The organism is Pseudobutyrivibrio sp. AR14 (genome assembly GCF_900101325.1).
GTDB lineage: Bacteria > Bacillota > Clostridia > Lachnospirales > Lachnospiraceae > Pseudobutyrivibrio.
Genome location: NZ_FMUY01000008.1, coordinates 1 through 115,343 on the forward strand (window position 1 = coordinate 1; position 115,343 = coordinate 115,343).

At 39.4% G+C, this 115,343-nt stretch carries 116 protein-coding genes, 2 tRNA genes, 1 rRNA gene, 1 pseudogene and 1 riboswitch (1 of these 121 running past the window's edge); of the genes and pseudogenes, 10 read left to right on the forward strand and 110 right to left on the reverse strand.

All coding sequences use genetic code 11. From position 1 onward, the window contains the following. The 13 genes from BLP50_RS08535 to BLP50_RS08595 form a co-directional block, all read right to left on the reverse strand. Positions 1 to 85 (reverse strand): 16S ribosomal RNA (locus BLP50_RS08535); the annotation flags it as partial. 506 nt (positions 86 to 591) lie between these two features. Beyond that, positions 592 to 1,614, reverse strand: coding sequence for a threonine aldolase family protein (locus BLP50_RS08540; RefSeq protein ID WP_090153726.1), 1,023 nt, complete (start codon positions 1,612 to 1,614; stop codon positions 592 to 594). 123 nt (positions 1,615 to 1,737) lie between these two features. Then, positions 1,738 to 1,823: transfer RNA gene (locus BLP50_RS08545), tRNA-Ser, on the reverse strand. A 139-nt stretch (positions 1,824 to 1,962) separates the two neighbouring features. After that, positions 1,963 to 2,649 carry a 2-C-methyl-D-erythritol 4-phosphate cytidylyltransferase gene (ispD, locus tag BLP50_RS08550; protein WP_090153728.1) on the reverse strand — a complete coding sequence of 229 codons (687 nt, stop codon included), beginning with the start codon at positions 2,647 to 2,649 and terminating at the stop codon, positions 1,963 to 1,965. 48 nt (positions 2,650 to 2,697) lie between these two features. Beyond that, a complete protein-coding gene (gene tsaD / locus BLP50_RS08555; RefSeq protein ID WP_090153730.1) occupies positions 2,698 to 3,723 on the reverse strand; it encodes a tRNA (adenosine(37)-N6)-threonylcarbamoyltransferase complex transferase subunit TsaD in 1,026 nt (341 codons plus the stop codon). Then, the gene (locus BLP50_RS08560; protein ID WP_090153732.1) at positions 3,713 to 4,297 is read right to left on the reverse strand and encodes a DUF6715 family protein; all 585 of its coding nucleotides are present in this window, start codon (positions 4,295 to 4,297) and stop codon (positions 3,713 to 3,715) included. The genes tsaD and BLP50_RS08560 overlap by 11 nt, the downstream gene beginning before the upstream one ends. 1 nt (position 4,298) lies before the next feature. Further along, on the reverse strand, positions 4,299 to 5,210 hold the full coding sequence (locus BLP50_RS08565) for a ribonuclease Z (protein WP_090153734.1): 912 nt from the start codon (positions 5,208 to 5,210) through the stop codon (positions 4,299 to 4,301). A gap of 43 nt (positions 5,211 to 5,253) precedes the next feature. Beyond that, positions 5,254 to 5,697, reverse strand: coding sequence for a ribosomal protein S18-alanine N-acetyltransferase (gene rimI / locus BLP50_RS08570; RefSeq protein WP_090153737.1), 444 nt, complete (start codon positions 5,695 to 5,697; stop codon positions 5,254 to 5,256). After that, positions 5,694 to 6,407, reverse strand: a complete 714-nt coding sequence (gene tsaB, locus BLP50_RS08575) for a tRNA (adenosine(37)-N6)-threonylcarbamoyltransferase complex dimerization subunit type 1 TsaB (protein ID WP_090153739.1) — start codon at positions 6,405 to 6,407, stop codon at positions 5,694 to 5,696. The genes rimI and tsaB overlap by 4 nt, the downstream gene beginning before the upstream one ends. 2 nt (positions 6,408 to 6,409) lie before the next feature. Next, positions 6,410 to 6,847 carry a tRNA (adenosine(37)-N6)-threonylcarbamoyltransferase complex ATPase subunit type 1 TsaE gene (tsaE, locus tag BLP50_RS08580; RefSeq protein WP_090153742.1) on the reverse strand — a complete coding sequence of 146 codons (438 nt, stop codon included), beginning with the start codon at positions 6,845 to 6,847 and terminating at the stop codon, positions 6,410 to 6,412. Then, the gene (locus tag BLP50_RS08585) at positions 6,844 to 7,347 is read right to left on the reverse strand and encodes a YcxB family protein (protein WP_176753731.1); all 504 of its coding nucleotides are present in this window, start codon (positions 7,345 to 7,347) and stop codon (positions 6,844 to 6,846) included. The genes tsaE and BLP50_RS08585 overlap by 4 nt, the downstream gene beginning before the upstream one ends. Positions 7,348 to 7,647: 300 nt before the next feature. Beyond that, positions 7,648 to 9,798, reverse strand: coding sequence for a Tex family protein (locus BLP50_RS08590; protein ID WP_090153746.1), 2,151 nt, complete (start codon positions 9,796 to 9,798; stop codon positions 7,648 to 7,650). Between the two features lie 64 nt (positions 9,799 to 9,862). Beyond that, entirely contained in the window at positions 9,863 to 10,918 is a 1,056-nt protein-coding gene (locus BLP50_RS08595) for an acyltransferase family protein (protein ID WP_090153748.1), read from the reverse strand. A gap of 157 nt (positions 10,919 to 11,075) precedes the next feature. Between BLP50_RS08595 and BLP50_RS08600 the strand changes: the two genes are divergently transcribed. After that, positions 11,076 to 11,657: a DUF4309 domain-containing protein gene (locus tag BLP50_RS08600; protein ID WP_090153750.1), complete on the forward strand. Its 582-nt coding sequence runs from the start codon at positions 11,076 to 11,078 to the stop codon at positions 11,655 to 11,657. Between the two features lie 61 nt (positions 11,658 to 11,718). On the opposite strand, the gene BLP50_RS08605 is transcribed toward BLP50_RS08600, so the two are convergent. The 21 genes from BLP50_RS08605 to BLP50_RS08705 form a co-directional block, all read right to left on the reverse strand. Next, the gene (locus BLP50_RS08605) at positions 11,719 to 12,084 is read right to left on the reverse strand and encodes a DUF1667 domain-containing protein (RefSeq protein WP_090153752.1); all 366 of its coding nucleotides are present in this window, start codon (positions 12,082 to 12,084) and stop codon (positions 11,719 to 11,721) included. Positions 12,085 to 12,099: 15 nt separating this feature from the next. After that, positions 12,100 to 13,362, reverse strand: a complete 1,263-nt coding sequence (locus BLP50_RS08610; RefSeq protein WP_090153755.1) for an NAD(P)/FAD-dependent oxidoreductase — start codon at positions 13,360 to 13,362, stop codon at positions 12,100 to 12,102. Then, positions 13,362 to 14,819 carry an NAD(P)/FAD-dependent oxidoreductase gene (locus BLP50_RS08615; protein WP_090153964.1) on the reverse strand — a complete coding sequence of 486 codons (1,458 nt, stop codon included), beginning with the start codon at positions 14,817 to 14,819 and terminating at the stop codon, positions 13,362 to 13,364. Before BLP50_RS08615 ends, BLP50_RS08610 begins: the two co-directional genes overlap by 1 nt. 196 nt (positions 14,820 to 15,015) lie before the next feature. Then, a complete protein-coding gene (locus BLP50_RS08620) occupies positions 15,016 to 15,738 on the reverse strand; it encodes an MIP/aquaporin family protein (protein WP_090153757.1) in 723 nt (240 codons plus the stop codon). Between the two features lie 148 nt (positions 15,739 to 15,886). Beyond that, positions 15,887 to 17,386 (reverse strand): glycerol kinase GlpK, encoded by a 1,500-nt coding sequence (glpK, locus tag BLP50_RS08625; protein ID WP_090153759.1) that lies wholly within the window; start codon positions 17,384 to 17,386, stop codon positions 15,887 to 15,889. Between the two features lie 63 nt (positions 17,387 to 17,449). Continuing rightward, positions 17,450 to 18,028 carry a glycerol-3-phosphate responsive antiterminator gene (locus BLP50_RS08630; protein ID WP_090153761.1) on the reverse strand — a complete coding sequence of 193 codons (579 nt, stop codon included), beginning with the start codon at positions 18,026 to 18,028 and terminating at the stop codon, positions 17,450 to 17,452. 368 nt (positions 18,029 to 18,396) lie between these two features. Further along, positions 18,397 to 18,999: a bifunctional phosphoserine phosphatase/homoserine phosphotransferase ThrH gene (gene thrH / locus BLP50_RS08635; protein ID WP_090153763.1), complete on the reverse strand. Its 603-nt coding sequence runs from the start codon at positions 18,997 to 18,999 to the stop codon at positions 18,397 to 18,399. A 180-nt stretch (positions 19,000 to 19,179) separates the two neighbouring features. Next, complete coding sequence (locus tag BLP50_RS08640) at positions 19,180 to 20,376, reverse strand: homoserine dehydrogenase (RefSeq protein ID WP_090153765.1); 1,197 nt, start codon at positions 20,374 to 20,376, stop codon at positions 19,180 to 19,182. A gap of 4 nt (positions 20,377 to 20,380) precedes the next feature. Further along, a complete protein-coding gene (locus BLP50_RS08645) occupies positions 20,381 to 20,824 on the reverse strand; it encodes an ACT domain-containing protein (RefSeq protein ID WP_090153767.1) in 444 nt (147 codons plus the stop codon). A 127-nt stretch (positions 20,825 to 20,951) separates the two neighbouring features. After that, positions 20,952 to 22,089, reverse strand: a protein-coding gene (prfB, locus tag BLP50_RS08650) for a peptide chain release factor 2 (protein ID WP_143001134.1) whose coding sequence is annotated in 2 segments (ribosomal slippage) — positions 20,952 to 22,013 and positions 22,015 to 22,089 — 1,137 coding nt in all. Because the reading frame shifts where the segments join, the coding sequence is not laid out codon by codon here. 265 nt (positions 22,090 to 22,354) lie between these two features. Further along, positions 22,355 to 23,635 carry a S41 family peptidase gene (locus tag BLP50_RS08655; protein WP_090153771.1) on the reverse strand — a complete coding sequence of 427 codons (1,281 nt, stop codon included), beginning with the start codon at positions 23,633 to 23,635 and terminating at the stop codon, positions 22,355 to 22,357. 95 nt (positions 23,636 to 23,730) lie between these two features. Further along, positions 23,731 to 24,639, reverse strand: coding sequence for a permease-like cell division protein FtsX (gene ftsX / locus BLP50_RS08660; RefSeq protein ID WP_090153774.1), 909 nt, complete (start codon positions 24,637 to 24,639; stop codon positions 23,731 to 23,733). Next, positions 24,629 to 25,309, reverse strand: coding sequence for a cell division ATP-binding protein FtsE (gene ftsE, locus BLP50_RS08665; RefSeq protein ID WP_090153776.1), 681 nt, complete (start codon positions 25,307 to 25,309; stop codon positions 24,629 to 24,631). Before ftsE ends, ftsX begins: the two co-directional genes overlap by 11 nt. A gap of 37 nt (positions 25,310 to 25,346) precedes the next feature. Further along, positions 25,347 to 26,435 carry a PucR family transcriptional regulator gene (locus BLP50_RS08670; protein WP_090153778.1) on the reverse strand — a complete coding sequence of 363 codons (1,089 nt, stop codon included), beginning with the start codon at positions 26,433 to 26,435 and terminating at the stop codon, positions 25,347 to 25,349. 652 nt (positions 26,436 to 27,087) lie between these two features. Beyond that, positions 27,088 to 28,317 carry a C40 family peptidase gene (locus tag BLP50_RS08675; RefSeq protein ID WP_090153780.1) on the reverse strand — a complete coding sequence of 410 codons (1,230 nt, stop codon included), beginning with the start codon at positions 28,315 to 28,317 and terminating at the stop codon, positions 27,088 to 27,090. Positions 28,318 to 28,470: 153 nt separating this feature from the next. Continuing rightward, positions 28,471 to 29,385 carry a thioredoxin-disulfide reductase gene (gene trxB, locus BLP50_RS08680; RefSeq protein ID WP_090153782.1) on the reverse strand — a complete coding sequence of 305 codons (915 nt, stop codon included), beginning with the start codon at positions 29,383 to 29,385 and terminating at the stop codon, positions 28,471 to 28,473. Between the two features lie 21 nt (positions 29,386 to 29,406). After that, complete coding sequence (locus BLP50_RS08685; RefSeq protein WP_090153784.1) at positions 29,407 to 29,781, reverse strand: RidA family protein; 375 nt, start codon at positions 29,779 to 29,781, stop codon at positions 29,407 to 29,409. A gap of 70 nt (positions 29,782 to 29,851) precedes the next feature. Further along, positions 29,852 to 30,676: a CvfB family protein gene (locus BLP50_RS08690; protein ID WP_090153785.1), complete on the reverse strand. Its 825-nt coding sequence runs from the start codon at positions 30,674 to 30,676 to the stop codon at positions 29,852 to 29,854. Beyond that, on the reverse strand, positions 30,676 to 31,377 hold the full coding sequence (locus BLP50_RS08695; protein WP_090153787.1) for an acyl-[acyl-carrier-protein] thioesterase: 702 nt from the start codon (positions 31,375 to 31,377) through the stop codon (positions 30,676 to 30,678). Before BLP50_RS08695 ends, BLP50_RS08690 begins: the two co-directional genes overlap by 1 nt. Before the next feature lie 51 nt (positions 31,378 to 31,428). Next, positions 31,429 to 31,500 (reverse strand) — tRNA-Gln (locus BLP50_RS08700). A gap of 98 nt (positions 31,501 to 31,598) precedes the next feature. Then, complete coding sequence (locus BLP50_RS08705; protein ID WP_090153789.1) at positions 31,599 to 32,252, reverse strand: YigZ family protein; 654 nt, start codon at positions 32,250 to 32,252, stop codon at positions 31,599 to 31,601. An 83-nt stretch (positions 32,253 to 32,335) separates the two neighbouring features. Between BLP50_RS08705 and BLP50_RS08710 the strand changes: the two genes are divergently transcribed. Further along, entirely contained in the window at positions 32,336 to 34,987 is a 2,652-nt protein-coding gene (locus BLP50_RS08710; protein WP_090153791.1) for a transglycosylase domain-containing protein, read from the forward strand. Positions 34,988 to 35,252: 265 nt separating this feature from the next. Here the strand turns inward: BLP50_RS08710 and BLP50_RS08715 are convergent, their stop codons facing one another. The 47 genes and pseudogenes from BLP50_RS08715 to rpsJ form a co-directional block, all read right to left on the reverse strand. Further along, complete coding sequence (locus BLP50_RS08715; RefSeq protein WP_090153793.1) at positions 35,253 to 37,373, reverse strand: glutamine synthetase III family protein; 2,121 nt, start codon at positions 37,371 to 37,373, stop codon at positions 35,253 to 35,255. A 103-nt stretch (positions 37,374 to 37,476) separates the two neighbouring features. Then, positions 37,477 to 38,340 carry a class II fructose-1,6-bisphosphate aldolase gene (gene fba, locus BLP50_RS08720; protein WP_090153795.1) on the reverse strand — a complete coding sequence of 288 codons (864 nt, stop codon included), beginning with the start codon at positions 38,338 to 38,340 and terminating at the stop codon, positions 37,477 to 37,479. 74 nt (positions 38,341 to 38,414) lie between these two features. Next, positions 38,415 to 39,308, reverse strand: coding sequence for a diacylglycerol/lipid kinase family protein (locus BLP50_RS08725; RefSeq protein ID WP_090153797.1), 894 nt, complete (start codon positions 39,306 to 39,308; stop codon positions 38,415 to 38,417). A 20-nt stretch (positions 39,309 to 39,328) separates the two neighbouring features. Further along, positions 39,329 to 39,577 carry an HPr family phosphocarrier protein gene (locus tag BLP50_RS08730; RefSeq protein ID WP_090153799.1) on the reverse strand — a complete coding sequence of 83 codons (249 nt, stop codon included), beginning with the start codon at positions 39,575 to 39,577 and terminating at the stop codon, positions 39,329 to 39,331. Positions 39,578 to 39,614: 37 nt separating this feature from the next. Beyond that, a complete protein-coding gene (whiA, locus tag BLP50_RS08735) occupies positions 39,615 to 40,460 on the reverse strand; it encodes a DNA-binding protein WhiA (protein ID WP_090153801.1) in 846 nt (281 codons plus the stop codon). After that, positions 40,461 to 41,333 carry an RNase adapter RapZ gene (rapZ, locus tag BLP50_RS08740; RefSeq protein WP_090153803.1) on the reverse strand — a complete coding sequence of 291 codons (873 nt, stop codon included), beginning with the start codon at positions 41,331 to 41,333 and terminating at the stop codon, positions 40,461 to 40,463. It lies immediately after the preceding gene. Next, entirely contained in the window at positions 41,330 to 42,256 is a 927-nt protein-coding gene (murB, locus tag BLP50_RS08745) for a UDP-N-acetylmuramate dehydrogenase (RefSeq protein WP_090153805.1), read from the reverse strand. Before murB ends, rapZ begins: the two co-directional genes overlap by 4 nt. Continuing rightward, on the reverse strand, positions 42,249 to 43,646 hold the full coding sequence (locus tag BLP50_RS08750) for an aminopeptidase (RefSeq protein WP_090153807.1): 1,398 nt from the start codon (positions 43,644 to 43,646) through the stop codon (positions 42,249 to 42,251). Before BLP50_RS08750 ends, murB begins: the two co-directional genes overlap by 8 nt. A gap of 32 nt (positions 43,647 to 43,678) precedes the next feature. Next, positions 43,679 to 44,614 (reverse strand): HPr(Ser) kinase/phosphatase, encoded by a 936-nt coding sequence (hprK, locus tag BLP50_RS08755; RefSeq protein WP_090153809.1) that lies wholly within the window; start codon positions 44,612 to 44,614, stop codon positions 43,679 to 43,681. Between the two features lie 35 nt (positions 44,615 to 44,649). Next, entirely contained in the window at positions 44,650 to 46,524 is a 1,875-nt protein-coding gene (uvrC, locus tag BLP50_RS08760; RefSeq protein WP_090153811.1) for an excinuclease ABC subunit UvrC, read from the reverse strand. 3 nt (positions 46,525 to 46,527) lie between these two features. After that, a pseudogene (gene ftsH, locus BLP50_RS14630) lies at positions 46,528 to 48,567 on the reverse strand (ATP-dependent zinc metalloprotease FtsH). 236 nt (positions 48,568 to 48,803) lie between these two features. Beyond that, positions 48,804 to 49,601, reverse strand: coding sequence for an ABC transporter ATP-binding protein (locus BLP50_RS08770; protein ID WP_090153813.1), 798 nt, complete (start codon positions 49,599 to 49,601; stop codon positions 48,804 to 48,806). Further along, positions 49,594 to 50,523, reverse strand: coding sequence for an ABC transporter permease (locus BLP50_RS08775; protein WP_090153815.1), 930 nt, complete (start codon positions 50,521 to 50,523; stop codon positions 49,594 to 49,596). The genes BLP50_RS08770 and BLP50_RS08775 overlap by 8 nt, the downstream gene beginning before the upstream one ends. Before the next feature lie 74 nt (positions 50,524 to 50,597). Then, the gene (locus tag BLP50_RS08780) at positions 50,598 to 51,623 is read right to left on the reverse strand and encodes an ABC transporter substrate-binding protein (protein ID WP_090153818.1); all 1,026 of its coding nucleotides are present in this window, start codon (positions 51,621 to 51,623) and stop codon (positions 50,598 to 50,600) included. Positions 51,624 to 51,765: 142 nt separating this feature from the next. Next, positions 51,766 to 53,130 (reverse strand): MATE family efflux transporter, encoded by a 1,365-nt coding sequence (locus tag BLP50_RS08785; RefSeq protein ID WP_176753732.1) that lies wholly within the window; start codon positions 53,128 to 53,130, stop codon positions 51,766 to 51,768. A gap of 143 nt (positions 53,131 to 53,273) precedes the next feature. After that, positions 53,274 to 53,798 (reverse strand): bL17 family ribosomal protein, encoded by a 525-nt coding sequence (locus BLP50_RS08790; protein WP_090153822.1) that lies wholly within the window; start codon positions 53,796 to 53,798, stop codon positions 53,274 to 53,276. Between the two features lie 135 nt (positions 53,799 to 53,933). Further along, positions 53,934 to 54,893 (reverse strand): DNA-directed RNA polymerase subunit alpha, encoded by a 960-nt coding sequence (locus tag BLP50_RS08795; protein WP_090153824.1) that lies wholly within the window; start codon positions 54,891 to 54,893, stop codon positions 53,934 to 53,936. A gap of 158 nt (positions 54,894 to 55,051) precedes the next feature. Continuing rightward, positions 55,052 to 55,645, reverse strand: coding sequence for a 30S ribosomal protein S4 (rpsD, locus tag BLP50_RS08800; protein ID WP_090153826.1), 594 nt, complete (start codon positions 55,643 to 55,645; stop codon positions 55,052 to 55,054). Between the two features lie 16 nt (positions 55,646 to 55,661). Continuing rightward, positions 55,662 to 56,054, reverse strand: a complete 393-nt coding sequence (gene rpsK / locus BLP50_RS08805; RefSeq protein ID WP_015548335.1) for a 30S ribosomal protein S11 — start codon at positions 56,052 to 56,054, stop codon at positions 55,662 to 55,664. Between the two features lie 35 nt (positions 56,055 to 56,089). Further along, positions 56,090 to 56,458: a 30S ribosomal protein S13 gene (gene rpsM / locus BLP50_RS08810; RefSeq protein ID WP_028234412.1), complete on the reverse strand. Its 369-nt coding sequence runs from the start codon at positions 56,456 to 56,458 to the stop codon at positions 56,090 to 56,092. Positions 56,459 to 56,665: 207 nt separating this feature from the next. Next, the gene (rpmJ, locus tag BLP50_RS08815) at positions 56,666 to 56,779 is read right to left on the reverse strand and encodes a 50S ribosomal protein L36 (RefSeq protein WP_004604068.1); all 114 of its coding nucleotides are present in this window, start codon (positions 56,777 to 56,779) and stop codon (positions 56,666 to 56,668) included. A 116-nt stretch (positions 56,780 to 56,895) separates the two neighbouring features. After that, the gene (gene infA, locus BLP50_RS08820) at positions 56,896 to 57,114 is read right to left on the reverse strand and encodes a translation initiation factor IF-1 (protein WP_015548337.1); all 219 of its coding nucleotides are present in this window, start codon (positions 57,112 to 57,114) and stop codon (positions 56,896 to 56,898) included. Continuing rightward, entirely contained in the window at positions 57,107 to 57,373 is a 267-nt protein-coding gene (locus BLP50_RS08825) for a KOW domain-containing RNA-binding protein (protein ID WP_090153828.1), read from the reverse strand. Before BLP50_RS08825 ends, infA begins: the two co-directional genes overlap by 8 nt. Further along, positions 57,364 to 58,164, reverse strand: a complete 801-nt coding sequence (gene map, locus BLP50_RS08830; RefSeq protein ID WP_090153830.1) for a type I methionyl aminopeptidase — start codon at positions 58,162 to 58,164, stop codon at positions 57,364 to 57,366. The genes BLP50_RS08825 and map overlap by 10 nt, the downstream gene beginning before the upstream one ends. A gap of 1 nt (position 58,165) precedes the next feature. Beyond that, positions 58,166 to 58,810 (reverse strand): adenylate kinase, encoded by a 645-nt coding sequence (locus tag BLP50_RS08835; RefSeq protein ID WP_090153832.1) that lies wholly within the window; start codon positions 58,808 to 58,810, stop codon positions 58,166 to 58,168. A gap of 106 nt (positions 58,811 to 58,916) precedes the next feature. Then, positions 58,917 to 60,230 (reverse strand): preprotein translocase subunit SecY, encoded by a 1,314-nt coding sequence (secY, locus tag BLP50_RS08840; protein ID WP_090153834.1) that lies wholly within the window; start codon positions 60,228 to 60,230, stop codon positions 58,917 to 58,919. Next, entirely contained in the window at positions 60,230 to 60,673 is a 444-nt protein-coding gene (rplO, locus tag BLP50_RS08845) for a 50S ribosomal protein L15 (protein WP_015548342.1), read from the reverse strand. Before rplO ends, secY begins: the two co-directional genes overlap by 1 nt. 17 nt (positions 60,674 to 60,690) lie before the next feature. Next, positions 60,691 to 60,876: a 50S ribosomal protein L30 gene (gene rpmD / locus BLP50_RS08850; RefSeq protein ID WP_015548343.1), complete on the reverse strand. Its 186-nt coding sequence runs from the start codon at positions 60,874 to 60,876 to the stop codon at positions 60,691 to 60,693. Between the two features lie 13 nt (positions 60,877 to 60,889). Next, positions 60,890 to 61,399: a 30S ribosomal protein S5 gene (gene rpsE, locus BLP50_RS08855; RefSeq protein WP_090153835.1), complete on the reverse strand. Its 510-nt coding sequence runs from the start codon at positions 61,397 to 61,399 to the stop codon at positions 60,890 to 60,892. A gap of 11 nt (positions 61,400 to 61,410) precedes the next feature. Further along, positions 61,411 to 61,779, reverse strand: a complete 369-nt coding sequence (gene rplR, locus BLP50_RS08860) for a 50S ribosomal protein L18 (RefSeq protein ID WP_028234418.1) — start codon at positions 61,777 to 61,779, stop codon at positions 61,411 to 61,413. A gap of 18 nt (positions 61,780 to 61,797) precedes the next feature. Further along, positions 61,798 to 62,337, reverse strand: a complete 540-nt coding sequence (gene rplF, locus BLP50_RS08865; RefSeq protein WP_033153082.1) for a 50S ribosomal protein L6 — start codon at positions 62,335 to 62,337, stop codon at positions 61,798 to 61,800. 89 nt (positions 62,338 to 62,426) lie between these two features. Then, on the reverse strand, positions 62,427 to 62,828 hold the full coding sequence (rpsH, locus tag BLP50_RS08870) for a 30S ribosomal protein S8 (RefSeq protein ID WP_090153837.1): 402 nt from the start codon (positions 62,826 to 62,828) through the stop codon (positions 62,427 to 62,429). Positions 62,829 to 62,868: 40 nt separating this feature from the next. Beyond that, entirely contained in the window at positions 62,869 to 63,054 is a 186-nt protein-coding gene (locus tag BLP50_RS08875; RefSeq protein WP_028242194.1) for a type Z 30S ribosomal protein S14, read from the reverse strand. A gap of 10 nt (positions 63,055 to 63,064) precedes the next feature. Continuing rightward, positions 63,065 to 63,610, reverse strand: coding sequence for a 50S ribosomal protein L5 (gene rplE / locus BLP50_RS08880; RefSeq protein WP_090153839.1), 546 nt, complete (start codon positions 63,608 to 63,610; stop codon positions 63,065 to 63,067). Between the two features lie 22 nt (positions 63,611 to 63,632). Continuing rightward, positions 63,633 to 63,944, reverse strand: a complete 312-nt coding sequence (gene rplX, locus BLP50_RS08885; protein WP_015548349.1) for a 50S ribosomal protein L24 — start codon at positions 63,942 to 63,944, stop codon at positions 63,633 to 63,635. A gap of 12 nt (positions 63,945 to 63,956) precedes the next feature. Then, positions 63,957 to 64,325: a 50S ribosomal protein L14 gene (gene rplN / locus BLP50_RS08890; protein ID WP_015548350.1), complete on the reverse strand. Its 369-nt coding sequence runs from the start codon at positions 64,323 to 64,325 to the stop codon at positions 63,957 to 63,959. A gap of 18 nt (positions 64,326 to 64,343) precedes the next feature. Next, positions 64,344 to 64,598 (reverse strand): 30S ribosomal protein S17, encoded by a 255-nt coding sequence (rpsQ, locus tag BLP50_RS08895; protein ID WP_028234423.1) that lies wholly within the window; start codon positions 64,596 to 64,598, stop codon positions 64,344 to 64,346. Between the two features lie 39 nt (positions 64,599 to 64,637). Beyond that, positions 64,638 to 64,844, reverse strand: a complete 207-nt coding sequence (rpmC, locus tag BLP50_RS08900) for a 50S ribosomal protein L29 (RefSeq protein WP_015548351.1) — start codon at positions 64,842 to 64,844, stop codon at positions 64,638 to 64,640. Continuing rightward, on the reverse strand, positions 64,844 to 65,272 hold the full coding sequence (rplP, locus tag BLP50_RS08905; protein ID WP_072914961.1) for a 50S ribosomal protein L16: 429 nt from the start codon (positions 65,270 to 65,272) through the stop codon (positions 64,844 to 64,846). The genes rpmC and rplP overlap by 1 nt, the downstream gene beginning before the upstream one ends. Position 65,273: 1 nt before the next feature. After that, positions 65,274 to 65,933 (reverse strand): 30S ribosomal protein S3, encoded by a 660-nt coding sequence (rpsC, locus tag BLP50_RS08910; RefSeq protein WP_090153841.1) that lies wholly within the window; start codon positions 65,931 to 65,933, stop codon positions 65,274 to 65,276. Positions 65,934 to 65,944: 11 nt separating this feature from the next. After that, the gene (gene rplV / locus BLP50_RS08915; RefSeq protein ID WP_015548354.1) at positions 65,945 to 66,334 is read right to left on the reverse strand and encodes a 50S ribosomal protein L22; all 390 of its coding nucleotides are present in this window, start codon (positions 66,332 to 66,334) and stop codon (positions 65,945 to 65,947) included. A gap of 22 nt (positions 66,335 to 66,356) precedes the next feature. Beyond that, the gene (gene rpsS, locus BLP50_RS08920; protein WP_028234427.1) at positions 66,357 to 66,638 is read right to left on the reverse strand and encodes a 30S ribosomal protein S19; all 282 of its coding nucleotides are present in this window, start codon (positions 66,636 to 66,638) and stop codon (positions 66,357 to 66,359) included. 11 nt (positions 66,639 to 66,649) lie between these two features. Further along, positions 66,650 to 67,492 (reverse strand): 50S ribosomal protein L2, encoded by an 843-nt coding sequence (gene rplB / locus BLP50_RS08925; RefSeq protein ID WP_090153843.1) that lies wholly within the window; start codon positions 67,490 to 67,492, stop codon positions 66,650 to 66,652. 62 nt (positions 67,493 to 67,554) lie between these two features. Next, the gene (gene rplW / locus BLP50_RS08930) at positions 67,555 to 67,854 is read right to left on the reverse strand and encodes a 50S ribosomal protein L23 (protein ID WP_028248325.1); all 300 of its coding nucleotides are present in this window, start codon (positions 67,852 to 67,854) and stop codon (positions 67,555 to 67,557) included. Beyond that, positions 67,854 to 68,474, reverse strand: coding sequence for a 50S ribosomal protein L4 (rplD, locus tag BLP50_RS08935; RefSeq protein ID WP_090153845.1), 621 nt, complete (start codon positions 68,472 to 68,474; stop codon positions 67,854 to 67,856). The genes rplW and rplD overlap by 1 nt, the downstream gene beginning before the upstream one ends. Positions 68,475 to 68,503: 29 nt before the next feature. Then, complete coding sequence (gene rplC, locus BLP50_RS08940; RefSeq protein WP_015548359.1) at positions 68,504 to 69,187, reverse strand: 50S ribosomal protein L3; 684 nt, start codon at positions 69,185 to 69,187, stop codon at positions 68,504 to 68,506. 176 nt (positions 69,188 to 69,363) lie between these two features. Next, positions 69,364 to 69,675: a 30S ribosomal protein S10 gene (gene rpsJ, locus BLP50_RS08945; RefSeq protein WP_015548360.1), complete on the reverse strand. Its 312-nt coding sequence runs from the start codon at positions 69,673 to 69,675 to the stop codon at positions 69,364 to 69,366. A 489-nt stretch (positions 69,676 to 70,164) separates the two neighbouring features. Here rpsJ and BLP50_RS08950 point away from each other — a divergent pair, with 489 nt between their 5' ends. Then, a complete protein-coding gene (locus tag BLP50_RS08950; RefSeq protein WP_090153847.1) occupies positions 70,165 to 71,052 on the forward strand; it encodes a class I SAM-dependent methyltransferase in 888 nt (295 codons plus the stop codon). 36 nt (positions 71,053 to 71,088) lie between these two features. Then, on the forward strand, positions 71,089 to 72,456 hold the full coding sequence (locus BLP50_RS08955; protein ID WP_090153849.1) for an MATE family efflux transporter: 1,368 nt from the start codon (positions 71,089 to 71,091) through the stop codon (positions 72,454 to 72,456). A gap of 44 nt (positions 72,457 to 72,500) precedes the next feature. Here BLP50_RS08955 and BLP50_RS08960 read toward each other — a convergent pair whose 3' ends face one another. The 5 genes from BLP50_RS08960 to BLP50_RS08980 form a co-directional block, all read right to left on the reverse strand. Continuing rightward, the gene (locus BLP50_RS08960; protein ID WP_090153852.1) at positions 72,501 to 73,790 is read right to left on the reverse strand and encodes a diguanylate cyclase domain-containing protein; all 1,290 of its coding nucleotides are present in this window, start codon (positions 73,788 to 73,790) and stop codon (positions 72,501 to 72,503) included. 142 nt (positions 73,791 to 73,932) lie between these two features. Further along, on the reverse strand, positions 73,933 to 74,964 hold the full coding sequence (locus BLP50_RS08965) for an ABC transporter permease subunit (protein WP_090153854.1): 1,032 nt from the start codon (positions 74,962 to 74,964) through the stop codon (positions 73,933 to 73,935). Further along, positions 74,964 to 76,013 carry an ABC transporter permease gene (locus BLP50_RS08970; protein ID WP_330386080.1) on the reverse strand — a complete coding sequence of 350 codons (1,050 nt, stop codon included), beginning with the start codon at positions 76,011 to 76,013 and terminating at the stop codon, positions 74,964 to 74,966. The genes BLP50_RS08965 and BLP50_RS08970 overlap by 1 nt, the downstream gene beginning before the upstream one ends. Then, positions 76,013 to 77,527 carry a sugar ABC transporter ATP-binding protein gene (locus BLP50_RS08975; protein WP_090153856.1) on the reverse strand — a complete coding sequence of 505 codons (1,515 nt, stop codon included), beginning with the start codon at positions 77,525 to 77,527 and terminating at the stop codon, positions 76,013 to 76,015. Before BLP50_RS08975 ends, BLP50_RS08970 begins: the two co-directional genes overlap by 1 nt. Positions 77,528 to 77,810: 283 nt before the next feature. Further along, on the reverse strand, positions 77,811 to 78,911 hold the full coding sequence (locus tag BLP50_RS08980; RefSeq protein ID WP_090153858.1) for an ABC transporter substrate-binding protein: 1,101 nt from the start codon (positions 78,909 to 78,911) through the stop codon (positions 77,811 to 77,813). A gap of 346 nt (positions 78,912 to 79,257) precedes the next feature. Here BLP50_RS08980 and BLP50_RS08985 point away from each other — a divergent pair, with 346 nt between their 5' ends. Next, the gene (locus tag BLP50_RS08985) at positions 79,258 to 80,181 is read left to right on the forward strand and encodes a GntR family transcriptional regulator (protein ID WP_176753733.1); all 924 of its coding nucleotides are present in this window, start codon (positions 79,258 to 79,260) and stop codon (positions 80,179 to 80,181) included. Positions 80,182 to 80,214: 33 nt separating this feature from the next. On the opposite strand, the gene BLP50_RS08990 is transcribed toward BLP50_RS08985, so the two are convergent. The 6 genes from BLP50_RS08990 to BLP50_RS09015 all read right to left on the reverse strand — a co-directional run bounded on the left by BLP50_RS08990 (position 80,215) and on the right by BLP50_RS09015 (position 89,154). After that, complete coding sequence (locus BLP50_RS08990; RefSeq protein ID WP_090153861.1) at positions 80,215 to 81,231, reverse strand: ABC transporter substrate-binding protein; 1,017 nt, start codon at positions 81,229 to 81,231, stop codon at positions 80,215 to 80,217. After that, positions 81,224 to 82,588 carry a sensor histidine kinase gene (locus tag BLP50_RS08995; RefSeq protein ID WP_242869250.1) on the reverse strand — a complete coding sequence of 455 codons (1,365 nt, stop codon included), beginning with the start codon at positions 82,586 to 82,588 and terminating at the stop codon, positions 81,224 to 81,226. The genes BLP50_RS08990 and BLP50_RS08995 overlap by 8 nt, the downstream gene beginning before the upstream one ends. 80 nt (positions 82,589 to 82,668) lie before the next feature. Next, positions 82,669 to 84,270 (reverse strand): response regulator transcription factor, encoded by a 1,602-nt coding sequence (locus BLP50_RS09000; RefSeq protein ID WP_090153866.1) that lies wholly within the window; start codon positions 84,268 to 84,270, stop codon positions 82,669 to 82,671. 27 nt (positions 84,271 to 84,297) lie between these two features. Then, positions 84,298 to 84,897 (reverse strand): cytidylate kinase-like family protein, encoded by a 600-nt coding sequence (locus BLP50_RS09005; RefSeq protein ID WP_090153869.1) that lies wholly within the window; start codon positions 84,895 to 84,897, stop codon positions 84,298 to 84,300. Between the two features lie 133 nt (positions 84,898 to 85,030). Then, positions 85,031 to 86,380, reverse strand: a complete 1,350-nt coding sequence (locus BLP50_RS09010; protein ID WP_090153871.1) for an ArsB/NhaD family transporter — start codon at positions 86,378 to 86,380, stop codon at positions 85,031 to 85,033. 89 nt (positions 86,381 to 86,469) lie between these two features. Beyond that, positions 86,470 to 89,154, reverse strand: coding sequence for a glycoside hydrolase family 3 protein (locus BLP50_RS09015; RefSeq protein WP_176753734.1), 2,685 nt, complete (start codon positions 89,152 to 89,154; stop codon positions 86,470 to 86,472). A gap of 184 nt (positions 89,155 to 89,338) precedes the next feature. Here BLP50_RS09015 and metF point away from each other — a divergent pair, with 184 nt between their 5' ends. After that, entirely contained in the window at positions 89,339 to 90,190 is an 852-nt protein-coding gene (metF, locus tag BLP50_RS09020) for a methylenetetrahydrofolate reductase [NAD(P)H] (protein WP_090153875.1), read from the forward strand. 48 nt (positions 90,191 to 90,238) lie between these two features. Here the strand turns inward: metF and BLP50_RS09025 are convergent, their stop codons facing one another. Next, on the reverse strand, positions 90,239 to 91,897 hold the full coding sequence (locus tag BLP50_RS09025) for a methyl-accepting chemotaxis protein (protein WP_090153877.1): 1,659 nt from the start codon (positions 91,895 to 91,897) through the stop codon (positions 90,239 to 90,241). Between the two features lie 244 nt (positions 91,898 to 92,141). Here BLP50_RS09025 and BLP50_RS09030 point away from each other — a divergent pair, with 244 nt between their 5' ends. After that, a complete protein-coding gene (locus tag BLP50_RS09030) occupies positions 92,142 to 93,023 on the forward strand; it encodes a serine O-acetyltransferase (protein ID WP_090153879.1) in 882 nt (293 codons plus the stop codon). A gap of 123 nt (positions 93,024 to 93,146) precedes the next feature. Here the strand turns inward: BLP50_RS09030 and BLP50_RS09035 are convergent, their stop codons facing one another. From BLP50_RS09035 to dapA, 7 genes are all read right to left on the reverse strand, one after another. After that, the gene (locus BLP50_RS09035; protein ID WP_090153881.1) at positions 93,147 to 94,670 is read right to left on the reverse strand and encodes a flotillin family protein; all 1,524 of its coding nucleotides are present in this window, start codon (positions 94,668 to 94,670) and stop codon (positions 93,147 to 93,149) included. 112 nt (positions 94,671 to 94,782) lie between these two features. Then, positions 94,783 to 95,421: a uracil phosphoribosyltransferase gene (gene upp, locus BLP50_RS09040; protein ID WP_090153883.1), complete on the reverse strand. Its 639-nt coding sequence runs from the start codon at positions 95,419 to 95,421 to the stop codon at positions 94,783 to 94,785. A gap of 96 nt (positions 95,422 to 95,517) precedes the next feature. Further along, on the reverse strand, positions 95,518 to 96,873 hold the full coding sequence (locus BLP50_RS09045; protein WP_090153885.1) for a uracil-xanthine permease family protein: 1,356 nt from the start codon (positions 96,871 to 96,873) through the stop codon (positions 95,518 to 95,520). A 154-nt stretch (positions 96,874 to 97,027) separates the two neighbouring features. Then, positions 97,028 to 97,804, reverse strand: a complete 777-nt coding sequence (locus BLP50_RS09050) for a TraX family protein (protein ID WP_090153887.1) — start codon at positions 97,802 to 97,804, stop codon at positions 97,028 to 97,030. After that, positions 97,789 to 98,265 (reverse strand): KdsC family phosphatase, encoded by a 477-nt coding sequence (locus tag BLP50_RS09055; protein WP_090153889.1) that lies wholly within the window; start codon positions 98,263 to 98,265, stop codon positions 97,789 to 97,791. Before BLP50_RS09055 ends, BLP50_RS09050 begins: the two co-directional genes overlap by 16 nt. Positions 98,266 to 98,456: 191 nt before the next feature. Beyond that, positions 98,457 to 99,995 carry a Na+/H+ antiporter NhaC family protein gene (locus BLP50_RS09060; protein WP_090153891.1) on the reverse strand — a complete coding sequence of 513 codons (1,539 nt, stop codon included), beginning with the start codon at positions 99,993 to 99,995 and terminating at the stop codon, positions 98,457 to 98,459. Then, positions 99,982 to 100,866, reverse strand: a complete 885-nt coding sequence (gene dapA, locus BLP50_RS09065; protein WP_090153893.1) for a 4-hydroxy-tetrahydrodipicolinate synthase — start codon at positions 100,864 to 100,866, stop codon at positions 99,982 to 99,984. The genes BLP50_RS09060 and dapA overlap by 14 nt, the downstream gene beginning before the upstream one ends. A 62-nt stretch (positions 100,867 to 100,928) precedes the next feature. Beyond that, a riboswitch (Lysine riboswitch) is annotated at positions 100,929 to 101,112 on the reverse strand. Positions 101,113 to 101,216: 104 nt separating this feature from the next. On the opposite strand from dapA, the gene BLP50_RS09070 reads away from it, so the two are divergent. Continuing rightward, a complete protein-coding gene (locus BLP50_RS09070; protein WP_090153895.1) occupies positions 101,217 to 102,008 on the forward strand; it encodes an N-acetylmuramoyl-L-alanine amidase in 792 nt (263 codons plus the stop codon). 21 nt (positions 102,009 to 102,029) lie between these two features. Then, positions 102,030 to 102,992 (forward strand): ion transporter, encoded by a 963-nt coding sequence (locus tag BLP50_RS09075; protein ID WP_090153897.1) that lies wholly within the window; start codon positions 102,030 to 102,032, stop codon positions 102,990 to 102,992. On the opposite strand, the gene BLP50_RS09080 is transcribed toward BLP50_RS09075, so the two are convergent. Beyond that, on the reverse strand, positions 102,969 to 104,501 hold the full coding sequence (locus BLP50_RS09080; RefSeq protein WP_090153898.1) for a GGDEF domain-containing protein: 1,533 nt from the start codon (positions 104,499 to 104,501) through the stop codon (positions 102,969 to 102,971). The two genes, BLP50_RS09075 and BLP50_RS09080, sit on opposite strands and share 24 nt — an antisense overlap. Before the next feature lie 123 nt (positions 104,502 to 104,624). Between BLP50_RS09080 and BLP50_RS09085 the strand changes: the two genes are divergently transcribed. After that, positions 104,625 to 106,286 (forward strand): bifunctional metallophosphatase/5'-nucleotidase, encoded by a 1,662-nt coding sequence (locus tag BLP50_RS09085; RefSeq protein ID WP_090153900.1) that lies wholly within the window; start codon positions 104,625 to 104,627, stop codon positions 106,284 to 106,286. 92 nt (positions 106,287 to 106,378) lie between these two features. Here BLP50_RS09085 and BLP50_RS09090 read toward each other — a convergent pair whose 3' ends face one another. From BLP50_RS09090 to BLP50_RS09130, 9 genes are all read right to left on the reverse strand, one after another. Then, positions 106,379 to 108,163, reverse strand: a complete 1,785-nt coding sequence (locus BLP50_RS09090; RefSeq protein WP_176753735.1) for an EAL domain-containing protein — start codon at positions 108,161 to 108,163, stop codon at positions 106,379 to 106,381. 234 nt (positions 108,164 to 108,397) lie between these two features. Beyond that, a complete protein-coding gene (locus BLP50_RS09095; RefSeq protein WP_090153904.1) occupies positions 108,398 to 109,231 on the reverse strand; it encodes a CPBP family intramembrane glutamic endopeptidase in 834 nt (277 codons plus the stop codon). A 16-nt stretch (positions 109,232 to 109,247) separates the two neighbouring features. Then, on the reverse strand, positions 109,248 to 110,036 hold the full coding sequence (locus BLP50_RS09100; RefSeq protein WP_090153907.1) for a CPBP family intramembrane glutamic endopeptidase: 789 nt from the start codon (positions 110,034 to 110,036) through the stop codon (positions 109,248 to 109,250). Beyond that, positions 110,033 to 110,830 carry a CPBP family intramembrane glutamic endopeptidase gene (locus tag BLP50_RS09105; RefSeq protein WP_090153910.1) on the reverse strand — a complete coding sequence of 266 codons (798 nt, stop codon included), beginning with the start codon at positions 110,828 to 110,830 and terminating at the stop codon, positions 110,033 to 110,035. Before BLP50_RS09105 ends, BLP50_RS09100 begins: the two co-directional genes overlap by 4 nt. 416 nt (positions 110,831 to 111,246) lie before the next feature. Beyond that, positions 111,247 to 112,290 carry an ORF6N domain-containing protein gene (locus BLP50_RS09110; RefSeq protein WP_090153912.1) on the reverse strand — a complete coding sequence of 348 codons (1,044 nt, stop codon included), beginning with the start codon at positions 112,288 to 112,290 and terminating at the stop codon, positions 111,247 to 111,249. A 106-nt stretch (positions 112,291 to 112,396) separates the two neighbouring features. Beyond that, positions 112,397 to 112,747: a helix-turn-helix domain-containing protein gene (locus tag BLP50_RS09115; RefSeq protein WP_090153914.1), complete on the reverse strand. Its 351-nt coding sequence runs from the start codon at positions 112,745 to 112,747 to the stop codon at positions 112,397 to 112,399. Positions 112,748 to 113,165: 418 nt separating this feature from the next. Then, complete coding sequence (locus BLP50_RS09120) at positions 113,166 to 114,113, reverse strand: hypothetical protein (RefSeq protein WP_090153916.1); 948 nt, start codon at positions 114,111 to 114,113, stop codon at positions 113,166 to 113,168. A gap of 79 nt (positions 114,114 to 114,192) precedes the next feature. Continuing rightward, positions 114,193 to 114,921 carry a DnaA ATPase domain-containing protein gene (locus BLP50_RS09125; RefSeq protein WP_090153918.1) on the reverse strand — a complete coding sequence of 243 codons (729 nt, stop codon included), beginning with the start codon at positions 114,919 to 114,921 and terminating at the stop codon, positions 114,193 to 114,195. 48 nt (positions 114,922 to 114,969) lie between these two features. After that, a protein-coding gene (locus tag BLP50_RS09130) for an AAA family ATPase (RefSeq protein ID WP_090153920.1) crosses the window boundary here: on the reverse strand, positions 114,970 to 115,343 show its 3' portion. 880 nt of this gene lie beyond the right edge of the window; only the last 374 of its 1,254 coding nucleotides appear in the window; its start codon lies off the right edge, out of view; the stop codon is at positions 114,970 to 114,972.

The window sequence follows — 115,343 nt, forward strand, 5'->3', positions numbered from 1 at the left end:
ATCGTAGAAAATTGCTTCGTTCGACTTGCATGTGTTAAGCACGCCGCCAGCGTTCATCCTGAGCCAGGATCAAACTCTCATGTTAGAATCATGACTTTTTGTTCACGAAGTGAAGCAAAAAGTTATGTAAGTAGCGAACTTGTTCGCTACAATAAGTTCAATCGCTAGTCAAAATAAATCTGACTTTACTAATAAAGGTTTTTGTTTCGTCTTAGAAACTAAATGAATTTCAAGGATACATGTTTTAAAAACTTGTATTAATTCAAGGTTTGTTTCACTGTTCAGTTATCAATCTTCGCTTTGTTGTTGCCCTCAGCAGCAACTCGTTTATACTATCATGTCGCCAGCCGTTTGTCAACAACTTTTTTATTTATTTTTTCTTGACTTTCTTAGGAAAATCAAGGGCTGAAGCTCTCTCGAGTCAGCTTGTATATAGTATCAAGTGGATGGCTTTTTGTCAAGCACTTTTTACTAAATTTTTTCAGCTGATTTTGTGAGATATCACACGCTTTTTCAAGGTGTTCTTGCTCACGCGACAGCTTGTTTATAATAGCAAGGAGACAATCAAATGTCAACAGCTTTTTTCAAATTTTATAAGATTTTTTTTAGAGCTTCAACAGAGGCATTTTCAGTGGCCCAACTGGTGGCAATTCTGATGACTGTATGAGCCTCATCATACTTCTCCCAGAAGCCATAAGCTACCTCTTTTTTAAGGTCCTCTAGCTTACTATTTTCCATTACAACAAATGTCTGGTTAGTAGGATTCTCCATATAGAGGTGGTACCCCTTCTTTTTCAAATCCTCTCTTATAGTATTAGCATGTGCAATTGCATTCTTTCCCATCTGCATATAAAGGTCATCTGTAAATAAAGCATCAAATTGAACGCCAAGTAGTCTTCCCTTTGCAAGGAGTGCTCCATGCTGCTTTATCTGGGTAATCATATGCTTAGGTGTATTACCCTTGGTAAAAACAATAGCCTCTCCAAATAGAGCTCCGACTTTTGTTCCTCCTATATAAAATACATCTGCATAGGATGCAATATCTTCCATAGAAAGATCATCCTGGGCAGCGAGACCATAAGCAAGTCTAGCCCCATCTATAAATAGAGGTATATTGTATTCCTTACATATAGAAGAAACAGCTTCTAATTCATCTCGTGAATAGAGGGTTCCATACTCTGTTGGATATGATATATAAACCATCCCTGGATTCACCATATGCTCTGCACTATCGTCAGCATAATGGTCCACAAGCATTTGTTTTAATTCTGTCGCATCAATCTTGCCTTCATGACCAGGAATAGTAATTACCTTGTGACCGCTATATTCAATGGCGCCAGCCTCATGAACTGCCACATGACCAGTTGCAGCTGCTACAACACCATCATAATTGGAAAGCATAGAATCAATTACAACCTGATTAGTCTGTGTACCTCCTACCAAAAAGTAGATATCAGCATCTGGGCAATTTATATAATCGCGAATCTTAGCCTTAGCCTGTTGGCAGAACTCGTCTTCTCCATATCCCGGTGTAGACACCATATTAGTTTTAGAAAGAGCTTCCAAAACCTTTGGATGACATCCTTCAGCATAGTCGCAAGAAAAATAAAGCATATCCTTTTCCTCCAAATCACGTATTGAATTTAGACTAGCCCAAAATTCATTAAAACACAACTATATTTTATGCAAGTATATATACAACAAAAAAGGCAATCACTATTGTGATTGCCTATCAAGCGGAGAGGGTGGGATTCGAACCCACGCGCCCTTGCGGACAAACGGTTTTCAAGACCGCCTCGTTATGACCACTTCGATACCTCTCCATATTCTGTTATGCATCTCTCGGACACGAATAGTATAATATCATCCAACACATCAGATGTCAACAAAAAAGATGTAAGTTTTTTCTAAAATCCTTGAATTCAGAAAATTGCGACAACGCTAGGATTTAAGGCTATTTTTCTACCTCCTTTTCAGGATAGCTTCTCCGAATGCAGCATCCTCAGGTGTGGTCACTTTTATATTCATATAGGAACCCTCTATCATATGAACCTCATGGTCTGTAGCCATCTCAACAATCATAGCATCATCTGTGATAGAGCTATCTGCTGTAGGGATAATCTTGTCATAGGCGCCACGGATAAGATTGTACTCAAAACACTGTGGAGTCTGTACAATCCACACATTACTTCTATCAGGTGTATCAAGAACCTTGCGATGAGAGTCAGTAACTTTAACAGTATCCTTGGATGGCATACCTACTACACAGGACTCATACAAGGCTACAGAAGACATGCAGCGGTGAATAATATCTACTGTAACAAAAGCTCTTGCGCAATCATGTATTAAAACATAGCCATCGTCTACAGCCTTAAGACCGGCGTAAACAGAATTATATCTCTCCTCACCGCCCTCAACGATAGCAACACACTTATCGATATGATATTTCTCAATGATTTCCTTGCGACACTTCTCAACATCTCCAGGTGCTACAACAAGAACAATCTGAGTCACCTTGCTCTCTTGAAATGTTCGTAAACAATGAACCATCAATGGTGCATCGCCTATCTTCATGTACTGTTTTGGTATTTCCTGTTCCATTCTCTTGCCACTGCCTGCTGCAAGAACTATCGCTGTAAACTTGTTCATTATTGTTCCCTTTTAGTATTCTAAGTAAGCCATAAAACAATAGTTACATTAACGTTCTCCTAATTTTAAATTAGGTATCGCATTTAAATCCCAGCCATCTCTTCGGCCAGCCAAATATTCATAATATGCTGCCGCGCCAATCATAGCTGCGTTGTCTGTACATAGTATTGGAGATGGGTGGTAAAATTTCACACCCTTTTCTTGGCACATCTTTTCCATTGCATTTCTAAGGGTTTGGTTGGATGCAACTCCACCTGCTATTGCAAATTTATCCATGCCAAACTCATCTATAGCACGAGCCGCATGGTCACAAAGAGTATCTATAACAGTCTGTTGGAAAGAGGCTGCTATATCTGCTTCGTTAACAGTCTCGCCCTTCATCTGCGCTCCATTAATATAATTCAATACTTGAGATTTTAAACCACTAAAGGAAAAATCATATAGCTCATCCGTAACCTTAGGTCGTGTAAAATGAATAGCAAAAGGATTACCATCATGAGCTGCCTTTTCTACCTTCGGTCCACCTGGATAACCAAGACCTATAGCACGAGCCACCTTGTCAAAGGCCTCTCCTGCAGCATCATCTCTAGTACGACCAAGTATTTCGTATTTGCCATAATCAGATACACGCACAAGATGTGTATGACCACCAGAAACCACCAGGCATAAAAACGGTGGTTCTAAATCTTTGTTTTCTATGTAGTTAGCACTTATGTGGCCCTCGATATGATGAACGCCAATAAGAGGCTTTCCTGTGGCAAACGCAATAGCCTTGGCCTCTGCCACTCCCACAAGCAACGCTCCAACAAGGCCAGGGCCATATGTTACTGCTATAGCATCCATATCCTCAAGGCCCATATCCGCCTCTTCAAGAGCCTGTTCTATAACTTGATTAATTCTCTCTATATGCTTTCTAGAAGCAATCTCTGGAACAACTCCCCCATACAATGTATGAAGAGGAATCTGTGTAGAAATGATATTACTTCTAACATCCCTTCCATTTACAACAACAGCTGCTGCAGTCTCATCGCAGGAGCTCTCTATAGAAAGTATTTTAATTTCTTTAGTATCCATTTATTTCATCCTTTGTAGCCAATCTCCAGGTAAGGATTTTCCAATTACCGTCTTTGTCCTTCCTCAAGCAAAAGTCCTCGTATGTACGGTCGTATGAGCTGCCCTCTCTGATAAAATAATATACAGATATGAACGCACAGTCATAACCATTAACCTTTTTGTACTGGACCTCTTTGGAATCACTGATAGTCGCTGAGACTATAGTCCTAGATCTGTTATGATAATCCTCTATCTCCATAGAAAGAGAGGCTAAATATGTATCTCTAGGATTGTATGCTAAAAGCTCGTCGTCCATTAGCATGCGAGCCTGATCTGCCATCTTCTCAAGCTCCTCCTGAGTATAATCCTCACTATAATAGGCCGTAATAATTCGATTGTACCATTTGACAACTGCACGGGCTGTAGCAGGATAATCTGATTTAAAATTCTTATTGATAATAGCCTGAACCTCAGATACCTCAGTAGCTTCTTCAGCTTTGGACTGAGAGTTTCTTTTAGACAAATAGGCATAGTATCCCACAACCAGGGATACCATACAGATTACCGCTATTCCAATTCGCAGTACCTTTCTCATATTACTCCTCCGCAAAATCTAGCTCTAAGAACTTGCCGTCTTCTCCAAGCTCAGCCTGTGGAAATATATCACAGACAGCTTTCATATATCGCTTGTGCCCCGTCATAGATGGTGAAAAATGAGTAAGCCAAAGCTTGGATACATTTGCATCCTTAGCAACCTTTGCTGCCTCATAGAAAGTCATGTGTTTATTCTTTTTTGCCTTAGCCAGCTTTTCCTCTTCTGCGTACATACCTTCACAAATAAGAAGGTCCGAATCCTTAGCCCCATCAACAAGAGATGCGGTAGGTCTCGTGTCAGTACAATATGTGACCTTAATACCCTTTCTAGCAGCTCCCATCACCATATCAGGTGTATAGGTCTTGCCTTCGAACTCTACATTCTGGCCCTTCTGAAGTGGGTTCCATAGCTGGATTGGAATACCCATTTCCTTAGCTGCATCAACATTGAAACGGCCCTTTCTAGGAATCTCAATGCTATAGCCATAACAAAGAACATTATGATTAACCTTGAAAGCATGGATATGATAACCCATTATTTCAATGGTATCTTCCGGCTCTGTAATCTCATGTAATCTAATTTCAAATGGAAGCTCCGGAGCAATCACCCTAAGGGAATTAACAACTCTCTCAAGCCCCTTTGGTCCAATTATTGTGACCGGCTCTGTCCTATCTGAATTGCCCATTGATAATAGAAATCCTGGCAAACCGCTAACATGGTCAGCATGATAATGAGTAAGACAGATTATGGAAATAGGGTTAGGTGAAAAACCAGCTTCCCTTAAAGCCACCTGGGTGCCCTCGCCACAATCTATCAGGAGGCCCTCACCATTGAACCTCATCAAACAGGATGTAAGCCACCTGTTTGGCAAAGGCAGCATTCCGGCTGTCCCCAACAAACAAACATCTAACATTTTATATCCTCAAATTCTATTACTCTAGCTAAATAAAAAAGTATTAATTCATCTCAAGGCGCATGCATATTGCATCCTCAACTGGATCAGAGTAGAAGTATTTGCGCCTACCTATCTCTTCGAAACCAACTTTCTCATAGAGAGCCTTGGCCCTTTCGTTAGAGACTCTAACCTCTAAAAAGACTGTATCCACACCTCTTGATGTAAGTTCTCTAAGACTAGCATCAAGAAGAGCTTTTCCAATGCCCTTACCTCTATGTGACTCCGCTACAACTATATCAGGTAGCTCAGACTCTGGAACAGTCAAATAAAAAACTGCAAAACCTACACATGAATCTGACTCTGTAGCAACCATGATAAATGCATGATCTGAATCCATAGCCTCTTTATAAGAATCTCTTGACCAAGGACAACTCATAGAGGAACTCTCTATTTCTACTATAGTATCCAGGTCTCGGTCATTTGCAAAGCGAAATTCTATACTCATTGCAAACTACCTTTCTTTTCAAGACGCTCTCTCTCAGCTTGGGAAAGTCTAAGATACTCAGGTCTGTGATCAGCAGCTGGCTCGCATTCGCCATTTGCATAGTAAACAGCTCCAAGAGCTGCCACTGATGATGCATGCTGACGATTTACATGAGCTGGAGCAAATCTATATGGAACCTTTATAATGGATGAAATCATCTCTGCGAATACAGGAGTGCCATCACCTAAGAATGTGACTGGCCTGCCAAGAGAATTAATCTCTTCTGCAATATCATGAAAATCTACTGCACATTGTTCTTTTAACACATGCAAGCTACCATCCTGGTCAAATTCATATAAGCCTGTGTATACCTGTCCGCGTCTCGCATCAAGAATCGGACATATCACATCTGAACTGCCCCACATGTTATATGCCAATGCATCTACTGTAGGTACAGAAATAATAGGACAGCCAAGAGAAAGGCCAAGTCCCTTTGCTGTGGCTGATGCAATCCTAAGGCCTGTAAATGAACCAGGGCCTGCTGCAACAGCAATAGCATCTATCGAATTAAGATCAAGCTCAACCATCTTTGACAACTCATCAAGCATTGGAAGCAATGTCTGCGAGTGTGTCTTTTTATATCCAGTTGTATATTCGCCAATCAAATTATCGTCTTCTACAATGGCAACTGAAGCCACTAGCCCAGAGCCGTCTATTCCCAATATTTTCATAGTTATTTCTGTATCTTCTCTACCGTAATCTTGCGGTAATCAAATCCTTTTTCTAAATTCTTCTCTATTGTAACCTGAGTATAATTATCAGGCAAAATATCCTCTATAAGATTAGCCCACTCGATAAGAGACACTCCATCTCCATAGATGTAGTCCTCATATCCTATCTCGTCCATCTCCTCTACATCGCCTATACGATATACATCAAAATGGTAAAAAGGAAGCCTACCTGTATCATATACCTGAACTATTGTGAAAGTAGGACTACATATAGCCTCATCAATCTCAAGGCCCGTAGCAAATCCCTGTGTAAAGACTGTCTTGCCCACTCCCAAATCTCCGATGAGAGTAAATACCTGTCCTGGGGTAGCCTCTGCTGCGAGGCGCTTTCCTAGAGCTTCTGTTTCTTCTGGTGAATTAGTTTCAATAATCTCTATCATTTTAATTGTAATTTATAATCCTCTACATGATTTGTAATATACTCTTTGATTGAAGAATATTCATTTTCAATATCTGACATTGGAATAATATATGCATTGACTCTATTTGAATAGATCAAAAGATATTCCTTCCAAGAAGATACCTTGTAAATGTACTCCCATGGCAACTCTGCAGGCTGCTCTGTAGTAGGTGAGCTGATTAAAATGCCTGTCTCTGTAAGCTCATAAGTAAGTGGGTGCTGAAATACATCCTGGAGCATTTGATTTTTAACCCTAAGCTTAAGGCTCATAGGGATGTAAAGCAAAAATACAATTGCCACAGTTGGATACATCACTCTATATACAAGGGACAGCTGTTGAAAGCGTAAAATCCAAACTGTAATCAAAAGGACAAACAGTAAAATAGAAAGAATCCCCTGATTGGAAGTATATGTGTGATGTAAGTTGTATCTATATAAATCATTCTCTGATATCTTAGTGCTAAACTTAATATTTGTCATAATCAAAATCTCCCTATATATAGTGTATTTTACCATAATATACTTCTATATACAAAAAAAGAACGAGCCGAAACCCCTTACGACTCATTCTTAAACCATTTCTCCTAAAAAGCAAACTGTCTGTTACTTTTCTTACTGAAATTCAGTATAGGTATCTATGACAAGAATGTCAACAGTTTGAACTATTCAGGGTATTATTTTGTATAAATGCCACAAAATCTCTAAACATAATGTGATGATAATACGAAAACCTTTAAGTAAAATTTGAGGCTCCTATTCCATATTCTTTCCATGGTTTTGTTATTTCTTTGAAAGCTTCATGGTGAGGGCTATTCTTCCCTTCTTTTCGTCTACAGAAAGAACCTCCACATCTACAATATCTCCAACAGAAACCACCTCTAACGGATGCTTAATATAACGATCAGTCATCTGTGAAATATGAACCAATCCATCCTGGTGAACTCCAATATCTACAAAAGCACCAAAATCGATAACGTTTCGAACTGTCCCCTTAAGCTGCATACCAGGCTTTAAGTCCTTCATCTCAAGAACATCACTCTTAAGGATTGGCTTTGGCATATCTTCTCGTGGATCGCGTCCTGGCTTTTCAAGTTCCTTTACAATATCCTCTAAAGTCATCTCTCCGACTCCAAGTTCTGTTGATAACTCTTTGATATTTTTTATACTCTTGTGGATTTCCTTAAGTGTTCCTGATGCAATGTCTTTTACATCAAATCCAAGCTTCTCAAGAAGAGCCTTAGCTGCATCATAACTCTCTGGATGAACAGCTGTAGCATCGAGAGGATTCTTTCCGCCTGTAATTCGCATGAAGCCTGCGCACTGCTCAAATGCTTTTGGTCCAAGCTTAGGAACTTTCTTAAGCTCTGCGCGAGAATTGAATTTTCCATTCTCCTCACGGTATGCAACGATGTTTTTTGCAAGGGTTTTGTTGATACCTGAAACATACTCAAGCAATGATGCCGAAGCTGTATTTAAATCTACACCAACAGCATTAACACATGTCTCTACTACTCCTGCAAGGGTCTCATCGAGCTTTTTCTGATTCATGTCATGCTGATACTGACCAACACCTACGGATTTTGGATCAATTTTAACAAGCTCTGCAAGTGGGTCCTGAAGACGGCGAGCCATAGAAGTAGCGCTACGCTGTCCTACATCAAAATTAGGGAACTCTTCTGTAGCAAGCTTACTTGCTGAATAAACAGAAGCCCCAGCCTCATTAACAATAATGTATTCAACCTTTTCAGGAATCTCTTTTAACATATCAACGATAATCTGCTCAGACTCACGGCTGGCTGTTCCATTGCCCAGAGAAATAAGAGATACGTTGTATTTTTTAATAAGAGACTTAATTACCTTTTTAGTCTCCTCTACCTTGTTCTGAGGAGCGGTTGGATAAACCACTGTTGTATCCAGTACCTTTCCTGTGGCATCCACAACTGCGATTTTACATCCTGTTCTAAAGGCAGGGTCCCAGCCTAATACATTGCGCCCTGCAATCGGTGGCTGCATAAGAAGCTGAGTAAGATTCTTACCAAATACCTTGATAGCTCCATCCTCTGCCATCTCTGTAAGGTTGTTTCGGATTTCATTTTCAATAGAAGGTGCAATAAGTCTTGTGTATGCATCCTCGATTGTTGTCTGCAGAGTCTGATTCGTATTTACGTTATCTCTGCTGATAATTTTCTTTTCCAGATAATTTAAAATGTCATCAACTGGAGCCTCAATACTCACCTTTAGAATCTTTTCCTTTTCGCCACGGTTGAGGGCAAGAATTCTATGTCCTGGAAGCTTAGCAATTGCCTCGTCATAGTCGTAGTAATTCTCATAGACGGACTCCGCCTCTGCATCTTTTGCCTTTGAAATGATGCGACCATTTTTAAATGTTTTCTCTCGAATCCAGGTACGATAATCAGCATCGTCAGAAATGCTCTCTGCAATAATATCGCAAGCACCAGCAATAGCTTCATCCGGTGTGTTAACTTCCTTTTCAGGATTGATAAATGACTTTGCCTCCTCTTCAAGAGACTTGTCTGTCATCTGAAGGATAATAATATTTGCAAGTGGCTCTAAGCCCTTTTCCTTGGCTATAGTAGCTCTAGTTCTGCGCTTTGGTCTGTATGGACGATATAAATCATCAACAGCAACCTGAGTGGTTGCCTCAAGAATAGCTTTTTTAAGCTCATCTGTCAGAAGGCCCTGCTCCTCAATAGATGCAAGACATGTAGCTTTTTTCTCTTCAAGATTTCGTAAATACGTAAGTCTCTCAGAAAGAGCACGTAACTGCTCGTCATTAAGTCCGCCTGTAGCCTCTTTTCTATAGCGGGAAATGAATGGAACTGTATTCCCCTCATCTAATAATTTCACTGCAGCCTCAACCTGTGCAGGTCTAACCTGAAGCTCTGTTGCAATCTGTTTAGTAATATCCATGTTGTAACTCTCTTTCTTTTTATATAAAAAGCTCCTTTTATAAGCCCAAGCTAAATGTAGGATGCTATTTATTTACAAATGCTGATTTTACTTTAGCATTTAGATTTCTTACTATTATCGCTCCTATCCATGTAAGAACGATAGCTAATAAGAATAATGTAAAGGTCTCTCTACGACTGTATAAAGAAATATCATAATGCTTAAATAACAAAATGATTATCATATGGTGAACTAAAATTATATTCCAACTAATGCCCGAAATATAAGTAATCACCTTATATATTCTCTTTTCAGGATTAATATCCACATCCCTTATTGCTAAAAACATAGCAACAGACCATATGACACATACAATTTCAAATGGCTGGTTTAAAACTACAGGGAAAATTGCAGTGTAGCCAGCGAGCAGTAAATAAACGAATATTGCCACTGAAATTACAGTGCAAATTATTCTTATATTTTTTGAAATCTGCTTTTGTCCAACGAGCTCATAAAGGAGCATTCCCACATAAAAATACAGCAACACAAATAGTGGATTGTGCTCCACTTGCATATCAAAAGGATTGAAAACAAAAAGCATAAATCCACTCCAAAGAGCAAGCACTACAAGCAAAACATATTTGCACTTTTTAACAGCCTTCGCAAAAAGTGGGAAGAATATATAGCAAAATACTATGCATGACATGAACCACTCTCCAATAAGGTAAAAGCCCAGTCCTCCACTCATCTCCTGTACCATTGCATCTACACCAATAATCGTAAATACGAAAGTGTAAAGTGGAGAAGTGCTTCCAGCTGCAACATTATTTACTGCAAAGTATGCGAGAAACATTATCGTATATGCGATATAAAATGGAATAAATAATCCCTTAAATCTTCTGATGTAATATTCTTTTGTAGTCAGCTCATCCTCATGATTATACATAAGCGCATAACCTGAAATAATAAACAAAAACAAGCTAGCTGGACGAGCCCAAATATTAGCAAAATAATTAACAGAAGGCATGATTGGATCTGTGCCATGAGCCAAGTTAATATACTCTATACAAAAATGATATAAAAATATAAAGATAACACCTATATCTCTGAGGATATCAAGGCCTATAATTCTCTTTTTCATATGATTTTCTCCTGTGGATTTTTACTAATTCAGTATATATAAAATAAAACTCGTTAGCAACTTGCGCCGTCTTGCACATTATTTTTTCTGTTGACAAGATTTACAGCTAGTGATATAACCGTATTAGTACAAATAATACAGCTAGGAGATTTATATTATGAACAAAAAATTTTTAGTACTTCTTATGACAATGGGCTTATCAATTGTAGCCTGTGGAAAAAACGATGACTTTTATAATGAAGATAACGGATGTGGTGTTGGCCTTGAGGAATGCGCATCAGAGTGCGATACTGCCGAGGATTCACTTATCACTGCAGACGACGAAGTATTAGAAGTAACGGTTGAAAACGAAAATGAAGACATTAGCTTTTCTATTTTAGATGATGGCAAGACAGTTCTCGAGAAACTTGGTGAGCCTGCTAGCACAACTGATGACGGTGATTACCACACTAGCAAATACTATAATGCAGGAGAATTGACATATAGCACTGAAGGAGATACTACAGAGATTGTTGAGTTCAAAAGCTTTAGTGATGCATGGAAAACAAGCAAGGGAATCACAATCGGCTCTACTGCAGAAGAAATTATTTCAGCTTATGGTGAGTCAGGTTGCGAATATGATTCAGAAGACGGAGATCATATGATAAGTTATACTTACACAAACGGCTACAGCATTTACTTTACTTTAAACGACAACAATGAAGTAATCTGCTTCCAGATGTGCATCGGACGTGGCTAATAAAAAAGGGGTAGGATGATTCCTACCCCTTAAAATGGACCACTAACCCCGTCCCCTAGGGTCAAATTTTTTCTACGTTGCGTGTGGCTACTACGTCAACGCCTGTGCCGCAGACATTTTTAACCACCACGTCGCCTATGCGGATTGGTGCGGTCATAACTGCTGCATCAATTTCTTTCATGACTGCATCAATTTTGTCCTTAGGTATGTTAGATTTAGTCTTCACTGAAACGCGAGGCCTGTCTCCTCCTAGGATTACAGCTGTAGATGTGACTGTACGCTCTGGATGAGTAACTTCATTTCTTGCGTATTTATCACCGATGCCACAGGTGTTACCTGTCACTGAAACAACCTCTCCATTTTCTAATTCTACTGTAATGGCACAACCCATTGGGCAGCCGATACATGTTAATTCTCTCTTTTCCATTTTATCTTCTGCCTCCTATTCATTTTCTATCTTTACAGTTATTTTCTTAAGACCTGATTTTTCTTTTAACTTGTCCTTCAGTAAAATAACCTGCTCCATTTCACCTGGAGCCATGATACGTTTCTTGTTGTGCATTACACGCTCGTCGTCAAAGTAAACACTTACGAATGAATCCTTGTACACTGCTCCTACACGGAAACGAACTGTAAGTTTATCATCCATTCTATCTACATTGATTGTCGATGGAACAGTGTATCTAGCACCTTCTGTAGCAACAATCTCAATATCTGATTTCACATCAGAAAGTTCACCCTTAACAAACTTGGCTGCATTCTGACCAGCTCTGTCTGCCTCCTCTGAGACATAGTCCACAAGGTCATGAACATGAAGAACATTACCGCAAGCAAACACGCCTGGAATATTTGTCTCAAGTGATTCATTGACGATTGGTCCACTTGTAATAGGGCTCATCTCAACTCCTGCATTTCTTGAAAGCTCATTTTCTGGAATGAGTCCGCAGGAAAGAAGAAGGGTATCACATGTGTATCTCTCCTCTGTACCTGGGATTGGCTTGCCCTTGCCATCAACCTCGGCGATAGTAACTGCTGTTACTTTTTCCTTACCTTCAATATCAACAACTGTATGCGAAAGCTTAAGAGGAATTCCAAAGTCATCTAGGCACTGTACAATATTTCTCTTTAAACCACCTGAATATGGCATAAGCTCTGCAACAACTTTTACCTTAGCACCCTCTAGTGTCATACGGCGTGCCATAATAAGGCCAATATCACCAGATCCTAAAATTACTACTTCTCGACCTGGCATGTAACCTTCAATATTTACAAGACGTTGAGCAGTACCTGCCGAGAAAATACCTGCCGGTCTAAAACCTGGAATATTTAAAGCTCCTCTTGGGCGCTCTCTACATCCCATAGCAAGGATAACAGCCCCTGCCTTTATCTGGTACATACCATCTTCACGGCTCATAGCTGTTACAACTCTGTCTTCAGAGATATCCATTACCATTGTGTTAAGCTTGTACTCTATTTTTGCATCTAATACTTTTTCAATAAATCTATAAGCATATTCTGGACCAGTAAGCTCTTCTTTAAATGTGTGGAGTCCAAAACCATTGTGGATGCACTGATTTAAAATTCCACCTAGCTCCTTATCTCTTTCCAATATAAGGATTTTATCTACTCCGGCATTTCGTGCTGCAACAGCTGCTGCAAGTCCTGCTGGGCCGCCGCCAACAATAACAATATCATAGTTCATCATTACTGCTCGCCTCCCTTCTGATTTTTGGTGCGCTCAATAACGATATTTGAACGACCACCACTCTTTGTTATTTCTTCATAATCAAGGCCGAGCTCTCTGTGAAGAATTTCCATTGTCTTTGGAGAACAGAAACCTGCCTGACATCTTCCCATTCCAGCTCTCGTTCTTCTCTTTACTCCGTCCAATGAACGAGCTCCAAGTGGTCTGTGAATTGCATCAAGAATTTCCCCCTCTGAAATAGACTCACAGCGGCAAATAATGTTACCATACGCCGGATTTTTCTTAATTAATTCATTTCTTTCTTCAATTGATAGATTTTCAGGATTCATTACATCCTTACGCTTACTAATCCAATTAGCCTTAGGAGTAAGTCCCATCATATCCTTCAACATATTTCCAACCATTTCGCCTATGGCTGGGCTTGAGGTAAGACCAGGAGACTCAATAGCTGCACAATCAATAAAATTCTTTGCTCCCTTTACCTCACCGATGATAAATTCATGACGAGCCTCGTGAGCACGAAGACCTGCAAAGGATGTGATTACCTTTCTCATTGGAAGGTTTTTCACATGGTCATTAGCCTTTGCAATAAGGTCATTGATTCCTTCTGCGGTCGTGTTTGTTCCTTCTTTGTCATCAATATCTATTGCTGTTGGTCCAACAATAAGATTTCCATGAACTGTAGGTGAAACAAGCACGCCTTTACCAAGATTTGTTGGCTGTGGGAAAATCGTATGACTAACATGATTTCCTACCTCTTTATCAAGTAAGCAGTAATCTCCTCTTCTTGGGATAATCTCAATTTTGTCATCATCCTCACTTACCATATTGTGAATCACGCCTGAATAAACGCCTGCCGCATTTACTACGTATCTAGAAACATACTCACCATTGTTAGTGCGAATGTGCCACAATCCATCCTCGCTCTTTTTAATATCTTCTACCTTGGTATTAAATCTAAAATCAACCCCATTTACATTTGCATTTTCTGCCATTGCAATACATAGCTTAAATGGGCAGATAATACCGCCAGTTGGTGCATAAAGTGCTCCTTCTACGTTGTCAGAAAGATTTGGCTCCATTTCAAGCGCCTCTTCACGGCTCAAGATTTTCATACCCTTTACACCGTTTTTAATACCTCTGTCATAGAGATCCTGAAGCCCTGGAAGTGCTTCCTTGTGGATGCAAACAACCATGGAACCATTTCTTTTGAACGGAATGTCCAAATCACGGCAAAGGTCGTCCATCATCTCGTTTCCTCTGACATTTAATTTTGCCATTAATGATCCAGCTGCTGCATCAAAGCCCGCATGTACAATTGCCGAATTAGCTTTTGAGGTACCCTCACATACATCCTCACATTTTTCTAGTACACAGACATTTGCCTCATAGCGTGAGAGTTCTCTTGCAATTGCGCTACCGGAAACGCCTGCGCCTATGATTATGACATCATACAACATAGTTTTTTCTCCTACCTTTTACATATTCTTTTGAAAAAAGGAGTCGGCAATTAGACGCATCTCATCATGCGTTCAATACCGACTCCAATCCTCAGTGTATCAATAATAAAGTTTAAAAAATGGTTACAGGTTTCAGTATTGAATACTGAATTAATAATAACTCACACAGATTACATTTCTGTGAACAGTTCTTTTAACCAAACATCTGAGCTGCAGCAAGTGCGTTGTATAGAAGGGATGCAACAACACCACCACAGATAGGTGCTACAGCTGGAATCCATCCATAGCTCCAATTTCCGTTCTTCTTACCAAAGTTTGGTGCAAGGCAAAGATAAGCAATACGAGGAGCTGTATCTCTTGCTGCATTCATTGCGTATCCTGTAAGACCACCAAATGAAGCACCACAAGCAACGATTACGCCATATACAAGTACCCAAACTGTACGGTCAGATCCTGCTGGAATAAGAGCAAGTGTAAATACAAGAATAAATGTAGCTACGAACTCTGACATAAAGTTAAGGAACTGATTTGGGATAGAAGGTGCTGTACAGAAGCAACCTCTAACAACATCATCCTCAGCAGTAGCCTTGATATGATCGTGATAAAGAAGCATCAATATAGCTGCACCAACAAAACCGCCAAGCATCTGAGCAACTATCTGTCCAGGTACTGTGCTCCAATCACCGCTTCTGATTGCAATACCAATTGTAACTGCAGGGTTGAATGCTGAAGGGCATCCTGTGAAATTGCTCATTGCAAATGCAGGAACCATAACGGCCATTCCCCAACCGATAAGGATGTGAACTGCTCCGCCGCCCTTAAAACCAGACTTATTTAAAGAAACGTTACAGCAAACACCATCACCAAGTAATACAAGTATAATAGTACCAATAAACTCGCCTACATAAACTGACATATTCTTTACCCCCTTTTATTCTCTCGCCAGTCACGGCTACAAGCCTAATGATTTCTCCGCTCATCTAACACGATTCGCTTAAGAAATATTAGAGCTTGCTGCCTACTGGCTACTTATTAAATTATATAGTTACCTATACGATATACGGCTATTCTTTAGCCCAACCACGTGTTGCTGCTACAGCCTTTGACCAGCCCTTAATAGCTGCTGTTCTGTCTGCATCAGTCATAGCTGGCTTGAACTCACGGTCTACAGACCAGTTCTTGATAACATCTTCCTTGCTCTTCCAGTAGCCAACTGCAAGACCTGCAAGATATGCAGCACCCATAGCTGTTGTCTCAACACAGCTTGGACGAAGAACGTCTGTATTAATAATATCTGACTGGAACTGCATCAAGAAGTTGTTGTTTGATGCACCACCGTCAACTTTAAGTGCTGTAAGATGCTTGCCTGAGTCAAGCTCCATAGCATGTAATACATCGTATGTCTGATAAGCAAGTGACTCAAGTGTTGCTCTAATAAGGTGATACTTATTAACACCACGTGTAAGTCCTGTGATAGCTCCACGTGCATATGGATCCCAGTATGGAGCGCCAAGACCTGTAAATGCAGGTACAACGTAGCATCCGTTTGTATCCTTAACACGTGTTGCAAAGTATTCTGAATCTGGTGAAGAATCAACAATCTTCAACTCATCACGAAGCCACTGAATAGCTGCACCAGCTACATATACTGAACCTTCAAGTGCGTATGTAACCTTACCATCAAGTCCCCAAGCAATAGTTGTAAGAAGGTCATTCTTAGAGAATATTGGCTTCTCACCTGTATTCATAAGCATGAAGCAACCTGTACCGTATGTATTTTTAGCTTCACCCTCTTTGTAACATGTCTGTCCAAAAAGAGCTGCCTGCTGGTCACCAGCAGCACCTGCGATGCGGATAGGGCCGCCAAAGAATTCTGGATCTGTCTCTCCATAGATGCAGCTAGAAGGCTTAGCCTCTGGAAGCATGCTCTTTGGAATCTCAAGAATCTGGCAAAGCTCATCATCCCATTCAAGAGTATTAATATTAAATAATAATGTACGGCTCGCATTAGAGTAATCAGTAACATGTACTTTACCCTTTGTAAGTTTGTAGATTAACCAAGAATCTACTGTACCAAAAGCAAGCTCACCTTTTTCTGCTCTCTCACGAGCACCCTCTACATTATCAAGAATCCAACGGATTTTTGTTCCTGAGAAGTATGGGTCAAACTTAAGACCTGTCTTCTGCTGGAATTTCTCAACAATTCCAGGTATCTTACCCTTCATCTGTTCTGCAAAGTCAGCTGTACGACGGCACTGCCAAACAATAGCATGCGTGATAGGCTGTCCTGTAGCCTTGTCCCAAACAATAACTGTCTCACGCTGATTTGTGATACCGATTGCTGCGATATCATCTGATGTAGCACCCACTTTTCTCATAGCTTCGCGAGCAACAGAAAGCTGTGTCTGCCAGATTTCATTAGCATCATGCTCTACCCAACCTGGCTGTGGAAAATACTGTGTAAATTCCTTTTGTGCAACAGAGCACATCTCACCCTTTTCATTGAAAAGGATACATCTGTTACTTGTTGTTCCGGCATCAAGAGCCATTACGTATTTTGCCATTATTACTCCTCCTTCTTTTTGCGCCATTTGGCATTGGCTAGTTTCGGAGAAGGCTTTTAACACTTATAGCTGCCAGACCTCTTCATTAGTAGTAGATACTGCCAGCACCCCATTATTAAGTGCATTCATAACATCATCTCTGTCACTAATAAGGCCCCCCGCTAAGACAGGAACTCTACTAGCTCTGTTCACCCTCTGGATAATCTTAGGTAAGACTATGCCAGGAAGAATCTCGATGACGTCCGGTGTAGATATTCCATGACGGTCTTGCTTCTCAATATTCACAAGAGCCATGCTATCAATTACAAAATATCTAAGCACCGTATATAAGCCTAACTCCTTCGCCCGTCCAATGAGATTTCCTTTGGTGGTGATAATACCGTCTGCCTCAGTATTATTTTTAATAAAGTCGACTGAGATTTCTTTGGTGTTATTGAGGCCTGTAATCAAATCCAGGTGCACCATAGCTACCTTATCGACTGATTTTATTTTTTGTACGATATCCGGAATCGTACAAACATCTCCGTATAATATGAAGATTATCTCGCAATCCGTCTCTAAGGCATGAGCCAAACCTTCGTCGTCTTTTATGGCTGCGATAACTGGATTAACCTCCAGCTTTTCGATGAATTCTCTATGCATTTTATACTCCTCCCTAGCACCTTTGCCTATGTTTAGGCACAAAAAAAGAACATGCCTAAAGGAGCAAGAGCTCATCTCTTGTCACAGCCACATTCTCATCTCTCACGGGCATTTATTAACTTATCTGATTAAATCATAACGCAGTTATAGGTAAATATCAACATAAATTTTTCACATAATTTAGCTTATGTATGCACAATTGACTAATATTGTCATTGTCTTATTATTAACAATCTGTCAACTTTGCACTAATTAAGACGGTTCCCGGACTTTATTTATTGGACAGTCTGTCCTTTTAACCGCAATTTTTATTAAATTTGGACATAAAAAAAGCAAGTTTTGATAATAAAACTTGCTTTGATTATTAATTACTGCTGTACTGCCACAATAGCGTTATATAAGTCGTCGTACTCTTCAAAAGCAGGATACTGTGGATAGTCATTTTTAATAGCCTCAGTAGTTCTGAAAAGGAAGCCTGCCTTTGATGCCTGAATCATAGCTAAATCATTAAAGCTATCACCGCTGGCGATTGTCTCAAAACCGCAAGACTGAAGAGCCTTAACTGTAGTGAGCTTGCTCTTATCACATCTCATCTTATATCCTGTAATCTCGCCATTGTCTCCAACAATAAGCTCATTACAGAAAATTGTTGGCATGCCAAGCTTTTCCATTAAAGGTCCTGCAAACTGTGAGAAAGTATCACTGATAATAATTGTCTGTCCAAATGCTCTAAGTTTATCTAAGAACTCCTTAGCTCCTGGAAGTGGATCGATACCAGCGATAGTCTCCTGAATCTCCTTAAGACCTAAGCCATGCTCTTTTAAAATATCAATACGATATTTCATAAGCTTGTCATAATCTGGCTCATCTCTTGTTGTCTTCTTGAGCTCAGGAATACCTGTAGCCTCTGCAAAAGCAATCCAAATCTCTGGAACCAAAACACCTTCTAAATCTAAGCATGTAATATACATAACAATTCTCCAATTTCTATTAGTACGCCAGTTACGGCTACAAGCCTTAGAGTCTCTCAGCTCAACTACATGTTTCGCTTTAGAGACCTAAGAGCTTGATGCCTACTGGCTCTTTTAATATTTATAGTTACATTAAGTTTTCAATTTACAGCATTACATTAGATTTATCTACCACAAATTTTAGTAGAAACGAATCACTGAAATGATGCCACCAAGTGCTGCTGCACGCTCCTCGAACTCTGCCTCAGACATCTCTGCTGTAACAAAACCTGTCTCATTGTCTAAGTCAAGGCTTGCGTACTCAACATTGCCAAATTCATTTTCGATATTAGACTGTAAAGCTGAAGTTCTAACAAAGAAACGATATCTCTGCTCTAATGGATTAGCAAGTGTAAGCTTTTCAGCCTCCCAGCCAATCTTAACCTGTCTATTTGTATTTCTAGCAAGGAATACCATATCACCAACTACTGCTGATGCTGTAGGAAGGGCACCTGCGCCTGCACCATAGTACATAGACTCACCAAGCATATTTCCCTTTACAGAAACAGCATTCATAACACCTGCAACATGGTAAAGCATCTGCTCTGGCTTAATCATAAATGGAGCTACACGGCATGAATATGTGTCTCCCTCCTTGACGCTACGAGCAACAAGCTTGATGCTGCAGCCCATTTCCTTAGCATATTTGAAATCTGTAGAAGAAATCTTGCTGATACCCTCTGTTGGAATATCATTGAAATCAACTGTCTTTCCAGAAATAAGTGATGTAAGAATTGCAATCTTACGGCAGCTATCATGACCCTCAACGTCAGCTGTTGGGTCCTTCTCTGCATAACCAAGAGCCTGTGCCTCAGCAAGGATTTCATTGTAATCGCTGCCAAACTGCTCCATATTTGTAAGCATGTAGTTAGTAGTACCATTGCAGATTGCATCGATTTCCTCGATAACATCACCTGTAAGACATGCAGTAAGTGTACGGATAATAGGAATACCGCCGCCGACTGCTGCCTCGAACACGAAGTTAACACCGTGCTTGTCAGCGATTTCCATAAGCTCTGCGCCCTTGTCCGCTACTAGGGCTTTATTTGAAGTAGTGACAGACTTTCCAGCCTCAAGCATTTCCTTAACAAATGTGAAGGCAGGCTCCACACCACCCATAGTTTCAACGACAATCTGTACCTCTTCATCTTGTGCAATCTTCTTGTAATCCTTGACGAAGCAATCCTCGTGAGGGTCACCAGGAAAATCTCTCAAATCCAAGATATATTTAAGCTCAAGTTCCTCACCTAATCTAGCCTTGATAATATCTCTGTTTGTATCAAGAACTTTTGCTACACCGGAACCAATTGTTCCGTATCCCATAATTGCTGCTTTCATGTTGTCACTCCCTTGCTAAAATCTTTACGTAGTTAACACCGCCAACATTTTCGATAGAATTAACTAATTCGGAGAAATCTCCTGAATCTTCAAGAACATCTACTGAAATAGTAACTGTAGCGAATCCGTTGACTGGAATACTTTGGTGTACTGTCAAAATATTCACATGAAAATGAGCCATCTCCTCAAGTACCTTGGAAAGAATTCCAGGCTCATCCTCTAATTGGATGACCATATTAACGGTTTTCCCTTTTGCATCCTCGTGGAATGGAAAAATGTCATCCTTATACTTATAAAAAGAGCTACGACTAATTCCAACCTGTTCTGTAGCTTCTTGAACTGAATCACACTTGCCAGTTTCAATAAGCTTCTTCGCAGCTACCACCTTAAGCAAAACCTCAGGAACCGCCTTTTCTTTTAAAACAAAATAGGTAGTCTTCTCTGCCATATATCCTCCATAAGTGTCTTTAGCACAAAAACATTTGTACACGCTCAGAAGATAATAACATTAAACACTACCTAATTTCAAGTACTATATTAAATTATTGCCTAGTAAAATTAGGCTTTTTCGTTTTTTAGTCCTCAGCAGTAGCTCCACGGTCTGGACAACCAAGAGAAAGCCACTTGAGATAGGCATTCATAAATGGTGTAAGCTTGCCATCTAATACTGCATCTGCATTGCCTGACTCCTCGCCTGTACGAAGATCCTTGACCATAGTGTATGGCTGTAATACGTATGAACGTATTTGATTGCCCCATCCTATATCTGAGACTTCGCCCCTGATTCCACTAGCCTTGGCTGCATTCTCCTCCTGTTTCAAAAGAAGGAGCTTAGTCTTTAACATCTGCATTGCCTTATCCTTGTTTTGGAACTGACTACGCTCATTTTGGCAAGTAACAACTATTCCTGTAGGGAAATGTGTGATACGTATAGCCGAGCTGGTCTTGTTAATATGCTGGCCACCAGCACCCGATGAACGATATGTATCAATACGGATATCCTCATCTTTGATTTCAACATCCACATCCTCTTCTATTTCAGGCATAACATCGCATGATGCAAATGAAGTCTGTCTCTTACCCTGTGCATTAAATGGAGAAATTCTAACAAGTCTGTGAATTCCCTTTTCTGATTTAAGGTAGCCGTATGCATTTTCTCCATTAACCTGAAATGTAACTGATTTGATACCAGCCTCATCTCCCTCTTGGTAATCAAGCTCCTCAACAGAAAATCCAGCATCAGAAGCCCAACGAGAATACATACGATAAAGCATCTGCACCCAATCACATGCCTCAACGCCACCTGCTCCAGAATGAAGAGTCACAATAGCGCTGTCACTATCATACTCTCCTGATAAAAGAGTCTTCATTCTAAGAGTCTCTAAGTCACTTTCAAACTCTTCTATAAGAAGGCCAACAGTATCAACTATCTCCTGGTCCTCCTCTTCATTTCCAAGTTCGATGTAATCTTCTATTTCCTTATATAAGTCCTCAAGCTTATCGATGATTAGAACATCATCCTTCATGGACTTAAGCTCTTTCATTTTGTTGGTAGACACTTGCGCATCTGCCCAAAAATCAGGAGCTTCCATCTCGCGCTCAAGCTCTTCTATACGAGCCTTCTTAGCTGCGACGTCAAAGTGAATCCCTCACTTCCGTCATAGAATTTTTGTGCGACGCTAGTCGCTGTTTGAACTGATCAAGTTCTATCACGAAATCACCTCTTTTCAATTCTCGCTTGTTACGGTCTTTACACCCGCCTTTAGCGGTCTTTACGCTCGCTTGTTACGTCTACAATCCTTAGATACTCTTTGTCGGACTAACACGTCCTTACAAAGAGCACTAAGAGATTGTAGACTACAAGCTATTTTAAAATAGCTATTACTGATAAAACTATTATCCACCACTATTCCTGCTATAACTATTCTCTGCCACTAGTTCCTCTGGGACTTGCTTTGGCACAATTGCCGTTGGGTTACTATTGGCGCAGTACCTCTAGAGCCTTTTGAAGCTGATTATCAAACTCTACAGCATATTCATCATCCTCGCCACCTAAGAATTCATATTCTATGACAACGTCCGGTGTGATGCCCTGGCCATGGATACACTCTCCACTTGGAGTGTAGTACTTATTAGTAGTAAGCTTGATAGCTGAACCGTCCTGTAATTTAAAGCTTGTCTGAACAATGCCCTTACCATAGGTCTGTGTGCCAATAATAGTGCCATACTTAAAATCACGTATAGCTCCTGTAAAAATCTCAGCAGAAGATGCTGTATTTCCATTAACCAAAACTACTGTAGGAATCTCTTTGTGGCTAGCATCTGAATTGTAATCTCTGCGATTGCCCGCCTTGTCCATTGTGTACATTACAGTACCCTTTGGCAAAAGATAATCTAAGATATTAGTAGCTGTATCGACTATACCGCCACCGTTATTTCTCAAATCATAGATAACAGATGTCATGCCCTGAGCCTGTAAATCCTCAAATGCTTTTTCAAATTCCTTATCTGTGCTTCCTGTAAATTGAGAAATCTGGATATAACCGATATTGTTATCCAGCATCTTGTATGAAACTGTCTCTACTTCAATAATATCTCTAACTAATGTAATCTCTATCTCTTCGCCTTCTCTATCAATAACAATAGTCACTTCTGTGCCTTCATCACCGCGAAGATATTTAGATACATAATCCTCAAGTGAATAGTTGACACCCTTATGGCCATCAGCAGAAACAATAATATCTCCTTCTTTGACGCCTCCCTTTTCAGCTGGAGAATCAGCATATACCTTTGTAACTACTACCTCTCCTGTGTCTGCATCCTTCTGAAGACCTGCGCCAATTCCACCAAAGTTACCATTGACCACGCTACTATATTCTTCGTATTCTTCTGGTGTAAAATACTGAGAATATGGGTCCTCAAGACTGTCAAATATTCCATGATAAGCACCATTTTGCAGTGTCTCTTGTTCCACGTCATTATAAAAATATGTGTCAATCAAATACTCTAAATATGAAATTTTGCCATCTGGGTTTTGCAAAATTTTCGCCATCTGAGTATCTACATAGCTTTTGCAGATAGCCATAGTAATACTTGTTCCAACAATTATTCCTATGAATACGTATAGAGCTATCGCTAAGCCCTTTCGGATTTTCTCTTTACCCTTAGGATTCTCCTCCACAGGATTTGTGTTCTCAACTTCTTCAGAACCTCTCTCTGTATTAAGGTCTGTGCTTACGCCTTCAAATTCTTCATTCATTACTATTCCCTCTGTTTTAAATAAATCTAGTTGTTAACCATATACTAAAAGTGCCTCGGCGTTTGCCAAGGCACTCCCCAGATTTCATTATTATACTAAACTCTAAGATGTTTATGCAAGGTCAGTCTAGAACCTACCCAACCGATTCCCACACCAAGTATTAATGATATAGGTACAAGAGTGTTAAATATTGTCTTTACTGGTATGAAAGAAACCATGCTACTCAAGAAATTGAACTCGCTTGCTGCATAGGCAACTACCTTTTCATATATAAAGAACAATAATACAAGAGGAATGATAGAACCTATCAGACCAATTGCAATACCCTCTACTACGAATGGAGCTCTGACGAATGCATCCTTGGCTCCTATCAATTTCATAATGGCAATTTCTTCTCTACGGACAGAAATACCAACCATAACTGTATTACTAATCAAGAATACAGATACGAATAACAGAATAATGACAATTGCCATTGAAACTATTGTAATCGCACTGTTGATATCAGTAAGTGTCTTAGCTGCCACCTCAGATTTGTTTACTTTTCTGACGCCCTCAAGTCCCTCGAGATAAGATACAAGAGTGGACTGCATAGAAACGTCGCTGAGATAAATCTCATAGTTAGCAGAATCTGCAAGCGGATTATCCTCTCTAAAACTCTCAGCTGCCTCTGGGTGTCCCTCAAAATAAACTTCTTTGTAATTCTCCCAAGCATCTTCAGCTGAAACGAAATTGTAAGAAGCTACTTCTGGGCGCTTTTTAATCTCTGAACCTATTTCATCAATACGCTCTTGAGTGATACCCTTGTCAAAGAAACAAGTAACAGCAACACCTTCCTCAGCTTCCTTAAGCATAGTCTGGAAGTTGGTGCCAAGTGAATAGAATATACCAAAAAGGAAAATACAAGCTGTCATAGTCGCTATAGATGCCAATGAGAAAAGCTTGTTTCTCCAAATATTTTTAATACCCTGGCCAATGTTATATAAGTGAGTGCTAATCTTCATAGTCATCACCTCCAACGTCACTTACTACCACGCCTTTTTTAATGGTGATAACTCGTTTATTCATAGCTCTAACTATTTCCATGTTATGGGTAACCACAACAACTGTTGTGCCTCTGCGATTAATCTCTTCTAACAATCGCATGATTTCCCATGTGTTATCGCTGTCAAGATTACCTGTAGGCTCGTCAGCGAGAATGATTTTAGGCTCATTTACTAAAGCTCTAGCAATAGCAACACGCTGCTGCTCACCACCAGATAACTGGCTAGGTCTTGACTTATATTTTGCTGCAAGTCCTACAAGAGAAAGCATTGTAGGAACTCTCTTTTTAATCTCACGATTTGATGACTCAACAACCTTCATAGCAAATGCTATATTTTCATAGACATTTCTATCTGGAAGAAGTCTAAAGTTCTGGAATACAACGCCAACATTTCTACGGTACATTGGAATCTTTTTGTGTGTAACCTTTTTAAGGTCCTGACCGTTAATGTAAATCTTGCCTTTTGTTGGCTCCAATTCCTTAAGGAGAAGTCTAATAAGTGTAGACTTACCAGATCCTGAATCACCAACGACGAAAACAAACTCGCCTGGATCAATGTGTATAGTCACATCCTCTAAGGCTGGCTTACCAACCTCATAGGACTTGCTAACGTGATCTAATCGTATCAATGTAAGTACCTCTTTCTTTATTACCTAATATGAAGTGCTAGAATTTTTCATCTTCCATGTACTTCATGTATTTTACTACCATAAGCGCAATCTTAAATGTGATTGCATCCTCGAAAATACGCAAGTCGAGACCTGTGCTCTTCTCAAGCTTATCCAAACGATATACAAGAGTATTACGATGGATATAAAGCTGTCTAGATGTCTCAGAAACATTTAAGCTATTCTCGAAGAATTTGCTGATTGTAGTCAAAGTCTCTTCATCGAAATCGTCTGGAGACTTATTTTCAAAAATCTCTGAAATGAACATCTTGCAAAGTGGAATTGGAAGCTGGTATATGAGACGGCCAATTCCAAGAGCTGAGTATGCAATGATTCGCTTGTCAGCAAAGAAAATCTTGCCAACATCCATAGCCATAGATGCTTCCTTATATGAACGAGAGACTTCCTTTATCTCTCCTACTACTGTACCATAGGAAACTCTAATGTCTTTTGAATTCTTGTCATGGAAAGCATCGATGATAACCGCAGCAATCTTATCAATGTCTGCGTATGTGTCATTCTCTCCAAGTTCCTTTACTACTATGATATTGTGCTCATCTACAGCAGTAACAAAATCTCTTGTCTTGCCACCAAATACAGAACGAACTCTATCAAGCTCATCGCCGTCCTTATCAGGGCCTACCTCAACAATCATAACTACACGACGTGCATTTATATCCACGTGAAGCTTTTTAGAACGATTGTAGATATCTACAAGAAGTAAGTTATCAAGGAGCAAGTTCTTAATGAAGTTGTCCTTATCAAATCTCTCCTTATAGGCAATCATCAATTCCTGAATTTGGAAAGCGGCAATCTTTCCAATAGTAGAAGCCTGCTCATCATCTCCCTGGGCCAGAATCACAAATTCAAGCTGCTGATCATCAAACACCTTAAAAAAGTGACATCCAAGTGCGACCTGACTATCTGCCTCAGAAGCAGCAAATACCGAAACAGCATCTGTATATCCAGCAGTATCCATAAATGTGCTAGCACATACAGTACCCTCGGAATCCATTACAGCCAAATCAACTTTTGTGAGCTGATGCAAGCCCTCTATTGTATTTTGCATAATCTGATTCGAAATCATATCGAATACCTCCTATGTAATATATGCAATATAAACAATGCGAAATCCTAATTTTGCATACTATTTCACATAACCTATGCCCATTCTAATATAAATAACCAAAAAATAAAATAGGAAACTAGGATTTTGTTATGCAAATTTACAACTAGTATCCATTTTGCCCAAATATCCTTTGTAAATATTGATACAATTCTCTCTGTTTTCAGAAAACATTGGCTTTTTTCTGATAAAAAGCCTCTCTCTATTTTGTCAATCTTTTACTACAAAATGCCAACTTTTGTAAAATTAAGACAAAACATTCGTTTATGTGGATTGTGGATAACTTTTCACAATTTTCATCGTTTTCGGTGGATAAAGTGGATAACTCGTTTACAAGTCCGATTTTCAGCCTTGATTGTTTGACAATTTGTTGATTAATTGTTACCGACTGCCCATATACTATGTTATATGTATTTTTAACTTCTTCCGTTTTTGTGCAACTTTTAAAATTGGGCCAAGTTTTACGAATTTTAATATTCTGACAATTAGTGTTTCTTATCTTCCAATATTACAAAATTCCTTTTTTCAAGGCACATAAATCGTTTTCGTAACTTGATGAATATTGCAAAAACAAAGGGCACCGAAACTCCGGTGCCCTAAATTATTTATATTTTTAGAAGATTCGTCTAATAGCTAAGATATTCTTGTAGTTAACATTTGAATATGTGATACCTGTTCTGTATGTAGATGCATGTAATAACTGACCATTACCAGCATAGATACCAACATGACCTGAGTAACATACAATATCACCTGGCTGCATCTCTTCATAAGATACACCGTAACCAACGCTACGAAGTGCACTTGATGAATGAGGAAGACTAACACCAAATGCTGAGTATACACTCATAACAAATCCTGAACAGTCTGTACCATTAGTAAGTGATGATCCACCATATACATATGGATTACCAACGAACTGTGCACCATAAGAAACTACTGAACCACCAGTGCTACCTGAAGGTGCTGCATAAGTCTTTCCTGATGATGAAGATGATGACGATGAAGATGATGATTCATTAGCCTGAACTGCCTGTGCAGTAATTGTAGCCTTCTCAGCTGCCTCTTTAGCCTTCTGCTTTTCCTCTTCCTCGCGAGCCAAACGAGCAATCTCAGCATTCTTTGACTCAGCTACTGTAAAGTCTGTTGAAAGAGAAACATAATCTAAACTAACGTAACCCTCTCCAGCATTACATGTTACCTTAACCCAGCCATCTGCTGCTGTAGACTCATCGATAACTGTAACATCATCGCCGTCAGGAATCATATCAATAACGTCTGAATCTGTAGTAGCCTCTTCTCTAACATAAAGAGTAGTAGTATGACATGTAGCAAGACGTCTAGAAACTGACTTAGCAAGCTCCTCGTCATTCTGTACTACGTACTCACTCTTAACATAACCTGTAACATCACCAGATGTGATCTTAAGCCATGTACCATCTGCTGCCTCAACAGTCTCTGAAACTGTAGCTGCTGAATTGTTATAAAGCTTTCCAACATATTCGCTATCAGGAGATGCTGACTCTCGAATATATACATAGTTATCAACCTGCGCAATTGCTACATTTGCATAAGGGTCATCCGCTGAGGCAACTGAATCTGCCTCGTTAGCGGCAAGCTGTGACTCTGCTGAAATAGCAGTAGCATCAGCAAGCATATAGTCAACTGTAAGCTGTGCACCTGCATATGCGCTGTAATCAGAATCCTCTAATGTACCTGTCACGCTAGATAATGCACTAGCGCCTGATACAGCACTGGCTGCATCTGATGTAAGAGACACACTAGATGCTAAAATACATGCTGCAAGTGAGTAGCTGACAGCTTTTGTCAATTTTAAATTCATTTGTAAGAAAACCTCCAAATTTATTACAAACTTGTTACAACTGTGTTGACATTATATAATCTAAAATTGCCTCTGTCAACCCGTAAATTACCTCAAAATTTTTATATTTTTTAGGGAGTTTAAATTCCGTAATAATCGTAATATTTAAGTAAGTTATTTCGCCTGTAAATATCTCTGAGCAGATGTAATTGCATTAGCTCCATCTGCTGTAGCTGTAATAACCTGCTTAAGCTGCTTAGCTCTTACGTCGCCTGCAACAAATATGCCTGGCACATTTGTCTCGCAAGTCTCATCAGCTATGATATAACCTCTCTCATCAAGCTCAGGCAGACCCGCTATGGATGCTGTGTTTGGAGCAGTACCAACCGCAATAAACACTCCATCCACATTAAGAATGGAAGTCTCTCCTGTCTTCTTGTTTTTAATTGTAGCTGACTCCACAGCCTCAGTTCCATTGATTGCCTCAACTGTAGTGTCATAGATGATTTGAATTTTGTCAGATGAAAGAACCTGCTGTTGCAAAGAAGCTGCGCCTCTGAACTCATCTCTCCTGTGGATGAGGTATACCTTTTCGCAGAATCTAGCTAGGTAAACTGCATCCTCAAGAGCTACATCTCCGCCACCAACTACAGCCACTGTCTTGTCCTTGAAAAAGGCTCCATCGCATGTTGCACAATAAGAAACGCCCATACCTGAAAATTCTTCTTCGCCAGGACAACCAAGCTTTGTATTGGAAGCTCCTGTAGCGATGATTACAGCCTTTGCTAAAAAAGTAGCCTTCTTAGTGATGAGCTCCTTGAGACCATCCTTTTCATTAATAGAAGTAACTCGTCCTCTAGCGAACTCAACTCCAAGCTTTTCGCAATGACTGCGCATGCTCTCTGCCAACTGGGTGCCTGATACACCGGGAAGTGCTGGATAATTATCTATCTCGTATGTATTAAGTATCTGTCCCCCACTAATAGAACTGGTATCTAAGACAAGAATGTCAAGCCCCGCACGCTTGCCATAAATACCAGCTGTAAGCCCAGCTGGGCCTGCACCTATTACAATTACATCATAAACCATAAAACTTTATTCTCCGAAAAATTACTTTGTAGCGATGGCCTCTGCCTCTAATAAAACATCCTTAGGAATACGTGCCACCTCAATGCAAGAACGAGCTGGGAATGGCTCTGGGAAATACTTAGCATATACTTCATTAATAGCTGCGAAATCATCCATGTTCTTGATGAAGACTGTAGTCTTAACAACATTTTTCATAGATGTACCTGCTGACTCTAAAAGAGCTGTCATGCTCTTGAATACTCTGTCTGCCTGTGCAGCTGCACCCTCTGGAATCTCTCCTGTAGCTGGATCTACTGGAATAATACCTGATGTATAAACCATTCCATTAACCTCAATAGCCTGTGAGTAAGGTCCGATAGCTGCTGGTGCCTTGTCTGTTGCAATTACGTTTTTCATTACATTTCCTCCTTTTGTCTTTCAACTCATTTCTAGCATAAATTATATATAGTATATCACTAATCTGATATTATATGCGGCGAATTTTACCACCTTCGAGAGAAATTTTACGTTCCTTATATAAACGGCCTACTGCTCGCTTAAATGCAGCCTTTGAAAGTCCTGTCTCTCTCTTAATAACTTCTGGAGATGCCTTTTCTGTAAAAGGTAATACTCCTGCATAACTATCAATCAAATCAAGAAGTGCCTCTGCATCCTCATCCATCTGAACGTATGCCTTGTCTCTGATTGTAACGTCACACTTGCCATCTTCTTTTATTCCTGTGATTCTAACCATAAGAACATCTCCAATTCTAAATTTGGATACATCCTCATGACGAGGAATCATAGCAGAATACTTATCCTCAAGTGCAACAAATGTACCGAAGTCATGACCGAACTCATAAATCCTAGCCTCAACCTCATCTCCCACCTGATAAGGTGGCTTCTTGGAAAGCATATCATAGATGCCCTTCATGCTGGCACATAATCTCTCGCTTTTATCAATGTAGACTCTCACTAAAATCTCATCACCTTCACTTGGCTGACGAGTCATTTCCTTAAATGGTAAGAATAAATCCTTTTCAAGGCCCCAATCCATAAATGCACCAACTTTATTAACCTGGCTAACGGTAAGCAGACCGTACTGGCCTAAAGTAAGTTTTGGGGTGTTGGTGGTAGCAATAAGCCTGTCCTTGGAATCCTTATATATGAAGGCAGATATCTCATCGCCAATTTTATAATTCTCTGGAACCTGCTTTTTAGGAAGCAAAACTCTATCTGTACCATCAGATAGGTATACCCCGAATTCTACCTTTTTTTCTATTTTAAGCTTTTGTATTTCTCCTAGCTTCATTATTTGTACTCCACTATTGTATAAACTTCATCGTCCTTTTTAAGAACTACCTGATAACCCTTTTCTAATTCTACCAAATATACATCCAACTCATCAAATAGCAGTGCTGCTTTTTTATAGTTAACTGTAATCTGAGAAAAGTCCTCTTTTGGAAGATATCTTCTGGTCACATCTATATAGAAGGAATTGTTCATATGACCATTAGTATCGATGTGATTTTCATTAACTTTGAACTTGCCAACAAGCTCTCCCTCATCTCTGTACTGAAGCTTGCTTCTGTCAAATTTAAAATCTGGCTTAGCATCATCAAGGGGATAAGCTTCTAATATTTTATCATTTAATCTTGCAGGGTGAAGACTCTCAAGGTTCATCAGCACCCAAAGAGAATCTGCATATATAAGAAGTTCTCCGTCTTCCTCTGATTCAATAACATATACACGGCGCGCCATCATTCCACGAACCTGATATGGATAAGTCGATATCTTGATACGCTCCATATATTTAGGAAGACGATTAATATGAATCTCATATGTTGTAACGAACCAGCCTAAATTAAGTGGTGCAAGATAATGAACTCCAACTCCCACATCATCAGAATGAAAGCAGCTGCAATCCTGCATGTAATTTACCAAATTATAATATGTAAGATTAAGATTAGCATCTACTTCACTGTAGCTGATCCTGTCACTATACTGATACATTATGTTACCTCCATAAAAGAAAAAGACCTAAGCGCTATGCTTAGGTCTTAGCTGGCCCACAAGGATTCGAACCTTGAAATGACGGAGTCAGAGTCCGTTGCCTTACCATTTGGCGATGGGCCAATATAGCTTAAATTAGCTGGCTGACTGTCTTATCGGCGTCAACGAATGCTATTATAAAGCATAGATTTTAAAATAGCAAGCACTTTTTCAAACCTTTTTTAAAAATTTATCAATTGCCCATCTAAAATGGCGTACTTAATCTCGTCATCCCAGGAAATTAGGGCACTTCCAGCGGTTTTATCAGCTACCGCTTTTGTAAATTCCTCAACAAATTCAGATGGTATTACAGATTTAATTACTACATCAGCACCAAAATCTGTATTTAAAATAGGAAAATCTTTTTCACGTAGAATGTATTCTAATTTTCCATACCCATTGTAATCGGTAGTAATATGACAGACTCTTCCTTTTTTAGGCGCAATAAGTCTAGCGTTTTTAAGCCCTTCCTGGACAGACTTCTGGTAGGCGCGAACCAATCCACCAGTTCCAAGCAATACTCCGCCAAAATATCTGGTAACCACAACTACACAGTTATGAACATTTTCCTTGAGAAGGACATCAAGCATTGGTCTTCCTGCAGTCTGGGCCGGCTCGCCATCGTCGTTGCATCGGGTTATTTCATTGTTGTCACCGATTACAAAGGCTGAGCAATTGTGCCTGGCATCCCAGTATTCCTTTTTCTTTCCATTTATAAATGAAACAGCCTCCTCCTCAGAGGTAACAGGTGCCACGTGAGCAATAAATCTAGACTTCTTCTCTTCTATTTCACCCTGACCTGCTTCATATACTATCCTAAACTCTTTTTCTTCCATATCTGTCCTATTCTTTTAAAATACCGATTCTCTTTATTATAAATGAAGAGTTTGCTATAATGAAGTCTAAATTGGAGGTTATTATGAATTACGGAAAAGAAAATGCAGCTAAGCGATCCGCTCAGCTTGCAGGGCGCGGCAAACGAAAGCACCACAGTGCCGGACTTGCCATTATTCGTATATCATTGATATGCATTGTCTCTGTATTTATAGCTGGTGGTATTTTTGCTTACCTCTATGCGAAAAATCTCATTTCTCAGTTACCTGAGGATGTATCAAAGATTAATATTTCACCTACTGGTTATCTAAGTAAGGTGTACGATTCAGATGGTCATGAAATCGAGACTCTTGCAGCTACCGGTTCCAACAGAACTTATGTAAAGCTCGAGAATATTCCAGAGAATCTTCAAAACGCTTTCATTGCTATCGAGGATTCACGTTTTAGAGAACACAATGGTGTAGATATTCAAGGTATCATTCGTGCAGCATACACCGGCGTTACAAATGGTTTTGATTTCTCGCAGGGTGCTAGTACAATCACCCAACAGTTACTTAAGAACAACTATTTTACTACATGGACTTCTGAGCACACTTTTGCAGACAGTCTTAATCGTAAGATTCAGGAGCAATACCTTGCTATTCAAGTTGAAAAGGTAGTTAGTAAAGATACTATCCTTGAGAATTATCTTAACAGTATAAACTTAGGTCAAAACACACTTGGTGTTGAGTCTGCTTCCCAGAGATATTTTGGTAAGTCAGTTTCAGACCTTAGCCTTTCAGAATGTGCTGTTATTGCCGGTATCACTCAGAATCCTTCTAAATATAATCCAATATATCATCCTGAGGATAATGCTAAGCGCCGCAAGAAGGTTCTTAATAATATGCTTGAGCAAGGATATATTACAGAAGCTGAGTATAATGAAGCAATCGCTGATGATGTATACGATAGAATTCAGGTAGCAAATACTGATTATGGTACTTCATCATCTACCTCTTACTTTGTAGATGCACTTACTGATCAGATTATTGAGGATTTACAAAACAAGCTTGGATATTCCGAGACAGAGGCCTACTCTCTCCTATATTCTGGCGGTCTTTCAATTTACTCAACACAAGACACACGAATTCAGGGCATCGTTGACGAAGAGGTTAATAATACAGAAAACTACAACGACATCGAAAAGATTTCTTTCTCTTATCGACTTACCATCACTAAAGCTGACGGCTCTACAGCCAACTACTCAGATATAACAATGCTTTCTTATTATCAGGCAAGCGATAAGAGTTATACCCTTGAGTTTGACTCAAAAGAAGAGGCTGAGGCTGCTATTGAAGCCTACAAAGCTGATATTATGGAGCCTGGCGACGAAGTTCTTGCCGAGTCAAAAGATTTTACTTTACAGCCTCAAGCTGCTATGACAGTTATGGATCAGTCCACCGGTCAAGTTGTTGCTTTGATAGGTGGTCGAGGTGATAAATTAGCTGCCAAAACTCTTAACAGAGCAACAGGCATCACTAGACAGCCTGGTTCTACATTCAAGGTCGTAGCATGTTATGCTGCAGCACTTGATGCAGGCGGTATGACACTTGCATCTGTTGAAAATGATATGCCTACCACATACGCTGATGGAACAAAGCTATCAAACTACAATAAGGAATACTTAGGCTGGACCAATATTCGTACAGCTATTACATATTCTATTAACGTAGTTACAGTTGAGGTTATGCAGGATATCGGCACAAGCCTTGGTTATCAATATGCTCAGAACCTTGGAATCACTACCCTGACTGATACAGATAACAATGCATCTCTTGCTCTTGGTGGTATCACTAAGGGTGTTACTAACTTAGATTTGACTACAGCCTATGCAACAATCGCAAACGGTGGCGAGTACAATTCTCCAATCTTCTATACTACTGTAGTAGATCATCAGGGAAATATAATCCTTGATAACAGAGAGAACCAGTCAAAGCGAGTTTTAAAAGAAACTACTGCTTGGTTACTCACAAGCGCTATGGAAGATGTTATGACAACCGGTACTGGTAAAGCTGCTAACTTCGATGGTATGGCAGTAGCCGGTAAATCAGGTACTACAACCAAAAACAAAGATACCGTATTTGCAGGTTACACACCTTACTATACAGCGGTTATCTGGGGTGGATTTGATGATAATACTCCTCAGAGCTATACAACATACTCTAAGATAATTTGGAAGGCTGTAATGAGCCGAATTCACGAGAATCTAGAGTACAAAGACTTTACTAAGCCTAGTGGAATAGTTACTAAGCAGGTATGTAAGAAATCTGGTAAGCTTGCTATTCCTGGTGTATGTGATTGCGATCCTCGTGGTTCTCAGGTCTACACCGAGTACTTTGAAGAAGGCACAGAGCCAACAGAGACATGTGATCATCACTATGTCGGAAATGTATGTACTGCAACTCACATGTTTGCTAATTCAGAATGTCCAGCCTACACTGGTGTATTTATCCTAGGCGCAGCTCCAGGTACAGCTGATGCAGCATATGGATTAGATGCTACCACATTTGGACAGTATTGCCCTATCCACGGAGGTTATCCACTTCCTAACTCTGGAGCAATCGGAGGCGGCGGAGCTATTGCACCAGCCAGCCCAGCCGGCGAGGGCACAGTAGAAGTAGTTCCTGCAACGCCACCTGCGGCTCCTGCACCACCTGTAGCGCCAGCTGCCCCAGTGGTACCCGCACCGTCGCAATAAATAAATTAGGTGATTTATAATAAAAGCCCCTAGTAACTATCAAGCTCTTTGTGTTCCTGTAGGTCACATGTAGTGACCGAAAGGAATATCAAAGGCTTGAGAGTGTAACTAAGGGCTTTTTTTTGTAGTATTATCATAAATAAATCCCCCTAGTAGCTATCAAGCTCTTTGTGTTCCAGCAGGTCACGTGTTAGTGACCGGAAGGAATATCAAAGGCTTGAGAGTGTAACTAGGGGGATTTCCAGATTTCCAATGTTATTATTAATTAAACTTCAAAAATCATATCGCCGTAGCTTGGCATTGGCCATGATTCCTTATCCACAATCATCTCAAGTGCATCTACAGGAGCACGAAGCTCTTCCATAGCCTTAACAACTTTATCATGATAGAAGTTAGCCTTCTTGCAGCTATCTGCCTTCATTGTGTATGCCTTCTCATTAGTCTCACGGAGATTAACAAGTGCATCCTTAGCTTCACGAAGGTAATTAGATACCTTGATAAGAAGCTCCTTCTGAGTGCTTACATCAGCCTCAGGGCATGCATCTGCAATTGTGCTAATAGAAAGTCCAAGCTCTGTAGCATAGCTAATTACAGCTGGAATAATCTGCTTTGAAGCCATATCTATCATTGTACGAGCCTCAATATTGATTGACTTAATATACTGCTCATACTCAATCTCTGCACGTGACTCAAGCTCTACCTTAGAGAATACCTTAAACTTCTCAAACATAGATACTGTAGCCTCTGTTGTAAGAGCTGGAATAGCCTCTACAAGAGAATTAATGCTTGGAAGACCTCTCTTCTTAGCTTCCTTAATCCACTCGTCTGCATATCCATTACCGCTAAATACGATGCGCTGGTGCTCTGTAGCAAGCTTCTTTATCATGTCATGAACTGCACTGTCGAAATCCTTAGCTTTTTCAAGCTCATCACATGCCTCACAAAGTGCCTCTGCCATGATTGTATTTAAAACTACATTAGGCTCACCAACTGAATCCTGAGATCCTGGCATTCTGAACTCGAATTTGTTTCCAGTGAATGCAAATGGTGATGTACGGTTACGATCTGTTGCATCCTTTCTGAAATCAGGAAGAGTCTTAACACCTGTAGCAAGCTTTTCGCCCTTTTTAGATTTTGTAGCTGTACCTGTTGAGATAAGCTGAGTCAATACATCCTCAAGCTGCTCTCCAAGATATACAGATATGATAGCTGGAGGTGCTTCGTTACCACCTAATCTGTGATCATTTCCTACATCTGAAGCAGACTCTCTAAGAAGATCTGCATGCTTATCTACTGCCTTAAGTACAAGGCAAAGAATAAGTAAGAACTGAACATTCTCATGTGGTGACTTACCTGGCTCAAATAGATTGATACCATCATCTGTTACAAGTGACCAGTTGTCATGCTTACCAGAACCATTGACACCATCAAATGGCTTCTCGTGAAGTAGACACTGAAGTCCATGGCGATTAGCCACCTTACGAAGAGTCTCCATAATAATCTGGTTGTGATCAACTGCAACATTGCACTGTGCATAAATAGGAGCAAGCTCGTGCTGAGCTGGTGCAACCTCATTGTGCTGTGTCTTTGATGATACTCCAAGCTTCCAAAGCTCTATATTTACATCGCGCATATAAGCCTCTATACGCTCTGGAATTGTACCGAAATAATGATCATCCATTTCCTGTCCCTTTGGTGGCATAGCTCCAAAGAGAGTACGACCTGTATACATCAAATCTTTTCTAGCAAGATACATCTCACGATCAATAAGGAAATACTCCTGCTCTGCGCCGACTGAAGGAATAACTCGTTTTGATGTAGTATTTCCAAATAATCTAAGCAATCTAACAGCCTGCTCTGAAACAACTTCCATAGAACGAAGAAGTGGAGTCTTCTGATCCAAAGCCTCGCCTGTATATGAACAGAAAGCTGTAGGAATGCAAAGCGTTGCACCTGCTGCATCCTGTCTAACAAATGCAGGAGAAGTAGGATCCCAAGCTGTATAGCCTCTTGCCTCAAATGTAGCTCTAAGGCCACCTGAAGGGAAAGAAGATGCATCTGGCTCGCCCTTAATCAATTCCTTACCAGAAAAGCTCATTAAAACTTTGCCGCTAGGAAGTGGGGCTGAAATGAAGGAATCATGCTTTTCAGCTGTTATACCAGTAAGTGGCTGGAACCAGTGAGTATAATGAGTTGCTCCCTTTTCAATTGCCCATTCTTTCATCTCGTGAGCAATAACATCTGCTGTCTCTAAATCTAGCTCCTTACCCTCAGAAATTGTCTGCTTCAGTTTCTGATAGGTCTTCTTTGGGAGACGCTCCTGCATAACAGAATCGTTAAAAACATTCTCGCCAAAGATGTCTGCCACATTAAAAAATTCTTCCATTAATTTGTAATCCTTTCAAACATTATATAGAAATAGACAATCAGTAAAATGCACCGATTGTCTATTCTAAAAGCTCATGTAAGAGCTATTACATCATGATAAATTAAGCCTTTCCAACTGAACCGAAAAGCTCCATCTTTTCCTTAACTGTTGCCTTGATAGCATCTGTACCAGGAGCTAAAAGCTTACGTGGATCGAAGCCCTTACCCTCAAGGTCCTTACCAGCCTCGATGTACTTACGTGTAGCATCAGCAAATGAAAGCTGGCACTCTGTATTAACGTTGATCTTTGAAACGCCAAGCTCGATAGCCTTCTTAATCATATCAGAAGGGATACCTGTACCACCGTGAAGAACGAGTGGCATAGCACCTGTCTTCTGCTGGATAGCATCAAGTGTCTCAAATGAAAGTCCCTGCCAATTCTCTGGGTACTTACCGTGGATGTTACCAATACCAGCTGCAAGCATATCAACGCCAAGGTCAGCGATTGTCTTGCACTCGTTAGGATCAGCACACTCGCCCATACCTACGACGCCGTCTTCCTCACCACCGATTGAACCAACTTCGCACTCGATAGAAAGACCAAGACCGTGAGCTACGTTAACGAGCTCTGTAGACTTAGCAAGGTTCTCCTCGAATGGATAGTGTGAACCATCAAACATGATTGATGTGAAACCAGCCTTAATGCACTTGTAGCATCCTTCGTATGAACCGTGATCAAGGTGAAGTGCTACAGGAACTGTAATACCAAGCTCCTCATCCATAGCCTTAACCATAGCAGCTACTGTCTTGAAGCCAGTCATGTACTTACCAGCGCCCTCAGAAACACCAAGGATTACAGGTGAATTGAGCTCCTGAGCTGTAAGAAGAATGGCCTTTGTCCACTCAAGGTTGTTGATGTTAAACTGACCAACTGCATAGTGGCCTGCTTTTGCCTTATCAAGCATTTCTTTTGCAGAAACTAACATAATTATTCCTCCATAAAAACGTTATTTGGGTCATTTGACCCCATCTAACGCAAATTTTAACATAACGATAAAGTCTATTCAATAGCTATTTGTAGGGCACTTTGCTCATCCGATACTTCTACTGACTTGTGACTTCCACCATATTCTCCATCTAAAGTCCAAGGGACTTCCTCTGCAGAGGTGAATTTTATATCACTAGTCTGGAATGAGTAAACCATATCTGAATCAGGTATAATGCCTGTCATAAAGCCAAGAATCTCGTTGAGTTCGATTGGATTTCTAGGCATCTTAATAAGAGTGACCTCGAATACTCCATCGTTGAGGCCTATATCGCCTCTGATAATACCCTGGAAACCACCTACTGATTTGGAATTAGTAATCATTCCGTAAATAAATTCATCATAAACTACGTTGCCGTCATGCTCCACCTGCATTCTGAATGATGGAATATCACGCAACTGTTTAGCACCCTCTATGATATAAGCAGCGTGTCCAAGAATATTTTTCATGTCCTGAGAGGTAGCATAGGATACTTCTGTAAAGATACCAAATGCAGCCACATAAACAAATGAATCTGAATTAAATCGACCTATATCACAAGAAAATAGGTGATCAGATACACTAATCTGGGCTGCATTTAACATGTTCTTATCTATGCCCAGAGAATTTCCAAAATCATTTGTAGAACCAGCCGGAATATATCCAATAGGCTTTCTCTTAGATGGCTCTAGGGTCATCATACCTGTTACGACCTCGTCCAAGGTACCATCACCACCGGAACAAACGATTCTGTCAAAATTCTCTGCCTGCTCTATTGTCTGCTTTGTAGCATCGCCTCCAGCCTGTGTAATATGAACACTGACTTCGAAACCTGCCTTAATCATAATATCGAGGATGTCCGCAAGATGTGCTTTTATTTGCCCCTTACCTGAACGGGGATTAATAATAAATAATAATCTCTTTGACATAAGCCTCTACCTAAATAAGTTTATTTTGTAAGGAATTCTGAGAGCTCCTCTACTGCCTTTTCCTCATCATCTCCCGCTGCATCAATTACAACTCTAGAGCCTGATGATAAAACTAAACTCATCATTCCCATGATACTCTTTGCGTTAACTTTCTTTTCATCCATCTCGAAATAGATTGAGCTGGTAAACTGATTCGCAAGCTGCACCAAATGTGCGATAGGTGTTGCTTCCATCGAATTCGACATCTGGATAGTAACTTCTTTTTGCATGACGTCCTCCTGAATAACTAAATAAAACCTCTACTGGCTACCTCAACTCCCTAGCTATAGCTGCCAGCTTTTTTAACCTGTGATTAACTCCTGATTTGCCAATTGGTGGGTCTAGATATTGACCTAAATCTCCCAAAGGTGTGTCCGGATAATCGAGTCTAATTTGGGCTATTTCCTGTAATTGGACAGGCAATGTATCAAGGCCAAGCTTCTCATCTATAAGCTTGATGTCCTCGATTTGACGAACTGCCGCACTAACAGTCTTGCTGATATTAGCAGTCTCGCAGTTAACCTTGCGGTTTATTGTGCCACGAACTTCTTTAACTATACGGATGTTCTCCAGCTCCATTACAGAGTGTGCTGCCTCCATTATACGAAGAGCCTCAACTATCTGAGCTCCCTCCTTAAGGTAAACAACAATCTTACCATTTCGCTCTACTTGCTTAGCTTCTACATCAAAAGCACTCATTGCTCTAATAATTAAATCAGCCTGTTTATCATTAAAGCATACAATCTCGAAATGATATCCCTTGTTAGGATCTGTGATTGAGCCAGCCGCTAAAAAAGCGCCACGTATAAATGCTCGCTTGCAACAAGGCTGCTGCAATACTAATTCATCTACCGATGTATTATCATCTGATAGCTTGAGCATTTTACGAGTCTCAAATAAGACATCCCCATTAAATGCTGTGACATCTTTCCCTATATTAAGTGTTTTATTTAATAAAGTAAAGACCTTTCTATTTAATACATCATTTGAATCATGTTCTAATGAATCAATTCCATGCAATGTTATAATCCCCGCGAGCTCTGCAACCATGCAGTGTCTGCTCTTAGGGATTACTTTAAAAAGCTCTTCTTTAACTTTCTTTGAAAATGACAATTATTTTCCTCTCAATGCATCTTTTCCTATATCACGATGCTCTATTTTAAGTCCGTAAGACTCATCATTGTTAAGTGCCTCGAAAATCTCGTCAGCCAAACATACTGAACGATGCTTGCCGCCAGTACAGCCAACCGCAATGACAAGCTGATTTTTTCCTTCCTTAATATAATTAGGAATGAGAAACTTTATCAAGTCAGTAGTCTTAGCTAAAAATGTCTGAGCCTCATCATATTTTAAAACAAAATCCTTAATGGGCTGGTCGTTGCCGGTAAAAGGTCTCAAGTCAGTATCATAATATGGATTTGGTAAAAATCTAACATCAAAAACCAAATCCGCATCCTCTGGGATACCATATTTAAAACCAAATGACACGATTGTTACGAATAAGCTCTTGTAATCTGCATCCTCAACAAAAATCTTTTCAAGCTCTTCCTTCAGTTCTCTTGTAAGAAGATGAGTAGTGTCTATTACATAATCAGCCTCGTCCCTTAGGAATCCGATAGACTCTCGCTCTTCCTGGATACCAGCCATGATGCGCTCCTTGCCAGAAAGAGGATGATTTCTACGTGTTTCCTTGTATCTTTTAACAAGTACATCGTCCTCAGCATCTAAAAACAGTATCGAATATTGACGCTGATCATTGTCCAATTCTTGCAATATATCTGGTAAAAGCTTTACAGCGTTGCCGCCTCGCACATCTATTCCAACTACAATTTTCTTGTCGAAGGTACCATTTTCAGCCAATTCCACCACTGACTTAAGTAATTGTATAGGCAAATTATCCACGCAATAATAGCCCATATCCTCAAGCATTTTGAAAGCTGTATTTTTACCTGCTCCAGACATTCCTGTCAAAATAAGTAGCTTCAATGGATGTTCCTCCCAACTATTCTTACCTCTGGTGAAAGGTGAACGCCAAATTTATCAAAAACTTTTGCGTCTACATCCTTCATCAATTGTAGTACATCTGCTGCCTTAGCATTTCCTTTATTAACTACAAATCCACAGTGCTTCTCAGAAACCTGAGCGTCTCCAACGCTATAGCCTCTAAGGCCTGTATCATCTATTAATTTGCCTGCAAAATATCCTTCAGGTCTCTTAAAAGTAGAACCTGCGCTTGGGAAATTAAGAGGCTGCTTAGAAATACGCTGCTGTCTGATGTCGTCGATTCTGGCCTTAATCTCCTCTTCGTCACCTTTATCAAGCTTAATCACCGCTGAAAGAACATAACCTCCATCTTCCATTAAAGAAGAATGGCGATAGGACATGTGTAAATCATCTGGTGTCATTACCTTAGTCTCTAAATCGTCTGTGAGAATAAGCACTGACTCTATTATATCCTTCATCTCTCCACCGTAGGCACCTGCGTTCATATATACAGCACCACCAATGGAACCTGGTATGCCGGATGCAAATTCTAAGCCTGTAAGACCTTCATTTGCAGCTGCATTGGCAACCGAAGAAAGCATTGCACCTGCCTCCACAACCATAGTGTCTCCACTGATTGTGATAGCATCTGAATTCTTGCCTAAGGAAATCACTACACCGTCAATTCCCTCATCAGATACAAGAAGGTTGCTGCCATTGCCAATGACCATGAACTGAACATCCTGCTCCTTAAGGTACTTAATCAAAGGGATAATGGATGCATAGTCTGGCTCAATATAAATATCTGCCGGACCACCAATCCTAAAAGTGGTATGCCCCTTCATTGGTTCATCCACAAGGACTAATGCCTCTGGAAATTTTGTATTTAAATCTTCTGCTAATTCTTTATAGTTCTTATTAAGCATGTTTAATAAATGCCTCGTAACCTAATAATGCCTCGTATAAATCTACTTTTGAGATAATCTCACATGGAGCGTGCATTGAAAGCACAGCAACTCCTGAGTCAATTACCTGCATGTTATAATTGCCCATGATGTAGGCGATTGTTCCGCCGCCACCCTGGTCTACCTTGCCAAGCTCTGCTGTCTGCCAGAATACGTTTTCCTTTTCCATGATGCCGCGAATCTCGCCAACGTATTCAGCTGAAGCATCGTTTGAGCCACCCTTGCCTCTTGCACCAGTGTACTTGTTAAATACAAGACCTCGTCCAAGATATGCAGAGTTGTTCTTCTCAAATGCTGAAGCGTAAGTAGGATCAAATGCTGCTGATACATCTGATGAAAGAACCTTGCAATTTGTAAGAGCTCTGCGAAGCTTGAGCTCAGAATAGTCACCTAAGCAATTGAAAAGTTCTGCCACAGTGTTCTCAAAGAATCTTGATTCCATACCTGTAGCACCTACTGAGCCGATTTCTTCCTTGTCCACTAGGATTGCACAAGCTGTCTTCTTAAGCTGCTCTTTGCAATTTACTAATGCCATAAATGAAGGGTATGCACAAACTCTATCGTCATGGCCATATCCCAAAATCATAGAACGGTCAAATCCAAAATCTCTAGCTGGACCAGCTGGAACTACCTCAATCTCTGCTGAGATGAAGTCTTCTTCCTCAATGCCGTACTTGTCCTTGAGAAGCTTTAACACATTTGCCTTAACAGCTTCCTTTTCTTTCTTACCGCTCTTTGAGAACTCAGGAATACTTCCAACGATGACATTTAAGTCCTCGCCCTCTATAACCTTGGCTCCCTTTTTATCCATCTGGTCTGCTGCAAGATGGATAAGCAAATCAGAAATACCAAATACTGGATCAGATGGGTCTTCGCCAATATTTACTGTAACAGACTCACCATTTTTCTTAATCATTACACCATGAAGTGCAAGTGGAATAGTTACCCACTGATATTTCTTGATTCCACCATAATAGTGTGTATCTAAAATAGCTAAATCGCTGTCTTCAAAAACTGGATTCTGTTTTAAATCCATACGTGGGCTGTCGATGTGAGCTCCAAGAATATTGATACCATTTTCAAGTGACTCTGTACCAATATTAAATAAAATAATCTCCTTGCCCTTGTTAGCTGTATATACTCTGTCACCAGCTTTGAGCTTCTTGCCTTCTTTTATAATCTTATCAAGATTCTTATAGCCTGCTTTCTCAGCTTTCTCAATGAAAAAGCTTACGCATTCTCTCTCTGTCTTACATTCTGATAAGAATTTTCTATAATCATCAGCAAACTTAAATACCTTTTTCTTATCTTTCTCTGAGGTATATTTTTGCCATGCATTTTTACGTTCCATTATTTATAACTCCTAATTCTATAACTTAAGCTTTATTTATTCTCGTCTAGATTGTCCTGTACTCTACGATAAAGCTCCTCTGCTGCATTGTAACCCATCTTCTTCTGACGATGGTTAACTGCTGCTGTCTCACAAATAATAGCCAGATTTCGACCTGGTCTAATTGGAAGAGAGTGGCATGTTACATCAATGCCAAGAATATTCATGTACTCGTCTGTCATACCTAGACGGTCGTATTCCTTTTCTTTTGTCCAATCCTCAAGCTTGATAACAAGATCAATACGCTGCTCATCCTTAACTGCCTCAACACCATAGAGTGACTTAACATCGATAATACCAATACCTCTAAGCTCGATAAGATACTGAGTGATAGATGGTGCTCTACCATATAGTCTCTCGTTATTAGGACGACGAATCTCAACTACATCATCTGAAACAAGTCTGTGGCCTCTTCGGATAAGCTCCAATGCTGCCTCTGACTTACCAATTCCAGACTCACCAGTAATAAGAAGTCCCTCACCATATACATCTACAAGTACGCCATGAATTGTAGTGTATGGAGCAAAATCCTTATTAAGGGAGAAAATCAAAGCTGACATAAACTCAGATGTAGCTCGCTCTGTTCCAAGAATTGGAACGTTAGCCTTAACTGCTTCCTCAAGTAAAACATCTCCTGGCTTCTCACCACGGCAGAAAATAATACATGGAATATCATAAGAGAAAAGCTTTCTAAAACTCTCTGCCTTTTCTACATCTGTCTTCTTAGCGATATATGCAACCTCAACGTTTCCGATAACCTGGATACGCTTTGGCTCGAAATGCTCATAGAATCCATGGAGCTGAAGAGCTGGTCTGTTGACATCAGCAACAGTTACATGAATATCTTCTAGATTGAGCTCAGGTGTATAGTTAATAAGATTAAATCTCTCCTGCACAGTTGCAACAGTAACATATTTTGTATTTGCCATAGAAATTCCTCCCACATTATACTATAAAATCACTATTAAAATTGTATATCATTTCCCTTAGAATTAACAGGGTGAAAGTAATTGTATACATTCTCTGCAGCCTCTTTTGACATAGCTTCCGTCTCCATTAAATCCTCAATAGTAGCCTGTGCCATCTTTTCTGCTGAGACGTATTTTTTCATAAGTGCTTTCCTTCTCTTCGGACCAATTCCATCGATATCATCAAGGAAACTGTGAACCTGTCCCTTGCTTCTAAGGCTACGATGATATTCAATAGCAAATCTATGGGCCTCATCCTGAAGTCTTGTAATCAATTTGAATCCTTCTGAGTGGGTATCTATTGGAAGCTCCACATCATTAAAGTATAATCCCCTGGTCCTATGATGATCATCCTTTACCATACCAGCTACTGGAATATGAAGTCCTAGCTCCGACAATACCTGCTTAGCAATATGCACCTGGCCCTTGCCACCGTCCATCATGATAATGTCTGGGAATTTAGTAAAGCTATCCTCAATGACTCCTCCATTGGCTTCTAGCTCCTCGATACCATGAGAAAAACGCCTTGTAAGCACCTCATACATAGAAGCATAATCATTTGGCCCCTCTACGGTTTTAATCTTGAATTTGCGGTAATCTGAACGCTTAGGCTTGCCCTTTTCAAATACCACCATTGATCCTACTGATTGAAAACCAGAAATATTTGAAATATCATAAGCCTCCATACGGCTGGCACCTGGAAGCCCCAGAAACTCTGCTATTTCCTTCATAGCTCCAATAGTTCTGCCCTCTTCCTTTTTGATTTTCTCTCTATCCTGATCTAAAACCATCTGGGCATTTTTTGCCGCAAGTTCCACAAGCTTTTCCTTGTCTCCTCGCTTAGGCGTCCTGATGTAAACCCTAGAACCTTTTTTGTCTGTAAGCCATTTTTCCAAAAGCTCCACTTCATCCATCTCGAACTGTACAAAAATCTCTCTTGGGATAAATGGAGTGCCAGTGTAATAATCCTTTATGAAATACTCCAGCAAATCTTCTTTTTTGTCATCCACGCGAACATTTATAAAGAAATGCTCCCTGCCAATCATCTTGCCGCCACGGATAAAGAAAACCTGAACAACTGCATCTTCTGCAGTCCTTGCCATCGCAATAATATCTCTATCCTCTCCATCCAGTTGGGTTGCCTTTTGTCTTCCAGCACAGGCCTCTACAGACTCAATCAAATCTCTGTAGATTGCCGCCTTTTCAAAGTCCATCTCCTCAGAAGCCGCAAGCATTTTTTCTTGTAAATCTTTTAGAGTGTCGTTGTAATCACCGTCTAAAAATTGGATTACTTTTTCTACGTTTTTACCATATTCCTCTTTTGAAACATTGCCCTGACAAACTCCAAGGCACTGGCCAATATGGTAGTTAAGACAAGGTCTTCCCTTGCCAAAACTCTCAGGAAATTTCTTGTTACATGTGCGAATTTTATAGAGCTTTTGAACAAGCTCAACTGTATCATGTACCGCCCCTGCAGAAGTGAATGGGCCAAAGAACTTGCTGCCATTCTTTTTCATACGACGAGAAAAGAGCACCCTTGGGTAGTCCTCTGTAAGTGTGACTTCGATGTAAGGATATGTCTTGTCGTCTCGAAGCATGGTATTGTATTTCGGCCTGTACTCTTTTATTAGATTGCATTCTAAAATAAGGGCCTCAAGCTCAGAATCTGTAACAATAAACTCGAAATAGTCTATATTTGCCACCATCTGCTTTTTCTTGAGCCCCTCATCGTGACTAGGCTGAAAATACTGGCGGACTCTATTCTTAAGAGAACGCGCCTTGCCTACATAAATTATCTCATCATTTCGTCCATGCATGAGATAAACTCCCGGTTGATCCGGGAGTTTACTAAGGTCTTTTTCTGTTACCATAAATTACTCATCAAAAATACTATCATGATCATCTTTTGAATCATTGTCATCAAAGATGCTCTTGTACTCTTTTGTCTCTTCTGGAACTGACTTTTCATCATCTTCAGTTTCAGAAGAATCCTTTTCCTCTTCTGGATCAGGCAATCCCTTAATCTCTCTAAAGATCTTCATGAATTCCTTACCAGTAATTGTCTCGTGCTCAAAGAGATACTCAGAAATCTTGTCGAGACATTCCATATTTTCTGCAAGAAGCTCTTTTGCCTTGGAATAGGCATCAGTAATCATCTTGAGAACTTCCTCGTCAATCTGGGCTGCTGTATTATCGCCGCAAATAAGAGATGCTCTTCCATCAAGATACTGGCTCTCAACAGTAGCAAGTCCCATCATTCCAAATTTCTCTGACATACCAAAGCGTGTAACCATCGCTCTGGCGATTTTAGTAGCCTGCTCAATATCATTAGCTGCTCCTGAAGTGTAGCTGCCAAACTTGATATCCTCTGCGGCACGACCACCCATATAGGTGACAATCTTAGCTATAAGCTCGTCCTTAGTCTCAAGGAACTTCTCCTCCTCAGGAGTCTGAAGTGTATAACCAAGGGCGCCCATTGTACGTGGTACAATTGTAATCTTTTGAACTGGCTCTGCATCTTTTTGAAGTGCAGAAACAAGTGCATGTCCAACCTCGTGATAAGAAACAATTTTTCGTTCCTTCTCACTCATAGCTCTGTCTTTCTTTTCCTTACCGCCTACAGCAACAAGCTCAAATGCTTCGAATAAATCCTTTTGATTAACGTATTTGCGCTTGTCCTTAACTGCTAAAATTGCTGCCTCATTTATGATATTAGCAAGATCTGAACCTACTAATCCAACTGAAGCAAGGGCCATAGCATCTAAATCTACCGACTCATCCATCTTAACATCCTTGGCATGTACCTTGAGGATTTCAAGACGTCCCTTCTAATCTGGCTTATCTACAATAATACGTCTATCAAAACGTCCTGGGCGAAGAAGTGCCTTATCAAGTACCTCTGGTCTATTTGTAGCTGCAAGAATCAAAAGACCCTTGTTTGAATCGAAACCATCCATCTCTGAGAGAAGCTGATTAAGTGTCTGCTCACGCTCGTCATTACCGCCGCCGTAATGAGCATCTCTGCTCTTACCGATGGCGTCAATCTCATCAATAAATACAATACAAGGAGCAACCTTTTGAGCCTCTTTAAAAAGATCACGAACTCTAGATGCACCAACACCTACGAACATCTCCACAAAATCAGAACCTGCAAGGGAGAAGAAAGGTACTCCCGCCTCACCAGCAACTGCCTTTGCAAGAAGAGTCTTACCTGTACCAGGAGGGCCTACAAGAAGTGCTCCCTTTGGTAACTTCGCACCAATCTCTGTGTATTTCTTAGGATTGTGGAGGAAATCTACCATCTCCTGCACTGATTCCTTAGCCTCGTCCTGTCCGGCAACATCCTTAAATGTAACGCCTGTTGCCTTTTCCATGTTGTAGAGCTTGGCATTTGACTTGCCAACGCCCATAGGGCCTCCGCCCATCTTTCTCATTAAAAATCCAAGTACCACCCAAAGAAGCACAAGTGGAAGAATGAATGAAAGGATATTGTAAATAATAGCTGCTGTAGAATCAGCCTCTGTACCCTCGAATTCTACCTTGTGTTCCTTTAAAAGTGGAACAAGATCATCATCTCTAACATAGGCTGTGTATAGCTTAGTCACAGCTGTCTGGCCTGTAGACTCGTAAAGCTGTTGCATTAAAGCAGCATCTTTATCGCTGAGTCCGTAAGTCTCTCCCTTTTTAAGGGTAATATTAATTAAGTCGTCCTTAAATGTGACTTCAGCAACCTTGTCCTCTTCTACTAAATTCAAAAACTCTGAGTATTTAATCTCTTGAGAAGAACTAGAAGAAGCACCTTTATACACCATACTTGTAAAGAAAAGTGCTATAAGCACTAGAATTCCCAATGTATAAAATGGCTGATGATTCTTCTTATTATTACCATTTTGGTTGTTATTATTATCGTTCACATCTGCCTCCGTATTATCTAAAATCGTCTATTCTAATTTATCATATATTGGTGTAAAAATGTCGATTTTAATAAATTTTTAATACAAATTAATGGTAAACAATCTTTTTTAAAAATTTATAAAAAAACAGCTTGTGACAATCAAGCTCTAAGCGTTGCTACAAGTCCACATTTTAGTGAACAAAAACAATCGCTTAGACTTGAAAGTATAACAAGCTGCTCTATGTTTATATTGTTTTATTTAGACAATATTTCAGTGTCGTTAGTGAACTCTTCACCTGAAACTTCCTCAAACTTGTGAAGCAAGTCTTCGATGGTAAGTTTCTTCTTCTCCTCACCACTGATGTTAAGGATAACTCTACCCTCATTCATCATGATAAGTCTGTTACCATATCTGATAGCATCACGCATGTTGTGAGTAACCATCATAGCTGTAAGATTGTGCTCCTTGATAAGCATATCTGTTATCTCAAGAACCTTGGCTGCTGTCTTTGGATCAAGGGCTGCTGTATGCTCATCCAAAAGTAAAAGCTTTGGCTTTTGAATTGTAGCCATAAGAAGTGTAAGGGCCTGGCGCTGTCCGCCTGATAACAAGCCTACCTTAGCTGTAAGTCTATCCTCAAGACCAAGTCCCAATTCCTTTAACATCTCATGATATTTCACACGCTCAGACTTAGTAACGCCCCAGCTTAAGCCTCTTGATTTGCCACGTCTTGCTGCGAGAGCCATATTCTCATCAATCTGCATGCTTGCAGCTGTTCCTGTCATAGGATCCTGGAATACACGACCTAAATATTTTGCTCTCATATGTTCTGGAAGACCAGTAACATCTGTACCGTCAATTAATATCTGTCCGCCATCAACTGGCCAAACTCCTGCTACCGCATTAAGAAATGTAGACTTACCAGCTCCATTTCCTCCGATTACTGTGCAGAACTCGCCCTCTTCAAGATGAAGTGTAGCGCCTGCCAATGCAACCTTTTCATTGATTGTGCCTGGGTTAAAGGTCTTCTGTAAGTTAATAGCATTAAGCATTGTTCTTACCTCCTTCCCTAGCAGCTTTTCTAAATGAGCTGTTTGCCTTATTTTTAAGGTAAGGAACAGCAAGGAAAATAGCAACAATTATAGCTGTAAATAGCTTCATATCGTTTGCTGGCATCTTCATCCACAATACAATCGCAATAAACAGATAGTAGAGAATACCACCAAATACTACAAATGAAAGAGTAGAAATGAAGTTTCTCTTCTTTCTAAATAATGCATTGCAAAGAACATCACCAATAATGATTGATGCAAGACCAATAACGATAGCGCCACGGCCCATATTTACATCAGCATTGCCATTAAACTGAGCAAATAAAGCACCTGCAAAGGCAACAATTGCATTAGAGATAACAAGGCCCAATGCCTTCATAAAATTAACATTGATTCCCTGAGCCTTTGCCATAGCTGGATTAGTACCTGTGGCACGGATTGCTGAACCTACTTCTGTACCGAAGAACCAGTACATAATTGCAATAATGATAACCGCAAATATTAATACTGTAATAAGAGCATCTTCCTTATATCTAAGAGATACTGCCAAATTATATTTATCAACTGAAATAGGTGTATTTGGCTGGTTGTTAGCAATTCTAAGGTTGATAGAATATAGAGCTAACTGTGTTAAAATACCTGCCAAAATATCAGGTATACCAAGCACTGTATGAAGGATACCTGTAATTAAACCTGCTGATGCACCTGCCACAAAAGCAAGTACTAATGCCAATACCCATGATTTTCCAGATACGATAACCATAGCTGCCACAGCTCCACCTGTAGCAAACGAGCCATCAACTGACAAATCAGCAAAATTCAATAATTTAAATGTAATGAAAATACCCAGTGCCATTATTCCATAGATGATACCCTGTGCAACGGTACCAGGCATTCCTGCTATTAATGTTTCGATTCCCATTTTAAACTCCAAAGAGCAAGGTCAGTTAATGACCTTGCCCGCATTTTAATATTTTATGTAGAAGAAATATCTTCTTAGTCTTCCATCTCGATTGCTACGTAATCGTCTGGTAACTCAATATTAAGTGTCTTAGCAATTACTGGATTATATTCCTTAGTAAAATCGCTTGCATACTTAATCTCGAGTGTTGCTGGATCAGCGCCGTTAACTAAGATGTCGTATGCCATAAGACCTGCTTCGTATCCGATGTCATAGTATTGAATTGAAAGTGTAGCGATACCACAACCCTTGCAGATACCCTCTTCACCTGCAACAATTGGAACACCTGCTGAAAGTGCTACATTGTTGATTGTCTCTGCGCAGCTTGCAGCAACGTTATCAGTTGGAACATAGATAACATCTGATGAACCACAGGCAGTCTGAACTACTGTAGATACATCTGCAGAATCTGAGAATGTATATGCGCTAACATTGTAGCCGTAACCCTCTAAGTACTCTGTCATCTTGTTTGCCTGATATAATGAGTTGTCCTCACCTGAGCAATAGATAATTCCAACTTCCTTAGCATCAGGGAAAAGCTCATTGAGCATCTGTGCCTGACCATCAAGTGGTGCTAAATCAGAAGTACCTGTTACATTGATTCCTGTGGAACCCTTCCAGTCGCTAATTCCAAGTGCTGTAGCATAATCTGTAATAGATGTAGCTACGATTGGGATATCACTTGTAGCTGTCTGAGCAGCCTGAAGTGCTGGTGTAGCATTTGCCATGATAAGATCTACATTGTCTGAAACAAATGTATTGGCGATAGTAGCACATGTAGCATTATCACCAGATGCATTCTCAACTGTGACTTCTACATTATCCCCAAGCTTTTCCTTAAGAGCATCCTCAAAGCCCTGAGTAGCCGCATCAAGTGCTGGATGCTGTACAAGCTGAATAACTCCCACTTTGTAAGTCTGACCATCAGTAGACTCTGCTGTAGCCTCTGTAGCTGCACTGTCTGTATTTGCCTCTGTGCGTTCCTTAGCTGAATCAGTGCCGCATGCAACTAAACCAAAAGCCAAAACTGATGCAGTGACTAAACCGAGAAATTTCTTCATAATATTTTCTCCTCCTCTTTCGCTTATGGTGAACACTTTAGCACTTTTAATGGCTAAAGTCAATAATTAAAAGAGAATGTAAAAAAGAGCCTCACCCCGCAGTAAAGCTCTTGATTTTAATAATTTATAAAACTGTCCTACTCTATAGATGATGGCAGTTTTCCTCACAGAATTTATACTCAAGCTTTCTACAGCAAGAATAGAATCCTGGAATGAGGAAGAATACTGCAAATAACCAAGCAACAGGGCTCGCCCATATAGCTCCTGCGTATCCAATCATTGGTACTAATGTAAATGCCACAAGTATTCTTGCCACCATCTCCATCACACCTGAATAGATAGCAAATCCAGAATATCCCATGCCCTGTATTGCAAATCTAAATATGTTAACAGCTGCAAGCAAAGTATATGTAACTGCATTAGCAAGCAAAAACATCCTTGCCTGATCAATTACAACCGATGTATCTGTAAACATCCTAAGCAAATATTTTCCAGCGAAAAATAATACTATAAGGATAAATACAGCATAAATTGTACCAAGCATCTGAGCTGTCCACACACCTTTTTTCACTCTAGGTATATTTTTAGCTCCAACATTTTGTCCTGCGTAGGTTGCCATTGTTCCGCCCAGTGCATCAAATGGGCAAACTACAAACATAGATACCTTGGCTCCGGCTGTCATTGAGGCTACCGCAATTGTGCCCAGTCCATTGACTGCAGTCTGTAAAATTACAGAGCCTATAGCAGTAATAGAGTACTGTAATCCAAAAGGAATGCCCATTGTAACAAGTACATTACAATGATGTGGTCCAAGCTTTAAATCCGTTTTTTTCATCTTTAAAATTGGAAATTTAAGCTTCATATATATGACACAGCTTAAACCTGCTATTAATTGAGATATAACAGTAGCAAGAGCTGGGCCATTTACACTAGTTTTTAATACGATAATAAAAACTATATCAAGTACTATATTGATACCAGCAGCCATAATCAAAAAGTATGTGGGTGTTTTGCTATCACCGAGAGATCTGATTATACCCGCCGTCAAATTATAAAGGAAGGTGACTGGTATTCCAAAGAATATTATCGAAATATAAGAATAGGCTAAGTCAATAATATCATCAGGAGTCCTCATAATTGCCAGTATCTGATAACAATAAATACTAACTATTGTAGTAATTACTGCTGAAAAAATAACTGAAAGTATTATTGAATTTCCAACGAACTTTCTCATTGAATCGTAGCTCTCTGCACCAAATCTCTGTGCAACAGGTATGGCAAATCCAGAGCACATACCCATACAAAAGCCATTAATTAAAAAGTTGATTGAACCTGTAGAACCAACTGCTGCCAGCGCACTATCGCCAAGGGTCTGACCTACAATTATTGTATCCACCAGATTATACATTTGCTGGAATAATAGTCCAGCCAACATAGGGATTGAAAAGCCAAGAATTAAAGATAGTGGATTGCCCTCTGTCATTTTAGTAATTGAAGTTCTTGCCATAATATTCCTCTTGTCCTTTAATAATTATTTAACCCTCTTATGCTCATAATACAACAATCTACTAATAAAAAATACTTATTTTTAATCATAATAGAATAAAAAAAATCCCAGGACATAAGTCCTGGGAAATAAGTCAATATTTATTATACTAACTCAAGAACAACTTCCATAGCTGCATCGCCCTTACGTGGTCCGATCTTAACGATACGTGTGTAACCACCCTTGCGATCAACATACTTTGGAGCGATCTCATCGAATACGAAGTTTGCCATATCTACCTTGTGTGACTGGCTCTTCTTGTCGCCCTTAGCTGTTGGAGTGTAAAGAACCTGCATCATCTGACGACGAGCGTGAAGTCTAGAAGCTGAATCCTTCTTGATCTTCTTGTCTACTGTATCGTATACAGTAACCTTCTTGCCATCAACAACTTCCTTTACTCTCTTACCATCTTTATCTTTACGAGCAACCTTTGCCTGAACTGTAACTTCCTCGAAGTTATCCTTTTCCTTTACACCAAGTGTAATGATGTGCTCAGCAATCTTCTTTACTTCCTTAGCCTTAGCCTCAGTTGTAACGATCTTGCCGTGATAAAGAAGCTCAGTTACCTGATTTCTTAAAAGTGCTTTTCTCTGTGAAGATGTTCTGCTTAACTTTCTGTACTTTGCCATTTCTTTTCTCCTTAATAACTGGCGTCACAGGTGCTCATCGGTCTTATCCCGTAACTTGATTATGGAAAGGCTTACGCAGATGTGCTCATCGGTCTTACCCTCCACGTATTATTTCCTGTAACTATATTAGGCGATTTAGTCCTCTACCATTCTAAGTGAAAGACCAAGCTCGCTAAGCTTCTGCTCTACTTCTTCCATAGACTTGCGACCAAGGTTACGTACCTTCATCATATCATCAGGTGACTTGTCGCAAAGCTCAGCAACAGTGTTGATACCAGCTCTCTTTAAGCAGTTGTATGAACGAACTGAAAGCTCAAGCTCATCAATGCTCATCTCAAGAGTCTTACCTGTTGTATCATCTGGCTTGTCAGCGATAACTGAAAGATCCTGTGCTGCCTCTGAAAGATTAACAAAAAGATTTAAATGCTCGCTGAGTACCTTAGCAGCCATAGAAACAGCCTCATCAGGACCCATTGTGCCATTTGTATATACATCAAGTGTAAGCTTATCGTAATCTGTTACCTGGCCTACACGAGTGTCTTCTACTGTCATGTTTACACGCTCAACTGGTGTGTAAATTGAATCAACTGCAATCTTGCCGATTGGAGTATCTGGAGTCTTGTTCTTATCTGCAGAGATATAACCACGATTCTTTGTGATAGTAAGCTCCATGTAAAGCTTGCAATCATTACCACCATTAAGGTGTGCAATAACTAAATCTGGGTTAATAATCTCGATATCTGAATCTACCTGGATATCAGCAGCTGTTACAACTCCCTCACCTTCGAACTCAATATATGCTGTCTTAGGTTCATCAGAGCTACTGTTATTTCTAATAGCAAGCTCCTTGATATTCATAACGATCTCAGTAACATCTTCCTTAACACCTGGAATGGCGCTAAATTCATGAAGAACACCCTCGATCTTAATCTGGCTAACTGCAGCTCCTGGCAGAGATGAAAGCATAATTCTACGAAGAGAATTACCAAGTGTTATACCATATCCTCTCTCAAGAGGTTCTACAACAAATCTGCCGTATTTTTTGTCCTCAGAAATCTCTACGATTTCAATGTTTGGGTTTTCAAAATTTAACACTACATTGCCTCCTTAATATAATGTAATAGACTCTAAAAAACAGAATATTCTAAAATATCCTGCTAAATTGCTCATTGCCGCATAGTAAAATTGTAACAAATCGCACTTATACAAGCAAGCTTGTATAAGTGCTTTTTGTAAACATCTACTAAAATTTATTATTTTGAATATAACTCGACGATAAGCATCTCGTCTACAGGAACATCAATCTGCTCTCTATTAGGAAGCTCCTTAACTGTACCCTTAAGGTTCTCAGCATCAACGTCAACCCACTCAGGAGTTGTTCTGCCTGCTGTGATTTCTGTAATGTCCTTAAATCTCTGAAGGCTCTTTGACTTCTCGCGAACCTCAATAACATCTCCAGCCTTTACAAGGTATGAAGGAATGTTAACTGGCTTGCCGTTTACAAGGAACATCTTGTGATCAACAACCTGACGAGCTTCTTTTCTTGTACGAGCGAATCCCATACGGAATACTACGTTATCAAGACGGCTCTCAAGCATTGTCATAAGGTTTTCACCTGTCATACCCTTCTGACGGTCAGCCTTCTCATAATAATTACGGAAAGGCTTCTCAAGTACGCCATAGATGAACTTAGCCTTCTGCTTCTCCTGAAGCTGAAGAGCGTACTCAGACTTCTTGCCTCTTCCTCTATTCTTCTGTCTATGTGACTTTTTATCATATCCTAAAAATGTAGGATCTAAATCAAGAGATCTACATCTTTTAAGAACTGGTGTCTTATTAACTGCCATTAGATTTTCCTCCTAATTAGACTCTTCTACGCTTTGGTGGACGACATCCGTTATGTGGAACTGGAGTAACATCCTTGATTGTAAGAACCTGAACGCCGTTAGCGTCAATCGCTCTGATTGCTGCCTCACGTCCTGAACCTGGTCCCTTTACGAATACATCTACACTCTTTAATCCGTGAACTAATGCAGCCTTAACTGCTGTCTCTGCTGCCATCTGTGCAGCATAAGGAGTAGATTTCCTTGAACCTCTAAATCCTAGACCACCAGCACTTGCCCATGAAAGAGCATTACCCTGAGCATCTGTAATAGTTACGATAGTATTATTGAAAGATGCCTGAACATGTACCTGTCCGTGTTCAACGTTTTTCTTTACACGCTTTTTTGTTGTCTTCTTTGCAACTTTAGCCATAATTAAACTAACCTACTTTCTTTCTATTGAATAAATTACTTCTTCTTATTTGCTACTGTACGCTTTGGACCCTTGCGAGTACGAGCGTTTGTCTTAGTCTTCTGTCCACGAACAGGAAGACCCTTTCTGTGACGGATTCCTCTATAGCATCCGATTTCCTGAAGTCTCTTGATGTCAAGAGCAACTTCTCTTCTAAGATCACCTTCAACAGTTAATGTCTCATCGATAACTGTGCTAATCTTCTTAACTTCTTCATCAGTTAAGTCCTTGACACGTGTGTTAGGATCAACACCAGCTGCCTCAAGAACCTTGTTTGAGCTTACTCTACCAATTCCGTAAATGTAAGTTAAACCAATTTCAATTCTCTTGTCTCTTGGTAAATCTACACCTGCAATACGAGCCATGTGTGTTTACACCTCCATAAATATTTCTACAATTAATAATCGATATAGAAAGTACAGCTCCGATAAATCGGCCTGAAATGTGTGTACGCCCATATCTTGTCCTGTTTGGCCTCGGTATGATAGGCCATTTTTATTATGAACAGTCTAAATTAGATACACTTTAGACTGCAGCCGCACATAATAAATGCTAAATAAGCTGCTCAGAAATTAACCCTGACGCTGCTTATGCTTTGGGTTCTCGCAAATAATACGAATGCTACCCTTTCTTTTGATGACCTTGCACTTCTCGCACATAGGCTTTACAGAAGATCTTACTTTCACGATTTTCCTCCTTTCCATGCCCTTTTTTCAAATGTTGTGGTCAATCTATAATTTGAACATTCTAAAAACGTCCGTTTAATAGTATAGCGGGCGTTTTCGTGTATGTCAACAAAAATTTATTTATCTCTCCAAATAATTCTTCCCTTAGAAAGATCATAAGGACTCATCTCGATTGTTACCTTATCACCAGGTAAGATACGAATGTAGTTCTGTCTTAACTTACCACTGATATGAGCAAGAATCTGGTGACCATTTTCAAGCTCTACCTTAAACATTGCATTTGGAAGTTTCTCAACAACTACTCCCTCTACTTCAATAACATCTGCCTTAGACATCTTTGTTCCTCCTATTATAACTTTTAAGAATTCTTTTAATTGAAATATCATCAAGTGCTGTAATGTCTTTTATCTCGTCAAGCACATCTGATGGAATATTTTTTATTAGCTGTAAATGAATTTTTTTCTTTTTCTTAGGCTTGGCAACCGTCTTTGTAGTTCCATTGGCAAGTATGAAATAATCTTCAACCTCATCAATAACTACATATACTTTTTTCTTATCGTGGCCAGCCTTAGAAGTAGCAAGCATTAAATCCATGTATTTCCCTCCGGATTAGCAAGCTCAGAAGGTGTCAATGTTAAAATCTCTGGAGCACCATCTGTAATAACAATTGTATTTTCATAATGAGCCGATAATGATTCATCCATTGTTACAACTGTCCACTCATCATCCATCCAAGCAACATCATAGCTTCCAGCGTTAATCATTGGCTCAACCGCTAATGTCATTCCCTTTAAAAGCTTTGGTCCTTTTCTGAACTTTCTTCTAAAGTTTGGAATCTCTGGAGCCTCGTGTAATGACTTTCCAATGCCGTGTCCAACCAAATCCCTAACAACTCCATATCCGAAGCTCTCAGCATAATCTCCAATTGCTCCTGATATATCGTAAAGGTGATTGCCGGCCTTTGCATATTTCATACCCTGGAAGAAGGACTGACGAGTTCTTTCTATAAGAAGTCTTGCCTCTTCAGAAATCTCTCCTACGCCAACTGTTCTAGCAGCATCTGAATGATATCCCTTGTAGAGAACGCCAGTATCCAAACTAACAATATCTCCATTTACAAGAATGTGATCAGCAGTAGGTATACCGTGAACAACTTCATCATTTACAGAAACACATACGCTGGCAGGATAACCATATAGGCCTTTAAAGTTTGGCTCACAGCCAAAGCTTCGAATAACTTCTTCCCCGAGTCTGTCTACATCTAATGTAGACATTCCTTCATGAATCTCTTTTGCAAGAGTCTCGTGAACCTGAGCAAGAATCTTGCCTGCCTCACGCATCAATTGAATTTCTTCTTCAGTTTTAATAGTAATTGCTTCTGACATCCTAAGCTCCTAATATAGCTGTGATATCCTCAAAAACCTTTTCCATTGGCTGTGTACCACTAACAGATTTAAGAATACCCTTACCTTTGTAATAATCAATAAGTGGCTGAGTCTGATCATGATATACATCAAGTCTCTTCTTAACTGTCTCTGGCTTGTCATCATCTCTTAAAACAAGAGCGCTACCACATGAATCGCAAATGCCCTCTTTCTTAGGTGGAATAGAAACGATGTGATATGTAGCACCACAGTTAAGGCAAGCTCTACGACCTGACATTCTGTTGATGATATTCTCATCTGGAACATCTACATCAATTGCATAGTCCATTGACTGTCCGATCTTTGTAAGAGCTGCGTCAAGAGCTTCTGCCTGTGGAATTGTTCTTGGGAAACCATCTAATACAAATCCATTTTTCGCGTCATCCTGTGCAATGCGGTCCATTACAAGATCACATGTAAGTTCATCTGGAACAAGCAAACCTTGATCCATGTATTCCTTTGCTTTTTTGCCAAGCTCTGTACCGTTCTTTATATTAGCGCGAAATATATCACCTGTAGAGATGTGAGGAATAGAATACTTAGCTGCAATCTGCTTTGCCTGAGTTCCTTTGCCTGCACCAGGTGCACCTAACATAATAATCTTCATAATGTAAAAAACCTCCTGCGTTATTTACGTTAAAAATATTCTCTTAAAAACACCTTAAGAGATACGCGGTATAACCCACGTATCTCCTTAGATGCATTAATGACTATTAGTCATTTAAAAATCCTTTGTAATTACGAACCATCATCTGTGACTCAACTTGCTTTAATGTCTCAATGATAACACCAACAATAATGATAATTGATGTGCCACCGAATGAAACATCTGTGCCAAGTAAACCGTCAAATACGATTGGAAGCAATGCTACGATTGAAAGACCAATTGCACCAATAAAGATTACATGCTTAAGAATAGCTGCAAGATAATCTGAAGTTGGCTTACCAGGTCTGATACCAGGAATAAATCCGCCCGAGCGCTTTAAGTTCTCTGCAATTTCAAGTGGATTAAATGTTATCTCTGTATAGAAATAAGCAAATCCAATGATTAAGAGAATATAAACAATTGCTCCGATTGAATTAAACCAGTTTGTAGGATCGAACCAATTTTTCTGATTCATAACATTAAGAATCTTAGCCCAAACACCTGTCAAATTCTTGTTAAACATTGTAACAATCATGATTGGTGTCTGAAGTAAAGACTGAGCAAAAATGACTGGGATAACACCAGCTGTATTAACCTTCATAGGAATAACAGATGAGTTACCGCCAACCTGTCTGCGGCCCTGAATCTTATTTGAGTACTGAACTGGAATACGTCTCTCAGCGCTCTGTAAGATTACTACAAATACAACGATAAGAATAATTACAGCTGCGATAATAACTGCTGCCAAAGTTGCCTTTGGAATTGTCTTATCCTTCATGTACTGAGTATAGAGAGCCTCTAAATCAGCTGGGATACGGCTGATGATATTAATTGTAAGAACAATAGAAATACCATTTCCGATACCCTTTTCAGTGATTCTCTCACCGATCCACATTAACACTGCTGAACCAGCTGTAAGAGATGCTACTACTAAGATTACATATAATGGACTAAACTTTAAAAGATAGCCACTCTTTCCAAATGCGATAGCCATAGCAATTGATTCACCCAAAGCTAAAGCAACAGTAAGATAACGAGTAATCTGTGTCATCTTCTTTCTGCCTGCTTCACCATCACGCTGCATCTCTTCAAGCTTTGGAAAAGCTATAGTAAGAAGCTGCATAATGATAGAAGAAGTAATGTATGGTGTGATATTCAATGCAAATACTGACATTGATGAGAAAGAACCACCAGTGATTGAATCAAAGAAATTCAATCCTGTATTGCTATTTTCCTTGAAATAGCTAGCCACAAGGCTTCCGTTAACGCCCGGAGTTGGAAGCAAGCTTCCAAGACGGACGATAACAAGCATAAATATTGTAAAGCCTATGCGTCTTCTTAAATCTTTAATTTTGAAAGCATCTCGAAGTGTCTGAAACATTAGATCACCTCTACTGTTCCGCCTAAGGCCTCAATCTTCTCCTTTGCGCTAGCACTGAATGCATTAGCCTGAACGTTGAGCTTCTTTGTAAGCTCGCCGCCGCCAAGAATCTTAACGCCATCGCGAGGGTTCTTGATGATACCGCTCTCGATGAGAGTATCAACAGTTACAGTAGCACCATTATCAAATCTCTCTAAATAAGAAACATTGATACCAACGATTTCCTTTGTATTTCTATTCTTAAAACCACGCTTAGGAAGACGTCTGTATAAAGGCATCTGTCCACCTTCGAATCCAAGTCTAATGCTTCCGCCAGAACGAGCCTTCTGTCCCTTATGACCCTTACCAGCAGTCTTGCCATTTCCTGAACCGTGACCACGGCCTCTTCTGAAATTATCGCTGTGCTTTGAGCCTTCTGCTGGCTGTAAGTTAGATAAATCCATTATGGCACCTCCTTCTATTAAATTTCTTCAACTTTTACTAAGTGATTGACCATTCTAAGCATTCCGCGAACGCTGTCGTTGTCAGGAAGCTCAACAGTCTTATTGACCTTTCTAAGGCCAAGTGCTTCTACAGTCTTCTTGTTCTTAGGAACAGCACCGATTGTAGACTTTACGAGTGTTACTCTTAACTTCTTCTCTGCCATTTTACTTTCCTCCTTAAGCAAGAATGTCTTCAACCTTCTTGCCACGAGCCTTAGCTACTTCCTCAGGCGACTTAAGAGCTCTAAGTCCCTCGATAGTAGCAAGAACAACGTTCTGCTTATTTGATGATCCAAGTGACTTTGTACGGATGTTTCCGATACCTGCAAGCTCACATACGGCACGTGCTGGACCACCAGCGATGATACCAGTACCTTCTGGAGCCTTCTTAAGAAGTACAGAAGCACCAGTGTGCTTGCCCTGGATGTCATGTGTAATACTGTGGTTGTTATCAAGCTTAACTGTAATAAGCTTCTTCATAGCATCTTCCTTGCCCTTGCGGATAGCTTCAGGGATTTCAGCTGCTTTGCCAAGTCCAGCGCCAACGTGTCCGTTCTTATCGCCTACTACAACAAGAGCTGTGAAACGCATGTTACGTCCACCTTTAACAACCTTTGTTACACGCTTAATTTCTACAACCTGCTCAGTTAACTCTAACTGGCTAGCGTCAATGATTTCACGTTTCATGTGTTCTCCTCCTAGAATTCTAATCCAGCTTCTCTAGCTGCATCTGCTAAAGCTGCAACCTTGCCGGCATAAATGTAACCACCTCTGTCAAATACGACTTCCTTGATTCCCTTTTCCTGTGCCTTCTTAGCAATAACTGTACCAAGCTTTGAAGCAGCTTCTACGTTATTTGTCTTTGCAAGATCTGCCTTAACGTCTGCGTCAAGAGTAGATGCTGAAACGAGTGTATTTCCGCATGTATCATCAATAACCTGAACATACATGTGATTGTTGCTTCTGAACACTGCAAGACGTGGTCTTTCTGCTGTACCGGCTAGAGTGTTACGAAGTCTTCTATGCTTTGTCTGGCGAACTACTTGTCTAGATTTCTTACTTACCATTTTACATTCACTCCTTTACTATTTCTTACCGGTCTTACCGACTTTACGTCTAATAACTTCATCAGCGTACTTAATACCCTTACCCTTATATGGCTCAGGTCTTCTCTTATCTCTAATGTTGGCAGCGTACTGTCCAACCTTTTCCTTGTCGATACCCTTGATGATAATTTTATTTCCGTCAACAGTTGACTCAATACCCTCTGGATCTTCCATCTCTACTGGGTGAGAGTAACCAAGGTTAAGAGTAAGCTTCTTACCAGCCTTTGATGCTCTGTAACCTACACCGTTAACTTCAAGAGTCTTCTCATAGCCTGTTGTAACACCAACAACCATGTTGTTGATAAGTGTTCTTGTAAGACCATGTAAAGACTTCATCTTCTTTAAATCATTAGGTCTAGTAACAACAACTTCTGCACCCTCAAGCTTGATATCCATCTCAGATGGAAGTGTTCTCTCAAGAGTACCCTTAGGACCTTTTACAGTCACATGATTATTTTCTGCAATCTCAACTGTAACTCCAGCTGGAACTGCGATTGGCATTCTTCCTATACGTGACATGCCCGTACCTCCTTAAATATGATAGTATGTCCGGCTTCTATAACCGGGTTATACTTTTAGGTAATTAGTTACTTAATGTCTGGAAATGATTACCAAACATATGCAAGAACTTCGCCACCAACCTGAAGCTTACGAGCTTCCTTGTCTGTGATGATGCCCTTGTTTGTAGAAAGGATAGCGATACCAAGTCCACCTAAAACGTATGGGATATCGTCCTTACCAGCATAAATACGAAGACCTGGCTTAGAGATTCTCTTAATACCAGAAATAATCTTCTCGTTCTTGTTTGCACCGTACTTTAATGTAACACGGATATCCTTGAAGTTACCATTATCAACGATGTCATACTTTGTGATAAATCCTTCATCAACAAGAATGTCTGCAATTGCAACCTTAATCTTTGATGCAGGAACATCTACTGTATCATGTTTTGCAGTATTTGCATTACGGATTCTTGTAAGCATATCTGCTATTGGATCACTCATTGTCATGATGCAATTTCCTCCTAATTTTCAATCTGTGTTCGTTATCTTACCATGAAGCTTTCTTAACGCCTGGGATCTGACCCTTGTAAGCTAACTCACGGAAACATACTCTACAAATACCATACTTTCTAAGGTATGCATGTGGACGACCGCAGATTTTGCAGCGGCTGTATTCCTGTGTAGAAAACTTAGCCTTGCGCTGCTGCTTAACTTTCATTGACTTCTTTGCCATAACTTTCCTCCTATGCTTCCTTAGCGAAAGGCATGTTGAATAAACGAAGTAATTCTCTAGCCTCTTCATCTGTCTTAGCTGTAGTTACAAAGATGATATCCATACCACGAGTCTTGTCGATCTTATCGTACTCGATTTCTGGGAAGATAATCTGCTCCTTGATACCAAGTGCATAATTACCTCTACCATCAAAGGAATTAGGATTTACACCTCTAAAGTCACGTACACGTGGAAGTGCAAGGTTGATGAGACGATCTGCGAACTCATACATCTTCTCTCCACGAAGTGTAGTCTTACATCCGATTGCCATACCTTCACGAATCTTGAAGTTAGCAACTGAATTCTTAGCCTTTGTTGTAACTGCCTTCTGGCCTGTAATCATTTCCATATCCTTGACTGCAGACTCAAGAAGCTTTGCGTTGTCCTTTGCTTCGCCAACACCCATGTTGACAACGATCTTTTCGATCTTAGGAACTTCCATAATATTCTTGTATCCAAACTTCTCTACCATTGCTGGTACGATATCATTAAGATACTGATCTTTTAATCTACTCAACGAACTGTTCTCCTTTCTTCAATTAGTCAATCACTTCGCCAGTCTTCTTAGCGAAACGGACTTTCTTATCTCCGTCCATCTTGAAGCCAACGCGTGTAGGCTGACCGTTATGAAGTAACATAACATTTGAAGCATCGATAGGAGCTTCCTGCTCGATGATACCGCCTGCCTGGTTAGCCATGCTAGGCTTAACATGACGCTTAACCATGTTAACACCTTCAACTGTAACGGTGTTATTCTTCTTATCTACTGCGATAACCTTACCTTCGTTGTTAACATCGCCACCAGCGATGACACGAACAGTATCGCCCTTTTTAATTTTCATTGTTGCCATCTACTCTTCCTCCTACAATACTTCTGGAGCGAGAGAAACAATCTTCATGAACTGCTTCTCACGAAGCTCTCTAGCTACAGGTCCAAAAATACGAGTTCCTCTTGGAGTCTTGTCATCTTTGATGATGACTGCAGCATTTTCATCAAACTTGATATAAGAACCATCTTTACGACGGGCACCCTTTACTGAACGAACAACTACTGCCTTAACAACGTCACCCTTCTTTACAACGCCACCTGGTGTTGCATCTTTAACGGTAGCAGTAATTACGTCGCCAATGTTGGCATATCTTCTTGTAGATCCACCCATAACACGGATAACAAGGATTTCCTTTGCTCCAGTATTATCGGCTACCTTTAATCTACTTTCCTGTTGTACCATTATAGTAGCCTCCTTTAATTATTTTGCTCTCTCGATTACTTCAACAAGTCTCCATCTCTTATCCTTAGAGAGTGGTCTAGTCTCCATAACCTTTACTGTATCACCGATGTGAGCGTCGCCGTTCTCATCGTGAGCCTTAAGCTTATATGTTTTCTTAACGATCTTGTTGTAAAGTGGATGCTTTACATTGTCACGGATTGCAACAACGATTGTCTTATCCATCTTGTCGCTTACAACAACACCTGTACGTGTTTTTCTTAAGTTTCTTTCCACGTCTTTGATCTCCTTTCAAATAATTAAGATTCTTCGTTATTACGCATTCTTCTCAGCTTCTGTGATAACAGTCTGAATACGAGCGATGTTACGGCGAACTTCGCGAATTCTTGCTGTGTTATCTAACTGGTTTGTAGCATTCTGGAATCTTAAGTTGAAAAGTTCTTTTTTAGCTTCTACGAGCTGAGCATTAAGCTCTGCTACTGAAGTGTTCTTTAAATCTTCTACGTACTTTGTATTCTTCATTATGCTTCACCGCCTTCTAAATCCTCACGGGAAACTATCTTGCACTTGCAAGGAAGTTTATGTGTAGCGAGACGAAGTGCTTCTCTAGCAACTTCCTCAGATACTCCTGAGATCTCGAATAATACACGGCCCGGCTTAACAACAGCTACCCAATATTCAAGTGTACCCTTACCTGAACCCATTCGAGTTTCAGCAGGCTTTGCAGTAACTGGCTTGTCTGGGAAAATCTTGATCCAAACTTTACCACCACGCTTAATGTAACGTGTCATAGCGATACGAGCAGCCTCGATCTGATTTGACTTAATCCAAGCTGGCTCCATTGCAACGATACCAAACTCACCGTATGCAATCTTATTTCCTCTTGAAGCTTTTCCAGCCATGTTCCCACGGAACTGCTTTCTGTGCTTCGCTCTCTTTGGCATTAACATATTATTGAGCTCCTCCTTCCACATTCTTCTTCTTTGGAAGTACTTCACCCTTATAGATCCATACCTTTACACCAACCTTACCATAAGTAGTGTCAGCCTCAGCGAATCCATAATCGATATCAGCACGGAGTGTCTGAAGTGGAATAGTACCTTCATTGTAAGACTCTGAACGAGCCATATCAGCACCACCAAGACGTCCTGAACAGCTTGTCTTGATACCCTTGATACCAGTCTTCATAGCGCGACCCATGCAAGACTTCATAGCTCTACGGAATGATACACGGTTCTCAAGCTGACCTGCGATGTTCTCAGCAACAAGCTGTGCATCACGATCTGGTCTCTTGATCTCCTTGATATCTACAACAAGCTTATCGCTTGTCTGCTTCTGGAGCTCACTCTTAATCTTGTCGATCTCAGCGCCGCCCTTACCGATAACAACGCCTGGCTTTGCTGTATAAACAGTTACCTTTACTCTACCAGCAGCACGCTCGATTTCGATCTTAGAAACGCCTGCAGCGTAAAGCTTCTTCTTAAGAAATTTTCTGATATTATAGTCTTCAACTAAGTAGTCTGAGAAGTTCTCGCCCTCAGCATACCACTTAGAATCCCAGTCCTTAATAACACCGACTCTTAAGCCATGAGGATTAACTTTCTGTCCCATGTTTTGCCTCCTTAATTTTTCTGATCAAGCACGATTGTGAGGTGGCTCATTCTCTTCTCGATTCTGTAAGCTCTACCCTGTGCTCTTGGTCTAATTCTCTTCATTGTAGGTCCCTTGTTTGCATAGCACTCAGCTACTACAAGGTCCTTGCGATCTAAGCCGTTATTGTTCTCAGCGTTTGCAATAGCAGACTTAAGTAATTTCTCTATAACACTTGAAGCGTATCTTGGATTGTACATTACGATAGCAAGAGCTGTATCAACATCCTTACCACGAATGGCATCAAGTACGAAACAAGCCTTCTGAACTGACATTCTAGCATAAGATAACTTTGCTGAAGGTCTTGTATCCTTTACATCGTTTCTCTCACGTTTAATTTGAGATCTATGTCCCTTAGCCATGATTAAAACTCCTTTCTGTTAATTAGCGTACCTTTGACTTCTTCTCGTCCTTGCCGTGACCTCTGTAGGTTCTTGTAGCAACGAACTCTCCAAGCTTGTGTCCAACCATGTCTTCTGTGACATATACTGGAACGTGCTTTCTTCCGTCATGTACTGCAATTGTATGTCCAACCATCTGTGGGAAGATTGTAGAACGACGTGACCATGTCTTGATAACTGACTTGTCGCCGCTAGCGTTCATAGCATCAACCTTCTTTAATAAGCTTGCATCAGCAAATGGTCCTTTTTTTAATGAACGTGCCATGTGTATCCTCCTTATTTGATTGCTCTACCATCGCGTCTTCTTACGATGAGCTTGTTAGACTGCTTGTGCTTCTTTCTTGTCTTGAGACCAAGAGCTGGCTTGCCCCAAGGTGTGCATGGACCTGGACGTCCGATAGGAGCGCGGCCCTCACCACCACCATGTGGATGGTCATTAGGGTTCATAACAGAACCACGAACTGTAGGTCTGATACCCATGTGTCTCTTACGACCAGCTTTACCGATCTTAACAAGGTTGTGATCACCGTTACCGATTACACCGATAGATGCGCGGCAGTTAAGAGGTACCATTCTCATTTCGCCTGAAGGAAGACGAAGTGTTGCATACTTTCCTTCCTTAGCCATGAGCTGTGCTGAGTTACCAGCTGAACGAACGAGCTGTCCGCCACGACCTGGATAAAGCTCAACATTGTGAATAAGTGTACCAACTGGAATCTTCTCAAGTGGTAAGCAGTTACCAACTCTAACTTCAGCGTCAGCACCGTTCATAACTGTCATGCCGTCTGTAAGACCAGCTGGAGCAAGGATGTAAGCCTTCTCGCCGTCTGCGTAGCAGATAAGAGCGATGTTAGCTGTTCTGTTTGGATCGTACTCGATACCAATAACCTTTGCAGGAATTCCATCCTTATTTCTCTTGAAATCAATAAGTCTATATTTTTGTCTGTTACCGCCACCATGATGTCTAACGGTAATCTTACCCTGATTGTTACGACCAGCGTGCTTCTTAAGTGAAACAACAAGTGACTTCTCTGGTGAGTTCTTTGTGATCTCAGCGAAATCAGAACCAGTCATATTTCTTCTCGAAGGTGTATATGGGTTATATGTCTTAATTCCCATTTCTTTTCTCCTTTCAAAAACTCGTTTATTATCGCGCTCGACTGCGCATACATTAAATTATTTTAAAGACCTGAGAAAATCTCGATGTCTTTGCTATCAGCTGTAAGCTGAACGATAGCCTTCTTTGTCTTTGCTGTCTTTCCGTAAGTCATTCCACGTCTCTTTGTCTTGCCATCAGCGTTCATTGTGTTAACTGAAGCAACCTTAACTCCGTCGAACATCTTCTCAACAGCTTCCTTAATCATAGTCTTGTTAGCTTCTGGATGAACAAGGAATGTGTATTTCTTCTCAGCCATAGCGTTCATAGACTTCTCTGTGATTACAGGCTTAAGGATTACGTCATAATATTGTACGTTTGCCATTATGCATACACCTCCTGAATCTGATCAACAGCAGCCTTTGTAACAACTACTGTGTTGTACTTAAGGATGTCATATACGTTGATTGTATTTGTAAGAGCTGTCTTAACTGTAGGAATGTTCTTTGCAGACATAACTACGTTCTTATCATTAGAATCAAGAACTACAAGAGCCTTCTCAACGTTAAGGTTTGTAAGTACCTTTGCGAAATCCTTTGTCTTAATAGCATCAAGCTTTAACTCATCAACAACGATGAACTTGTTCTCATTAACAACTGAAGTAAGTGCAGACTTAAGAGCTGCTCTCTTCTCCTTCTTGTTAAGCTTGAATGAATAATCTCTTGGTGTTGGAGCGAATACTACGCCACCACCTGTCCACTGTGGAGATCTTGTAGAACCCTGTCTTGCATGACCTGTTCCCTTCTGTCTCCAAGGTTTTCTACCACCACCTGAAACCTCAGAACGTGTCTTAGCCTTCTGTGTTCCCTGACGGTTATTTGCAAGCTGCTGGACAACTGCCATGTGAACTAAGTGCTCATTAATCTCAACTGCGAAGATGCTGTCGTTAAGATCCATGGTGCCAACTTCTTTGCCTTCCATATTATATACGGATACTTTAGCCATCGCTAAGTTCCTCCTTTCCTATCGTAAGATTACTTTCCTGCTTTAACTGACTCTTTAATTGTTACAAGAGACTTCTTTGGTCCTGGAACAGCACCCTTTACTAAAAGCAGATTGTTTTCAACGTCAACACGTACAATCTCAAGATTCTGGATTGTAACTCTTGTTCCGCCCATCTGACCAGGCATACCCTTGCCCTTGAATACACGGCTAGGTGATGAACATGCACCATTTGAACCCTGATGTCTGTGGAACTTAGAACCATGAGCCATAGGTCCTCTGTGCTGACCTAATCTCTTGATAGCGCCCTGGAATCCCTTACCCTTTGAAGTAGCTGTTGCATCAACCTTGTCACCAGCCTCAAAGATATCAGCCTTGATTTCCTGAGCGAGCGCATAATCTGCACAATTATCAAATCTGAACTCTCTAACAAATCTCTTTGGCTCAACACCAGCCTTATCGAAGTGACCCTTCTCTGGCTTGTTTACGCCATTGCGATGAATGATTTCTTTGCGTCCGTTAGCATCCTTATTAACAAGCTTAACCTTCTTGTCAACAAAGCCAACCTGAACTGCATCGTAACCGTCGTTCTCTACTGTCTTGATCTGTGTAACAACACATGGACCAGCAGAAAGTACAGTTACAGGAATAAGCTCGCCGCCTTCATTGAAGACCTGAGTCATTCCGACCTTTGTAGCTAAAATAGCTTTCTTCATTTTTCTTACCTCCATTTTCTACAGCGGAACGCTTCTTGCCCATCTAATTAATACTGGGGTAGCGGAACCGTTCATCCTAGAACAGTGTCATATAAGTGGAATAAGATAGAAAATTAAGAAATCTTATTGCTTCTATATAAAACCATCTTGGATGTTAACTAAAATTGGTTGAACTCTTACTTATTCTTGATGCTGATCTCAACACCTGCTGGCATCTCTAACTTAGAAAGTGCCTCAACAGTCTTCTGTGTTGGGTCGATGACATCAATCAATCTCTTATGAGTTCTCTGCTCGAACTGCTCACGAGAGTCTTTGTACTTATGTACAGCTCTAAGAATTGTAACAACTTCCTTCTTTGTTGGAAGAGGTACAGGACCACTAACCTGTGCTCCGTTCTTCTTAACAGTCTCGATGATTTTCTTGGCAGATGAATCTACTAACTCATGATCATAAGCCTTGAGTGTGATTCTCATAACTTGATTTGCCATAAAAAAAGTCTCCTCCTTTTTCGTTTTTCTAATTTCTGAAAAATCGAACAAGTGGCGACTGTACACTTACCCGTGTGTATCATGGTTTAAAACTCAAAGTTCGAACCAAGTTCTCACACGTCGTCTCCGCAAATGCGGACGGTTTTCTGTTGTACAGTGACTTGTCGTCAGTTTCCTAACTTGACATTCGCTCCACGGAAAACCAACCTGAGTAACTAGGTTGCAACCTCACGCTTCATAGCTATCATGTCACAGCAAGTAATAATATACACGAGAAAGGGAATACTAGCAAGAAAAAGATAAAAATTATTGTATTTTATTTAGTACAATTTTAAAAACAACTAAATCTTGTGGTTGAAATGAATTTTTTGAACTAGAAATCATTGAAGATTAATAATCTTTCAGTATAATAGTCAAAGCAAACACATTTGTAAAGTACATATATAATATAGAAAGGATAGTTACTGTTCATAGTAACATTAGTAAATCATGCAACCAGCTAATAATTGGAAGGATTACGAAATAATAGATTGTAGCTCTGGTGAGAAGCTAGAGCGTTGGGGAGATTATGTTCTACTTAGACCTGATCCACAGGTAATCTGGAACACTAAAAAATCCTCTCCTTATTATAAGAAGCTTAACGCTCATTATCATCGTTCAAATAAAGGTGGTGGCGAGTGGGAGTTTTTTGATTTACCAGAGCAGTGGACCATCAGCTATCCTATCTGCAACAAGAATCTTATATTTAACCTAAAGCCTTTTGCATTTAAGCATACAGGCCTCTTCCCTGAGCAGGCTGTAAACTGGGATTGGTTTTCTTCTATTATAAATAAGGAAATAAAAGAAAAGAATCGCCCAGTAAAGGTACTTAACCTTTTCGCCTACACAGGTGGCGCTACACTTGCTGCAGCCGCAGCAGGCGCTCAGGTTACTCACGTGGATGCTTCAAAGGGTATGGTCCAGTGGGCAAAAGAAAATGCAGCCTCATCTGGTCTTTCAGATGCACCAATAAGATGGCTTGTAGATGACTGCCGCAAATTCGTAGAAAGAGAAATCCGCCGAGGCAATAAATACGACGGAATTATTATGGATCCTCCTTCTTACGGAAGAGGTTCCAAAAATGAAGTTTGGAAAATCGAGGATGATATCTTCCCATTTATCCAGCTTTGCGAGCAGATTCTTGCAGATGACGCTCTATTTTTCCTAGTTAACTCATACACAACAGGTCTTCAGCCTGCTGTGCTTAACTATATGATTAGCACTGCTCTTTTGAAAAATCATCCTGGAGAAGTAACAGCTGATGAAATTGGTCTTCCTGTCACTGAGTCAGGTCTTGTACTTCCATGCGGTGCCAGCGGTCGTTGGACCAGAAAATAAACCAACAGCTACATTATTATAAAGAAGGAATTATTTATGACTACAACAATGCAAAACCCACTTGGAACTGAACCTGTTGGAAAGTTACTTAGAAAATTTGCTATCCCTAGCATCATTGCCATGCTTGTAGGCTCACTCTACAACATGGTGGATCAGCTTTTCATAGGAAACTTTGTTGGACCACTTGGAAATGGTGCCACAAATATTCAGTTTCCACTTTCAATTTTAAATGTTTCCATTGCCCTGCTTTGCGGAATTGGCGCAGCTTCTACATTCAACCTTGCCATGGGACGAGGTGAAACAGAAAAGGCAGGCTATTATATAGGAAACGCAATTTCACTTATGCTTTTAGGTGGATTTGTTCTTCTTATTGTTACAGAACTTTTTTTAGAGCCTATTCTTATTGGATGCGGCGCAACTGAAAATATATTACCTTACGCCGTAGAGTACTCACGAATCTGTGCACTAGGCTATCCACTCTTCATTCTTTCTGCAGGTGGTGCACATATTGTTAGAGCTGACGGCAGTCCAAATATGACTATGGCAATCAATGTAACTGGTGCCGTAATCAATACTGTTTTAGATTTCCTCTTTGTTGCAGTGTTTCACTGGGGAATGAAAGGAGCTGCTGTTGCCACAATTATCGGTCAGTATGTTGCCGGTTTTATGGTTCTTGTTTATCTTAAAAAATTCAAAACTGTAAAGCTTGAAAAGCAACATTTCATTCCAGACCTTGCCATTATCGGTTCAATCGCAGCTCTTGGTACTGCACCATTTATCAATCAGATTGCAATGATGATTGTTCAGATTGTAATGAACCATGTAATGGGTCATTACGGTGCTCAGTCAATTTACGGTTCAGATATTCCTATTACATGTGCAGGTATTATTTCAAAAGTTAACGGAATCTGTTTTTCATTTGTAATTGGTATATCTCAGGGACTTCAGCCAATTATTAGTTTTAATTACGGAGCTCAAAATTATAAGAGAGTTAAGAGTGCATTTTATCTTGCATTAAAACTTGCCGCAATTATCACTTTCACTAGCTGGGCTTGCTTCCAATTGTTCCCTCGCCAGATTGTTTCCATATTTGGTACTGGTGACGAGCTATACTTCCAGTTCTGTGAAAAGTACTTTAGAATATTCCTTTTCGGAATCTTCACAGCATTTTTCCAGCCACTTGCTTCCAATTTCTTTACATCAATTGGAAAGCCATACAAAGGAATCTTTATGTCTCTAACGAGACAGGTGCTTTTCCTTGCACCACTTATTGTATTCTTACCTATGATATTTGGTTTCAATGGAGTTCTTTTCGCAGGACCAATCGCAGATGCTCTTTCATTTACCATCTGCTTCATACTGGTTAGAAAAGAATTCTCACATCCTGAATTTAAAGAAGCATAATAAAACGCCGTCTGGCTCTTAAGCTAGACGGCGTTATTTTTATCTTATTTGCATATAATCTGGTCTCGACCAGTTTCCTTGGCCTCGTATAGGTTGGCATCAGCTCGATTAAGTACTTCGTCGATGGTCTCCCCTGGAACCAGGGCTGTCAATCCAAATGACATGGTAATCTGTCTATCGGTGTCTGGCACGTAAATGGTGCGAACCTGATCCATTATCATTGAAAGCTCTCGCCTTGCTATGTCAAGCTCTCGGTCCTTGAATATAAGAAGGAACTCCTCGCCGCCCCAGCGTGCTGCAAAGCCCTTGCCTACCATTCCAGCTTTTAGCTTGTCTGCCACTGCCTTAAGTACCACATCACCCATCTCATGACCGTAGGTGTCGTTAACCTTTTTAAAGAAGTCAATATCAGCGATGCAAAGGCAATATTTGACGCCTTGCTCTACTGCTGCAACACGAATCTCCTGAAGCTTTTTATCAGCGAAACGTCTATTGTTAAGCTCTGTCAATGCGTCGTATTCAACTAGCATCATAAGAGAATGAGCCATTCGCTTACCATCGGTGGCAAGATGCTTGATTTCATCATCTGCGCTCATCAATTCTCGAGGCATCTCACTTTTGAATTCTCCATTTGCCAGAGAATTCATGTACTTGTCTATCTTGACAATTCTATTGGCAATGCGCTTGTTGTAGCGGACCATTATAAAGCCAAAGAAAACAGAAATAATCAAGCATACCGCTATAACAGGAATAACGTATTTGATTACCTCTCTGTTTACAAGTGCTCCAGATTCACATACAGCTATCATACCAATTGCTGTGCCATCATCTGATAAAAGTGGCTTGTAGTATGCAAAGCTCTTTTCATCATAGACCATTACATTAGTATAGAAAGCGCTCTCCTTCTTTTCCAGCACATCTCTTTTTACAACAGCTGCAGCCGCTGTGCCCATAGCACTGTTGCCTTCTTCATCAGATAATGTGGTAATAATTCTAGTGTCATTGTAAAAAATAGATATCTGGATTCCAAGAACGTCAGATAGATTCTTCATCAAGGTGTCATCGCCATTAAGTTTCTCATCACCCTTGTATAAATCTACCTCGCCTGTCTCACTATTAGTCTCAACTCTGAAATCCCCCACATAATATTTATCAAATATGAATCCAACAAGCTCTGCATTGCTTATCAATTCATCTTCTATTTTGTCGGTAATTGCCTTTTTTACAATACTTCCACTGACAGCCACAATAACAATTGTCATAATAGCAAGAGGAACTATTGTCATCCTAAGCATTTGAGTTTTAAGACTGTTTTTAAACTGTTTCTTTTTCATAATCACCCCTCATAAAGCCTGTTGTTAGTCTAATTATACAACATTTTACAATTAAGGTAAGTATTTATAAAAAAGCAAAAGACGAGTCAATTAAGACTCGCCCTTTGTGTATGAAAGATTAGATTAAAGAAAATGAAAGAACCTACTTGTTACGTCTAGCCTTAACCAGTGCAAAAACAGATTGGAGAATGATGAAAATGCAAAGGAGGGCTGCTGTGGCAATATTTGCCCAGCTTGAAAGGAGTTTTCCATTTGTATTAACAAGTACTGTAATTGTACCTGTGATCATTACACCGAAGAATGATCCTATAACATTTCCAACACCACCTGTAAGGAGGGTTCCACCGATTACGGCCGATGCGATTGCATCCATTTCTAGTCCTGTCGCCTGATTTACTGAACCGGACATTGTATTCAAGCAATAAAGAATACCACCGATTGAGCAAAGTAATGAAGAAAGGACATGGGATAACATCTTGGTCTTCTTAACATTAAGTCCCATCATTGTTGCTGACATTTGGTTTCCACCAACTGCATATAGATTACGGCCAAACTTTGTGTACTTAAGCATTAAGAAAATAAGGATAAGTACTAAAAATGCAATGATTACTGTTGGTCGTATATATGGAACAACGATTTTTCCATGTCTATTAGCCTTGCCTAAAAATTCTGGAAGGTTAATTTTTGAATTTGCCCAAGCATAGAATGTTGGGTTGTCGGCTTCTGTAATAGAAATCTGTCCAGAGCAGATAACAGCTGTCATACCTCTTGCAAAGAACATACCTGCCATTGTTACAATGAATGGCTGGATTTCTAGATAACCTACAAGGAAGCCCTGAACTGCACCAAATATAAGTCCGATTACAAGAATCAGAATCACCATCTGAACAGCGCCCATTTTCCACTCAGTCATACCATAAACCAAAAGCATACAGTCCATTGCTATTACTGAGCCAACGGAAATATCAATTCCGCCTGTGAGCATTACGCATGTCATACCGCATGTTACACAGATAAGACCTGCGTTGTTAATTAAAATATTTAAAAATGTCTGGAGGTTTCCAAAACCTTTATCCTGATAGATTCCACAACCGATAGCGTACATAACAACAAATAATGCTATGGTTATGAAAACAAGTACAGTATTTGAATCAAGTTTTCTCTTTGTCTTCATTATGCCGCCTCCTTTACACTAGCTTTTTGAGCTCTTCTTGCTGCCATGTATGCCTTAAAGGCTGGAGCCTGCACAACTACGATAATAATAACGATAATTGCCTTAAATACTGGTGCCTTATCAGTTGAAACACCCATTGCAAGAAGTGTTGTTGTGATAGCCTGAATTGTATAAGCACCGATGATTGATCCTGCGAGATTGAATTTACCACCGCCAAGTGAGTTACCACCAAGAGCAACTGCAAGGATGGCATCCAATTCAAATGTAAGACCAATATTATTTGAATCTGCTGAATAGATTCTTGATGAAGCTACAATACCTGCAATACCTGCGCAGATGCCGCAAATCACATAGCAGATAAAGCAAATAACTTCTGAGTTGATACCTGATATTCTAGCTGCGCGGCTATTGATACCAACTGACTGAATATAAAGTCCTAAAGCTGTTTTCTTAAGAAGAATAGACACAACAGCTATTACAATTATTGCCACAAAAACTGGTGTAGGAATTGGACATCCCGGCAAGAAATTTCCCAGATACTTGTATGGCTCATAACGAATATAAGTAATCTGGTTGTTGCAAAGCAAAAGACCTATAGCTCTACCTGCTGTAAACAGAATCAGCGTAGCAACCATTGGCTGTATTTTAAGCTTCGCTACAAGTGCACCATTCATTGCGCCACTGAGACCGCCCATGAATACACCAAATAACATACCAACTACCATTGGTACTGCAAGTGTTGATACTGAGTTGTTACCATATCCTGCAAGCAACATACAGCATCCACATGCTGAAAGGGACATTACTGAACCCACTGAAATATCGGTTCCCGCTGATACCGCTACTACAAGTGTCTGTCCAACTGCTAAAATCGCAATCTCCGAACCACGATTTAAAATATCAATAATTCTACCAAACAAAACACCGTTGTTGATTTTAATAGCGAAGAAGTCTGGGGACTTAATCACATTAATCAACAATACCAAAATCATACAAAAAATCGGCAAGAACAGTGGTTTCTTTGCAAGCTTCTTAAAATTCTCCATCATTATTCTCCACCTCCTGCTATGGCAGCCATGACTGATTCCTGAGTCATCTCGCCAGATATTTCTCCAACTTGTGCGCCATCACGCATTACATACATTCTTGTGCATGTACGAAGCATCTCCTCTATTTCAGAAGAAATGAAGACGATACTCATTCCATCTTCCTCGGCAAACTTAAGAGCAAGCTTCTGGAATTCTGTCTTAGTACCGATATCGATACCTCTTGTTGGCTCATCAAGAATAAGGAAATCAGGATGTGTGCATAACCATCTTGCCAGGATAACCTTTTGTTGATTACCACCTGATAATTGATTTATAGGAGTCTCCCTTGATGCAGTTTTAATCTGCAACATATCTATGAACTTATCTGCAATTTCATTTTGTTTTGAGGCTGGAATCTTTTTGAACATACCATTCTTTGCCTGAAGGGCAAGAATAATATTCTCCCTAACTGAAAGATCACCAATACATCCATCGGCCTTTCTATCATCTGGCAAATATCCCATACCAGCTTTGATAGCATCAAGTGGCTCTTTAATGTTGAGCTTCTTGCCGTTGACTTTTAATTCGCCAGTTTGAGCTTTATCTGCACCATAGATGCAGCGCACCATCTCTGAGCGGCCCGACCCAAGAAGGCCAGTAACGCCCACAACCTCGCCCTTTTTAATCTGGAAATCAAATGGCTTAATTGTTCCCTTGTGGCTGAGATTAGTAGCATCAACAACAACATCGTCCGAAACATGTGAGGCTCCTTCCTTTTTAATAGAGGCAAGATCGTCGAAATCCTTACCAAGCATTGCCGCCACAAGCTTGACACGAGGCATTTCTTCCACCGAATACTCACCAGCAAACTCGCCATTTCTCAGAACAGTAATTGTGTCACACACTTCATAAACCTGCTCTAAGAAATGAGTAACAAATATTATTCCAACTCCCTTTGCTTTAAGATCTCTCATTACCTTGAAGAGCTTTTCAACTTCATTATCATCAAGTGATGATGTTGGCTCATCAAGAATGAGAACTTTACAATCCATATCTACAGCTCTTGCAATAGCTATCATCTGTTGTATTGCAAGAGAATAATTTTCAAGTGCAATAGTTACGTCAATTTTTAATTCCAATCCATCGACTATTTCTTTTGCTTTCTTGTTCATTGTTCTCCAGTCGATGGTTCCAATAGGTGTCTTTGGCTCACGGCCAATAAATAAGTTTTCTGCCACAGTCAGGTTAGGACAAAGGTTAACTTCCTGGTATACTGTAGCAATTCCTTTTTCCTGGGCCTCTAATGTTGAGTGGTTTATTACTGGCCCATCCACTCCTGCTACATGAATCTCACCTGCGTCGAGAGAATAAACACCAGTCAACACTTTGATAAGTGTAGACTTGCCCGCACCGTTTTCTCCCATAAGCGCATGTATCTCTCCCTTTCTAAGAGTAAACTGTGCATGATCTAATGCTTTTACACCTGGAAAGGATTTGGATATGTCCCGCATAGTAATCAAAATATTTTCATCCATAATCGTTCTCCACTTTCTTTATTTCTAATATCTACGCTAGTTACGCATACAAGCCTTGGCTTTTTCTTATACCTGTTACGTTCACAAGCCTTAGTATTGCTTCGGTCATCTAAAACGATTCCCTTAAGCAATCTAAGAGCTTGTGAACTACAGGTAAGTAAAGTATTTATCAACAACGGCTTGTATGCTACTAGCTTAATTTTTCTAATAACTATAGACTCATATCTATAACAAAGGGGGAAGGAAATTCCCTTCCCCTTTTTAGACATATCTATACGTTTTTTTAGTATGAAGCCTGTGAAGCTGCATCAGTTACTACGATAAGATCCTCTGTAACCTCTTCACCAGCATTGTTTGTATATGTAATTGAAGGAAGGATATCTTCTGCTACGTACCATGGCTCTGTCATGAATGTTTCCTTAGCAACTGTCTCACCGTTCTGAAGTGCCTTGATGATATCTGCACAATAAGAACCCTGAAGTGGGTAGCACATGAAGTCTGCATTGATATCGCCTGACTGTACATACTCAAGACCAGCCTTGCAAGCATCAAATGAGATAAGGATTACATCTCCGTCAACACCATAAGAAACACCAGCTGCCTTCATAGCATCCATAGCACCAAATGCTTCGTTATCATTCTGGCAAACAACTACGTTGAACTTACCTGCATATGACTTGCAGTAAGACTCCATAACCTGCTGTCCACCTTCCTGTGTAAAGTTACCATCCTGTGAATCAAGGATTGTCCATCCCTCTTCGTCAGCGTACTTCTTAAATCCATCTGTACGTCCGATCTGAGCTGAAGAACCATTAGAACCCTCGATAACGAGAACGTTAAGGTCATCAATACCCTTTGCCTCAGCGTAAGCCTTGAGCCATGCACCAGATGCAAGACCTTCGTTCATGAACTCTGAACCTACCCATGAAACATACTTATCAGAATCTTCGATTGTTCTATCGATTACGATTACAGGAATACCTGCGTCCTCGCACTCTGTAAGAACTGTATCCCAACCTGTTGAAACGATAGGATCAATTACGATGTAATCAACGTCGTTCTGAACGAACTGTCTAACTGCATCGATCTGAGCCTTTGAATCGTTATCACAATCAACAAACTGAAGATCATATCCGTTAGCAGCTGAGAAAGCATCCTGAACTGATTTAGTAGATGCTGTACGCCAATCAGACTCATGTCCAACCTGTGCAAAACCAACTGTAATTACATCTCCGCTAGCAGCTGCGTCTCCGCCCTCAGCCTCTGTAGCCTCACCGCCATCTGCTGGTGCTGCTCCACCTGTGGAACCACCATCAGAACCACATGCTACCATTGATGCAGCCATGAGGGTTGCAAACATTCCTGCTAATAATCTTTTTTTCATAAGGTTAATCTCCTTCCTTCTCCTAACCAGCCCCAATTGCTGGCCCTTGTTTTTTTCTAATCCTAATGTAGCATCATGAAATTTTTGCAACAATAAAATAGGTGCAAAAAAGTTGGTTTCTAAACATAGGATAGTACCAATTTTTACCAGTCTGATATTTTGCATACCAATTTCAGGATTAAGTGTTGATTTTTCATTTTTAGGTTGAATATTTTTAATTTAAAAAGAGAATATTTTAAGATTGGTATGTTTAAATGTTGAACAATTTTCATACCAATTTTAGTCAAACTATGCTATCATTTGATTTATGAGAGGGGAACTCTTACGCTTAGGGGGGATAATTTTTATGATTCCAAAATATATTTTACTTAGAGAAAAAATTAATGAGGAAATTTTACAGGGCACCTATCCAATGGCCTCAAAATTACCTACAGAAGTTGAACTTGCGAGGATTTATAATGTAAGCCGCTCAACGGTGCGACAGGCCTTAGACCTGCTAGTTAAGGACGGAATAATAAGCAAACACTGGGGAAGCGGAAATACAGTTATAGGTAAAAGTGATTCTTCTAAAAAAGATACAGTGATGATTCTACTTCCAGATATTTCATCTCAAAGAGGTAGTTCACTTCTTTCTGATATTTCATCTACGCTTTTAAAACAAGGCTTTAAGGTAGAGCACCACCAGACTTCTAATGAATTTTCCAAGGAGCGTAGCTTCCTTCAGCTGATGCTAGATGATATGTATGCGGGTCTTATAATTGAGCCAGCACTTTCAGCTCTTCCTTCTATGAATGTGGATTTGATGCAACAGCTCCTTCGTCGCAAGACTCCTGTTATATTCTTGGAAGCAACACCTATTGGCATATATAATGGCAAGGAGATTTCATCTGATAGTTACAACCTAGGCTACCAAACAGCTCGCTCTTTTATAAACATGGGTAAAAAAGATTTAGGTGGAATTTTTCTACTAGATAATAAATCTTCAGTTCTGACATATTCTGGATTTGTAGATGCTATTAGAGATGCAGGTCTTTCGTATCATGACAATTGTTTTCTCTGGTGTAATTCAAAGGATCCAGTGGGGGTTAATACTAGAAGCTCCTCTTTTATAAACAAATTTTTAAAGCAAGCCTATAATACAGTAGAAACTGTATATCTTGATGACGACACCATAAATGTAGATGGTATCTATCCTGTATTTAGGTCAGAAATAGAATCTAAAAGTATAGGCAAGCCTGCTGCAAAAGCACTTATATCATTGATTAAATAACTAAACGCCAAGGAGTAATTCCTTGGCGTTTTTTTAGAATTTTCTTGATGCAATAAAATCCACATCTAGCATATCACTTGTAAAACATTCCTCGTGAATATATGTAATCTTTGGCACCACTTTTTCTTTTTCAAGATGGTTTATAAGATTATAGATATATGGACCCTGAAGGGGATTGCACTCTACCTCTATGCTTATCTGACCTGCCATACACATGGTGAGGGCTGAATTCATAGCGTCAAATGAGACCACCTTAATTCCACCTTCCGCTCCATATCTTACTCCAGCCTCATTCATAGCAGCTATTGCACCAAAAGCTTCCTCATCATTTTCGCAGTAAACTACATCTATATTTCCTGCGCCAACTTCCTTGAGGGCATTTGACATTATTTCTCGCCCCTTAGCCTTAGTAAACTCTCCGCAATCCTGATACACGATGTTCCAATTATCGTGAGTCTCTATGGCATCTTCGAGAGCCTTAGTTCTGCCAAGCTGTGCTGATGAGCCAAGTGTTCCCTGGATATGTACTATATTTACCGGTCTATCTGCTTTTCCATTTTCTGCCAGAAGAATTTCTAAATTCGTAATTGCGTAGTCCCCTTCTGCTTTGAAATCTGAGCCGACAAAGGCTGTGTATAGAGATTCATTTGAAACCGTTACGTTTCTATCGCAGATTATTACTGGAATCCCAGCTTCCTTTGCCTCTGACAAAACTGTATCCCAACCTGTCTCCACAATAGGGCTGATGATAATATAATCAACTCCCTGCTGGATAAATGTCCTTATGTCCTTTATCTGATTATCCTGTTTTGACCGGCCATCCTTATAGATTAGCTTGTAGCCTCGCTCCTCGGTGAAATTCTCCTTTACAGAATCTGTTAAAGCAACACGCCAGGCAGACTCTGCTCCAGGCTGGGAAAATCCCACAGTTATAAGAGAACTTTCCTCTTCTTCTACGTATGGATCAACTGTTTTCTCCTGACAAGCAATCACCACAAATGCAAGCATAATGCAAAGGAGGCTAATCACTATTCTATTGTTCTTAAACATTAATTATCCCCTTCTCACTATTTAATATTTTAGGAATAACAGCTATTACTGTTGTTCCAACCCCCTCAGTACTTGCTATGGTAAGTCCGTATTCTTCACCATACAAAAGTTGCATTCTCTCATGGACAGTTCTAAGGCCAAATCCTGTCTTTTCTCCTGTCTCAATTGCTGTTCGCATTTCCTGCAAACGCTCTTCTGTCATTCCAGCTCCATTATCCCTAACAGAAAGCTCTATCTTGTCTCCCAAGTCCACCGCCTCTACTCGAATAGAGCCCTTTTCTCGCTGAAGCTTGATACCGTGGTAAATACTATTTTCAACCAAAGGCTGAAGCGTCAGCTTTGGAATAGAATAATCGTAAAGGTCCTTCGGAATAACTACCTCGTAATCCATCCTATCCTGATATCTAACCTTTTGGATTGCTAGGTAACTAAGTACATGTTTTTCCTCTTCCTCCAGGCTAATAATATCCTTACCTCGACTTAAACAGAATCTAAAGAAATCCGATAAGGCACTTACCATCTGTATACTATCTTCTTTTTTGTCTGCCTCAATGAGCCAGATAATTGTATCTAAAGTATTGTATAAAAAATGTGGATTAATCTGAGCCTGAAGTAGCTCCAGCTCAGCGTGGCGTTTCCTTCTCTCAGCCTTTTTATTCTCCTGAATCAAAGAATTAAGCTGCCCCACCATTTCCTCAAAACCATCTGACAGAGTCTGAACCTCAATCTCCTCTGCCTCAACCGGTATCCTCTGTTCAAAATCTCCTTTTTGAATATCCCTTACACGATTGGTCAGCTTTGTAAGTGGATTAGTAATTTTCTCGGTAGTATGTGTTGTGTATACGCCAATAGCTATAACAAGCAAAATAACCGCCACTATAGTGGCTATAATCAAGTATTGTAGCTCTCTTGTAATCTCTGTCTGCAACTGGCTCAAATGAACTGACTCGTGATACAGATAGTCGTACATAAATGTCTGAATCAGCTCCGTTAGGATGTAAATATTATTCTCCAGCTGAACCATACCCTCATCATAGGAGGTGGCATTATCTATTTCATCCATTCTTTCCTCAAGGGTGATACACAAATCTCTAACTGATTCTATGGCATCGATACTAGGCTTTTCTTGTGTCTGCTTCAAAAGCTGATCCGCAAGCTCTCTTGCGCTTTCAACCTCATCCACTGGCTTTCCTTCAGAATAGGCACTATCGCTGACATAGTAAAACATTTTCAAATCAACATCGTTTTTGAAATCCTGGTTGAACTCAGAAGCTGCCGTTACATTATGAAGGATAGTTCGATACTGAATTGAATACCATCCTAAGATGCCTATGAGAATAGCAATAACTATACTCATAGGCAAAAGAATTACTGTTATTAATTTGTGCAGCATATGGCTGGTAGTAGTTTTTTTCTTTAGTTCCCCGCGTATTCTCATCAGCCCTGCCCCTTTGCTCTAAATTCTTTTGGACTAATTCCGTAGGTCTTCTTGAAAATATAGCTGAAATAATGAGGGTCCTTATAACCCACTTTTTCCGCAATCACCTGAGCCTTTTCATTTGTGCTAAGAAGCATATGCTTGGCGTGCTCCATTCTCCTAGAAGTCATGTACTCTACAAATGTAGTCTTATTCTCTCTAGAGAACATGGCACTTAGGTAGCTTGGAGAAATATTGACCTCCCTTGCCACCTCATTAAGACTGAGGTTGGAATCCCCATAATGCTCATCTACATATTTGATAGCTGCTGCAAGCTGTGATTTAGACTGCTTGCCTACTAAATTTTTACGCTTAGAAATAGCCACTTCAAACATCTTCTCTACCAGTTCCATAACAGTCTGGCAGTTGACATTCTCAATTGCTCTTCTTGTATCATCTTCCAATGCCTCATTTGGGTCAATGGATAATTTTCTTAAATAATCGCAGACACACATATACATTGTCATGGCAAAATATTTGCAAAACATTGTGGAATTAAGGGCATTTTTTGTCTGCTTGCTTATAAGATTGCTTAAGAAACCTTGGATTTCTGATTCCTCTGCATTCTCCAGAAATAGCGATACCAAACGCTGGTCGATTGAAGCCTCAGCATTATCCTCACTATTTTTTATAGCCTCTATATCATCATCTGTAAAAATGTGACCTGCAGGGTTCATATATCTACAGCTAAGTCGCTTATTGGCAACCTGACATCCCTTGGCAAACTCTGAGAAGCGTGTGAGAATTCCACTTTCTGCCAAATACCAATTAATCTCGTCCTCGTATACCATACAACGGCGCTTAATATTTTCAATTAAATTCGAAGTGTGAGATTCTATTGTTGATTCGTCGCCCTTAACTATGATGGCATAGGTATCCATACTCCAATGGAAAACTATATACTCTGGGCAACACTTTAGATATTGCATCAGCTGCTCTGAAAGACGAGCCATCTGCTTAGAATATGCAGGGGCAGCTGCCACTCCTGTCATTGGGGTAAAATCAAGAAGTACAAGATTGTAATGAGTCGTATCAAGAGAAAGCCCCAGCTCCTCGGAACGTTCGTAAACCTCCAAAACAGACATGGTGCCATTTACCAATTGATTAAAAAATTTTACCCTGGCGAATTGCTCGTACTCTTGAGACTCTTCTTTGAATTGCTCTAGATAATTATTTTTTTCATTTTCCTTATCCAGTTTTATCTTGACCTCGGACATAACATCCCCAAGCTTGTCCTTGGTAATTGGCTTAAGGATATAGTTGTCCACGCCAATATTAATCGCCTCCTGGGCATAAGAAAAATCATCAAAACCACTTATGATAATAATACGTGTATCAGGAAGCTCTTTTCTAATCATTTTGGACAAAGCTATACCATCCATAAATGGCATCCTGATATCTGTAATAAGTACGTCCGGCTTAGTTTGTCTAATAAGTGGTAACGCCATCTCTCCATCTGCGGCATCCCCAACGTAGGCAAATCCCGCCTGTTCCCATGGAAAACTAGCTTTTAACCCGTCGCGGATAACAATTTCATCCTCGACTAAAAATACACTATACATTATTCCCCAAAATTCCTTTATATAACCTTACTGCTCCTTGGATTTCAAAAACTCTGAAATCATCTTGTAGAGAGCCTCTGCTGTGGCTTCAACTCCCATAAGTGAACTATTCACGCAAAAATCATATCCTCTACTATCGCCCCACTTCATCTTTGAATAGTAATTGTGATATGCCTTACGCTTTTTATCGTGTCTAAACATCTTGGCCTTGGCCTCTAGCTTGTTAAGCTTGTAAAGACGACATATACGCTCTGTCTTGGCCTCCTCATCACCTCTTACAAATATAGAGATAAGGGCTGGATTGTCTCGAAGAACATTCTCCGCGCATCTGCCTACAACCACAAAGCTCTCTCCACTGGCTGCCTTGTTACGAATAAAATCAAACTGTAACTGGGCGATGGTGTCTTGAATAGATGATGAATGACCTCTAACAGTACGATGCAGCCCCTGATGCTTCATCTCTTCGTGCTTGTGGAGCTCCTCAGAATCGATACCATTTTTCTCGGCCATCTGATCCAGCATATTTCTGTCGTACATAGGAATATCGAATTTCTCCGATAAAATGCTGGCAATCTCATGACCACCACTGCCATATTCTCTACCTACTGAAATGATAAACTGCCCCATATGCTCCCCTCCTCCAGTATTTTCTACTTTTATTTTATATGATTAATTCTCAGAAGTCGAGTCATGTCTTTGAGTTTACTTAATAAAACGAAAAAGTCTCTCAAGGGCTACAGGCCCAAGAGAGACTATCATTTTAAAGATATCTAATATAAATACTAATCATAGATACTACAAGCACGATAATCGTACCAGGAACAAGTTCCTTACAGTATGTGGCCCAGCTAATTGGGTAACCTTCTTTACCTGCTGTAGAAATACCTACTACATTGGCACTGGCGCCGATTGGAGTCATACTGCCACCGATGTCTGTTCCGATAGCAAGTGTCCAAGCCATAGTCGAAAGATCTACGCCTGTAGTAGCAGCAAGTGTACGAATAACAGGAATCATAGTAGCTGAGAATGGAATGTTATCAATAAATGCTGAAGCGATAGCACTTACCCAAAGGATAATAGCAATCATAACGAATGCATTACCGCCTGAAACCTTGGCAATAAACTCAGCGATTATCTCAAGAATACCTGTCTGCTCCAAACCGCCTACTACAATAAACAGTCCTATAAAGAACAATAATGTAGGATAATCAACTCTCTTTAAAAGTGTGATTGCCTTGCGGCCTGCAGTAATAAGTGTAATAGCTGCAATGAAAACACCTATGAATGCTACTGTAAGACCTGTCATAGCGTGTGTAACCAAAAGTGCAACTGCAATAAGGAAAATAATGGTACTTGTCAAAAATTCTTTCATGTTGTCGATTCGAATCTCTACATCAATTGTAGATGAATCCACCTTATCTGCAGGGTCCTGAAGTCTATTTCTCATTGTAAAGTAGAAATAAATAATAATAATCACAAGAGAAACAGCTCCGATTGCACCTGTGTTAAGTACAAAATCTGAGAATGAATACCCTAGAGAAGTACCAATGATAATGTTTGGTGGATCGCCACACATAGTTGCGCTTCCACCTAAGTTGGCACAGAAAATCTCTGCCATAATAACCGGTATCGGATTAAATTTAAGTGTTCTTGCAAGTCTGATAGTAACTGCTGCAAGGAATAAAATAACTGTAATGGAATCAATGAACATAGCAAGAACAGATGACAAAACCATAAATGCCACAAAAATTCTCACTGGTTCGTAATGAGCAAGCTTTGCTATCTTCAAACAGAGCCAATCAAAGAATCCGGCTTCTGCCATTCCTTCAACCATTATCATCATGCCCCAGAGGAAAATGATGGTAGCCCAGTTGACACCTGAAGTCTGCTCGGATGCCTCTTCGGCTGCATACCAAAAATCCCTCTTAAAAATACCGCCGACAGCAATGGTATCAACAAATGCTTTTACGCTGCGCATACCCACTCCAAATACAAATATACTAGTAAGCGCGCCACAGCCAAGGGTTACATAATGCTTTGGAAATCTATCCCATACGATAAATCCAAACATTGTCACGAAAATTACAACTGCAAATATTTCCGCCAGCATAAAAAACTCCCTCCGTATACAATAATTAACTGCTTACTATTGTATACGAGGGAGAACAATTTTGAAACCAACAATTTTAAAATAATGTCTCAAATTTTTACATGTTCCATTAATTTCTTCATTGCTGCTGAATCCTTTATTGCTGACAATATATGAATTACTGCCTGTTGCAATTCTCCAAGAGCAAAATATGCGCCTCTATCTATACCGAAATATGTTATAGTCTTTGTACCATCCATCTCAGTCTCTATTTTGCAAAGACCTTCTTTTTCGGCTTTCAGAGCTTTTTCACTGATTTCTATATCAGCAGGCACCTTTGCCACCACTTTGTCTTTGCCATCTTTATCCAGCATGAATGAACCCCAATTTTCATAACGAATCATTGGAATATCATACAAATACGCTGTCTCCACAACTGAAACATAACCATCCTCTTCAAATGTTGGCGCCGTCTCCATCATGGACTCAAGGATTTTATCTGGATTATATCCTGGCATAATCAAATCACATCCTGCATGTAAATCATATGATTTTTCAGTATCACTGCCCCAATCAGACATAACAAATCCCTTAAATCCCCAGTCGTTTCTAATGATATCTGTATTGAGTCCACGCTGTGAACAAGCAGGTTCACCGTTTATGCTATTAGTGCTACTAAGCACACCTGCCGGCTGACCTGTAAATTGGCACACAGAAAATGATCTAAGATATATCTCACCAAATGCTCTAGAGGAAACATTTATATTAACATCTCTTCTAAAGTTTTCCTGATTAATGGTAGGAAGATTCTTGATAATCACATTGCGACCTTCATACCTTTTCACTCCCATTATAAAGCCAGCGCCCATAATTCCAGATAAACTAGGATCCTCAGAGTATAGTTCGTATGCTATACACTTCATTGGGTTTCTGACAATATTAAGTGATGGTGCCAAACAATAGTCAATACCATAGTGCTCCATCTCTCTGCCATAGGCCCTTCCCATTCTAACCATTGCTCCCATATCCCAGGTCTGGGCCATGTTCATAGGCGATGGATAGCATGTGCAATACACACCCTTAAGATGAAGTCCTGATGGTCCATCAGCTATTGTCACCCCAGGAATTCCAAGAGTGGTTGCAAACTGGGATGTGGTCCTAGCTGCCACTTCAAGCTTGTTTCTATCAAATCTAAAATCAAATCCAAATCGATTTTCATTTTGAAGCTTTGACTCATTTAATTCTCCAGAGACAATTCTTGCCAAAATCTCTGGGGAAAGTGATGAGACAAATTCTTCCATTGTAATCTTTTCTTTTATTACGTCAAAAAATGTTGTGGTTCCACATGGCTTTACATACTCGATTTTCTCCTCTGCTCTAAAAGGAATCTCGTATGGATTGCTATTTACATAGGATACGTAATTGCTGCCCTCTGGCACAAGTGTGGTAAAACTCTTAGTTGGAACGACCACTTTATTCTCAGAATTAAAATCATCTCCAGAAAGTGACGTTGAAAAAATGTATCCTGTCTTCTCCAATGTCCTTGGTGGTGGAGTCAAAAATTCCAAATTCTTCTTAGGGGAAATAACTTCTGTTACGCGCTTATAAACGGTACGCTTATCTAGTACTAGCTTTGCGCAAAGAGTTGTATTTCTGGAGTTATCTCCTATTCTAAAAAGATAGTCTCCCTTCTCCATAATCCACTGACTATTTTCTTCATCAAAAGAGCATAACTGCATGATTGGTATTTTCATGGTTATCTCCTCTGATTCACCAGGCTTAAGCTTACCTGTTTTTCCGAACCCTACAAGAATCTGATAGGGCTTATCAAGCTTATCCTCAGGCTGAGAACAGTATACCTGCACAACCTGTCTGCCAGAAACATCTCCTGTGTTGGTTACCTTTACTCGGATTACTACTCCGCCCATCCAACTAGCCTCAAAATATCTGGCATCAATTCTAAAATTGGTATAGCTCAAACCATATCCAAATGGATAAAGTGGTGCCACATCAAAGGCATCAAAATAGCGGTATCCCACATAGATACCTTCTTTGTAATCAATTTCTTTAGATGTGTCTTTTCGTTTGGTTGCATTGTAGCAAGTTGAGTAATCCTTATACTTCTTCGCCCAAGTAGAAGTCAGACGACCGCTAGGATTTACTATTCCTGTAAGCACATCTGCAAGAGAATTTCCTGCTTCCATTCCAGGAATTCCCATGAGAATTATCGCCTTTACGTTTTTCATCCTTGCCACGGAACTCAATTCAATCATTCCTGAATTGAGTACGAGAATAACATTTTTGAAGGAACCAGAAATGAGCTTTATATTCTCATGTTCCTCCTCTGTTAGCTGATATTCAAGGCTGCCTATATCTTCGTAAGTAGCCTGTCTACGGATAACGTAAATACAAGTGTCAGTACCTAGAATTGCCTCTGCCATATCTGCAACAGAAATAGGTACTTCCTCTACATAAGCTCTGCGTCCAGAAAAAAGCTTGTCCTCAGCTTGATTCTTGAGAACTTTCTCCTCCTGCTTCAATGACTTTTCCATTTTTTCAAGCCATGAATCAGTGGTGAAGGTAAATCCATTTTCCAGAAGCCCCTCTTTAATGCTTACATTTTTATCCGTATATACGTAATTGTAATAAATACCACAGCATACAGTATCTACTGCGCCCGCGCCAAAAAGAGCAATCTTTCCTCTATTAATAGGAAGAAGATCGCTGTTTTTAAGTAATACCATGCTGTCTGCGCCAAGCTGTCGCACCAAATTCTTCTGTTCTGGGAATTGCATTTTCCCCGCTTTGAAAAAGACTCCCCTTAACTGCCTAAAGTTCATTATGATGCTCCCTTTTGTGATATTCCACCAAATAAAAAGTATATCCTTTTTATTAGTTAGTAGATATGATAACATTTATTTATTTAAAATATGTGTAATTAATATGAATAGTACAAAAGAAGGGTAAAAAAAGACAAAAATGTTTAGAGAAATGTTAAGTAGGGATGCATCTATGTCTTTCGAGGTGTTTCCTCCTAAAAAAAATGATGAGTTTGATAATTGCTACAACGTTCTAGATTCGCTTGCAAAGCTTAACCCAGATTTCATCAGTGTTACTTACGGTGCAGGTGGAAGCCGTTCGAAGAAGACAGTTGAGATTGCTTCTTATATTCAAAACACTTTGAAGATTGACGCTATGGCCCACATAACTTGTGTAGGCTCATCAGAGGATGACATTCTTGAAGTTACAAAGGATTTAGAGGCAAGTGGAGTTTCTCATGTACTGGCTCTCAGAGGTGACAAGCCAAGAGATATGTCTGACGAGCAGTTTGCAAAGAGAATTTTCCCACATGCTACTGATTTGATTCGATTTTTAAATACTAATACCAATTTAGATGTTTCCGCAGCATGCTATCCAGAAAAGCATCCTGAGGCTATGTCTATTGACTCAGATTTGGCCTTCATGAAAATGAAGCAGGATATGGGCGCAAAAATGTTCATCTCTCAGCTTTTCTTCGACAACGCCGACTTCTATCGTTTTGTTGAGCGTGCCGACAAAGCTGAAATTCATGTGCCAATAGTAGCCGGTATCATGCCTATCACATCAGCAAAGCAAATTGGTTCCACTGTTACTCTTGCAGGTTCTTCTGTTCCTAAAAAGCTTGCAGATATATGTGCAAAATACGGCGACTTCCCAGAGGACATGAGAAAGGCTGGTATCGAATATGCGATAGACCAGATTAGAGACCTACGTAAATGCGGTATGGGTCACATACATCTCTATTGCATGAACAAGCCAAAGATGACTGAAATCATTTGCAAATCTATATAGTTTACTATAGAAAAAGCGCCTGACCATTATATTGGTCAGGCGCATATTTTATGCAATGCTTTCTTCATTAAAGAATGACATTTCTTTCTCAAGAATCTTTGAAATATCATTTAAGTTGCTAGCCTTCTCTGACAACTGACTCACTGTCTCTGAAAGCTCAATCATAGAAGCTCTTGTCTCCTCTGTGCTTGCTGCATTCTCCTGCGAAATAGCTGAAAGAGAATTAATTGTATCTGCAAATACCTTTGTTGCATGATCTGATATTGAAACACTCTCTGCAATCTTATTTGTAACAGTAAGTGATTCATCTATCTTAACTATCATCTCGTTTACTAAATCAATAGTCTTGCTGATTACATCACCCTGTTTAGCTACTGAATCCTGAACACTTCCTGCATTCTCCATAGTTGCCTCAGAGTCATTTGAAAGAATAGACATAGTCTCCTGGATATTCTTTGCAGCTGCTGCAGATTTATCTGCCAAATCACGAATTTCATTAGCTACAACTGCAAATCCTCTACCATATTCACCAGCTCTTGCTGCTTCAATACTTGCATTTAATGAGAGGAGGTTTGTCTGGGCTGCAATTGAATCAATTACCTCTACAGCCTCACTAATAGAGCCAACAGCCTGATTTGTCTTTGCTATCTTTTGTACGATTTCATCAATTGCTTCAATGGCCTCCTCAGTGGATGTCTGAAGCTCCTGCAATGCTGCTGAGCTTGTCTGTGAGCTATTCTGCATTGACTCTGCTATATCATTCATATGGTTTGTGTTATCAGTTATAAGCTGAATAGCATCATTAATCTCTTCTACGCTAGTTACAGCCTCCTGAAGGGACTCAGCCTGGCTAGTAGCTCCATTTGCCACATGATCAACAGCACTTGATACATTGTCAGCTGTGATTGAAATATTCTCTGCTGTCTGAGATAAGTACTCTGCTGATACATCAAGCTCACTAGAAGAACTTCTAGCATTACCGATTACTGACTGAAGCTTCTCAGAAAGATTATTAACAGAACGTGCCATAAGACCAAGCTCGTCTGGTCTATTAACAACTTTCTTTGGAATATTAATATCAAGATTTCCTGTAGAAAGCTTATTAACTGCTTCTACATTGATTTTGATAGCCTTTGCAATTTTAAGTGCTGCAAAAATCGAAATGCCAATTAATATAGCCATTACAGAAAGGGAAACTATAACCATAGCACGAGTCTTTACTCCTACATATTCCCAAATATCTGACTTCTTAAGACCTACAAATGCCATTCCAACAATCTTTGTATTATGAACAAGTGGCTCATAGTGAACATAGTATAATTCACCACCTATATCTACATTGCTAGCGCTATAGCTCTCACCATTTTTAAGAACGGCCTCAACCACCTCATCAGATACCTTTGTTCCAACTATCTCGTCTATTGAAGAACGCGCTCTTGTATCATCGAGAATTAATGAGTAGTCATAGCCTGAATCCTTGTGTAACTGAAATTCTAGACTATGCATTTCTACAGACTCATCAAATGTAGTCAATTCCAAAATAGTGACATAAGTGTTACAAGAAGCCTCAATACCTCTCATAGCCTCATGCTCCATTCCGTCTCGCAAATTATATAAACTGTATAATAAATTGATTACCCCTAAAAGCGAAAGCATGATAAGAACCATGCCTATAAGGGCCTTTTTTATTGAAAATTTGACCTTCATAATATACTCATTCCTTCTATTCTAATTTTTAACTAGGAAAATATACACAATTTTAAAGGGTTTGAAAATAGTAAATGTGCACAAATGTTACTCGTGATTTAATTTCTGCCGTGCAACATTTATCTATAACATTATTCTCCCCTATTTTTCACACTTGGATTTACTTGATTAAAAATCTCAAGCAATAAAAATTGTTATGTGTTACAATAAAAAAAGCATTGATTTTATAGGATTGAGGGAAATTATGGACGGTAAAAAAATTGAACAGGAAATCCTTGAGATTACCGAAGAACTGATTAAAGATTACAAATCAGACAGAGCTATTGATAAGATGGACACTTATCATCAGCCAAATAAGGATAGCATTATTGATATCACCAAAAAGCTCCTTAGAATTGTTTATCCTGGTTACTACAGAGATCACGTCTACAAAGTATATAATGTAGAGACCAATCTAAACACTCTAATGGAAGATGTTGTCTACAACCTTAACAAGCAGATATCTCTTATACTTTGCTATCGTCCTGATTTTGATGGATGCTGTGAGGAGATATGCACCACAAAAGCTGAGGAGCTATCACTTGCATTCCTAAAGCGTATTCCAAAGGTACGCGCTCTTTTAGATACTGACCTTGCTGCTGCTTTCGATGGAGATCCAGCTGCTACATCAATCGATGAAATAGTATTTGCCTATCCAGGAATACTTGCCATTACCATTTATCGATTAGCTCATGAGCTCTATTTGCTTGGAGTACCTATCATTCCACGTATCATGACAGAGTATGCTCATTCTAATACAGGTATTGATATTCATCCTGGTGCTACAATCGGCGAGTACTTCTTTATTGATCATGGAACTGGTATCGTAGTTGGCGAAACTACTGTCATTGGAAATAATGTTAAGATTTATCAGGGTGTTACATTAGGTGCCCTTTCCACTAGAGGTGGCCAGAATTTACGTGGGGTTCGCCGCCATCCTACTATCGAGGACAATGTTACTATCTACTCTAATGCATCAGTCCTAGGTGGTGACACAGTCATCGGACACGACTCTATTATCGGTGGTTCTACATTTATCACAGAGTCTGTTCCACCAGAATCTAGAATCTATTACGACGTAAAATAATCTTCAAAATCAAGGAGTTGCTTAATTGCAACTCCTTTTTGGTATAAAAAATCCCTTCCGGACAAATAATCCAGAAGGGATTTGAGCTATATATAAATTATTGGGAAGGATTTAATAATCTAATTATTTCTCATCATCTTTCTTTGTAACAACCGCTACATCTGCGCCGTTGATATTAACATTCTTGTTAACCTTAGCGTCGTATGTATTAGCCTTCATGATTTCAGCAAGATCTACGCCTGTAGCCTCTGACATTGTATCGAATACCTGCTTTAATACTACTGGCATGTTGCCAGAGATCTTTGCAGCGCCACCTTCTGAACCATCGCCAGACTCGTAGATATTGATCTTATCAATTGCTGCAAGTGGCTTAGCAATCTCAGCTGCGATTTCAGGCATAACCTTAATCATCATCTCAGCCATAGCAGCGCCGTTGTACTTGCGATAAGCCTCTGCCTTTTTCTCCATTGCCTCAGCCTCAGCAAGACCCTTTGCCTTGATAGCCTCAGCTTCTGCCTTACCTTTTGCTGCGATACCAGCTGCCTCAGCATCGTACTTAGCCTTGATACCAGCTGCTTCCTGCTCTGCTGCGAACTTCTGAGCCTCAGCCTGTGCCTTTCTAGCATCAGCCTCGCGCTCCTGCTCGTACTTAGCAGCCTCAGCCTTCTTCTGTCTCTGAACTAACTCTGCCTCAGCCTTTTTCTCTGCCTGATACTTCTCAGCATCTGCCTGCTTCTCAATCTGAGCTGCAAGTTCCTGCTGCTTAACGATAACTTCTTTCTGCTTGAGTTCTGCCTCACGCTCAGCCTTAGCAATCTGTGCATTTACAGTAGCAGTCTCAATTGACTTCTGCTGTTCTTGCTGCTGAATTGAGTATGCTGCATCGGCAACAGCGTTTGCTGTATCAGCCTGCTGCTTTAACTCTGCCTGCTTGATAGCAAGTGCATTGTTCTTCTCAGCGATTTCTGTCTGTGCTGTAACTCTTGCATCATTTGCTGCCTTGTCAGCCTCAGCCTGTGCAATAGCTACATCTCTATCTGCCTGTGCCTTGGCAATAGCTGCATCCTTTTTGATCTTTGCAGTGTTGTCCATACCAAGGTCATTAATAAGACCATTTTCATCAGTTACATTCTGGATATTGCATGAAAGAATCTCGATACCCAGCTTGTTCATATCCTTTGAAGCCTTCTCCATAACCTGATCTGAGAATGAATCTCTATCAGTGTTGATAGTCTTCAAAGAAAGTGTACCAATGATTTCACGCATATTACCCTGGAGAGAATCCTGTAAATCCTGAGTAATCTGATCTGGGTTTTTATTAAGGAAGTTCTTTGCTGCAAGCTGGATTGAAGAGGCATCTGTACCAATTCTTACCTTTGCAACAGCATCTACATTAACGTTGATAAAGTCATTTGTAGGAACTGACTGCTCTGTCTTGATATCAACTGTCATCTGGCCAAGATAAAGCTTATCTACTCGCTCGAAGAATGGAATCTTAACTCCAGCGCGTCCTACTAAAATACGAGGGTTCTTTCTAAGACCCGAAATGATGTAAGCTCTATCTGGTGGAGCTTTCACGTAACCAGCCGCAACTACCAATACGATTAATAAGATAATGGCAATTAAAGCAATTAAACCTGTTTCCATAACATATATCCTCTCTTTCGAAAAAAATAACTGTCCGAATAAAATTCCGAACAGTTATTTTATATCATATCCTAAGTAGTAAGTAAATACTTTCGCTCAAAATATTTTTAAATTATTTTGTACCAAAAATTCTATCTCCGGCATCTCCAAGACCTGGGCAGATGTAAGCATCAGAATTAAGCTCTCTATCAATGTGTCCAATGTAAATCTGAACATCTGGATGAGCCTCATGAAGAGCTCTAACTCCCTCTGGTGCGCCGATGATAGCCATAAACTTAATGCGCTTGCCGCCGTGCTGCTTGATAAGGTCGATAGCATCGATTGCTGAACCACCTGTTGCAAGCATAGGATCTGTTACAACGATAAGTCTCTCTTCGATTGGGCTAGGAAGCTTGCAGTAGTACTCGTGTGGCTCATGAGTCTCCTCATCACGATACATACCGATATGACCAATCTTAGCTGTAGGTACAAGTCTCTGGATACCATTTACCATACCAAGACCTGCACGAAGAATAGGTACAATAGCCATCTTACGACCTGCGATAACTGGTGCCATGCACTTCTCAATAGGAGTCTCGCACTCGATATCAACTGTCTGTAAATCATTGAGAGCCTCAAAAGCCTCAAGCATAGCTATCTCCTCAACAAGGGCTCTAAACTCTGCTGTTCCTGTATTCTTATCTCTGAGCATTGTAATTTTGTGCTGAAGTAGAGGGTGTGTTAACTCTACAACATTCTCTAATTTTTCCATAAGAATAATTCCTCCTAAAATTTCCTTTTTAATTAATTACAAAACAATTTATAAAATGAATAAATCTGCCTATTTCATAGGCAAATTAAAACATCATTAAATTCCTTCTTTATCAAAGCGATATGGCTCTGGATTTCCATATTCATAATCACGTCCAGGAATAATCGCATTGAGCACAATACCTGCCAAAGCAGCAATAGCAAGACTCGTAAGAGTAATTTCTGTGCCACATACTGTAAATGTTAGTCCATCAGAAAATCCGAGACCACATACTAAAATAACTGCTGCAATTATAAGATTGCGTGAGTGAGTAAAATCAACATGATTCTCAACTACATTTCTAATTCCTATTGCACTAATCATACCATAAAGCATAAAGCTGATTCCACCTACGATAGCGGTAGGCATTGTTCCAATAATATCAGCCATCTTTGGAATAAATGAAAGGACAATTGCATAACCTGCTGCAATTCTAATAACCTTTGGATCATGAACCTTTGAAAGCTCAAGGACACCTGTATTCTCACCATATGTTGTATTAGCAGGGCCACCAAAAAGTGCTGAAATAGATGACGCAAGTCCATCGCCTATAAGTGTACGATGAAGACCTGGGTCAGTAACTAAATCCTCTCCTACTGTAGCGGAAATTGCTGACATATCTCCGATGTGCTCCATCATTGTAGCAATAGCAATTGGTGCCATAACAAAAATCGCCTGTGCATTAAACTTGCAAAAGAAGAAATCAGGAACTCCAACCCAAGCTGCCTGCTTTACAACTGCAAAATCAAGAATTGCACTGCCATCTGCATTTGTCATTCCGATAGCGTTGAAAATAATTGCAAATACATATGAGATAACTACGCCCATGAGAATTGGCAAAATTCTAAACATGCCCTTGCCCCAGATGTTAAATACGATAACTACGCCAAGCGCAATAAGAGCAAGCAACCAGTTCTGAGAAGCATTTGTAATAGCTGATGGCGCAAGTGAAAGACCGATACAGATGATGATTGGTCCTGTTACAACTGGAGGTAAAAACTTCATTACCTTCTTGATACCAACAAGCTTGATGATTAAAGCAAGAATCAAATAAAGTAATCCAGCCACAACAATACCGCCACATGCATATGGAAGCTTCTCACCCATAGTCATGTTCTTAAACATGCCTGTATGTAAATTAGCAACTGTGTGAAATCCTCCTAAGAATGCAAATGAGGAACCAAGAAATGCTGGAACTTTTAATTTAGAACATAAATGGAAAAATAAAGTGCCAAGACCGGCAAAAAATAAAGTAACTTGAATTGAAAGACCTTCGCCTTCGAAGTAATTGTTAACAAGGATTGGAACTAAGATTGTGGCTCCAAACATAGCAAATAAATGCTGTAGACCAAGAATTAACATTTTTGGCACTCCGAGAACGGATGCATCTTTGATAGGTGCGTTTGTGTTCATAAATTTCCTCCCTTAAAAATATAATTTTATTTAAACTTTCAGTATTCTATCACTATATTTAGGTTTGTACAATATCCTAGAAGACTTTCTTTAAAAGGCTAAAAAACCCTTAATAAATCAGATAAAAGCTATCTCTTTTTAAATATTGTCAAATCTAAATACAGTAATCTACAAGTATTAATAAACAAAGGTGAAGGGGATAAAACAGATAGAAAAATTTCCTAATGAATCTGCTATCTCTTCCTCGTTCTCCTCTGTATAAGGCAATTGGAATAACCATTGCCATGGCAAGCAATTCAATAGAGCTTGATAAAACAGCTAATGCTCCAACGCCTGCCATAAAAGCTATAATACGTGTTCTGAAATCTTCCCCATTTAATATGCTTATCAAGCATATACAACAAATACCTGCCTCTCCATAATCAACAAATGTAAAATGCGCGACAGCCATTCCCACGCACATTATTACCATTTTAAGAGCAAGACTAGCCTCGTATTTTTCAACTAGACTGTACAGATGAAGGCAAATCAATCCCAATAATAATACCCACAGTACATTGTTGTGATACCAATAGAAAAATCTGCCATAGAAAAGATAATCAAAGGGTATCTCCGACAACAATGCTACTGTCAAAATTCTCACTGCATATTTCTTAATATTTCTAGTGTGGTCCACTCCCTCCACCAAAAGATAACAGTATATAGGAAATGACATCCTTCCGATGCCTCGCAACACATGGTAAAAAGTGTAATAGGAGGCATATGTGTCGGGCGACATAGAAGGCGTATTTTCAATAATCCAGGATGCAAGAGGTCCAAGGGCAAAATGATCAACAAACATTGTCAATATTGCAATTAGCTTTAGTCCCGTACCTGTAATCTCAAATCTATTGCCAATCCCTTCTTTTCTATTAATTAATAAAGTATCCATTCAATAAACTCTCTAACGCAGCCTCTTCCGCCATCCTTAGATGAGACGAAATCAGCACATTCAATAACTCCCGCCGCTGCATCTGCAGGACAACCAATAAGTCCCCCAGCTGCCTTGATTGCTTTCATTACATGTAAATCATTTAAGTCATCTCCCATGTATGCGCAATCCTTTAATGACTCCCCGCGCTCTGCAAGAATCTCATTTAATTCTCCAAGCTTATCAGATATACCCTGGTGAATTTCATTAATGCCAAGCTCCTTGCAACGATTCAAAACAATATTGCTAGTACGACCTGTTATTATAACTGGAACGATTCCAGCTGGAATAGCCTGATGGCAAAGGCCATAGCCATCCTTTATATTGAAAGCCTTACAAAGCTCACCATTTTCTCCCATATATACGCAACCATCTGTAAGTGTGCCATCCACATCTAACACTAGGTATTTAATATCTTTCATTATTATAAGCTCCTTTAAAACAATTCATTCTCTTAGTACATAATTTTAATATATTTCCCTAAGATTGTGGGATTTATTTTTGTATACAATTATTTATTAAGATGCCACCTGCCCTTTTTTCCACTAAAAAAGTGCCAAGGTTATGGCCTATGACCTTCCTTGACACTATTATTTAAAAATTTGCAAAAATACTAGGCCTGAGCCTTTGCTTTAGTCACATTCTTAAGTACAAGAAGTGTTCCTATCATAAGAGCAATACCGATAACAAGGCAAACAAACCAGTTTCTAATAAATCCAGATATTATATAAGAAACAAGTGATACAGCTGCTACGGTAAATGCGTATGGAAGCTGAGTGCTTACATGACTGATATGGTTACAATCAGCACCAGCAGATGCCATAATTGTTGTATCTGATATTGGTGAGCAATGGTCGCCACAAACTGCACCAGCCATACATGCTGAAATAGCAATAATCATAAGCTCGTTATTTACATCTCCGCCAAATACATTTACAACGATTGGGATTAAAATACCAAATGTTCCCCATGATGTACCTGTTGCAAATGCGAGGAAGATACCTACTAAGAATACAAGCGCTGGAAGTAGACTCATAAGTGCTCTATTGTCAGCAATATTGGCAACGATACCTCCAACATACTCTGCTGCACCAAGGGAATCTGTCATAGACTTAAGTGTCCATGCAAATGTAAGAACAAGTATTGCAGGCACCATACTCTTGAATCCCTCTGGGATTGCATTCATGCACTCATTAAAGCTAAGCACTCTTGTTATAAGGTAGAAAACAATAGTAATAATAAGTGCAACTACTGAACCATAAACAAGTCCAACCGAAGCATCTGAATTAGAGAATGCATCAATAAAGCTAGCTCCCTCAAAGAAACCGCCTGTATAAATCATACCGATTATACAGCACACAATAAGAGAGACGATTGGAAATACAAGATGGCTAACCTTTCCTTTTTCAGAGATAGGTGGGTGAGGCTGGTCCTCTGCACCTGTAAGGCTGGCTGCATCCTTTTTCTTGCTTTCCTTTAGCTGTGCTCTGTGATTGAGCTCCGCTAAATTCATAGCACCATAGTCAAACTTCATATATGTAATAGAAAACATCATTACAAGTGTAAGCAATGCGTAGAAGTTGTATGGGATGGCTCTAATAAAAAGTGAAAGTCCATTAGCTCCATCAACAAAGCCTGTAACTGCTGCTGCCCATGATGAAATAGGAGCAATGATACAGACAGGTGCTGCTGTTGCATCAATAAGATAAGCCAGCTTTTCTCTAGAAATGCCATGCTTGTCAGTAACTGGTCTCATAACTGAACCTACTGTAAGGCAGTTAAAATAATCATCGATAAAAATAAGCATACCAAGGACAATTGTAGCTACCTGCGCTCCTGCCTTTGTCTTAACGTGAGTAACGGCCCATTTACCAAATGCTGCCGAACCTCCGGCACGATTCATAAGCATAACCATACTTCCAAGAACAACTAGGAAAATAAGAATACCTACATTCCAGCTGTCTGAAAGCTGACCAATCATGCCATCAACAAAGATGTGTTGCATAGCAGCGGTTAAATTAAATCCTGCATACAACAATCCACCTGTAAATATACCTATAAATAAAGATGAATAAACTTCCTTTGTAATAAGGGCGAGAATAATCGCGATTAATGGTGGAAGTAAAGACCAAACTGTATTAGTAAATTCCATAAGCTTTCATGTTCTCCTCTAAGATTTTCGCATGAGCTTCTTCCATTTCAGTAAGTGGTTTTCTAAGTGGTCCGGCTTCAAAGCCCATTAAATTAAGTGCCTTCTTAACAGGGATTGGATTAACTTCTGAGAAGAGGCTATCAATAAGTGGAAGTGCATCAAGCTGCATCTGAGCTGCCTTCTTGAAATCTCCGTCGAAGCAAGCCTGACATATATCATGTGTCTGCTGTGGTGCCACATTTGACAATACAGAAATAACACCAATTCCACCAAGTGACATAATAGGAACGATCTGATCATCGTTACCAGAATAAATATCAATAACACCAGCACCTAAGTGAGCAAGCTTTGCTATCTGGCTGATATTTCCTGATGCTTCCTTGATAGCAACAATGTTTTTAACATCCTTTGCAAGCTTAACTGCAGTCTCTGGCAAAATATTGCAACCTGTACGGCTAGGTACATTGTAAAGAATACATGGAATGTTAATTGCATCTGCTGTGTCCTTGAAGTGTACATAAAGACCACCCTGTGTAGCCTTGTTGTAATATGGTGTTACAAGAAGTACAGCATCTGCGCCAGCCTTCTCAGCCTCCTGTGATAAATAGATAGCTGTCTCTGTCGAATTTGAACCTGTACCTGCAATAACTGGTACTCTCTTATTTACTGTCTTGATACAATGTCTAACAACATCCAAATGCTCCTCATGAGAAAGTGTTGAAGCCTCGCCTGTTGTTCCGCAAATAACAATTGCATCTGTACTGTTCTTAATCTGATATTCAATAAGATTATCAAGCTTCTCATAATTAACTGAACCATCTGCATTAAATGGAGTTACAATTGCTACTGCTGCACCGTTAAAAATACTCATATTATCCTCCTAAGTAATAAAAAAACTGACCATACATAGATGGTCAGCTAATAAATGTCTACGATTATGATAGCTCCCCATCTATAATTAACTATAAATGACAGTCATACAGCTATTAACTATATGCCCAAGATCAAACACCTACAGGCGGTATCCTCTTTCGGCGAAATCCCCTTTCATCTCATATCACATGGGCCTGTCCCATCAATGAGATTACTAATGTCTCTCGCAACCTCTATCTCTTATTAAGTTGCCCTCATAGTACAACTTCAATTGTCACCTGTCAACAAAAAATTGATAATACCCTTTTTTGATGATAAAATTATGGAAAATATACAAGGAGATTTGTTATGAGATTATTCTTTAAAAAATGCATATCTTTAGCCCTATGTTTAGCGGCATCAGTTAGTTTATTTGTCAGCAATGACTTTACTTCAGAAGCCAAATCTAACAAGACTTCAAAAAATATCGTAGTTGTTTTAGATCCAGGACACGACAGCACTCATATAGGTTGTCACTATGAAAATTTCGAGGAAGGCCTTGCCAACCTCTACATCGCCTACTACTGCAAGCAGGAGCTTGAGAAATATTCTGGCGTAACAGTTTATATGACTCGCTACGGTTTTGACTGCCCATACGGAGCTGATCAGAATTCAAAATCTGATTGCCTAACAGGTCGTGTTGATTATGCCAAATCTGTTGGGGCAAATGTAATCGTCAGCCTTCATAATGACTATGACCCTGATTTAGATGCTTCACAAAACGGTTCCAAGGTAATTATTCCAAATCCTAACTACAAGCCATCTTACTGTGTAGTTGGACAGAATCTTGGTAGCTCTATTCTAAATGAGCTTGTAGGTACAGGCCTTCAGGTTAACAACTGGAAGCTCTGCCCAAATGGCACAGGTCTTGTCACTCGCGATTCTGATTCTGGCACATATCCAGATGGCTCTGCCAAGGACTACTACGCCCTTATTAATCGTTCAAAGACTTCTGGCATTCCATGCATTATTGTTGAGCATGCTTTTTGCACCAATTATTCAGACAGAGTAAATCACTTAAGCACTCCAGAGCAGTATCAACAGCTTGGTGTTGCCGATGCAACAGGCATTGCAAAATATTACGGGTTAGCTCTTAAATAATAAACAAATGGGGGTTTTGTTTTGAAAAAACAGCGTATATTTAACATCATTCAAATTGGAAATAAGGAAGATATTGTAAGCCGTGCATTCGATATTTTCATTGCAGCGGTTATCATTCTCAATGTATTTGTTATGGTTTTACAGACCTTTAGCAATCTATCTCCTTATTTTCCAATACTAGACGCTGTTGCCCTTGTTACTATTATCATTTTTTGCATCGAGTATGTCCTTAGAATCTGGACTGCTGATTTGCTTTATCCTAATCTTTCAAAGAAAAGAGCCATCCTCAAGTTTCTAGTTTCTTTCGATGGCATCGTAGATTTATTTACTATACTTCCATTTTTCTTTTTATCTGGATTTATTGCTTTTAGAATTCTTAGAGTCGTTAGAATTTTCCACTTGTTTAGAATCAACGGACAGTACGATTCTTTTGCAGTAATCTTTTCCGTATTACACGAAAAGAAGAATCAAATTCTTTCTTCCATTGTTATTGTGCTTATATTGATGTTAGCAAGCTCTATTGGTATTTACTACGCAGAGCATAATGCCCAGCCAAATGTTTTTGAAAACGCCTTTTCTGGAATTTGGTGGTCAGTATCTACTCTGCTTACTGTTGGTTATGGTGACATTTTCCCAATTACCACTGCAGGTAGAATCATGGGTATTTGTACGGCGTTTCTCGGTGTAGGAGTTGTTGCTATCCCTACCGGTATCATAAGCGCCGGTTTCGTTGAGCACTATTCTAGAGTTAAGATGCTTACCAATTTTGCAAGAGATGAACACATCGATATGCTTACTGTAAGGGTAAGTGATGGACACTGTTGGAGCGGTCTTCGTGTGGATGAGCTTGGGGTGCCTGAGCATTTTCTTCCTGCAGTTGTCATGCGAGATGGTGAGGCACTTATTCCTGTCAATGAATTACAAATAAAAACCGGCGACACTGTGGTGCTTGCCGCCGATTCATATTTCTTCCATGCTTATTAATTTATTAATTGTATTCCTATATTTTTCAGGTGGTAAATCGCTCTTTTGAACTTTGTTGGCTCCAAGTTTCTTAGCCTTTCTTGCCTCTTCATCTGTTGATGCGATGGCAAGAACAGGTATATTGGAAAAGCCCTCTCTAGTCTTTATATATCTTAGAATGATTCCATCAGATTCCATTTCTACAGCCATATTTACAACTATAGCTTTAATATTCTCTCGGTACTGACTTATTGTCCTAATGGATTCATCTACATCTGAAACCACCTTATACAGGTATTCGTCAGAATCATCTCCTAATTTTGCCAAAGGATCATCTTCATTTTCCACTATATTAATTATTATAGGTTTTATTGAAACTTCACATTCTTTTTCTACCATCCATGTTGTCACACAGTTTTTGCCCATTATTTTTGACTTATAAAGTGCATCATCGGCAATCCTAAAGACATCCTGGCTGGCATGATATCCCTTGTCAATAACTGCACCTATACTTACAGAAAATGGCTGACCATTTCCCAGCTGTACATCTGCCAAAAACATCTGCAAAGTACGACATCTCAATTGCAAAATAGCAGGGTCTGTCATATTAGGCATAAGTACCACAAACTCGTCCCCACCATATCTTCCTATTATGTCATATACTCTAAAGCTGCTGATAAGAAGGGTTCCCACTCTCTCCAAAAGCAAATCGCCGGTATTGTGACCCAGGTTATCATTGACCTGTTTGAAATCATCCAAGTCAATAATAAGCATTGCACTAGGTGCCTCTGCCTCTTTTTGCAAGTAATAATTGTCGATTTTCTGGAGAAGTGCTCCCTTATTAAGCACGTGGGTAAGCTTATCTATGGCACTCATCTTCTTCAATTCAATCAACGTAAGTCCCGCTTTACTTCGCATTTCAAGAATAATATGAGCACATATCATAGCAATAATATAGGCAGCAATAAGAATATGTAAGTCAAGTCTAAACAGTTCTATGCTTTTATTAAAGTATCCCAAAGGCGCATAAATCAGAATAATAATCAATTCCTCTATTCCATATTTATACATCTTATCTATATACACCATCGGAAAAACAATAAATGCCAGCGGCGTCCATATCATCTGCAGACTTCTATTGCCAAATACATCCATGCAGACGCATATGATACACATTGAAAAATAAAATGCTCCACATATTAATCCCGTAGCATTTGTACTAATTTCTTCTTTTAATTTACTTATATGGAGATTTACAAAGAAATATATTACTAGAAGTGGTATTACCAAAAAGAAAGTAACATCTATCTTAAAAACAGGCATGACAATAAATGCTATGGCAAACATTAGCATGTACACCATGGAAACGTACATGCAAACCTTCCTTAGCATATGCAAGTTATCCTTGTCGATACTCTTTATGCACAGCTGAAAGTAATCTCTGATATCGTCATTTACCTTCTTCTGTTTATTTAAAAAATTTTCCTTTCTGGTCTGCATAGGAGTAATATAACAGAAGTTTCTTACCATTTTTTGCAAACTGTGTGAAAAAACTGTGAAACTACCTTGTACTTACTATCTTTTAATAGATATGCCATTTGATGTATTATAGTGATAAGGCTTAAGGGCTAAAATTACTTTAAGGAGGTTTGTATGAAAAAACTCAATGGTTTAAAAAGAGTGCTCACTCTTGCACTTGCTTTGGTCTTTGTCCTTTCCGTGGCATTTGTACCAAAAACAGCCTATGCTTACGATGGTGCAGCTGATGTGCGAGCAGTAAGCAGCATTTCAAATGATTTAACTGGAAAGACTATCATTCTCCACACAAATGATGTCCATGGTGCAGTTGATAAATATGCAAAAGTCACTGCATTAAAGGATGAATTAAAAAGCAGAGGTGCAGAGGTTGTTCTTGCTGACGCCGGAGACTTCAGTCAGGGTACACCTTATGTAAGTACTTCAAAGGGCGCATTTGCTGTAGCTCTTATGAATACTGCTGGATATGATGTGGCTACACTTGGTAATCACGAATTCGACTATGGTTATCCACAGCTTAAAAGCAATTTAGCTTTGGCAAACTTCAAAACTATTTGTGCTGATGTTTTAGATGGAAACGGCAATCCAATCCTTGATCCAAACTATGTATTTACTACAAATACAGGTTTAAAAATCGGATTCTTTGGTATGGAAACTCCTGAGACTCAGACAAAGGTTAATCCAGCCCTTATAAAGGGAATCAACTTCCTTTCAAAAACCGACCTTTACACATGTGCTCAGAGTCAGGTAGATACACTTAAGAGTCAGGGTTGTGATTTGGTTATCTGTCTTGCCCATCTTGGTGTTGATGAAGAGTCAGCTCCTGATGGTCACAGAAGTACTGACCTTTACGCTAATACAACTGGTATCGATATGATTATCGATGGTCATTCTCACACTGTTATGACAGAAGGTTCTGCTGGCGAGCCTGTTACTTCTACAGGCACAAAGCTTGAATATATCGGTGCCATCGTTATCGACAATGCTACTAAGACTATTGAAGACCACTATCTTGTTAGCACAGAGGGTATGGTAGATAATCCAGCTACTGCACAGATTGCACAGGCTGTTATCGATAGAATCGACGCTGAATACGATGTAGTATTCGCACAGTCTGAGGTTGCTTTAAACGGAAGCAAGGATCCTGGTGTTCGTACAGAAGAGACTAATCTTGGTGATTTGATTTGCGATGCTATCAAATGGAGCGTAACCAAGGAAAATGGTTCTATTACTGTTCCTGCTGACCACATTGTAGCAATCACTAATGGTGGAGGAATCCGCGCTAGCATCAGCGAGGGCGGCGTGACTAAAAAAGATTTGAATACCGTTCTTCCATTTGGTAATACTGTTTCTGTAGTTTATGTGACTGGCGACGAGTTGCTTGAGGCTCTTGAAGCTAGTACATACTGTGCACCTGATGCCCTCGGTGGTTTCCCTCAGGTTTCAGGTATTAAATTTACAGTAAATACTGCTGTTCCTTTTGCACAGGGGCCAGCATATCCAGATTCTACATACTATAGCCCAGCTGCAATCGGCAGAGTTTCAATCGAAAGTATTAATGGCAAGCCATTTTCTACTAAGGATACATATGCCGTAGTTACTAACAATTTTGTAGCTGCAGGTGGCGATACCTATTATGTATTTGGAAATTCTACTAATCAGTTTGACACAGGAATCGTAATGGATGAGGCTGTTATCGATTACGTACAGACAGAGCTTGGCGGAAAAATCACAGCTGATAAATATGGCAAGCCTGCTGGAAATATAACAATTAAATAACATAAAAATATGAGGTCGAAGAGAAGCACCCATCAAATTCTAGGCTTGTGCCTAGCTTTGAGGTTCACTTCATTTCGACCTCTTTTTTCAATCTAATTATTTTTTACATATTCAAGAAACTCTTCAATTGGAATAGGCATACTAAATAGCATTCCCTGGAGATAATTACATCCACATTCTTTTAGCGCTATTGCCATTTCTTTTGTTTCTATTCCCTCAGCAGTGACAGTATATCCTGTTTCCTTAAATGCCTGGACCATCCTAGGAACTATAACTCCAGGTTTCTTAGCATAATCCCATACCAAACTCATATCTAGCTTAATATTTATAAATGGATATTTTTTAATTCTGCTTATATTCGAATGACCTGTTCCATAATCATCCACAACCAGATAAAAACCTTTTTCCTGCAGATTTCTAATCTGGCTATCCATGAGGTTTTCCTCCACCATAGCAGCCTCAGTAAGCTCCAGATGAATAACTTCCGGAGAAAGCTTATACTTTTTCAGAATCTCTTCAAATCTATCTGCAAGATTGTGCTGCATGAACTGGATAGTTGATACATTTACATTTACCCATTCCATACCATACTGCTCAATATTGTTTTCACTGACAAATTTACAGGCTTTCTCAAACATCTGCTCACCAAGAGCTGTTATGTGACCATTTCTCTCAGCTATTGGTATAAATAATCCAGGTGAAATTATTTTCCCATCATTGTCTCTAATTCGGCATAGCGCCTCTGCACCAATAACTTTATGGGTTGTGGCATCCACTATTGGCTGTAGAAATACTTCGGTTCTATTTTGGGCTATAGCAATTTCTAGGCATCGCCTTACCTCAATTTGTTTTCTATTATCCTCTATGGATTGCTCATTTATTTCTACTTCATTTATGGAAGAATCTGCTCCTAGTTTATTAAGAACGCTAATGATTGCTGTAATTAATAGCTCTGGGTCATAGTCCATAATATCAACAGTACCCATTGCTATGCCTACATTCAAGTAAAGCTCTGTATTTTTAGATACCCAGCGTTCCTTAAATCTCTCTACCAGCTTTTCTTTCGATTTCAAAAGATCTTCAAAGTCCTTGCCTATCACCACAAATCTGCCATTCCGATAATAGAAAATTTTAAGCTTAGGAAATGTTTTATTCAGATAGTTTCCGATTAAATAGACACCTTCATCCATCTGACGGGGTCCGTATACTTCTCTGGCTTCATTATAATTTTTTATAACAAATCCATGTATATAATGATCCCTCATGCTATGCTTTTCCCGAAGGACTGCATGTAAAGCTTCCGCGTTAAATAGATTAGTTCTCTTATCTATATAAAACTCTGGGTTCATAAATACCAGGTTAATAATTATTACTGACATTACGCAAAATGTATCAAACAAAAGAACTTGCGGAAACATTATCCTAATAACTAGTCCTATAATTATTAAATCCGTATATACAATTACACAAACCAAATCCCTCTTTCTTTTTATTTGATTTTTATATCTCGCAATATAATAAATGCCCAGTACTAAATACCATATATATGGAAAATATATTATGTCATAATAAGGGCCACGGACATATCCATTTTCTGTTATCGAAAAAACACTTCCCGTCCAATATGAACTTATAATTACAATTGTAGTGAGTATAAGAGGAATATCCTTAACGAACGAACCAATCTTATCTTCGTAAGGATTAATAGAGAACACATTGCAAGTGATAGTATCGAACATCTTTATTCGAACTATAAATGCAATAAAATATAAGATATTTAACCAAACCACCAAATTATATGGCAGTTCTTTATATTTCTCATCAGCGTATGATGCAAGAATGTCAGAACCAATTACCACCACTTCTGTGACTAACAAAGCCACGAAGCCGCGGTTAATCCTAATTGGCAGTCTCTTTAAAGTAAAATAATAAAACAGAAGAATGCACAGTATTAAAATGCTAGGAATAACATAGCTATAGTCCCACATAGTGTACCTTTTACCTCTGTCTCCCTTTACATATTAATTTTACGCAATTCTTCTGCTTTATTCCAATGAATTATCTGTGAAGAGGCTTTTTACACAAAAAAGAGCGATGCTATTTACATTTCTTTAATTTTCCAAAGCTTCATTCTCATATCTTTCTATGCACTTCTGAAGCTTAGAATCTCTAATAAGAAATAGTCCTACGGCAAAGAACCCAACAGTAATAGCTACTCCCTTAAGGATGAGAGCATCATATCCAAGCCATTCCGCAACTAAACTTCCTACTCCTTCAAGTCCTTCATTTCTATAGATACAGAAGTAAACCATGACTGAAAGATCAAACGCTGCATGTAGTATAGAGCAGGCCCAGATATTACCGCACCGCACATAAACTGCATTAAAGAGGAAGCCTATTCCGATAGCATAAATAACCTGTGCATAGACAGGTGTCGGATCACTACAGCCTGAAAGATTTCCAAGATGTTTCAATCCAAACGCCATGGATGGAATTATCATGGCAGTAATGATACCTGCCTTGGTGTTCCCGATTGCAGATCTTATAAAGTTAAAAAGGACTCCTCGTGTAAGGAACTCCTCTCCCATCCCTGCTCCAATAGTAATCGCTATAACAAAAATAATAATGCCTTTGGTTTCCATAAGCGGTGTTCCGTATTCCTTTATTCCTCTTATTATGTAATAGAAAATATTAAATACAGTCCACAGGGTAAAAGCTCCGCCTACAACAATTCCTTCTCCCAGGCTTTTTAGGTTGAAACGAAGTGATTTCTTTAGCCCAAATGCAAGTATGAAAACTATATACATTGCCACGTTTATAATGCTGTGGATCATATAATCCACCATGCCAGCACCTATCCCATTTATGAACTGCAAAAGTATAGTGCTGACAAAATATACCACGATAAACAAGATTATTCCTAATCGATATTTTGTTTTATTCATATTCTTTTTACTCCTTTTATGCTTCACTTTCCTTTTCTCTTTTATTGAGAACTACTAACAATACAATGAAAGCAATCACTCCAATGGTACAATCGAAAAACGCCTCTTTTATTCCTTGCATTATTGTTGAGTCTACTGCAGGAATTCCAATTCCTTCCGCCTGACTTACAAAGCATGACCAAATACTAGCAAAGAAATCATAGAGTCCATGTAAAAACACAACCAGCCAAAAATTGTCTGTAATATAGTAAACACATGCAAAAAGAATTCCACCTGCAGTCGCATATACAACCTGAGAAGTGGTCCATACTACAAGATTTGGATAGAAAATAAGATTAAGAAAATGAGTAATTCCAAAAGGAATCGCAGATAAAATCACTGCCAGCATTATTCTTCCCTTGCTTTCACCAAAACAATTTCTTAATGTATTGAAGAGTACACCTCTATAGATAGCCTCTTCAAATACACCTACTGACATCATAAGCAGAAACATGAGGATTGCACTTGGAAGTCCCTCTTTGAGACCAAGATCAGTGGGAATCCTCATAGCTATTAAATTATGTATGCAACAAACTACTCCAACTAAGCCGATAACGCTAAAAAGTCCCTTGAAAAATCCTTTGATTTTAAAATTTACTCCATATACTTTTGCCATAAAAACAACGCCGACTATACCAATAACATAACGAGCAATCATTCCCGGCAGCCCAAAATTTCCCTCGCCTAAAAACAGTAATCCTACTGACGATATTAAAAACATAATAACTGCAAGAATAAACCCTGGTGTAGAACTTCTTTTTTTCATTTTTCCTCCAAAATTCCTCTTTTCTCGAATTCTATAAACAGCAAAATAATGAATACCGCTGTAATAATCATGTATATACCTGAAGCTTGGAACAATTCCAATATGGTGTCGTCTTTATCTGAAAAAATACGCGAGCCTGAAACTACAAAACATCCCATAATAACTGCTCCTATGTCAAAAAGCCCATGTAGGATGGAAACCACCCAGATATTGTCTGTAATGTAATAAATGCATGCTAAACATATTCCAATCAATGTCGCATATATAACCTGTGTAATAGTCGCAACAACAAGATGAGGATTGTCAATAAGATTCATAAAATGCAGACATCCAAATATGAGTGAAGAAAAAACTATAGACTTCATTATGCTGCTACGGCTTTCACCCATACGTTTTCTAAATGTATTAAATAACACGCCTCTGCATAGGGCCTCTTCAAAAAGACCTACACTCATTCCCCAAAACAGAATAATAATAACTGCGGGGAGCGCCTGCATAAATCCTAATTCCGGTGTTTTCAATGTACCACTAAAATTCCATATACCTATAGCCAGAAAAATCAGTGACCCGGCGGTAATAATCCCTCTGCCAACCTCTCTCCCTCTGAATTTAAAGTCGATTCCATACAACTTAGTAATGGCAATGAGTCCGCCAAGCCCCAACACAACACGAACTGCCGTAAACCCTATGCCAAATTCCTCGGCTCCCCCAAATACAAATTCCTGCGCTATAAAAAACAGAACCGTAATAATTAGCGCAACCTGAAAACCGGCTGCCGATTTCTTTTTTTCCATTTCTAATCTCCTTTTCAATCACCATTAATACATGTGTAGTTACTGTGGATATAAGGTCTCTGCATCTGTCGTACTACGATAGACATAGTAAAACAGTACATACGCCCCGTCCACATACTACTGGTATGAAAAAAATAGAAAAAGCCACCCCGTGAGTATCACTGGGGTGACCATTATGTTTGAAAAGTGCTTAGCTTTTTTTGAGAAGATCCACAATCTCAAAGTACTTCCTTTAATCATAAATATCGTATAAACGTTTTTTCAAATCTTCCTTCTTTCTTCGACTATGTTTATCCTCAACATCTAAAGAATTCATATTTGAGAATATCGTCTTAATATTAATAAAATGATTTAAACGCTATCTGCATTACAATAGAAACTCTGGTATATCTTCTCCTTTACCATATATCCTCTAACTATTTCAATTTCAATTTATAATTTGCACTTAATTGTTCAACTAAAGCTTTATATTTTAAAGTATCACCATCTTCCAAAATCGTTGTAGTCCTAGCGCCGGAATCTTTTGAAGATGAACCACATAAATAGACTTTTTCTTTATCTGTTGCATAATCCAAAATAATGTATCTGTCATGAAAAATGCCGCCCGATTCATATAACTCTATATTCATTCCTGAATATTGTTTTCTGAAATCTGTATACTCTGAAACAGTAAGCCCTTTACCTAAATTGTCACTATATACTTTGATATCAATACCAGCTTTAGAATGTGTTAATAACTGTAATGTTTTAGGTCCAATAAAATTATCAATCACGAAAATGGATTTATCAGCTTTAGCGTATATGTCTGCATAGGCTACATCTGCATCAAATATTTGTCCATTCAAAAAAAGATATCCACTATCACTATTACTATAACCAAAAGTTGAAAAAATATCAGCTAACTCTGACTTATGAACAACATCGCTTAATTCACCCATAGCTGTAGCAATATTCTCCTCAACAATGTTCAAATCACGTTTTATCTTTATGATATTACTTGTAGCATCAGAAACCTGCATTGATAATTGCAACATTTGACGTTCCATAGGCAACTGCCGGTTCAACATAACATGGTCTTTTAATACTTTAAAGGTTCTTATAAGTGCTTTGCTTTGTTCAGTTGCTAAAGGGCCCTTTAATACAGTCATTAACATATATAAACCTTGTTCGGTAAATACATGTGGATTATATCTACTTTTTGTACTAATATTTGCGGTCAAAAAATTTGACCGCAAATATTCTACTTCTTCATCTGATAGCCTAAACATGAAATCATCATCAAATTTTTCAATATTATTTTTAACCTGCTGATTAAAGGCCTTTGTTTCATATCCATATATTTCTGCTAAATCTGTATCTAAAAGCACTTTCTGATTTCTTATATTGTATAATCTATCTCTAAGATACTCCGCTGTTACTTCGATGATTGCTAATTCTGTTTCTTCTTTTTTCTTTGCCATTTTATATATTACCTTTCAATCATAGTCCAAATTTGCGGTAAAAAATTTCCACCGCAAATTTCCGGACATACATAAGCCACACGAAAAAAATGAACACGGTTAGCTTTTAAATATTCTCAAGCCTATCTAATTCACCAAGTGCTTTAGCATATGCCAGTAATCTCTTCCTTGCCTCATCTTTCAGTCCAAAATATTCCTCTACAAGCTGTTGCCCCTGATAATCTAACTCAAGATATTCAGTTTCTTCATCCACATCTATTCCCTTACCTGTAAGCAACTGTTCAGGTGTAAGATTTAATACTTCACATATATCCATAATTTTATCCGATGATGGATTATGTTTCTTTGTCTTCCAATCACTTACGGTACTTGGTGTGAGCCCCACGCGTCTGCAAAACTCTCTTTGAGACATTTTTTCACGTTCTAGTATTTTAAATATGCGTTCACTTATAGTCATATACTCTCCGTATTTCCAAACGCCTTCGTTCGATTATACGTACATACTAACATTCAATGAATACATATTCAATCTCAAACTCATCCTTTTCTTTTTACATCTCACTCCATACAAAACAAAGAAAACGTTCATAATAAATGAAAATGAGTACTTTGATGATTTGTTGGATACTGATTTATATAAAATTGCTAAAATATTAAATCCCCCCAAATACCGAGATACTGACGATAAAAAATCAAAAAAGAAATTGTTGATTCTATAAAGAAGCTTATTGGTGCTCAAATGTCTGGAGCTAAACCTGCGCCATACCAAGCTCTACCTATAATAAATACAACTACAGGCAACTTCCTTTTTGTACTGTTTGTAACTACGTTTAATTGGCTATTACTGAGGAATTGATATAATCATGATACATCTATCAATGTTTCGTATAATAAATTATCCAATGCGCTCTCGGAAATAAGCAGGCAATTTTCGTGCAAGATTCAATAAACCATCCCGGAACATTAGCTTTTTCCATTACATCTAACAGTTCCGAATTCCATCCTCTTCTTTTTGGAACACCTTTTCTTACATATTCTGTAATTTCAAAAGCAATTTCTCTTTTCACTCCATAGTTTAAAAGAATTTCATAGATATCTTCTCTATTGCCAATGACCTCATTTATAGTTGCAACTCCATTCTTTATTAATAATTCTGCATTGTCTTCCCAGACTCCAATACCATGTCCTAATCCCAAGCATTTAATATAATCCTCAAATTCTTGCGGTTTACATTCCAAGAATGGCTTTCCACTTTCTAATTTTTTGTATATAGCTGCTTTGTCATAAGAAAAAAACAAAAAATGAAATACATCTGGGATATTTGCAAATCCTTTATATACTCTTCCCTGTTCTCCGCCAATAATAAATCCACAAGTTTTTCCTTCATCAGTAAGAATTTTAGAGATATTGTCACAGCTTGTATTATTATCAAAAAATGACACAAGTTTTTCATACAATCTCGGAGATACATTTGCCTCAAAACTACATTGATAATTACCGCTATTGTTTATACCAAATTCAGAATATAACTTAGGGATGCAATCGACAGGATTAATACTCGTCAAGCCTAAAATATAAGCTAAAACCAATGAATTAACTGCGCCTAGAAACCAACATTCCTCTTCGTTCGCATCAACAGCCTGTAACATCTCATATATAAATAACCAACACGAAGCAGATTTTTGTTTTGACGTTATCTCTAATTCCCAAAGCAATCTTTTTCTAGCTTCCTCAATTTGCTCTTCTTTATATATTTTTTGAAGCTTTAATTCACATAATGACAAGAGTTTCTTGTCCGCATCTTCAATATATGGATATTTCATTTGTCATTACCTCTTCTAGTATATAATTTAGGTCTTTAGATTTTTGCTGCGTACACCAGACACCTAGTCATAATATCAATTAGGTGTGACACGCATTGTCATTCTCAAATATTTTTTCAAAATCAGTTACTGAAGGTTCATGCCCGTAAATATCAGTCCACATCTGAATTGTATTAATCATTCCTTTTAGTTTTGTAGCGCTTTCTCCAGTATGGTTTTTAAGATAATTTTTTATGTCATCACTGATAGATAATCCATTCATAATGCTTTGATTAATTAATGATTCTAATAGCATGGATGAAGCCTTTTCTATTGAAGCCACATAAAAAGTTTCAATAATACCTTTAAATTTAGGATAATCAGAAAATAATCCGTTAACCCCTATAGTTGACGAAAACACAAGTTTTTTACCATCGTTCAACCTTCTTTCAACAATGTGAAGTAACTCCTCTCTCGTGGCCTCAAGATGCTGCAACCAATCCACATCATCGAAGATTAATATATCCACTTCATAATATTTCTGACGCATTTTATTCATTGTGGTCGCGTTATTTGAAGCTCTCATATTTTCTATTACTTCGTTAGCAAATTGTTCTCCAGTGATTAACAGGACTTTTATATCTGAATTGCTGTCTTCAATTATTCCTTTTATTCCATTTAATAAATGTGTTTTGCCTGTGCCATTTGAACCGTAGATTAATAAAGGGTTATATAATTCGCCGAAACTATTTGCAAATCTACTACATGCTTCTTTGGCAAAACGATTTGTTTCTGCGGAAACAAAATTTTCAAATGAATATGTATTCATGCTCAAATACCTCTCATCTTTTCAATATCTTGCACAATTTTTACCTCTTTATTTATTCATTAGCTTTTGAACATCCGAGTATATTAGAGTTGTTTTTTCGAGCAATGCCTTTGCAAATTTATCTAGCAATTCTCTGTTTTCTATAAGTAATTTCTTGACAGCAATGTAATTTCTTTCAACTAAGGATGCCATTTCACGGTTACGATTCTCAACCGCAACAGCATCATGATGATCTTGTATCCAATTACCAAATCCAAAAGAACAAGTATCATCAACTAATGTTTCAGCATGATCAAAAGCTTTATGCAAATCATTGTTTGCCCCCATATCTGAAACACCAAAAACTATTTCTGTTGCTGCTTTTCCTGCCAAGGAAATTTGCATCAATTTTTCGATATACTCAAATGTATACTCACATCTAG

Excerpts from the sequence above, each read along its gene's own strand:
- BLP50_RS08540 (WP_090153726.1), bottom strand. The coding sequence starts at position 1,614 with ATGCTTTATTTTTCTTGCGACTATGCTGAAGGATGTCATCCAAAGGTT.
- ispD (WP_090153728.1), bottom strand. The coding sequence starts at position 2,649 with ATGAACAAGTTTACAGCGATAGTTCTTGCAGCAGGCAGTGGCAAGAGA.
- tsaD (WP_090153730.1), bottom strand. The coding sequence starts at position 3,723 with ATGGATACTAAAGAAATTAAAATACTTTCTATAGAGAGCTCCTGCGAT.
- BLP50_RS08560 (WP_090153732.1), bottom strand. The coding sequence starts at position 4,297 with ATGAGAAAGGTACTGCGAATTGGAATAGCGGTAATCTGTATGGTATCC.
- BLP50_RS08565 (WP_090153734.1), bottom strand. The coding sequence starts at position 5,210 with ATGTTAGATGTTTGTTTGTTGGGGACAGCCGGAATGCTGCCTTTGCCA.
- rimI (WP_090153737.1), bottom strand. The coding sequence starts at position 5,697 with ATGAGTATAGAATTTCGCTTTGCAAATGACCGAGACCTGGATACTATA.
- tsaB (WP_090153739.1), bottom strand. The coding sequence starts at position 6,407 with ATGAAAATATTGGGAATAGACGGCTCTGGGCTAGTGGCTTCAGTTGCC.
- tsaE (WP_090153742.1), bottom strand. The coding sequence starts at position 6,847 with ATGATAGAGATTATTGAAACTAATTCACCAGAAGAAACAGAAGCTCTA.
- BLP50_RS08585 (WP_176753731.1), bottom strand. The coding sequence starts at position 7,347 with ATGACAAATATTAAGTTTAGCACTAAGATATCAGAGAATGATTTATAT.
- BLP50_RS08590 (WP_090153746.1), bottom strand. The coding sequence starts at position 9,798 with ATGGATATTACTAAACAGATTGCAACAGAGCTTCAGGTTAGACCTGCA.
- BLP50_RS08595 (WP_090153748.1), bottom strand. The coding sequence starts at position 10,918 with ATGAAAAAGAGAATTATAGGCCTTGATATCCTCAGAGATATAGGTGTT.
- BLP50_RS08600 (WP_090153750.1), top strand. The coding sequence starts at position 11,076 with ATGAACAAAAAATTTTTAGTACTTCTTATGACAATGGGCTTATCAATT.
- BLP50_RS08605 (WP_090153752.1), bottom strand. The coding sequence starts at position 12,084 with ATGGAAAAGAGAGAATTAACATGTATCGGCTGCCCAATGGGTTGTGCC.
- BLP50_RS08610 (WP_090153755.1), bottom strand. The coding sequence starts at position 13,362 with ATGATGAACTATGATATTGTTATTGTTGGCGGCGGCCCAGCAGGACTT.
- BLP50_RS08620 (WP_090153757.1), bottom strand. The coding sequence starts at position 15,738 with ATGTCAGTTTATGTAGGCGAGTTTATTGGTACTATTATACTTGTATTA.
- glpK (WP_090153759.1), bottom strand. The coding sequence starts at position 17,386 with ATGGCAAAATACGTAATGGCTCTTGATGCCGGAACAACAAGTAACAGA.
- BLP50_RS08630 (WP_090153761.1), bottom strand. The coding sequence starts at position 18,028 with ATGCATAGAGAATTCATCGAAAAGCTGGAGGTTAATCCAGTTATCGCA.
- thrH (WP_090153763.1), bottom strand. The coding sequence starts at position 18,999 with ATGTATATTACATGCTTAGATTTAGAAGGTGTTTTGGTTCCAGAGATT.
- BLP50_RS08640 (WP_090153765.1), bottom strand. The coding sequence starts at position 20,376 with ATGAAAGCAGCAATTATGGGATACGGAACAATTGGTTCCGGTGTAGCA.
- BLP50_RS08645 (WP_090153767.1), bottom strand. The coding sequence starts at position 20,824 with ATGGCAGAGAAGACTACCTATTTTGTTTTAAAAGAAAAGGCGGTTCCT.
- BLP50_RS08655 (WP_090153771.1), bottom strand. The coding sequence starts at position 23,635 with ATGAATGAAGAATTTGAAGGCGTAAGCACAGACCTTAATACAGAGAGA.
- ftsX (WP_090153774.1), bottom strand. The coding sequence starts at position 24,639 with ATGAAGATTAGCACTCACTTATATAACATTGGCCAGGGTATTAAAAAT.
- BLP50_RS08670 (WP_090153778.1), bottom strand. The coding sequence starts at position 26,435 with ATGATTTCGAATCAGATTATGCAAAATACAATAGAGGGCTTGCATCAG.
- BLP50_RS08675 (WP_090153780.1), bottom strand. The coding sequence starts at position 28,317 with ATGAATTTAAAATTGACAAAAGCTGTCAGCTACTCACTTGCAGCATGT.
- trxB (WP_090153782.1), bottom strand. The coding sequence starts at position 29,385 with ATGGTTTATGATGTAATTGTAATAGGTGCAGGCCCAGCTGGGCTTACA.
- BLP50_RS08685 (WP_090153784.1), bottom strand. The coding sequence starts at position 29,781 with ATGAAAAACGTAATTGCAACAGACAAGGCACCAGCAGCTATCGGACCT.
- BLP50_RS08690 (WP_090153785.1), bottom strand. The coding sequence starts at position 30,676 with ATGAAGCTAGGAGAAATACAAAAGCTTAAAATAGAAAAAAAGGTAGAA.
- BLP50_RS08695 (WP_090153787.1), bottom strand. The coding sequence starts at position 31,377 with ATGTATCAGTATAGTGACAGGATCAGCTACAGTGAAGTAGATGCTAAT.
- BLP50_RS08705 (WP_090153789.1), bottom strand. The coding sequence starts at position 32,252 with ATGGAAGAAAAAGAGTTTAGGATAGTATATGAAGCAGGTCAGGGTGAA.
- BLP50_RS08710 (WP_090153791.1), top strand. The coding sequence starts at position 32,336 with ATGAATTACGGAAAAGAAAATGCAGCTAAGCGATCCGCTCAGCTTGCA.
- BLP50_RS08715 (WP_090153793.1), bottom strand. The coding sequence starts at position 37,373 with ATGGAAGAATTTTTTAATGTGGCAGACATCTTTGGCGAGAATGTTTTT.
- fba (WP_090153795.1), bottom strand. The coding sequence starts at position 38,340 with ATGTTAGTTTCTGCAAAAGAAATGCTTGATAAGGCAAAAGCAGGCCAC.
- BLP50_RS08725 (WP_090153797.1), bottom strand. The coding sequence starts at position 39,308 with ATGTCAAAGAGATTATTATTTATTATTAATCCCCGTTCAGGTAAGGGG.
- BLP50_RS08730 (WP_090153799.1), bottom strand. The coding sequence starts at position 39,577 with ATGCAAAAAGAAGTTACTATCCAGATGTCGAATTCGATGGAAGCAACA.
- murB (WP_090153805.1), bottom strand. The coding sequence starts at position 42,256 with ATGCTTAATAAGAACTATAAAGAATTAGCAGAAGATTTAAATACAAAA.
- BLP50_RS08750 (WP_090153807.1), bottom strand. The coding sequence starts at position 43,646 with ATGGAACGTAAAAATGCATGGCAAAAATATACCTCAGAGAAAGATAAG.
- hprK (WP_090153809.1), bottom strand. The coding sequence starts at position 44,614 with ATGGCAAATACAAAATATGTTACTGTTGCAACTGTGCAGGAGAGATTT.
- uvrC (WP_090153811.1), bottom strand. The coding sequence starts at position 46,524 with ATGGTAACAGAAAAAGACCTTAGTAAACTCCCGGATCAACCGGGAGTT.
- BLP50_RS08770 (WP_090153813.1), bottom strand. The coding sequence starts at position 49,601 with ATGCTTAATGCTATTAACTTACAGAAGACCTTTAACCCAGGCACAATC.
- BLP50_RS08775 (WP_090153815.1), bottom strand. The coding sequence starts at position 50,523 with ATGGGAATCGAAACATTAATAGCAGGAATGCCTGGTACCGTTGCACAG.
- BLP50_RS08780 (WP_090153818.1), bottom strand. The coding sequence starts at position 51,623 with ATGAAGAAATTTCTCGGTTTAGTCACTGCATCAGTTTTGGCTTTTGGT.
- BLP50_RS08785 (WP_176753732.1), bottom strand. The coding sequence starts at position 53,130 with ATGGCAAGAACTTCAATTACTAAAATGACAGAGGGCAATCCACTATCT.
- BLP50_RS08790 (WP_090153822.1), bottom strand. The coding sequence starts at position 53,798 with ATGGCAAAGTACAGAAAGTTAAGCAGAACATCTTCACAGAGAAAAGCA.
- rpsD (WP_090153826.1), bottom strand. The coding sequence starts at position 55,645 with ATGGCAGTTAATAAGACACCAGTTCTTAAAAGATGTAGATCTCTTGAT.
- rpsK (WP_015548335.1), bottom strand. The coding sequence starts at position 56,054 with ATGGCTAAAGTTGCAAAGAAGACAACAAAAAAGCGTGTAAAGAAAAAC.
- rpsM (WP_028234412.1), bottom strand. The coding sequence starts at position 56,458 with ATGGCTCGTATTGCAGGTGTAGATTTACCAAGAGACAAGAGAATTGAA.
- infA (WP_015548337.1), bottom strand. The coding sequence starts at position 57,114 with ATGTCTAAGGCAGATGTTATTGAAGTAGAGGGAGTAGTTGTTGAGAAA.
- BLP50_RS08825 (WP_090153828.1), bottom strand. The coding sequence starts at position 57,373 with ATGGATTTAATGCTTGCTACTTCTAAGGCTGGCCACGATAAGAAAAAA.
- map (WP_090153830.1), bottom strand. The coding sequence starts at position 58,164 with ATGTCAGAAGCAATTACTATTAAAACTGAAGAAGAAATTCAATTGATG.
- BLP50_RS08835 (WP_090153832.1), bottom strand. The coding sequence starts at position 58,810 with ATGAAGATTATTATGTTAGGTGCACCTGGTGCAGGCAAAGGAACTCAG.
- secY (WP_090153834.1), bottom strand. The coding sequence starts at position 60,230 with ATGTTTCAGACACTTCGAGATGCTTTCAAAATTAAAGATTTAAGAAGA.
- rplO (WP_015548342.1), bottom strand. The coding sequence starts at position 60,673 with ATGGATTTATCTAACTTACAGCCAGCAGAAGGCTCAAAGCACAGCGAT.
- rpmD (WP_015548343.1), bottom strand. The coding sequence starts at position 60,876 with ATGGCAGAGAAGAAGTTAAGAGTAACACTCGTAAAGTCTACAATCGGT.
- rpsE (WP_090153835.1), bottom strand. The coding sequence starts at position 61,399 with ATGAAACGTGAAATCATTGACGCTAGCCAGTTAGAGTTAACTGAGCAG.
- rplR (WP_028234418.1), bottom strand. The coding sequence starts at position 61,779 with ATGGTAAGTAAGAAATCTAGACAAGTAGTTCGCCAGACAAAGCATAGA.
- rplF (WP_033153082.1), bottom strand. The coding sequence starts at position 62,337 with ATGTCACGTATAGGAAGAATGCCAATCGCAGTTCCAGCTGGAGTTACA.
- rpsH (WP_090153837.1), bottom strand. The coding sequence starts at position 62,828 with ATGACAATGAGTGATCCAATAGCAGATATGCTTACAAGAATCCGTAAT.
- BLP50_RS08875 (WP_028242194.1), bottom strand. The coding sequence starts at position 63,054 with ATGGCAAAGAAGTCAATGAAAGTTAAGCAGCAGCGCAAGGCTAAGTTT.
- rplX (WP_015548349.1), bottom strand. The coding sequence starts at position 63,944 with ATGGCAACAATGAAAATTAAAAAGGGCGATACTGTTCGTGTCATCGCT.
- rplN (WP_015548350.1), bottom strand. The coding sequence starts at position 64,325 with ATGGTACAACAGGAAAGTAGATTAAAGGTAGCCGATAATACTGGAGCA.
- rpmC (WP_015548351.1), bottom strand. The coding sequence starts at position 64,844 with ATGAAGAATACAAAGTACGTAGAAGATTTAAAGAACACTTCAGTAGCA.
- rplP (WP_072914961.1), bottom strand. The coding sequence starts at position 65,272 with ATGTTAATGCCAAAGAGAGCGAAGCACAGAAAGCAGTTCCGTGGGAAC.
- rpsC (WP_090153841.1), bottom strand. The coding sequence starts at position 65,933 with ATGGGACAGAAAGTTAATCCTCATGGCTTAAGAGTCGGTGTTATTAAG.
- rplV (WP_015548354.1), bottom strand. The coding sequence starts at position 66,334 with ATGGCTAAGGGACATAGATCTCAAATTAAACGTGAGAGAAACGATGTA.
- rpsS (WP_028234427.1), bottom strand. The coding sequence starts at position 66,638 with ATGGCACGTTCATTAAAAAAAGGACCATTTGCTGATGCAAGCTTATTA.
- rplB (WP_090153843.1), bottom strand. The coding sequence starts at position 67,492 with ATGGGAATTAAGACATATAACCCATATACACCTTCGAGAAGAAATATG.
- rplW (WP_028248325.1), bottom strand. The coding sequence starts at position 67,854 with ATGGCAAACGTACAATATTATGACGTAATCCTTAAGCCTGTAATCACA.
- rplD (WP_090153845.1), bottom strand. The coding sequence starts at position 68,474 with ATGGCTAAAGTATCCGTATATAATATGGAAGGCAAAGAAGTTGGCACC.
- rplC (WP_015548359.1), bottom strand. The coding sequence starts at position 69,187 with ATGAAGAAAGCTATTTTAGCTACAAAGGTCGGAATGACTCAGGTCTTC.
- rpsJ (WP_015548360.1), bottom strand. The coding sequence starts at position 69,675 with ATGGCAAATCAAGTTATGAGAATCACACTCAAGGCTTATGATCATGAG.
- BLP50_RS08950 (WP_090153847.1), top strand. The coding sequence starts at position 70,165 with ATGCAACCAGCTAATAATTGGAAGGATTACGAAATAATAGATTGTAGC.
- BLP50_RS08955 (WP_090153849.1), top strand. The coding sequence starts at position 71,089 with ATGACTACAACAATGCAAAACCCACTTGGAACTGAACCTGTTGGAAAG.
- BLP50_RS08960 (WP_090153852.1), bottom strand. The coding sequence starts at position 73,790 with ATGAAAAAGAAACAGTTTAAAAACAGTCTTAAAACTCAAATGCTTAGG.
- BLP50_RS08965 (WP_090153854.1), bottom strand. The coding sequence starts at position 74,964 with ATGAAGACAAAGAGAAAACTTGATTCAAATACTGTACTTGTTTTCATA.
- BLP50_RS08970 (WP_330386080.1), bottom strand. The coding sequence starts at position 76,013 with ATGATGGAGAATTTTAAGAAGCTTGCAAAGAAACCACTGTTCTTGCCG.
- BLP50_RS08975 (WP_090153856.1), bottom strand. The coding sequence starts at position 77,527 with ATGGATGAAAATATTTTGATTACTATGCGGGACATATCCAAATCCTTT.
- BLP50_RS08980 (WP_090153858.1), bottom strand. The coding sequence starts at position 78,911 with ATGAAAAAAAGATTATTAGCAGGAATGTTTGCAACCCTCATGGCTGCA.
- BLP50_RS08985 (WP_176753733.1), top strand. The coding sequence starts at position 79,258 with ATGATTCCAAAATATATTTTACTTAGAGAAAAAATTAATGAGGAAATT.
- BLP50_RS08990 (WP_090153861.1), bottom strand. The coding sequence starts at position 81,231 with ATGTTTAAGAACAATAGAATAGTGATTAGCCTCCTTTGCATTATGCTT.
- BLP50_RS08995 (WP_242869250.1), bottom strand. The coding sequence starts at position 82,588 with ATGAGTATAGTTATTGCTATTCTCATAGGCATCTTAGGATGGTATTCA.
- BLP50_RS09000 (WP_090153866.1), bottom strand. The coding sequence starts at position 84,270 with ATGTATAGTGTATTTTTAGTCGAGGATGAAATTGTTATCCGCGACGGG.
- BLP50_RS09005 (WP_090153869.1), bottom strand. The coding sequence starts at position 84,897 with ATGGGGCAGTTTATCATTTCAGTAGGTAGAGAATATGGCAGTGGTGGT.
- BLP50_RS09010 (WP_090153871.1), bottom strand. The coding sequence starts at position 86,380 with ATGCTGGCGGAAATATTTGCAGTTGTAATTTTCGTGACAATGTTTGGA.
- BLP50_RS09015 (WP_176753734.1), bottom strand. The coding sequence starts at position 89,154 with ATGCAATTCCCAGAACAGAAGAATTTGGTGCGACAGCTTGGCGCAGAC.
- metF (WP_090153875.1), top strand. The coding sequence starts at position 89,339 with ATGTTTAGAGAAATGTTAAGTAGGGATGCATCTATGTCTTTCGAGGTG.
- BLP50_RS09025 (WP_090153877.1), bottom strand. The coding sequence starts at position 91,897 with ATGAAGGTCAAATTTTCAATAAAAAAGGCCCTTATAGGCATGGTTCTT.
- BLP50_RS09030 (WP_090153879.1), top strand. The coding sequence starts at position 92,142 with ATGGACGGTAAAAAAATTGAACAGGAAATCCTTGAGATTACCGAAGAA.
- BLP50_RS09035 (WP_090153881.1), bottom strand. The coding sequence starts at position 94,670 with ATGGAAACAGGTTTAATTGCTTTAATTGCCATTATCTTATTAATCGTA.
- upp (WP_090153883.1), bottom strand. The coding sequence starts at position 95,421 with ATGGAAAAATTAGAGAATGTTGTAGAGTTAACACACCCTCTACTTCAG.
- BLP50_RS09045 (WP_090153885.1), bottom strand. The coding sequence starts at position 96,873 with ATGAACACAAACGCACCTATCAAAGATGCATCCGTTCTCGGAGTGCCA.
- BLP50_RS09050 (WP_090153887.1), bottom strand. The coding sequence starts at position 97,804 with ATGGATACTTTATTAATTAATAGAAAAGAAGGGATTGGCAATAGATTT.
- BLP50_RS09055 (WP_090153889.1), bottom strand. The coding sequence starts at position 98,265 with ATGAAAGATATTAAATACCTAGTGTTAGATGTGGATGGCACACTTACA.
- BLP50_RS09060 (WP_090153891.1), bottom strand. The coding sequence starts at position 99,995 with ATGGAATTTACTAATACAGTTTGGTCTTTACTTCCACCATTAATCGCG.
- dapA (WP_090153893.1), bottom strand. The coding sequence starts at position 100,866 with ATGAGTATTTTTAACGGTGCAGCAGTAGCAATTGTAACTCCATTTAAT.
- BLP50_RS09070 (WP_090153895.1), top strand. The coding sequence starts at position 101,217 with ATGAGATTATTCTTTAAAAAATGCATATCTTTAGCCCTATGTTTAGCG.
- BLP50_RS09080 (WP_090153898.1), bottom strand. The coding sequence starts at position 104,501 with ATGGTAAGAAACTTCTGTTATATTACTCCTATGCAGACCAGAAAGGAA.
- BLP50_RS09085 (WP_090153900.1), top strand. The coding sequence starts at position 104,625 with ATGAAAAAACTCAATGGTTTAAAAAGAGTGCTCACTCTTGCACTTGCT.
- BLP50_RS09095 (WP_090153904.1), bottom strand. The coding sequence starts at position 109,231 with ATGAATAAAACAAAATATCGATTAGGAATAATCTTGTTTATCGTGGTA.
- BLP50_RS09100 (WP_090153907.1), bottom strand. The coding sequence starts at position 110,036 with ATGAAAAAAAGAAGTTCTACACCAGGGTTTATTCTTGCAGTTATTATG.
- BLP50_RS09105 (WP_090153910.1), bottom strand. The coding sequence starts at position 110,830 with ATGGAAAAAAAGAAATCGGCAGCCGGTTTTCAGGTTGCGCTAATTATT.
- BLP50_RS09110 (WP_090153912.1), bottom strand. The coding sequence starts at position 112,290 with ATGGCAAAGAAAAAAGAAGAAACAGAATTAGCAATCATCGAAGTAACA.
- BLP50_RS09115 (WP_090153914.1), bottom strand. The coding sequence starts at position 112,747 with ATGACTATAAGTGAACGCATATTTAAAATACTAGAACGTGAAAAAATG.
- BLP50_RS09120 (WP_090153916.1), bottom strand. The coding sequence starts at position 114,113 with ATGAAATATCCATATATTGAAGATGCGGACAAGAAACTCTTGTCATTA.
- BLP50_RS09125 (WP_090153918.1), bottom strand. The coding sequence starts at position 114,921 with ATGAATACATATTCATTTGAAAATTTTGTTTCCGCAGAAACAAATCGT.